The organism is Acinetobacter sp. NIPH 817, assembly GCF_000368405.1.
Lineage (GTDB): Bacteria > Pseudomonadota > Gammaproteobacteria > Pseudomonadales > Moraxellaceae > Acinetobacter.
Genome location: NZ_KB849420.1, coordinates 1 through 115,343 on the forward strand (window position 1 = coordinate 1; position 115,343 = coordinate 115,343).

Sequence of the window (115,343 nt, forward strand, 5' to 3'; positions counted from 1 at the left end):
GGCACAGACGGTAGCTTCAATGCACAAGTGGCGTTGGGACCAGATGCAATCGACGGCACAGTGGTGAATGTTAATGGTGTGAACTACACCGTGACAGCAGCTGACCTTGCAAATGGCTTCATCACAGCGATTCTTGCCGCAACAGCAGCAGATCCTGTGACTGGTCAGATTGTGATTCATGCTGAGGCTGTAGATGCACAAGGTAACGTAGATGTTGCTGATGCAGATGTAACGGTAACTCTAGATGTTACTCCACCTGATATCACTACAACTGTGTTAGCAATTGACCCAGTTACTGCTGATAACATTCTAGATGCGACAGAAGCTGGTGGACCAGTGACCTTAACAGGTACATTGACCAACATCCCTACAGATGCCGTAACAACAGGTGTTGTGGTTACTGTAAATGGTGTTGACTATACAGCCACAGTTGATGCCGTAGCAGGTACTTGGACAGTTGATGTAGCTGGTAGTGGTCTTGCAGCAGATTCAGACTTAACTGTTGATGCTACTGCGACATTCACAGACCTCGCAGGAAACACTAGTACACTTCAAGATACGCAAACTTATACTCTTGCAAGCTCTATCATTGCTTTCGATAACACTGATACAGCAGTACTTGCACCTCAACCATTGCTTGTACAAGATGATGCAGCTCTAGGTAGCAAAACATACTTAGCTCTTGTGTCACTTGCTGGACTTGATTTGCAACTTGGTTCTGAAGCGATTGGCTTTACAGTTGGTGCAGGTGATGAAGGTAACGCAACCTTTACGTACAGTGCTTTAATTGGCGTAGATGCATTATCTGATTACTCTCTAGTCCTTCAGAAATTTGATACAACAACGGGGCAATGGACTTCTGTCTATGGTGGTGGCCAAGCAGACATTCTTGACCTTACTTTATTAGGTACAACTCCTAGTGTAGTTATTGATGGTTTAGAAGAAGGTCAATACCGTGCATTCATGACTTATAACGGTCTTCTAGGTATTGGTTTACTTGGTACCTTAACTGGCACAATAGATGTTTATGACACGACGCAAGTAGGTGGATACTACACTGAAGTTGCTGATGGTAACGTCATCACAGAAGTGAATGGTTCAGGTGAAGTAGACATCGTGACTCCAACAACAGTTGTAAGTGCAGTTAACGGTCAGCCTGTTGTAGCAGATGGCACGATCATTAATGGTGCTTACGGTACATTGGAAATCAACCTTGATGGTTCATATACTTATACACCTACTGCAAGTGCAGCTGGTGTTGGTCAAACAGATGTGTTTGTCTACACATTAACCGATCCTGTAACTGGGGACACTGCTCAAGCAAATCTCAATATTCAATTGAGCTCTGTGAAAGCTGCAGACAACCTAGCAGTTGCTGAAATTAATCCAGAATCGTTGCTTGTTGCAGATGACGTAGCTCTTGGTAGTGCAAGTTACTTAGCAGCAGTTTCTCTCGCTGGTTTGAACTTACAATTACTAGGTGATGCAACCATTGCATTTAATGTGGATGCAGACCGAGAAGGTACAGCTACATTTACCTTCAGTGGATTACTCACTGCGAATGTATTAAGTGACTACTCACTAGTTGTTCAAAAATACGATGCAACTACTGGACAATGGGTATCTATTGGTGGAACTAACCCAGAAGCTTCGCTCATTGATCTATCTCTGATTGGTGGAGTAGCAACTGCTGTAGTGGATGGCTTAGAACCAGGTCAGTACCGTGCATTTATCGGTTATGACGGATTGTTAGGTGTAGGTCTAGGCGGAACATTAACTGGTACGATGGATGTCTATAATCCATATATCGTGGCTGGTTACTCTGTCGAGCCAATTTCTGGCAACGTTATTAAAGATGTTGGTATCAACGGTGCAGTTGATGCTGCAACCCATGACGCTATTATCTCAACAGTTAATGGAAATGCAGTAAGTGCAACTGGTACAACTACGATTGCAGGTACTTACGGTACATTGGTAATTGATCAAAATGGTAACTACACTTACACACCAAATGCGAATGGACTAAATCTCGGACAAGTTGATGAGTTTACTTATACGTTACTCGATCCAGTTACGGGCAATAGTTCTCAAGCGACTCTATATGTTCACTTGGATAGTGATAGTGTGGATATGACTTGGAACGCTAATGATCCATCTCAACCAGCTGTTATCACAAGCCCAGTTCCTGTTGATGCAATGGATAACGTTGCTTCAGCAGCAATTGACATGGTTTATCCAACGACACAACAAGTCTTTGATAATGCAATTAGCTATAACTGGTTACTTGGTGTTGGTGGAGTTGTTATCGGTACTAAACAAGGTACTGCGACATTTACAGTTGATCCAGGCCATATTACTGAAGCAATTATCTCAGTGAACTTTGGTTCAGTTGCAACGATTGTTGATGGTTTACATGTGGTATTAACACGAGTTAATCCAGACGGCACTCGTACAGTAGTAGCAGATAGTGCAGATACAGGGGTACTTGATTTATTAGGTATCTTTGGGTCTGAGGTGAAATTCAAGGTTGATAACTTAGGTTCTGGTACTTATGAGTTGTTTATGGAGAGCAATACGCTTCTTACAGCTCTAGGTAGTGTCACTGCGGATATTACTTTGAATAATGGCGATATTACTCAAGTACCTAGCTTAGTAGTGGATCCTATCATTGGTAATGTTCTGTCAGATGATAACTCTGCTGTATATGGACCAAACTATACGCCAGATTACATTACGACAACTTCAGTTGTGACTTCAGTGACTTCTGAAAATGGTAATACATCAGCTGTGAGTGTAGGTTCATCAGCAACAATTGTAGGTGCTTATGGTACTTTAACAATTAACGCGGATGGTACTTATAGTTATCAGGCTACAGCTAACACGTTAAATATAGGAAAAGTAGATAGCTTTACCTATACCGTGACAGATCCAGCAACTGGTAGAACAGACACGGCAACATTGCATATCCAAATTGGTTCACCTGATGTGGATATCACTTGGGATACAGCTAACCCAGGTGTAGATGCGGTAATTCCTGCACCAGTAGCCAATGCGGATACTAGTGATGCAACAATCAGCATGAAACAGGTAACTGATGCTGTTGTTGATGTACCAAGTGGTAACGTATCGCTTAGTACATTACCACCAGTTTTAAGCAGTACAGTGACATCGAACCAGTTTGTTGTTGCTGCCAATACTGTAACTGATGTACATGTTCAGCTGAATTATTTAGCATCTTTAAGTCTATCTGTTCTACCGACGACAGGTTATAAGATCCAGCAGTTTGTAGGCGGTGTATGGGTAGATACAGTTTATTCAGGTTCTTCGACAGCCTTGGCAGGTGTGTTGGGTGCTCCAGCATACTCGGCTGATGTATCTCACTTATCTGCTGGTACTTATAGAGTTGTGTTTAGCTTATCTAGTTTGCTTCCAATTGGTAATATGTCACTTGATTCGGTTGTGACTACAAAAACAACTCATCTAGATCAATACACACCTGATGGTTTAACAGATTGGATTCATGGCAATATCTTGGTAGGTGATACTACTGGTGGAGTTGCAGACACTACAGTTGCTTCTCAATTGTATGTTGAAGTTACACCAGGAAACTACCAAATTGCTGCTGGTCAAGCGATTAATACTGGTGAAGGTACCTTGTACCTCTACAATGATGGTTCGTACTATTACAAACCATTAGATAGTGCAGCAAATGCTACGATTGATACGATTAACTACAAACTTGTATCAGTTACGGGCGCTGAATCTACCAGCACATTAACGATTGATTTGAGTCAAGAGTTGAACAGCCTTGCTGTAAGTACCAGTGCGAACGATACATTTACGCTTGGTAATGGCTCGGATACCTTGATTTACAACACATTAACAGCTGCAAGTGTAAATAGTGCAACTGGTGGTAATGGTGTAGATGTATGGAATGATTTCCATGTAGGTAATACGGCAACTGATACTCAAGCTGATAAGATTGATATTAGTAACTTATTACTTGGCAATCCAAACAGTTTAACCATTGGACAATATGTATCTGTAAGCTACGATGCTAAGACTCAAAACGCTACAATTAGTGTAGATCGTGACGGTTTAGGTCTTACTTATTCAAATACTCAATTGTTGACAATTCATCTAGATGAATCTCGAACTTCATTGACCCTCAATGATCTTCTCAACAATGGTCAAATTATCTATTAATAGATAATTAACCAAGTAAAAAAAGAGCCTTCGGGCTCTTTTTTTATGTTTAAACAATACGTTAATCTAGTTTTTAATTTCTCCGTGCTATGATGTATCGAAAATTTTATAGAACAACAATTAACGAATAGGGACTAAATTCGAGTGACGGCATTTTTAAAATTCCAAAGACAAATGAACCTTTGGTTAGAGCAAGTTGTTCAGCACGTTCCGAGTCTTAAACAGGATATTATTTTATTTTTATCTTATGGTCCTAAAGACCAAAGATGTGGTGTGTGGCACAGTGAGAAAACAAATTTAGAGCAGGCTAAAAAACAATTATTAGATTTTATTAATGACCAGTTTGCACAGTCACCGCTGGATGAATATATAAAAATTGATGTGGCATATAACTTAACGAAACAAGCTTGGAAGGAAGTAGAGCAACAGGTTCACCATCAATTTCACAACAATCACTACCGTAAAGGGATTGGATTTGATGAACACTGTTCAGTGGCTTTTCTTGAGCAAGAGATTTATGGAAAAGCAATCATTCGAGGCTTGAGCTACGACAAACCGAACTTTTTTGATGAAACAAACCTAAATTATGCAGTTAAGCAAAAATATAACGCTCCAAAACCACAGATTAAATTACAGGAGCTGCAAGACATTTGGACTTTTGATACCTACGCTGCATTTTATGAAAATGAGGAATTTATTAACTTAGCGAGTGGCTATGATGTAAATGGAATTAGAGGAATTTCAAGCAATAAAAAACAGCATTTTCAGCATCTAATTGAGCAAAATTCGGCATTTCTGCATGACCAGATTCAAGAAAATGGCAAATTTATTTATGGTTATTTTTCTGCTTATGATCGTGACATTCGTAACTACAATACAGTGCGCCACTGTACCTCGGTATATGCCTTACTAGAAACTTTTGAAGTGCAGAACAAGCCAGAATATTGGCCCAAAATACATGCTGCCATTCACTATGCACTGACCAACTTTTATAAAGAAAAAGACTCAGAAACAGCCTTTATGATTGATGGTAAAGAAGGGGAGTTCGAAATCAAATTAGGTGCGAATGCGGCCGCTATTTTAATGTTAACTAAATATCAAGAAATTACTCAAAAAGCGGATTATCAAAAATATGCAGAGAAACTCGCAAATGGTATTTTAAAATTAATAGATTCAAATGGCTCAACAACTCATGTATTAAATTATCCAGATTATGATTTAAAAGAAAAATTTAGAATTATTTATTATGATGGTGAGGCTGCTTTAGCATTATTACGTTTATATCAAATTAACCAAGATTCTAGATTATTAGAAACGGTTAAATTAATGTTTGAATGTTTTATTGACAAAAGATATGAAAAATACCATGATCATTGGTTAAGTTATTGTACAAATGAACTCACTAAAATATGCCCTGAAGATAAATATTTTATTTTTGGTTTAAATAATTATTTAAAACATTTTATTTTTATTAAAAATCGAAAAACAACATATGCAACTTTATTAGAAATGCTAATGGCTGCTTATAAAATGGTGAACCGTTTAAAAGAGCAGGGGCGGACAGCACTTTTTGAGCAGGCGTATATGCCTGAGCTTCAAAAGCTAATTGAGTTTAGAGCTGATTTTCAAACTACAGGATTTTTTTATCCGGAAATGGCGATGTATATGGCTCGGCCAGATAAAATTTTACATGCGTTTTATATTCGTCATGATCGTTTTCGAGTACGGATTGATGACCAAGAACACAACTTATCGGGTTACATCGCTTACGTTAAAGATTACAAAGGTGATGAGCCATGAAGTATCAACCCGTTGAGATCAAGCTATTAGCACATATCGATACGACAAATTTTGATGAAGCTATATGGCAATTCGAATTTGATGATGATATTTCAACCCTACTGCTAATCGACTACGCATTAGAGCAATTTCAGCAAAAAAATGTACAAGCTCAAGATGTCTATGTTGTGCCACAAAAAATGAGCGAGCAAATTGGACAACAAAACTTAGGTTTAAAAACATCTGAAAGTTATACATTTACCGAGTTATTGCAGTTCTTAATTTTTACTCAAGCAGTAGATGTAAAAGAAGCTTTAAGTAATATGATTTGCGGTACAAATGAGCAAGCTTATTTAATTTTGTCAAAAAGAGCCGCTGCCTATAACTTAACTTTAAAAAATGAAGCTACCCAAAATCAACTAAAGCATTTGTTTTTATTGCTTAGAAAAATTTTTAGTTACCCAGTTGAAATAAAAAATCTTTTTTTTATTAAAGAGCTTATTTTTAAAGGAAAGTCCTATCTTCCTCAGACCTCATTAATGGCACAGAACGTAGTAGAGGTCTTATATCTTACAAACTCATTTAGAAAAATTTATCTCACATTCTTGGAAGAAAACCAAACGATCGGTTTCTTTTTATTCTTAGATGATATTCATCGTGCTGAGCACTTGATTCCTTACTATCATTGTTTCCAAGCACAGAATGTAAAACCTAAAGTTTGCTCAACTCCAAGTGGCATTATTAACATTCTAGGCGATACCTACTTTGGGGAAATCTACACTGAAAAGCGTAGGTCAAAGGGTCAAAAAGATGCTCTACAACAATATGGATATAACTATTCTTTTAAAAAAATAAAAGCTTTTTTAGGTGAACATGACTTAAATATTGCTAACTTTGAAGCGGTATTTTCTTTAGAAAACCAATCTCCTTTAGGTCATAAAAAGCCATTTATTCTTAAAGCTGATGCTGAACAAACATTAGCAGCATTCAAAAATATTCACCTTAATCATGTGGTGTTGGCAAACAACCATCTAAAAGATTATGGGGATCGTGGACTGGTCTATACATTACAACAGTTGGATCAGGCTAACATTTCTTATATCGGGGCAGGCGTAAACCAAAAAGATGCTCATAACTACTTTCAACTCTCTTTTGAAAATAAGCGCTATGCTATTTTTAACGGATACTGGCACAGAGATACTGCCTATCTCGATTATGATTTTTATGCTTTAGGCCATAAGAGTGGAGTGGCGTGTTTAAATGGTGTTTTGCTTGAACAAATAGGGCGCTATAGGCTGACTCATCCTGAACATAAAATTATTGTTATTTGCCATTGGGGTGTCGACTTTAAGCCCATTACAAAAGAGCAGAGTAAGCTTGCTGCGATTCTAACCCAAGCTGGCGCTGACTTGATCATTGGTCATGGTGCTCATACTATTCAACCTGTCCAGATCATCAACCAAAAGCCAGTCGTGTTTGGTATTGGAAATGCTGTGTTTAATAGCAATGGCGAATATGAAAAACACAATGCTTTACCATTGGGTTGTATAGCAAGGTTAGACTTGTCAAAAGACTTACTTCGTCTTTATCCAATTTACACCAATAATTTGAAAACATTTTGGCAGCCATATCCAGTCAATGCTGAAGATCTCTTAAAAGCTAGTACTTACATGACATCTTCACTGACCCCTGAAAATTACATCGCTACCCAAGATAACTTAGGAGCATATATTGAAATTAAATTTTAGGGATATAGTTTGTATGTCGATAAAATAGTTTGAAGTTGTACTGGCGTAAATCCTAAATTCCTTAAGCCACCACTGCCTAATTTACATTCGGCGCTTGCCATGATGTTTGTTGGAGTACGTTTTGTAGCTTTTGGTGCACAAACATGTTTTAGTCCAAACACATGTCCCATTTCATGCACGCTACCAGCCTGAATATTATAATTGAGGCGGTTCCAGTCTAATAAAATAAAGGGTTTGCCATTATTACGAAAAGCTCTACTTGTTACATCTTCAAATTTCCATTTCGTTGAGTAGGCATCATAAATAAAAACAATCACTTCTTTACTTGCAGTTCGTTTCGGAAAACACGTATTTACACTGGCAGGAATGGTTTCAATAGTAATTGGGTAGGGCTGATTAATCTGTTGTTTTAAATCACAATGTAATTTTGAAAACTCTTCATAAGGAATATAACGATGTAATTTAAATTTAAAAATTTTATTATTTTTATCATCTACATAGTATTTATTTAATATTTTAATTTCCTTACGCATCTGTTGATAATTATCAAACTTTGTAGCTTCTGGAGAGTTGGTTGTAAAAACAAAAGTGACTGGAATAATAGGACGGCCATCTGTAGAGACTTTAGGTGTTTCTCCTAAAGGAAGAGGAGGGCGTGTAGTACAAGAAACGCATAGTAAAGTGCCAGTAATCACCAGTAATGTTTTTTTCATGCAGATTTCCCTCAAGCCCACCTTGGATTGCATTTAGTTTTGTTCAAAATTTTTTATATGATATGAATGATGTCAATTTTTATGGAGTCCATTTTGACAACTCAGTATGAACTACATCGACAAATTTTAGAAGTCATTGCTTTGATTCCTTAAGGAAAAGTTGCAACGTATGGACAAGTGGCTCGTATGGCAGGATTACCAAAACATGCGAGATTAGTGGGCTATGTTTTGAAACATCTTGAAGCTGATCATCAAGTTCCTTGGTATCGTGTGATTAATTCTCAAGGCAAAATTAGCCTAAGTAAATTTAATGAAAAAGGTGAAAATATTCAGCAATTAAAATTGGAAGCTGAAGGTGTCTATTTGTTAAATGGTAAAGTTGACTTAAAGCAGTTTGCTTGGCAGCCTTAATATTTATGTTAGAGAGTAAATACACATGCAAAAGAATAATAAATGGTGTAGTGGAGCAGTATTACTTTTAAGTTTGATGGCACAGGTGAGTTATGCTGAAAAGGATATTTCAACTCAACCTTTTGCAAATATAAAGGCTTCTCAGCAAGACATAGATTTGATATGCAAGCAACTGAGACAGAAATGCAGTGGTGAAGCTATCCTGTGGAAGGGAAAAAATACGCAAGATTCGATTTATTACCTAATAGATGAAAGTCCACAAATTGTTCAGGTTAAGAAGCAAAATAATCAATATAAAGTAGTTGATCAATGGGACTTTAAAGATTATCAACATAATAATAAAGAGCCTCACACCGATGATTTGGCACCAGATGGATTACAAATCTTTCCAGCTTTATATCCATTAAATAAAAATGAGTTTGCAATCGCAGTAGTTAATAGATGGTTTACGGGTTACTCAGGAGGAGGGCGTTTTGAAGAAAATGCTGACTTCATTAAGCTCAAACCTCATGGGGAGTATCAAGTTGCACTAAAAGATATTACTTTTTCTTCACGAGAAATGATTCGAGCATGTTTTTCAGAACAAGATTATAAAAAATCGCCCCATTGTCATGATGAGGCATGGATGATACTAAACATTCAATTTAAAGATGTGGGACAACCATATTATTTATGGCAATTAAATTATAAAAATTATTCTTGGGAAGCTTTCAAAAGTAAAAAAACAATAACGGTTGAGCAATCGCGTGAAGAGGTTATGCCTTTTAAGAAATAGAAGCCTATCTTGCTCACTTTAGCCAAACAGGCGTCTCACTTTAGCGAACAATTAACACAGGAATATGGCTTTCCCCTAAAACTTTTTGTGCAACACTTCCCAACACGAGTTTTCGGACTCCCGTGCGGCCATGAGAACCCATGACAATCAGATCTGCATTTAAGTCTTGAGCAGCTTGAATGATTTCCTCATGTACAACAAAGCCTTCCAACAGTTTGGTTTCAACAGTAATGCCTTCGTTGGCAAATTCTTGTTTTGCTTTTTCTAAAATGTCGAGCAAATAAGTTCTTGTACGTTCAATCAACTCATTAGTTTGGCCAGTTTTTACGTAGACATCAGCAATAAATGGATCAAGTGCCATCACTTGTACAACTGTAATTTTGCTATTTAATGCTTTTCCCAGCTTAATGGCCTCTTTCATGGCGACCATAGAAGTTTCAGAACCGTCAATTGGTACTAGAATATGTTGATATAACATGAGTATTTTCCTTATTGTAATGATGCTTATTTATTAATACTTTATACCTATTTTTAGACGATTTAAATTCAAGCACGTAATCATTTGTGATTTTATAACGACAAATTTTGTAGATAAATTTTTATAAATTGCGCAAATTTTCTATATGTGTAGATAAAGCATCAATATCGTCAGTTTGAAGATATTCACGTATTTTCAAAATTTGCTTCTCATCTAAATCATAAAGTTTTAAAGCAAGTAGTTTGTCGATCTGTTCTTGAGGAAAGCGATATTTAATAATTTTTGCAGGCACCCCACCGACAATTGCATAGGGCGGAACATCTTTAGTTACTACGGCTCCCGTGGCGACCACTGCGCCTTCACCTAGTTTGACACCTTGCATAATCATGGCACGGCTACCAACCCAGCAGCCATCAGAAATAACAGTATCACCAGCTGCCAAAAAACTACGAGTATCAAAAGGAAAAGTTGAAATCCAGTCGGGTCTATGAAGCTGATTGCCACCCATCATAATGACGCATTCAGCGCCAAAGCAAACAAAATTACCAATATAAAGTTGGTCAATCGGTTTATCTGGTGTCGAGGCTTTGTCATGTAAATAACGCACGACACAACGTTCAAAACCTTGATCCCAATAGGCAGAGTAATATGAGTAATTACCTTTAATATGGATATTCGGGTTTTTAACAGTTTTATGGATAAATTCAAACTCACACCAATGACGAACTGGAGATTTAATTAAAGAGTTATCCATTTGTGATTTCCCAAAAATATATTAATGGTATTGAATAAAAACCCCTCATAAAGAGGGGCTATTTGTGCATTATCTTAGAGATATTCTACACTTACGATTTCATATTCGACTTCGCCTTGAGGAGTCACGATTTTTACTTCATCGCCTTCATTCTTACTCAAAAGACCACGTGCGATTGGTGAGTTCACCGAGATTTTATTAATTTTAAAATCTGCTTCGTCATCGCCAACAATTTTATAAGTTTTACGTTCTTCAGTATCAAGATTTTCAATTGTTACTGTTACACCAAAAACAACACGGCCATTTTGCTCAAGTGTTTTAACATCAATTTCTTGAGCAGCGCCTAATTTACCTTCGATATCCTGAATACGGCCTTCACAGAAACCTTGCTGTTCACGTGCAGCATGATATTCAGCATTTTCCTTTAAGTCGCCATGTTCACGTGCTTCTGCAATAGCTTGAATAATACGTGGACGTTCAACAGATTTTAAATGTTGTAATTCTTTCTCTAAGGCAATTTTACCTTCAGGGGTCATTGGATAGCGTTGCATTTTGGTCCCTCTTAATTTGAGAAAACACAGTTAAAAAAAATGAAAAAATCCCGCCACCGATAAGGTGACGGGACTTATCGGTAACAAATTAACCTACAGTTAAATCTTGCAAGCGGTATACATCCATTGGCAATTTCACATCAAAAGCTTGGCAAACAGCTTCTGCACCATTGATAGTCGTTGTGTAATACACTTTGCCTTGTAGGGCAGCACGACGAATCATTGCAGAATCATATTGAGCTTGTTTACCTTCAGTGGTATTGACAATAAGGTGTATTTCACCATTTTTCAAGCGGTCAACAATATGTGGACGACCTTCAGTCACTTTATTCACAGATTCGCATTCTAAACCTGCTTCTTTAAGCACTTGGTATGTACCACCTGTTGCAATAAGCTTGAAGCCATATGCAGCTAATTTCTTAGCGATATCTGCAATATATTTCTTGTCAGATTCACGTACAGATAAGAAAGCATGTTTTACTTCGCCTTCAGTTGGTAAACCTGGTAAGCGATCATTTGAGCCTAAAACAGCTTTATAGAATGCTTCACCAAATGTTTTACCAACACCCATTACTTCACCTGTAGATTTCATCTCAGGTCCAAGCATTGGGTCTACGCCTTGGAATTTAGCGAATGGGAAAACAGCTTCTTTAACAGCAAAGTGTGTTGGAATGATTTCTTTAGTAAACCCTTGAGATTCAAGAGATTGACCAGCCATACAACGTGCAGCTACTTTTGCTAAAGAATCACCAATACATTTCGATACGAATGGAACTGTACGTGAAGCACGTGGGTTAACTTCAAGAACGTAAACATCATCGCCTTTAACTGCGAACTGAACGTTCATCAAACCAACCACACCAAGTTCTTTTGCCATCGCAACAGTTTGACGACGCATTTCATCCTGAATTTCTTTAGATAAAGAATAAGGAGGAATTGAACATGCAGAGTCACCTGAGTGAATACCTGCTTGTTCGATGTGCTGCATGATGCCGCCGATCACAACGTCTTTACCGTCAGATACACAGTCAACATCAACTTCAGTTGCATCATCAAGGAAACGGTCAAGAAGAACAGGAGCTTCGTTAGATGCCTGAACTGCTTCACGAAGGTAACGTTTAAGTTCTTCTTCGTTGTATACGATTTCCATTGCACGACCACCTAATACATAAGATGGACGAACAACTAACGGATAACCTACTTTCGCAGCTTCAGAGATACCTTCTTCAGCAGATTTTACAATGCTGTTGTTTGGTTGACGAAGCTGTAAACGTTGGATCATTTGCTGGAAACGTTCACGGTCTTCTGCACGGTCAATTGCATCTGGTGATGTACCAATAATTGGTGTACCAGCTTCTTCTAAAGCACGTGCCAATTTAAGAGGTGTTTGACCACCGTACTGTACGATCACGCCTTTTGGCTTCTCTGTACGTACGATTTCAAGTACATCTTCAAGTGTTACAGGTTCGAAGTACAAACGATCTGATGTATCGTAGTCAGTAGAAACAGTTTCAGGGTTACAGTTAACCATGATTGTTTCATAACCATCTTCACGCATAGCTAATGCAGCGTGTACACAGCAGTAGTCAAATTCGATACCTTGACCAATACGGTTTGGACCACCACCAATAACCATGATCTTGTCACGATTTGATGGATTTGCTTCACACTCTTCATCGTAAGTTGAATACATGTATGCAGTACCAGATTCAAACTCGGCAGCACATGTATCAACACGTTTGTAAACAGGATAAACACCTAAGTTCCAACGTTGTTTACGGAATTGCTTTTGTGAAATACCCATGAGGTGCGCAATACGAAGGTCAGATAAACCTTTGCGTTTGAAAGCACGGATATTGTCAGCGTTTAAGTCACCAAAACCTAAAGCTTTTACTTCAGCTTCAGTTTTAACGATGTCTTGAATTTGAATGAGGAACCAACGATCAATTTTGGTTGCTTCAAACACTTCATCTAAAGAGAAACCATGACGGAAAGCGTCTGCTACATACCAAATACGCTCAGGGCCTGGAACTTTAAGCTCTTTTAAAATGGTTTCTTTTGCATTTGTTGCGCCAGCTTCGATTTTTTCATCGAAACCGCTTACACCAACTTCAAGACCACGTAATGCTTTTTGTACAGATTCCTGGAAGTTACGGCCAATTGCCATGACTTCACCAACAGATTTCATCTGAGTGGTAAGAACTGGTTCAGCTTGCGGGAATTTCTCGAAGTTAAAACGAGGAATCTTCGTTACAACATAGTCAATCGATGGTTCGAAGCTTGCAGGAGTCACGCCACCAGTGATGTCATTTTTCAATTCATCAAGGGTATAACCAACAGCAAGTTTTGCTGCGATTTTTGCGATTGGGAAACCTGTTGCTTTAGAAGCAAGAGCAGATGAACGAGATACACGTGGGTTCATCTCAATGACAACCATACGTCCATCTTTCGGGTTAATACCGAACTGAACGTTAGAACCACCTGTTTCAACACCAATTTCACGAAGAACTGCAACCGAAGCATTACGCATCAATTGATATTCTTTGTCTGTTAATGTCTGAGCAGGAGCAACGGTAATTGAGTCACCCGTGTGAACGCCCATTGGGTCAAAGTTTTCGATCGCACATACGATAATACAGTTGTCGTTTTTGTCACGAACAACTTCCATTTCGTATTCTTTCCAGCCAATTAAAGATTCATCAATCAATAACTGGTGAGTAGGAGAGAGGTCAAAACCACGTTCACAAATTTCAAGGAATTCTTCGCGGTTATATGCAATACCACCGCCCGAACCACCCATTGTAAATGATGGACGGATAATTACTGGGAAACCAAAGCGTGACTGGATTGCTAAAGCTTCTTCCATTGTTTCAGCAATGGCAGCTTTTGGACATTCCAATCCAATTTTACGCATAGCGATATCGAAGAGTTTACGATCTTCGGCTTTCTCAATCGCTTCTTTGCTTGCGCCAATTAACTCAACATTATATTTTTCAAGAACACCATGCTCATCAAGTGCGAGGGCACAGTTCAATGCAGTTTGACCACCCATAGTTGGTAATACTGCATCTGGACGTTCTTTTTCAATAATCTGTGCAACTGTTTGCCAAGTAATCGGCTCAATATAAGTTGCATCAGCCATTGAAGGATCTGTCATGATGGTAGCTGGGTTAGAGTTAACCAAAATAACACGATAGCCTTCTTCACGAAGTGCTTTACATGCTTGAGCACCTGAGTAGTCAAACTCACATGCCTGTCCAATCACAATCGGGCCAGCACCAATAATTAAGATGCTTTTAATATCCGTACGTTTAGGCATTATTCGCTCCGTAATTACTGTTTAGATGCTTCGATAAGTTCGATGAAATGATCGAACAAAGGTGCACAATCATGTGGACCAGGACTCGCTTCAGGGTGACCTTGGAAGCTGAAAGCTGGTTTGTCTGTGCGGTGAATACCTTGTAAGGTGCCATCGAACAATGATTTATGCGTTGCTTTTAAGTTAGCCGGTAAAGTTTCTGCATCTACAGCGAAACCATGGTTCTGTGAAGTAATCATCACTGTACCATCTTCAAGATTTTGTACAGGGTGGTTAGCACCGTGGTGACCATGGTTCATTTTTACAGTTTTTGCACCAGAAGCGAGTGCCAAGATTTGGTGGCCTAAGCAAATACCAAATACAGGTAATGTTGTGGTTTCAACAATAGTTTTTACAGCTTCGATTGCGTAATCACAAGCAGCTGGATCGCCAGGACCATTTGAGAGGAATACGCCATCCGGATTAAGTGCCAATACTTTTTCAGCCGGAGTTTCTGCAGGAACAACGGTTAGTTTGCAACCGCGGTCTGCAAGCATACGCAAGATGTTGGTTTTGACACCATAATCGTATGCAACTACATGATATTTTAATTCAGGTTGAGAGAAGCCTTGGCCTAAGGTCCATGAACCTTCAGACCATTCAAAACCAGTTGGATCACAACATTCTTTTGCAAGGTCTAAGCCGTTTAAGCCACCAAAAGCACGAGCTTTTGCAATTGCTTCTTCTTCAGTAATATTTTCACCAGCAAGGATGCATCCGTTTTGTGCACCCGTCTGACGTAAAATACGTGTTAATTTACGCGTATCGATATCTGCGATTGCAACAACATTGTGTTCTTGCAGATATTCACTCAATGACTGCTCAGCACGGAAGTTACTGTGTAGTAGAGGAAGGTCACGAATAATTAAACCATTCGCCCATACTTTATGGATACGACCAGATTCAACGTCTTCCGCGTTGCAACCAGTGTTACCAATATGTGGGTAAGTTAATGTCACAATTTGTTGTGCATAACTTGGGTCAGTCAAAATTTCTTGATAGCCTGTCATGGCTGTGTTAAAAACGACTTCTCCAGTCGTATTTCCCGTTGCGCCGATTGACGTTCCTTTAAAGATCGTTCCATCTGCGAGGGCTAAAATGGCGGGGATGCTCAAACCAAAGCTCCTGAATTTCGGCTGTAAAAAAGCGAGTAGACCCAAAAAAGATCGGCAATGTTTGGATAAAACATGCCCTCCCTATCGGTCTGCCCGCTTGTAACTTAACAGCGCATTATACGCATGGAACCCTCTAAAGTCTATTTCTTTTCTGCTAAAAAATATAATTCATTGCTTGCTTTTTACAAAAAAATATCCGCTTATCTGAATTAGATACTTTTGATAAATTGTCTAACAATTTGCAAGGAGAATTCTTGGAACTGGATTTATTGTATTGCTAGTTAAAAAATAAACAATATGAGGAAATAGTATGAGCAATAATGAAGTTTCAAAAGATGTGAGTGAAAAAACTCAAGCAGTAGTGGAGTCGGTAAAAGCTGAGGTTGCTGAAGTGAAAGAAGCCATAGCTGCAACTACAACTAAGGCTAAAAAAACAGTAACTGCTAAAACTGCACAGGTAAAAGAAACTGTTGCTGAAAAAACTGAGCAAGTTAAAGAAGTTGCTACTGAAGCTAAAGCTCAGGTAAAAGAGGCAATTGCTGAAACTCAAGAACAAGTCCAAGAAGTTTTAAGCGAGGCTCAAGAGAAAATTGAAGCTGAAACTCACGAGTTAAATAAAAATATTCAAAATCAATTTGTCCAAATTAAACAAGATATTTTACAACGTCTTGATGTGATTAAGGCTCAGTTTAGTACTTCGCAAGAAGGTTTATCTGATCTTAAAAATGCTTTGAAAGCAGAAATTAATGCGCTTATTGAAGATTTAACAAAAGTGAGCAAAGAGCTTAAAGGTGATATTAGCCAGATTTCTTTGAAACACAAAGATTCTCTAAGTGAAAGTATTAAACGTACTAAAAATAATGCAGTCGAAGCTTGGAATAAAGCACGAGACAATTAATGATCTCTGCTTTGGTCCAGCTATAAAAAAGCGAGAATTAATTTCTCGCTTTTTTATTTTTAGAACTGATGTAACCAGTCACGTTTATTATGGAAATCTGCACTTTTTCCACTATGCTGCATTGCATAGTACTGCATACCTTCTTTGGTTTTTAAAACTGTAGTTAAACCTAAATAAAGGTTTGCCCATTTCAAGCGATGCTGTTGCATAAATTGCCCTAAATCGAGACTAACATTTAAGCCATAGTGAGTACGCTTGAGATGATTCAGTTCAATATCGTAAGCAGCAAGGGGAGGTATACTTTCTGGATAGCGATATTCTTCAAACTGATATGACTGCCATGCTTGAGAAGGGGAAAGATTAATCTCCCGATAATAATCTTCATCATGCACGCCAACAAAAATTTCGAAACAAGTTTCTTCCCACAAAAAATCTTGACGAGGATGAGCCGCGACTTCTTGAGGCCAGATAATAAGTTGATTTGGATCACGAATCCAAAAACCGATATTTAAAGTATAGGGTGCTTGCTGTTCAATTGCGCCAACAACGGAAACAGCATGAAAACGATCAAAAGCTGAAAGTTCGTAACTTGCCATAGTTTGTCAAATTAAATTAGTTTGCTAAGTGAGCGTGACGAACAAGATTAGACAAATGCTGGTTTTGTTTAGCTGCTTTTTTGTAAAGCAAAACAATTTTACCAATTTTTTGCACAGCTTCTGCACCAGTTGCTTCTACAATTGCTTCAATTGTTGCAGTACGCGCTTCACGGTCTTCACCAGCAATCTTAACTTTAATAAGCTCATGGTCGTTTAAAGCACGAAGCGTTTCTTCGATTACCGCGTCTGTTAAGCCTTGTCCACCAATCATGACAACCGGATTAAGCACATGACCAATTTGACGTAAACGTTTACGTTCATGGATAGATAAAGCGGCCATTAAAAATACCTGATTTTAAAAACGGCTTAGTATAGCAAAAAACTTAAATCCAGATGTACGAAAAACTGTATAAATAATCGATTAACATTATTGGAAAAAAACTGTAAAACTTAGTGAGATTACGCTACATCCGTACTGTAATGAGAGTAATTTTCACGTACAATGAACGATCAGAAGTTTTTTTGATATTTAGTGAGTTATGGCAACACGCATTACAAACCAGAAATTGTCGAAAAGTAGTCGTGCGTGGATGAGAGAACATCTAGACGATCCTTTTGTTAAAAAAGCTCAAAAGGAAGGGTATCGTGCTCGAGCGGCCTATAAACTTCTTGAAATTCAAGAAAAATATAAGCTGATCAAGCCAGGCATGACGGTAGTAGATTTAGGCGCGGCTCCTGGTAGTTGGTCTCAAATCGCTGGGAAACTTGTTGGTAGCAAAGGTTTAGTGATTGCTTCCGATATTTTGCCTATGGATGCTTTGCCTGATGTCACTTTCTTACAAGGCGACTTTAGAGAAGAAGATGTATTTGAAAAATTGTTAAATATTTTAAATGGGCGACAAGTAGACATTGTAATTTCTGATATGGCCCCCAATACATCTGGTAATAGGGCTGTTGATCAACCTAGACAGATTTACTTGTGTGAACTGGCTTTAGATTTTGCTCAAAAGGTTCTTGGTCCTAATGGACAACTTGTGGTTAAAGTGTTCCAAGGTGCAGGATTTGATGAGTTTCGTAAACAAGTAGTTGATAGTTTTGATGTGTTAAAAACAGTAAAACCAGCAGCTTCTCGTGCACGATCTAAAGAAGTTTTTTTGGTTGGACAAGGGCGTAAGAAAGCATTGCAATAAAGTTTACTTGCCAAGCTCCTAAAAATTGTGCATTTTGTACTTTTAGGTTATCCGCAAGCAATACAGTTGCTGCTTTTATGACGATCGGCCAAGATTGGGCATGATCAAATTAGATCGATATGGGAATAAAGCTTTGAGCGATTACTTCAAGAATGCCGTATTGTGGCTAATAATACTTGGTGTTCTGATTTTAATTTTCAGTAATATCAGTGACCGCAACAAGCCTACTGCGATGAAATATTCAGATTTCGTTGCAGCGGTGAATAGTGGCCAAATTAAGCAAGTCACAATTGACGGTTTAAATATTAATGGTGAAAAAACTAACGGATCACAGTTTGAAACTGTTCGTCCGCAAGTTGAAGACACTGAGCTTATGCCAAGCTTAAATAAACAAAATGTTGTTGTTGAGGGAACAGCTCCACAACGTCAAGGCATTTTGATGCAACTTCTCATTGCTAGTTTCCCTGTACTGTTAATCATTTTGTTATTCATGTTCTTTATGCGTAACATGGGTGGTGGTGCAGGCGGAAAGAATGGACCGATGAGTTTTGGTAAATCGAAGGCAAAAATGCTTTCTGAAGACCAGATCAAAGTCAATTTTTCTGACGTCGCCGGCTGTGATGAAGCAAAACAAGAAGTTGTTGAAATTGTTGATTTCTTAAAAGACCCTGCAAAATTCAAACGTTTGGGCGCGACTATTCCTCGTGGCGTACTTATGGTTGGTCCTCCGGGTACTGGTAAAACATTATTAGCTAAAGCAATTGCTGGTGAAGCGAAGGTTCCTTTCTTCAGCATTTCAGGTTCTGACTTTGTAGAAATGTTCGTGGGTGTGGGTGCGTCCCGTGTCCGTGATATGTTTGAGCAAGCGAAGCGTCACGCGCCATGTATCATCTTTATTGATGAGATTGATGCAGTTGGTCGTCACCGTGGTTCGGGTACAGGTGGTGGTCATGATGAACGTGAACAAACCTTAAACCAGATGCTTGTGGAAATGGATGGTTTTGAAGGTAATGAAGGCGTAATCGTTATTGCTGCAACTAACCGTGTTGATGTGCTTGATAAAGCATTATTACGTCCAGGTCGTTTTGACCGTCAAGTAATGGTTGGTTTACCTGATATTCGTGGTCGTGAGCAAATTCTGAATGTACATTTGAAAAAATTACCTTCAGTTACAGGTGTAGACATGAAAGTGTTAGCACGTGGTACGCCAGGTTTCTCTGGTGCACAGTTGGCTAACCTTGTTAATGAAGCTGCATTATTTGCTGCACGCCGTAATAAGAATACGGTCGACATGCATGACTTTGAAGATGCAAAAGACAAAATCTACATGGGTCCAGAGCGTAAGTCGATGGTTCTACGTGAAGAAGAGCGTCGTGCAACTGCTTATCATGAAGCTGGTCATGCAATTGTTGCAGAGATTTTGCCTGGTACAGATCCAGTTCATAAAGTAACGATCATGCCACGTGGTTGGGCTTTGGGTGTAACTTGGCAGTTACCTGAACAAGACCAGATTAGCCATTATAAAGACAAGATGCTAAATGAGATTGCGATTTTGTTTGGTGGTCGTATTGCTGAGGAAGTGTTTATCCAACAGCAATCTACTGGTGCTTCAAATGACTTTGAGCGAGCTACTAAAATGGCGCGAGCAATGGTTACTAAGTACGGTATGTCTGACAAAATGGGCGTAATGGTTTACGAAGATGAAAACCAGAATGGGTTCTTTGGAAATGTAGGAAGTCGTACGATTTCTGAAGCAACTCAACAGTTAGTTGATGAAGAAGTACGCCGTATTCTTGATGAGCAATATAAAGTTGCACGTAATATCTTAGAAGGTAATAAAGATATTGCACATGCAATGGTAAAAGCTTTGATGGAATGGGAAACCATTGATCGTGATCAAATTCGTGACATTATGGAAGGTCGTGAGCCACAACCACCTAAGGTGTATGTTGCTGAAAATCCAGTGGCTGCATTTGAACCACCAAAAGATGGTCCATCTACACCACCACCATTACCAGCAATGAACTAAAAATTAGTTAAGCAAAAGAGCCACAGTCATGTGGCTCTTTTTTTAGGCATGTATTTTCAGACAAAGGCGAAAAGAAATCAGCAGTATATTGATCAGAGTCTTGTTAAAATGTTGCCGAATATTAAATTGGAGCTTGTCATGCAGTTAATGCCTTTACCTCAGCAAATTCTACAATGTGGGCAGCTTCAGTTGGATTTATCACAGCCTCATGTTATGGGTATTTTAAATGTCACCCCAGATTCTTTTAGTGATGGTGGAAAACATAATCAAGTGCACCAAGCTATTGCACATGCGCTAGTTATGATAGAGCAGGGTGCTACCATTATAGATATTGGCGGTGAATCTACTCGGCCGGGTGCATCTGAGGTGAGTGTAGAAGAAGAAATTCGCAGAGTTGTGCCTGTAGTTGCAGCTTTATCTAAACATGATGTGATTTTATCAATTGATACAAGTCAGCCAGATGTTATCCGTGCAGCAAAAGAAGCAGGTGCTCATATTTGGAATGATGTACGTGCGCTTACTCGACCAAATGCTTTAAAAACGGCAGTAGAGTTGGATATTCCTGTGGTGATCATGCATATGCGTGGTGAGCCAACCACAATGAATCAGCTAGATCAATATGCGAATGTGACACTGGACGTGATGCAAGAGCTTCAGCAGCGTGTTGAAGAGGCTTTAACTGCGGGTGTAAAAAAACAGAATATTATTATTGATCCTGGGTTTGGTTTTGCAAAAAATGCGCAGCAAAATTTAAGACTGTTAAATGAATTCTGGAAGCTTAGTGAAATGGGTTATCCAATTTTATCTGGCCTTTCTCGTAAACGTTTTATTGGTGAAGCTTTACACGGCGTAGCTGCAGATGAGCGCGCAGTAGGAAGCGTTACGGGGCATTTGCTTAGTATTCAGCAAGGAGCATCAATTGTTCGTGCACATGATGTAAAAGCCATGCATGATGCAATTCTTGTTTGGAAAGCGATGACACAAGCTTAAAAAATAGGCTTTTATAATCAGGCCGTGATTGATTAATTTCATGGGGTAGATGATTGAGTCAGGGAAAATTGTCGTTATTATTTTGAAAATATGTTATAAGCGGCAGGTTTCTGCTGCTGTGTAAACTTTTGTATGTTCGAAGACTTACTTCTCCCAATGTTTGATGATGAGTATTATCCAGATATTTTAGTCGCTGAACTCAAGCAGTTAATTGAACAATTTGCCAAAAAAGTTCAGAAGCCTGCTTTAGCTGATCAGGATATTTATCGATATGCTCATCAAACTGTAATTGAAATCAATGAAATGAAACCTCATTTCGAAGATCTAGATTCTTCCTTGGATGATAGTGCTGCTGACTATATTGCTGAAGCAATGATGATGGTGGCACAGGATGCAGGATATTTAGACCTTGAAATGGAAGAGCTGGTGATGAATCGAGAGTGGTGATTACTCTCGATTCTCAATACCTTCAAAAGCATCTAATAAATGACAAGATGCTTTTAAATGAATTTCATCTATTTTTTTAATTTTTAAAACTAAAACACCATTCTCTTGATAATTTGCATCTGCTAATAAACTGACCCAATAATTTTCTCGTTTTTGTTCCAATTCTTTAAATTTATCTATGATCTGTTCGGGTGCTTTAATTAAATAATCGTCTTTGGTAATAGAGCAACGTGAAAAATACCAGTGGTTATCTTTGAAAGAAATGGTGCCTGAGAAAAGATCTGTAGCATAAACGTTTGTTAAGAGAAGGATGCTAAATGGAAGTAATAATATTCTTATCATAAAATTCATTTTCATTAGATATAAAAAAAACCAGCTTACGCTGGATTCTTTGTAGCACCAAATTCAATATTTGAAAATGGTGCCCGGGGCCGGACTCGAACCGGCACGCTTTGTGGGCGGGGGATTTTAAATCCCCTGTGTCTACCTATTTCACCACCCGGGCATGTGCGCAATAATAGAGGACAAGTAAGCGATTGGCAAGAGAAAATCAGAGAGTTTGCTTTATTTTCAATCAGTTCTTGTTAGTATTTATATAAATTAACCAATTTATGTCATGATTTATTCATTAAACTGAGATCACTTGTTCATCTTATCTACTTAAGTTTAAGGCACTCATTGCTTAAAACTTAGGTAATTTTATGTCAGAGAAAATTTCACGCCGAGAATTAATTCAAAAAAGTCTGTTCGGTTTTGGGGCGCTATCTTTGCCGGTAGCTTTTACGGGTTGTAATGATGGTTCCGATGAAGAAAGTTCGGAGGCACAAGCAGGTTTTTTGCATGGCGTTGCAAGTGGCGACCCATTGCAGGATAAAGTAATTTTATGGACGCGTTTAACACCGGTAGATCTTAGTGCGCGCCTTAAGGTCACTTGGGAAATTGCTACCGATGACCAGTTTAAGCTGAATTTAAAGACTGGTGTGGTTCAAACGACTAAGACAGATGATTTTACCGTGAAAGTAGATGCAACAGGACTACAGGCGGATACCATTTATTATTATCGTTTCCATTTTGGTAATAAAACTTCACCTGTTGGTCAAACTAAAACTTTGCCTGTAAGTACCAATAAGGTCAGCTTTGCAGTATGTTCTTGTTCTAACTATCCTGCGGGTTACTTTTACGTTTATCGTGAAATAGCAAAACAGAATGTGGATGTAGTTATTCATTTAGGAGATTACATTTATGAATATGGGGCTGATGGCTATGCAACGGAAGATGCTGCAAAACTGGGCCGTACTTTGCCATCAGATAATAATAAAGAAATTATTAAATTAGATGATTACCGCAAGCGTTATGCGCTGTATCGTCAAGATAAAGACTTACAGGCAGCTCATCAGCATCATCCTTTTATTGTGATTTGGGATGATCACGAGTTAGCAAATGATACTTGGCGCGATGGTGCGGAAAACCATCAAGATAATGAAGGGCTTTTTTCTGATCGTAAGTTAGCTGCTCTACAGGCTTATTTCGAATGGATGCCAATTCGCCCTGTTTCTAATACAGATCATCTCAATATTTATCGTCAGTTTAATTTTGGATCACTGGTTGAGCTAACGATGTTAGATACACGCATTATTGCGCGAGATAAACCGCTTGAATACAAAGATTACATGACAGCTTCTGGTTTAGATGCACAAAAATTTCAGGCCGATTTAACAGATTCAAAGCGTACTTTAATGGGGTATACGCAAAGAGATTGGTTGGTTGATAAATTAAAGCAATCTACAGCAACCTGGAATGTGATTGGTCAGCAAGTCTTAATGAGTAAAATGTGGATTCCTGCTGAGTTGTTGGCCTCTCTGGGGCAAATTACTTCAGGTGGAACTTCGCCAGATGCGTTGGCTAAAATGAATGCGCAAATTACAGAATTAGTCACATTGAAATTGCGATTAGAGCAGGGTGATCCAACTTTAACTATTCAAGAAAAAGCGCGAGTCACAACTTTAGTTCCATATAATCTCGATGCTTGGGATGGGTACTATGCTGAGCGTGAGTTTGTGTATGATAAATTGGCAGAATTTAATAAGAAAATTATTGTTTTGGCTGGCGATACCCATAATGCATGGACATCTTACTTGTATAGCCAAAAAGGGAAATATGTCGGTGTTGAACTGGCGACAAGTTCGGTTTCTTCACCGGGTCTTGAAAAATATTTAAGTATTCCTTTGGCTCAGTTGCAAAATTTCGAATTTGCCTTTACTACGCTTATCGATGAATTGACGTATTGTAATTTAAATCAACGCGGTTATTTGGTGGTTACGCTCGATGATACGCAAGTGCAATCGGATTGGATTTTTGTAGATTCAATTAAAAATGCAGAATATAAAGTAGATTCAAGTCGACACTATCAATTAGTGTTAGATGCGAATTTAACGCCTGAACAAGATAAGCAAAAAACTGCTTAAATATATGGGGGAAAGGGGTACTAATAAGTATCCTTTTTTTAGGCATAAAAAAACCAGCTTACGCTGGATTTTTTATTGCACCAATTTCTATACTAGAAAATGGTGCCCGGGGCCGGACTCGAACCGGCACGCTTTGTGGGCGGGGGATTTTAAATCCCCTGTGTCTACCTATTTCACCACCCGGGCTTTACCAAATTTGGAGGCGGAGGTCGGAATCGAACCGGCGTCCACGGAGTTGCAGTCCGCTGCATGACCACTCTGCCACCCCGCCTACATTTGGTGATGCACATATTAGCAACCTTTAGAAAAAAAACAATACTGTTTTGAGATAAGGTGAACATAAAAGCAACATCTAGAATAAATTTGTCCAAATAATCATGTATTATTGGCACATTAAATTCATGTCTACCTTGGAGATGTGCTGTGGCATTGGTTTTAGACGGTCGTGCATTAGCAAAGCAAATTGAAGAAAATTTGTCAGTACGTGTTGAAGCTTTAAAAGCTAAAACAGGTCGTACCCCAATTTTAGCGACTATTTTGGTTGGGGATGATGGCGCATCTGCAACTTATGTACGCATGAAAGGAAATGCTTGCCGTCGAGTAGGCATGGATTCTTTAAAAATTGAGTTATCACAAGAAACGACAACAGAACAATTATTAGCTGAAATCGAAAAGCTTAATGCTAATCCAGATGTTCACGGTATTCTTCTACAACATCCAGTTCCTGCACAAATTGATGAGCGCGCATGTTTCGATGCAATCTCATTAGCTAAAGATGTTGATGGTGTAACTTGTCTTGGTTTTGGCCGTATGGCTATGGGCGAAGCTGCATATGGTTCAGCAACTCCTGCGGGCATTATGACAATTTTAAAAGAAAACAATATCGAAATTGCTGGCAAACATGCGGTTGTGGTTGGTCGTTCAGCAATTTTAGGTAAACCAATGGCAATGATGCTATTGCAAGCGAATGCAACAGTAACGATTTGCCATTCACGCACACAAAACTTACCTGAGCTTGTGAAACAAGCTGACATTATTGTTGGTGCTGTAGGTAAAGCTGAACTCATCCAAAAAGACTGGATTAAACAAGGTGCAGTAGTTGTTGATGCTGGTTTCCATCCACGTGATGGCGGTGGTGTAGGCGATATCCAGCTTCAAGGTATCGAAGAAATTGCTTCTGCTTACACGCCAGTACCAGGTGGTGTAGGTCCAATGACAATTACAACTTTGATTCGTCAAACTGTAGAAGCTGCTGAAAAAGCTTTAGGTTAATTTAATTAACGCTAGGCTGTTATTTGATACGCGTAACCGTCATCCGCAATTGTTTGAGGCAGAAATACATTAAAAATTTAATGTTTCTGCGATGCTTTCGATTCTAGATAGTATTTGTCGAGTTTTGCGGATGACAATGGTTTTGCCTACTTTTTCCGAAAGAAAAGTAGGTCTAACCGAAGGTTATTCTAAAAATTCAAATCATAATGGAATGACTCTGTTATGCTTGTTATAAAAATGAATTAAAAGAAATCTGATGAGCTGCACCTTTCAATTTACCAAAGCCCCTGAACATTTACTTCAAGCCTTGCATGAAGTCATTCCTCATTGTGAGTTGATGGTACAGCAGTTACCAGAAACACCTATTTCCTTGTGGTTGATTCCACCCGTTTTCCCAACCGATCGCTTAGATGATGAGGTTATTCGCCGAATCTGGAATGACACGCCATATTGGATTTTTTGCTGGGCATCTGGTTTAGCAATGGCGCAGTGGTTACTTGCAGAGCCACATCATGTTAAAGATAAAGTTGTTTTGGATTTCGGAGCCGGTTCGGGCGTAGTCGCAATTGCAGCTAAAATGGCTGGTGCTAAAAGAGTAATTTGTTGTGATATTGATCAAGTTAGTCTTGCGGCCTGTCGTGAAAATGCTTTGTTGAATGATGTGGAACTGGAATATCTGGACGATTTATATAAAGCAGAGCAAATTGATGTTTTATTGGCTGCTGATGTGTTGTATGACCAGTGCAACCGTTTCTTTTTAGATGAATTTTTGAAATTTGCGCCAGAGGTTTGGGTCGCAGATAGCCGTGTTAAAAACTTTAGTCATCCAAAATATCAAAAAATTGATGAAAGAAGTGCATCGACATGGCCAGATCTTGATGAAGCTAAAGAATTTAGAAATGTAAGTTTTTATAAGACGCTGTAAAAGAACAGCGTCTTAATTCATATTATGAGCAAGTATAGCGAACTACTTTTAATGTACTTGGGCGTGCTTCAAGTGCTTGGCGAGTCGCATAGTCTTCGCCATTGTTTAAACTTGGCGTATTCGATAAACCAAATGAGGCGCGAGTTTGACCCAATTGCACACCATAATTTTCTTGTTGGGCTGGGTTTGAAATCTCATTAATGCTTAGAACTGACAATTTATAAACTTTTTGAGCGCCTAATACATTTTGACAAGCACGTTGCAATTTACGTTCATCTAACTGCTGATTAGGGCGGCTAGCCAATGTGTAAGCTAAAGTTGCGGAAGTTTTTGTTTGATTTTCAATTTGATAGCCAGTTGAGCCATTATATTGTCGAGGGGTGGTCTGACAAGCGGTTAAAATAAACATACTGCTTAATGCCAAACATAAAATACTTCTATTCATCAGTATCATCCTTATATTCTTATCTCTAGTATCTCATAAAACACAGTGATTGTTGGGGCTTAATCGCACGATTTAAGCTAACTTTGGCTAGCGATATTAGCTCTTGTTAGTAAAATATTAATGTTCTTTAATTTTTGAATGATGCTTGGTATCTTTCATAAAAATATAAATAATAAGTGAAATGAAGATCATAATACTCACATAAATAAAGTACCAAGATTCATGTCCGGCTTCTTTAAAACTTAAAGCAAAGAACTCTGCCGTACCGCCAAATAATGTATTGGCAATCGCGTAGGGTAAAGCTACCCCTAAAGCTCGAATATGCGCAGGAAAGAGCTCAGCTTTAACAACAGCATTAATTGAAGTATAACCCGTTACCATTACTAGACCTGCCAAGCATAACCAGAACGCAGTCCAATAGTTATGTGTGGTTGCAAGGGTATTAAATAAAATATAAGTAAATAAAACCCCAGTTACACCAAAGGCAATCATAAGGGGTTTACGTCCGATTCGGTCTGACAAAGCACCCGCTACAGGTTGTAAGCACATGAAAATAAATAGCGCTAACGTGGTAATTTGAGTGGCTTCGGGTTTAGTAAATCCGGACGTATTTACTAAATATTTTTGTAGGTAAGTAGTATAGGTGTAAAAAGCTAAAGTTCCACCAGCTGTTAAAAATAATACGGTAAAAGCTTCTTTAGGGTAATGTTTGAATAAAGCAAACATGCCTGATTGTGGTTGGTCTTTTTCAGCTTGAGCATTTTTAAAAGATTGTGTTTCTAATAAGCCACGACGAATACGGAATACAACAATGGCAAGTAAAGCACCAATAAAGAATGGAACACGCCATCCCCAATCATGTAACTGTTGTTCGGTTAATATTATTTGTAATATTAAAAGAACACATAGAGCTGTTAGTTGCCCTGCAATTAAGGTGACATATTGAAAGCTTGAGAAAAAACCACGTCGATTTTTTTCGGCCATTTCGCTTAAATAAGTGGCACTGGCACCATATTCACCACCTACGCTTAAGCCTTGAATTAAACGAGCGACAACTAATAAAAGAGGTGCAAATACACCAATACTTTCATAACTTGGCGTCACAGCAATCAGAAGTGAGCCTACGCACATCAAAGTAACGGAAAGTGTGAGACCTGCTTTACGTCCTTTGCGGTCTGAATAGATTCCCATAATCCATGCACCGATAGGACGCATTAAAAAACCTACAGCAAAAATTGCAGCTGCTTGAAGAAGTTGAGCTGTTTGGCTTCCTTTTGGGAAAAATGCATGAGCAAAATAGAGCGTAAATGCGGCATATACGTACCAGTCGTACCATTCGACAAGGTTACCCGCGGAACCGCCCAAAATTGATTTTAGCCGGGTTTTTGTATCTAAATTAGAATGCGGAGTTGTTGCGGTAGAAGGTTGATCAACCATGAGTCGCTCCATGTTTCGCTTGGGTTGAATGCTAAAAAAGAGAAGTTTTATTTCGTTTTTACATATTATCTAGAGGAGTATTTCACTTTATTTTTTTTATGTCTGTAAAACAATGTTTATTATTTAAGCAAAGGAATAAGTTGAATATTCATGTGATTTTAAATTGGCCGATCAGCTCATTTTTATAATCTTCCTCCAATCTTTGGCATACTATTTTTTCCAAATAGTAAAAAGTGTTAAAGAATGCGTAATGTTTGGACTGAGAAAATCTATATCTCTTAAAAATAATGATATATTCCAAAGAAAATTTTAAATAAATACAGTTAGGCATGATGTCTTGGCATTGTGGACTAGATGTGTGTGGATAATGAAAGGGACATTCAGATGTCAAATTGCCCGAAAAAATATATTGTTGCTTTTGATCAGGGAACAACAAGCTCAAGAGCAATTGTTTTAGATCATGATGCTAACGTTGTAAGTATTGCTCAAAAAGAATTTACTCAGATTTATCCGCAACCAGGTTGGGTTGAGCATGATCCTATGGAAATTTGGGCCACACAAAGTGCTGTTTGGGTAGAAGCTCTAGCTCAAGCTGGGATCAAGAGCGAACAAGTTGCAGCAATTGGCATTACAAACCAGCGGGAAACCACAATTGTATGGGATAAGAAAACAGGAAAACCTATTCACAATGCAATTGTTTGGCAAAGCCGACAGACAACTGAAATATGTAATCAATTGCATAAAGCTGGTTGGCAAGAATATGTTCGTAAAACAACAGGGTTGGTTATTGATCCGTATTTTTCTGCCACCAAAATAAAATGGATTTTGGACCATGTAGAGGGTAGCCGTGAACGAGCAGGGCGAGGAGAGTTATTATTTGGTACGGTAGACACATGGCTAATCTGGAAATTAACTAATGGCGCAGTCCATGTCACTGATTTTACCAATGCTTCGCGAACCATGCTTTTTAATATCGAAAAGCTCGAATGGGATGAAAAACTTTTACAAGCTTTAGATATTCCTAGAGCAATGTTACCCGAAGTCCGTAGTTCATCTGAGGTTTATGGATACACACATACCATTAGTGGGCAAGAAGTGGGGATTCCGATTGCTGGTATAGCTGGGGATCAACAAGCTGCACTTTTCGGGCAAATGTGTGTAGAACCCGGACAAGCAAAAAACACTTATGGCACAGGCTGTTTTCTACTCATGAACACGGGTAAAAAGATTGTTCGTTCAGAGCATGGCTTGCTGACGACGATTGCATGTGGCGCAAATGGTGAAGTGAACTATGCTTTAGAGGGCGCCGTGTTTAATGGTGGCTCTTGCGTACAGTGGTTACGTGATGAGTTAAAAGTGATTAAGAACGCTAAAGACTCTGAGCTTTATGCAACACGTGTAAAAGACAGCAATGGTGTATATGTTGTACCTGCTTTTACAGGTTTAGGTGCTCCCTATTGGGATCCGACAGCACGTGGAGCAATCTTTGGGCTTACTCGTGGAGCCAGTATAGAACATATTATTCGTGCGACTTTAGAATCAATTGCCTACCAGACAAGAGACGTACTTGATGCCATGCAGCAAGACGCAGAAGAAGAGCTTCGCACACTTAGAGTCGATGGTGGGGTAACGGAAAATAATTTCTTGATGCAATTTCAAGCCGATATTTTAGCGACCCCAGTAGAACGCCCAATAATGAAAGAAACTACTGCTTTGGGTGCAGCTTTTCTTGCAGGATTGGCAACGGGTTTCTGGCAGGATCTTCATGAGTTAAGGAATAAGTCTACGATAGAAAAAGTATTTGAACCCAAAATGTCTTCTGAGCAATCTGAAGTCATTTATAAAGGTTGGTTGAAGGCAGTGAAGCGTAGTCAAAGTTGGGCTGAGGATTGATCTGTTCTTTAACTGGTTAAATTCAATAGTAGGGTAATCAATTAACGGTAAATACTTGGTTATTTAAAATTGATTATTCTACTTTTTTGATTGTTGTTTTATCAATTTGATGTTTTAATTTTTATAAGATCAACAATAAAAAGAAAATGAGAAATGATAGTACAGCCTAATGATTATTCAAAAATATATGACATTGCCGTGATTGGTGGCGGTATTAATGGCGTCGGTATTGCTAATGATGCGGCAGGCCGTGGCTTATCAGTATTTTTATGTGAAAAAGATGATTTAGCTAGTCATACCTCATCTGCGAGCAGTAAATTAATTCACGGCGGTTTACGCTATTTAGAACATAAAGAATTTCGATTGGTTAGAGAAGCGTTGGCAGAGCGTGAAGTCTTGTTGGCTAAAGCTCCGCATATTATTAAACCAATGCGTTTTATTATGCCTCATCGACCACATTTGCGTCCTGCGTGGTTAATTCGGGCAGGCCTATTTTTTTATGATCATTTAGGAAAACGAGAAAAATTATTAGGCTCAAATCTTATTTATTTCAAAGAAGATAGTCCCCTAAAACCAGCTATAACGCGTGGCTTTGAATATTCGGACTGTACTGTAGATGATGCACGTCTTGTTGTGCTAAATGCGCTACAAGCTAAAGAGAAGAGTGCCAAAGTTGTAACACGGACAAGTTGTGTTAAGGCTTATAGACAACAAGAACTGTGGCATTTGGAACTACAAAGCGGGGCTGAGTCTTATCAAATACGAGCAAAAGCCTTAGTGAATGCAGCAGGTCCTTGGGTCGAAGAAATTATTAGTAAAAACCTACAATTAAAATCGCCATATCAAATTCGGCTTATACAAGGAAGTCATATTGTTGTGCCTAAACTCTATAATTGTCATAAAGCTTTTATCATGCAAAATGAAGATCGACGCATCGTGTTTGCCATTCCTTATTTAGAACAATACACATTAATAGGTACGACAGATCAAGAATATATAGGTGATCCACAAAAGGTAGAGATTACCGATGTAGAAATAGATTACCTTTTGACAGTCACAAATTCACATTTTAAAAAGCAGCTGACCCGTACAGATATCGTCAGTCAGTTTTCTGGAGTCCGAGCTTTATGTGATGATGAGTCAGATAATCCGTCTGCAGTTACACGTGACTATACTCTGGCACTACAGGCTGAATATAAAAAAGCACCTTTGTTATCTGTATTTGGTGGCAAGATCACGACTTATCGGAAACTGGCAGAGGCTGCTTTAGAAGATCTATCCCCGTTTTTTAGTAATATGGCAGAGGAGTGGACTGCAAATGAAGTATTACCTGGGGCGGAGAATTGGACCACACTTGAAGATTTAGTTATAAAGATTCAAAACCAAGTTGAAGGGGTAACCGAGCAGCTTGCTACTCGTTGGGCAAATGCCTATGGTTCTAGGGTTTGGGATATTTTGCATGAGCGAAAAGCTCTTGAGCAGTTAGGGCAAGATTTTGGTCACGGTTTATTTGAATCTGAAGTTCAGTATTTATGTGAATATGAATGGGCAAATACGGCAGAAGATATATTGTGGCGTAGAACTAAGTTGGGTTTGGCATTTGATGAAAAACAAGTAAAAAATTTGGAAAGTTATTTGGCTGGACGTCGACAAAAAGATGATGCCGCATAATAAAAAAGGCCGCACAAGGCGACCTTTTTTATATTTAGCAATTAGAAGCCAGTTTTTACAGCTTCAAGTAAAGCTGCTTGACGTTCTTTTAATGCTTTTGGTAAGCGCTCACCAAGTTTATTGAATAACTCAGTGTGGCTTTCAATTTCAGTAACCCACTGATCTTTATCTTGAGCTGTGATAAGGTCAAATTCTTCTTTAGAGAATTCAGTACCTTCCCAATTCAAGTCATCGTAAGTTGGAACAAGGCCAATTGGTGTTTCAATAGCGTTTGCACGACCTTCACAACGGTCAATGATCCACTCAAGAACACGCATGTTTTGACCGAAACCAGGCCATACGAAGTTGCCTTCAGCATCACGACGGAACCAGTTTACATTGAAGATTTTTGGTAATTTATTACCAGCAGCTTCAGCTTTTGTACTTACTTCTTGACCAAGGCTTAACCAGTGATCGAAGTAGTCAGCCATGTTGTAGCCAGCAAACGGAAGCATCGCGAATGGGTCACGACGAACGATACCTTGTTGACCAACAGCAGCTGCAGTAGTTTCAGAACCCATAGTTGCAGCTTTATAAACGCCATCAACCCAATCGAAAGCTTCAGAAACTAAAGGAACCGTATCTGCACGGCGACCACCGAAGATAAATGCAGAAATCGGAACACCTGCTGGATTTTCCCAGTCAGCATCGATAGAAGGGCATTGACCAGCAGCAACAGTGAAGCGCGCATTTGGATGAGCAGCCTTTTCACCATTTACGTGAGGTTGACCTTTCCAGTTAGTTAAGTTAGTTGGAATTTCTTTAGAAAGACCTTCCCACCATACTTGACCGTCATTAGTTACCGCAACGTTTGTATAGATAACATCTTTGTGAAGAGTTGCCATACAGTTAGGGTTAGTCTTGGTATTTGTACCAGGAGCAACACCAAAGAAACCAGCTTCTGGATTGATTGCGTATAGACGACCGTCTTCACCTGGTTTGATCCAAGCAATATCGTCACCTACAGTCTCAATTTTCCAGCCTTCATAGCCTGCTGGTGGAATTAACATTGCGAAATTTGTTTTACCACATGCAGATGGGAATGCTGCAGCGATATAGTGTTTTTCACCTTGTGGGTTAGTCACACCAAGAATAAGCATATGTTCAGCTAACCAACCTTGTTCGCGACCCATAACAGAAGCGATACGAAGTGCTAAACATTTTTTACCAAGTAATGCGTTACCGCCATAACCAGAACCGTAAGACCAGATTTCACGAGTTTCTGGGTAATGAACGATGTATTTTTCAGGGTTACAAGGCCATGCAACGTCTTTTTGCCCTTCAGCAAGTGGAGCACCTACGGTATGAATACAAGGAATAAATTCGCCGTCTGTACCTAATACGTCATAAACTGCTTTACCCATACGTGCCATTTTACGCATGCTAACAGCAACGTAAGGAGAGTCAGTTAACTCGATACCGATATGAGCAATATGGCTTCCAAGTGGACCCATAGAGAAAGGCACAACGTACATTGTACGACCTTCCATTGATCCTTCAAACAAACCATTTAATTTTTCACGCATAACAGCTGGTTCTTCCCAGTTGTTTGTCGCGCCAGCATCTTCTTTCTTTTGAGAGCAGATGTAAGTACGATCTTCAACACGCGCAACGTCAGATGGGTCAGAATTTGCAAGATAAGAACCAGGATGTTTTTCTTGGTTTAACTTCTGCATGGTGCCGTTAGCGATCATCAAGTCGATTAGACGTTGATACTCTTCTTCGCTTCCGTCACACCATTCGATTTTTGCTGGTTTGGTTAAGTTTGCAATTTCTTCAACCCATGCGATAAGCTTAGGATGACGAACGAATTCTGGTGCGTTCACTGTGGTCATGGTGAGGCCTATTCAAAATATGTACAACGTACAAGTCATTCATTGAGGTACAATGAAAGATCAAATAAAAAAGTGGCTGTATTAAAGCACAAAATCATAAAAAAAATAAGACTAAAGAATAAGAAATAAATATTTTGATTTTTTATTTTTTTTAATTTAAATCATATGCTTATTGTTTTTTGACGTATTTTATTCTTTACATTTTTATGTTGTATGTGTGTTATTTATATTATTTATTTTTTTTAAAATCAATAACTTGATGTTTAAATTTTTCTTGAGAATTATTATTGATTAAACAAATGATCATCATTCGAAATTTACATAAAGAGACTTTTATTAGGCGATTTTCTATACAAAATACAAGGTGAATCCTCTTTAAGATAATAAAAATGCGGACTTTAAAACCTCTCTCTATCATCTATAACCAGAAGTCGGGTTTTCATGCTTCAAAACATGAAGATATGTATGAACAATTAATGACTGTACTCACCGAATTTGGTTTTGAAATACAAGTTTTTGAATTAGCGGAAGATGTTTCATTTGATGATTTAATGAATCAAGTGATTCATCGGCATAGTCAAAACGCGAATTTAGGCGTTGTGGTGGCAGCGGGTGGAGACGGGACGTTAAATGCAGTAGCATCAAAACTTCGACATACCAATATTCCTATGGGAATTTTACCTTTGGGGACTTTTAACTACGTCGCTAAAGTTTTAGATATTCCTTTAGATTTGTTAGAGGCGGCTGAAGTTATTGCTACAGGTACACCCCGTTCTGTACATATTGCGACTATTAATGACCATGTTTATTTGAATAATGCGAGCCTAGGCCTTTATCCATTGTTTATAAAAAAACGTGAGCTCTACAATAAATACTTAGGACGTTTACCGTTACATGCGTATACCTCAGCTTTAGATGTTTTATTAAGAGAAAATAAATCTATGAAACTTTCCGTCACAGTTGATGGAAAAAAATATCCAGTCAAAACCCCTCTAATTTTCTTTGGTAATAATCAACTTCAACTATGTGATATGAAATTAAGAATTGCTGATTGTGCTGCACAGGGGAGAGTCGCTGGAGTAGTTATTACAAAAAGTGATAGGCTTAGTTTATTACATATGCTTTGGCAATGGATTCAGGGAAAGGTTGAAGAGACAAAAGATGTTTATAGTTTTTGTGCTGATCATGTCATTGTTGAATGTGCAAAAAAATCAAAACTTACTGTAGCTTTAGATGGTGAAATATTAGAGATGAAAACACCATTAAATTTCACTGTAGAAAAGAATGCTTTAAATATTATGGTGCCTAATGTTATTACATCTGTCTGATTTGCATTTTGGAACAGAAATTGAGGCCTGTTTAGATGCAATTCGGCTTTTTTGTACCGAACATAAACCTGAAGTTATTATAGTGAGTGGAGATATTACTCAGCGAGCCAGATATCAACAGTTTTATAATTGTCGTCAGTTTTTAGATAGTCTTAATATTCCTTATCTTGTTGTGCCTGGTAATCACGATATTCCGTTGTATCATGTCTGGAACCGTTTTTTCTCACCATTTACTCGCTATCAATATTTTTTTGGCCAGCTTGAACCAACTTTAGAAACTGAACATTTCTATATTGTTGGCGTAAACAGCATACGCCGCCGTTATCATACCCGTGGGCATATTTCGATTGAGCAAATTCAAACTACGTATGAGCGATTACAGCAAGGACCAGCGAATAAAATCAAATTAGTGGTTTTTCATCAGCCTTTTTATACCCCGCCTGATGATGAGCAGGGTATTAAAGATTGCCCAGTATTAGGAAAAATGGCTCTAGAAAAATGGAGTACGACTGGGCTATTTGGTATGTTACATGGGCATCTGCATAAAACAGCTGTATATGATTTAACGCAAATTTATCAATTAGAAATAGATCATCCTATTTATGATATTCATGCAGGAACAGCCACATCTAGCCGTTTGCATTATCATGTTCCAAATAGTTTTAATGTCATTTCAAATGAAGGAAGAATTAATCATTATTGGTTTAATGCACAGCTGGCTGTATTCACTTCTGATTGATTTGGTTTAGATGAGTTTAATTATTTGATTGTTTAAAAAATATTCGAAAAAGATAAGTTTTTTTTCATTTTCCCCTTGAAGCCTTTTTTTTCATCCCCACAAAAGTGACATCTAAATATTTTGTTATTGCTCTGGATTAAAGCAATAACGATTAATCAAAAAGACTTAGTCTGATGGAGTTAATTATGAGCAACATTCGTCCATTACATGATCGCGTTGTAATTCGTCGCGTAGAAGAAGAAACCAAAACTGCTGGTGGTATTTTACTTCCAGGTTCTGCTGCTGAAAAACCATCTCAAGGTGAAGTAATTGCAGTAGGTAATGGTCAAATCACTGAGAATGGCGTACGTGCTTTGGATGTTAAAGTTGGTGACAAAGTATTGTTTGGTACTTATGCAGGTACAACAGTGAAAGTAAGTGGTGAAGAACTCTTAATCATGAAAGAGTCAGACATTTTAGCTGTGTTGGAAGGCTAATCAATCCATAACTCAATTCATTATCAGATTCAGTATTTAAAAAGATTCGGAGTTTAATATGTCAGCTAAAGACGTAAAATTTGGTGATTCAGCTCGCTCAAAAATGATTGCAGGCGTAAACGTACTTGCAGATGCGGTTAAAGTGACTTTAGGCCCTAAAGGTCGTAACGTAGTGATTGACCGTTCTTTCGGTGCTCCGCACATCACTAAAGACGGTGTAACTGTTGCTAAAGAAATTTCTTTAAAAGACAAGTTTGAAAACATGGGTGCTCAACTTGTTCGTGAAGTTTCTAGCAAAACTAACGACATCGCTGGTGACGGTACTACAACTGCAACTGTACTTGCTCAAGCAATTTTAAATGAAGGGATCAAATCTGTAACTGCAGGCATGAACCCAATGGATTTAAAACGTGGTATCGATATCGCAGTAAAAACTGTAGTTGAAAATATCCGTTCAAATGCAAAACCTGCTGATGATTTTAAAGCGATCGAACAAGTTGGTTCTATCTCTGCTAACTCTGATACTACTGTTGGTAAACTTATCGCTCAAGCGATGGAAAAAGTAGGTAAAGAAGGCGTAATCACTGTAGAAGAAGGTTCTGGCTTCGAAGACGCATTAGACGTTGTAGAAGGTATGCAGTTTGACCGTGGTTATATCTCTCCGTACTTTGCAAACAAGCAAGATACTTTAACGGCTGAGCTTGAAAACCCGTTCATCCTTCTTGTTGACAAGAAAATCGGCAACATTCGTGAATTGATTTCTGTTTTAGAAGCAGTTGCGAAAACTGGTAAACCACTTCTTATCATCGCTGAAGATGTTGAAGGCGAAGCGCTTGCTACACTTGTTGTAAATAACATGCGCGGTATTATCAAAGTATGTGCTGTTAAAGCTCCTGGTTTCGGTGACCGTCGTAAAGCAATGCTTCAAGACATCGCAATCTTGACTGGCGCAACTGTTATTTCTGAAGAAGTTGGTATGTCTTTAGAACAAGCAACTCTTCAAGATTTAGGTACTGCACACAAGATCACTGTTTCTAAAGAAAACACTGTAATTGTTGATGGGGCTGGTGATGCAGCTGCTATTGCTGAGCGTGTTCAGCAAATCCGTGCTCAAATTGAAGAATCTTCTTCAGAATATGACCGTGAAAAATTACAAGAACGTGTTGCTAAATTAGCAGGCGGTGTTGCTGTAATTAAAATCGGTGCGGCAACTGAAGTTGAAATGAAAGAGAAGAAAGACCGCGTAGACGACGCACTTCATGCAACTCGTGCAGCAGTTGAAGAAGGTGTGGTTGCTGGTGGTGGTGTTGCGCTAGTACGTGCTGTAAATGTATTAGACAACCTAAAAGGTGCTAACGAAGATCAAACAGCGGGTATCAATATTTTACGCCGCGCGATCGAAGCTCCACTTCGTCAAATCGTTTCAAATGCTGGTGATGAGCCATCTGTAGTGATTAATGCAGTTAAAGCGGGTGAAGGTAACTTTGGTTATAACGCTGCAACTGGCGAATATGGCGATATGTTAGAAATGGGTATTCTTGACCCAGCTAAAGTAACTCGTTCTGCACTTGAACACGCTGCTTCTGTAGCTGGTTTAATGTTAACTACAGAATGTATGATTACTGACATTCCAGAAGATAAACCAGCTGTTCCAGATATGGGCGGTATGGGTGGTATGGGCGGTATGATGTAAACCGCTCAAATTTAAGTTAAGTGTTTGTAATATATTGTTTAATTATTAATTTAATGATTGATTACTCACAGTATTACTCACATTTGATTTAGCCACATAAGAAAAGGTCGCTTAATGCGACCTTTTCTTTACTGATTTCATGCTCTCAGTTCCTGAATTTCATTTTCATCCGCACCTTCTCTAATGCAGCTTAGTACATAACTATTTAACCAGAAGTTTTTACGTCCATCTTTAGTTGGGGGTTTAATTCTTCCGTCCTTTATTCGATCATATGTTTTAATAAAACACCTTCATGTTCACCAAGTTGTCTTGGATCTAAAAATAATTGTGAACGATCTTTAGTAGCTACTGTAATGTTGTCGTGTGAAAGATCAAGTACAGTCGTAAATTCATATTCAACACCATCTCGCTGTTCAGCCTTCAAGTTTACAAAGCACATTGGGTGAAATCTGATGTGCTTTTTTGTTGTCTTGATGAGAGAAATATTGGTATACCAATATAAGTAGTCAATAGTTCTTAACGTTTAATACTAGTTTACTTATTTTTGTGGGAAATTAATTAAAGAAGACCCACTTAAAGTGGGTAATAAAGGGATTAGTATTTTTTTAATTGGCTAGATATTATTGATATTTAAGTTCTGTATAAAAACAAAAGAAATGAGAAAAAGCCTAAATAAACCCAGTACCATATCTCTCGGACCAATTCTCTGCCGCCGTAAGCACCAACTATTTCAAAGACCAGACCTGAAGCAAATAATGCCATGAGAGCCATTACAAATAACATTACTCCCCAATCGCTCAATCCATACAATCGTTCAGGCTTTTCGCCTTCCTTTTTTCGATATATCCAGTTTTTAATTGATCTGTAGTAAAAGTAAGAAGCACCAATTCCCAGAACTATCATGAAGAGAGTAGATGCTGAGTTGTTGGTTGATGGACTACCTGTCACTCTATATCCACTATAAATCACAGCATTCACTTTAAAATTAATAAGGAATAGGAATAAAAAAAATCCTAAATTTTTTAATAAAAACATATTAGGCTCATTTTAATATTTGACCTCTCTATTGTGCCTAACAACAACACCAATAATCGATATTATAATTTGTAACGAGTTAAGTGTTGGAAATTCTGGATTTAATGGTACTGATTCAATACGAAAGACTTTTTCAGTTGGTTTAATCGTTTGATTTTTATATCTTTTAACATGAAGTGTGAGTAATGCTATTTTTGAGGTGGCTACTCACAAAAATTGGTAATGTCATGTAAGACTAATTCAGCATAAAAAATACTAAGTGACATTAGCTCAAGATTTTACTTCATACTAGTTCATATAAGGTAATGATGATGTTAGGAATGATGTAATAACGCATCAACGCTTTAACCAAAAAATCCCTGTTTATACAGGGATTTTTTATTTTTACATGATTTTAAGAAATAGTTAAGTTCAATAACTTATATTAAAAAACAGGAACAGCAGCTAGAAGTTCCTCTTTGTTACAGCCATGCTTATTTACTTATAAGCATGGTTTTTTTTTATCCTAATAAAATGAACAACCATGTAATGGCAATGATAGAAAGTGCAACAAATTGAGCCGCACTTCCCATATCTTTTGCATTTTTAGAAAGCTGATGTTTTTCAAGAGAAACTCGGTCAACGACTGCTTCAATAGCCGAATTGAACAATTCAACGATCATTGCAAATAGACATACAATAATGAGTAAGACGTGTTCACTGCGGGTTACGTCAAGAAAAAAACTAACTGGAATTAAAATAAGATTAATCAAAACAATTTGACGGAAAGCTGCTTCATTTTTATATGCTGCTTTAAATCCGGAAATCGAGTAGCCCGTTGCATTGAGTATGCGTTTAAGACCACTTTTACCCTTATAAGGAGAATAGCTATTCATTTACTTATATTTCTGACACATTTCATGCATTATATAATTTGGGCCTTAAAAAATTATTAAATCTTTTTTAAAGATTTTGACTTTATAACTGAATAGAGAAGAAGAGATGAAAAAATTATGTGTAGCTTTGGGTCTTGCATTTTGTAGCATGCATGCTGCGTATGCCGAGCAAACTCCTACCCAGCAAGTACCTGGATATTATAAGCATCAATTCGGAAAATACCGTGTAACGTCTTTACTTGATGGCACGATTTATCTAAATCCTAACTTGTTTAAAAATTTAAATCAGACTGAGAAAACTAAAATATTAACTAAATATGCTGCTGTGAATGAGAAGGGTATTCAAACTTCGGTCAATGCATTTTTAGTAGATGATGGTAAGAGTTTAACGCTTGTTGATAGTGGGGCAGCAAGTTGTTTTGGCCCACAATTGGGTTCGATTGCAAAAAATATTGAATTGGCAGGTTATCAACTTGCTAATGTAAAAACAGTGTTGCTCACACATTTACACCCAGACCATGTATGCGGAATTGCTCAAAATGGGAAAGCCGTATTTCCTAATGCAACCGTTTATGCACATGAACGCGAAGCTGATTACTGGTTAAATCCTGCTTCTGAAAAGATAGTACCAGCAGACAAAAAAGAAAATTATTTGGGTACTGTTAAAAATGTAAAAACTGCTCTTGCTCCATATCAAGCAAAAAAAGCATTCAAGACATTTAAAGATGGTGATGTTATTCAAGGTTTTGAAGTGATCGATACGCGTGGTCATACACCTGGGCATCATAGCTTTCGCTTAAAGAGTAATGATCAGCAAATCATTTTTGTTGGAGACATTGTTCACTCACATTCTTTGCAGTTTGATGCTCCAAAAACTGGTGTGGATTTTGATGTGAATTCTGAGCAGGCGATTAATAGCCGTTTAAAAATGTTCGCTGAAATTTCAAATAAACAACAATGGGTCGCAGCACCACATTTACCATTCCCAGGTATTGGCCATGTTTATAAAGTAAACGCTGAGCAATATCAGTGGATCCCACTTTATTTTGATAATGTTGTAGAGAAATAAAAAAAACAGGGCATTTATTGCCCTGTTTTTTATAAAAACGTTAATTATTTTGCGGCTTTTTCATAATTAATAACAGCTTCACGACCAAGTGCTGGGTCATCTGTAAAGACTCCATCAACACCCGCTTTGAAATAGGCTTCAAACTCTTTTAAAGCACCAGTTGGGCAGCGCTCAGCTGGTTTATCTTGACTGCATTTTAAAGGCGTTGGTAAGAAATTATTTTCTGGACGGAATGTATAAGGATGTACTTTTAAGCCAGCTGCATGAGCATCAGAAATAAACGAAGTCGTTTGAACTGAGCCATTGTCATTAAAGTTTAGAATATAACCTTTACTTGGTCCTACACCGTTTGCATATTTAGCAACGTCTTTTAAGCCTTGTGCTGTGGCTAAATCTGCATAAGTTTTAGTTTCACCAGATTCAACAAAGTCGGCTGGTTGCGAAGTTTTAGCGTCATAAAGTTGAATGATTTGTGCATGTTTAAGTGTTTTGTGAAGATCAAGCTCCCTTTTTAAATCTTTTAAGTTTTGAACTTCAAAAGACTGTAAATAAACAGGTGCAATATCACGTGTATATTCATATTTGGCTAATGTTTTAAGAAGGGTATCTTCCATTGCCAGATTATGATTTTTAAAGTAAGTCGGATGTTTGGTTTCAATATATAAACCAATAATTTTTCCAGTTTTTTTATAATTTGCTTCAGCCAGCTCAATCACCTGTTCTAGAGTTGGGACAGGGTAAAGGTCATTATAGGCTGTGTTTGCTGGTCGGAACTCTGGAATACGTTCACGCGCTTTAAGCTGCTGTAATTCACTTAAAGTGAAGTCTTCTGTAAACCAGCCTGTTAAGTCTTTACCATCAATATTTTTTGTTGTTTTACGGTCTGCAAACTGAGTTAAAGTGCTTACATTGGTTGTTCCACCAATCTCATTTTCATGACGAGTAACCAATACACCGTCTTTTGTAGACACTAAATCCGGCTCAATAAAATCTGCACCATCATCAATAGCTTTTTGATATGAAGCTAATGTGTGCTCAGGACGTAAAGCGCTCGCGCCACGGTGCCCAATCACTAAAATCTTAGGAAGTTGATATTCTGGTGTAGTAGGTGTGTTTTCGGTTTTATCATCGTCATTACAACCAACCAAGCTAATTAAACTTAAGCATAAAATTGCTCTTTTAAACATAATTCTACTCATATTGTTTTAGTTGAAACGGCTCTAGTCTGCCCATTGAACTTGACGTGATCATGAAGAATTCATGAATTTTCAGTGACACTTGTTAAAGCCTTCTTTATGGCTTTGTAGGAAATAGCCATTCCTGCTTTGTTTTTGTCCTAATTGCATTTATTGTGTTAATTCTACTTGTCTTTTATATGTCGCTCGTTGATGATCAAGAGGCCAAATTTGGCAGTGCCATATGTTAATTGACGACCTAATTCTGAGCAGCCATGCTATCTAAATTTTTTATTCAGCGCCCTATTTTTGCCAGTGTACTTGCAATTATTGTTATGGCATTTGGTATTTTCTCGGTACTGAATTTGCCAGTAGAACGCTATCCCGATATTGCACCTCCAAAAATTACAGTATCGGCAAGTTATAGTGGGGCAGATGCACAAACAGTTGAGCAAAGTGTTACTCAGATTTTAGAACAGCAAATACAAGGTATCGATCACTTACTTTATTTTAGCTCTACCAGTGACTCGTCGGGACGTAGTCGAATTACCATTAGTTTTGATAATGGAACAAATCCAGATACGGCACAGGTCCAAGTCCAAAATAGTATTAGTGGCGTGATAAGACGTTTACCCGATGAAGTACAACGCCAAGGGGTGACGGTGAGTAAGTCACTCGGCGATACTTTTATGGTGGTAGGTTTATATGACTCATTTGGTAAATCGGGAAATATTGAGCTATCGGACTACTTAACTACACATGTGGTCGATAACCTGAACCGTATTGAAGGGGTGGGTGAATCTGATGTTTTTGGTTCGCAATATGCAATGCGAATCTGGTTAAATCCAGAGAAATTAAAACAATATAATTTAATGCCAAGTGATGTTGCCAGCGCAATCACCGCTCAAAATACCCAAGTGGCTGCGGGTGCAATTGGCGATTTACCTGTTATTGATGGGCAATATTTAAATACTAAAGTTACAGCTGGTTCTCGACTAAAAACAGTTGAAGATTTTAAAAATATTGTGGTGAAAGCCAATCAAACAGCGAGTTATGTCTATTTAAAGGATATTGCTAGAGTCGAGTTGGGTGCAGAAAATTATCAGTCTTTTAATACCATTAATGGCTATCCAGCCGCTGGTTTAGGTATTTCGTTATCTTCGGGCGCAAATGCCATTCAGACCTCTAAACTCATCCATCAAACTCTAGATCAGCTTACAACTAAATTACCTCCGGGTTATAAAATTGTTTATCCACGAGATAACACGCCGTTTGTTCAAGAGTCGATTAAGGAAGTCGTAAAGACCCTTATTGAAGCCATTATTTTAGTTATTTTGGTAATGTTCTTGTTCTTGCAAAGCTGGCGCGCGACACTCATTCCGAGTATTACCGTTCCAGTTGTTATTTTAGGAACTTTTGCTGTTTTATATGTGCTCGGTTTTAGTATTAACACCTTAACGTTATTTGCATTGGTACTCGCCATTGGATTGTTAGTCGATGATGCGATTGTGGTGGTCGAAAATGTTGAGCGGCTCATGCATGAACAGCATTTAACACCAAAAGAAGCAGCCATTGAGTCGATGGGAGAAATTAGTGGAGCTTTAATTGGGATTACATTGGTTTTAACTGCCGTTTTTATTCCAATGTCATTTTTAGGTGGCTCAATTGGCGTGATTTATCGCCAGTTTTCTATCACTTTAGTTGCCGCTATGGCGTTATCGCTCGTCGTTGCCTTAGTGCTTACACCTGCGTTATGCGCTTTAATTTTAAAGCCTAATCCAGAGCCTATGCGTTGGGCGGTTTGGTTTAACCAAAAAATTGATCAACTTAAAAATCAATATATCAAGATCGTTCAAACAAGCATTCGTTACAGTAAGTCGGTTGTTGTGATTTTTGTGGCTTTGATTGCTGTTTTTGCACTGTTCTATAGCGGTTTAAAAAGTGGATTTATTCCTAAAGAAGATCAAGGCATTTTAAGTGTTCAAATTAAGCTTGTTGATAGTGCCCCGATTTCTCAAAGTCAGAAAATTGGTGAACAAGTTCGTCAATATTTCTTAACTCAAGAAGACAAAAATGTGGATTTAGTCTTAATCCGCTATGGTCGAAACAATTCGGGTACAGGGCAAAATTTAGCACAAGGGTTCATTGCTTTAAAACCGTGGGATGTGCGTACCGGAAAAGAAAACTCAGCGGATGCTATACAAAAGCGGGCAATGAAATATTTTAGTCAATTAAATAATGCTCAAATTAATGTGACTTTACCACCTTCGGTAAATGGTTTAGGTCAAACCGATGGTATGGATTTATGGATTCAAGATTTAAATGGGCAAGGACAAGATTTTCTAGATAGCACCTTCCGTCAATTGCAAACTCAAAGTAAAAACTACTCAAGTTTTGAAAACTTTGATAAGCAATCAACCAATAGTAAAGCAAATCTCAATATCAAAATTGATCAGAAACAAGCCTTAGCAAATGGTTTAGAACTACCCGCGATTAACAACACTTTGTCGAGTGCGTGGGGTGGAACATATGTGAATGACTTTATTGACCGTGGTCGTATTAAGCGCGTCATGATTCAAGGTGATGCCGAGTTCAGATCGAAACCTGAAGATCTATATAACTGGTCTGTGCGTAATAACCAAAATGAAATGGTGCCTTTTAGTTCATTTGCTAACTTTAGCTGGGGCGGTGCTCCTGAAATCGTAAAACGCTATATGGGTTATAGTGCTTTGCAGTTACAGGCAGATGTTGCGAGTGGTAGCAGTTCAGGTCAGGCAATGAAAGATGTTGAACAACTTGTAAATCAGCAAAAAGACGTTGGTTTAGCTTGGACTGGTTTATCTTTTGAAGAACAGAAGTCGACAAATCAGGCCGTCTGGTTATATTTAATTTCGGCAGGTTTTATTTTCTTATGTTTAGCTGCTCTATATGAAAGCTTGAGCATTCCAGCCGCTGTGATGACCTCTATTCCGCTAGGTGTCGGAGGAAGTGTCATTTTCTCTTATATTTTCGGATTACCAAATGATGTGTATTTCCAGATTGCACTGTTAACCACAATTGGTCTGTCATGTAAAAACGCAATTTTAATTGTTGAGTTTGCAGCTTTGGCTCAGGAAAAAGGTAAGACTGCAATTCAAGCAGCTCTAGAAGGCGCAAGCTTACGGTTAAGACCGATTTTAATGACTTCTTTGGCCTTTGGTGCAGGTGTAATTCCTTTGGTCTTTGCACAAGGAGCAGGGGCTGTGAGCCGTCAAGAAATCGGTATTAGTATTCTAGGTGGTGTGATGTTTGGTACGGTGCTGGTTTTATTCTTTATTCCAGTTATGTATGTGTTATTGCGTTCACTATTTAGATCGAAGGCATCTAGTTAAAAGTAAACAATTTAAAAAGAGGCATCAAATCAAGTATATTAAGTTTAACTTCTCTTCATATATTTGATTTAGATGCCTCAAGAAAAAAAATTAACAGAGCAACAGGTCATCGCATTAGAACGAGACCTTGCCAAGTTTGCCACCATGATGGATAGCGCAGTGCGTATTCCTTTTACGAAGCAGGGCATTGGAGCCGATGCTGCACTGAGTACGATTCCGATTGCCGGTGATGTCGCAGGTTTTGTACTGACGTGTTATGCGATTTATAAAGCTAAACAGATTGGTGTACCACAACACAAGTTAACTCCAGTTATCAAACTCGCTGTTGTAGATGCTGTAGTGGGTTTTGTTCCAGTTGCTGGGACTATTTTTGATATTTTTATACGCCCGAGTCGAAAAGCATTAGATGTGGTTCATACGCACATACGCGAAGAGTATGCGATTCAAAGTGATATTCATGTTATTCATCCATATTTGCATGAAAAACTCGAAAAGAAGCAGCAGCATTCAGCCTTCTGGCGTAATCCTGTGGTGAGTTGGTTATGGTTACATATACCTGATTTATTAGGCGCGTTTGTACTGCTTTTAATTGGCTTCGCTGTTTGGTGGGGTGCAAGTTATTTGTGGGGTCTCTATCAAACCATGTAATAAAAATAAAGCCTCCAGTTGGAGGCTTTATTTCTTCACGTTAAACGTTTTATGGGCAATCTAATTGATGTAAAGCTGCCACACGTTGTTCAATTGTTGGGTGGGTTTGGAACAAAGCAGCTAAGCTAAAGCCTTGTTCTTTACCTTCCGCAATCGCGAAAGCTTTCATTTCTTTTGGCATTTGATCTGGCATTTCTGTCTCGGCTTGTAGACGTAATAATGCAGAAATCATTGCTTGTTTACCTGCTAAACGTGCACCTGCTTCATCAGCACGATATTCACGATAACGAGAGAACCACATTACAATCGCAGAAGCGAGAATACCAAAGACGATATCCAATACCATGGTAATAATGAAGTAACCCATACCTGGGGCTTCATCGTCTTGACGACCAAAAACATTACGGTCGATAAAGTCACCGACTACGCGAGCAAAGAACATAACAAAGGCGTTCACGACACCTTGGATGAGTGCTAGGGTAACCATGTCACCATTCGCAACGTGACCAATCTCGTGCGCAAGCACAGCACGTAGCTCATCTTTGTTCATACGTTCAAGTAGACCAGATGAAACGGCAACTAAGGCATCATTCTTATTCCAGCCTGTTGCAAAGGCATTGGACTGATATGATGGAAAAATACCAACCTCTGGCATGTTAATACCAGAACGTTGAGAAAGTTCAGCGACTGTTTGCAATAACCAGCTTTCAGCTTGGTTACGAGGAGCATTCGGGTCGATCAGTTCTGTACCGGTCGTTTTCTTAGCCATCCATTTTGACATGAATAACGAGATTAAAGATCCCACCATACCAAACACAAAACAGATCACTAAAAGGTTGCCTAGATTCAAGCCACCCGCGCCATGGTAACTACCGACACCGAAGAGTGACAAAATAATGCCAGCTACAACCAGTACCGCGAGGTTGGTAAGCAAAAACAAACCAATCCGCATCATTGAGAAAATCCTCTTATAAATAAAATGTTATCTGATTTACAAATTCTAAATCATGCAGCTAATATGCGGGGCTTAGGGGAAAAATTCAAGAAAAATATAAGGAATTGATACATTCTTTCACGAAGTAGAATGTACCTAAATTTAAAGAATAATTGGCTAAATTCGCCTAAATGGTAAGGATCAGGTAATAGATCATTACAATTTAAAGGACAAAAAATTGACAGAATAAACTGTCAGTAAATATTCTTATTCTATGCGGATATGTGCAATTGCTGTGGCATTATTTGTGACATAAGTACCTGTAGGCGCATCAGTAAATGTTCCATTAGATAAAGTCACAATTTGACGAGAATTGGAATATTTAGGAGCTGGTGCTGCTATTTGAGCTGTTGTGTTTTCCACCGAATTAGAAGATTGAGAAGTGACTTGCGCTGAAGTATTCGTAAAAGATGAAAAACCTGAACCAGATGAATATAAGTTTTGGTATCGGCTCGTTACACGACGCACGTAGTCTTGTGTTTCACGAAAAGGGGGAATACCACCGTATTTATCAACGTTTCCTTCACCAGCATTATAAGCAGCGAGCGCCATTTGAGTATTGCCCCCAAAACGTTTGAGTAACCAGCTTAAATATTTTGCACCTGCAAAAATATTTTGCTGAGCATCAAAGGCATTGGTCACGTTAAATCGACGTGCAGTCGCAGGCATAAGTTGCATAAGACCTTGCGCACCTACTGGAGAGCGGGCATTGACGTTAAATCCTGACTCGGTATGCATGACAGCCTTGATTAAGCCTTCAGATACACCATGCTGTAGAGCAGCTTGTTTAATAATATGGTCAAAAGCATTTTTATTTTTATTGTAGCTTGGCAGAACAGAAGCTTCTGATGCTCCCCAGTTTGTATAACTGTGAATATTACTATCAGGGTAGTAAGTCACTTTTACTTTTTTAAGTGATTGATCATAACTTTTTCGGTTGGTGAGCAATGTACTACCATTTTTATCTTGGTAAATATACATTTGACCTGCTGAACTCGAAGTTATGCCGACCGTAAACGTGGTCATCCCCAGCAAACAAGAAATAAGAAATTGAACCGAATTTTTCATTTTATGTTATTCACAATTTTAAGGTATTTAAAACTTGAAAAAGAGTTTATCAAAAAATATTACTTAAAGAAGATTTGTGTAATTTTTTTTATTTCGACTCTTTCAAAAAATCAAGCTGTTTTGTTCGAATGCTCATCAAAAAAAATTAAAAATTATTTTTAAAATGATTCTATTGACTTGAATAACATGTTGATATTAAAGGGTAAAAAACATTGGTTAAAAAATGATCAATTTAAATAAAACCCTTAACAGAAGGTCAAAACAGTTTGTCAAGTACGAAGAAATCCACAATTTTATCCACAGGTTTTGTGGAAAACTGTGGAAAAGTCCAAAAAGTAAGCATTTTGCACATTTTTTGAACGCTTCAGTCAAAAGTAGAGCATCACTTTTGCATCATGCATGAGCAATGTTACGGCTTCAAGAATTGAAACTATTCTTTTGATGCGATTCTCTTCCGAATCATATAAAATTGCGCGGTATTTTTATTTATGGGTATATCTCGTCTATGTACGCGCCAGTTGAGTCCAATCAGGGATTTAATTTTAAGCCTGAACTTCCAACAAGCTCGGCCTATTACCGTTTGCTCAAGAAGCTTCGCCGTCAAGTTGGGCATGCTATTCGTGACTTCAATATGATTGAAGAGGGCGATAAGGTCATGGTGTGTGTGTCTGGTGGTAAAGACAGTTATACCTTGCTCGATATCATGTTGCAGTTTAAGCGTATTGCACCAATCAATTTTGATGTTGTTGCGGTTAACCTTGACCAAAAGCAGCCGGGCTTTCCTGAAGATGTGTTACCTCGTTATATGGAAGAGAATAACATTCCATATTACATTTTAGAAAAAGACACCTATACCATTACTAAACGTTTAACACCGGAAGGTAAAACCTACTGTGCAGTATGTTCGCGTTTACGCCGTGGTTCTTTATATGGCTTTGCACAAGAAATTGGTGCGACTAAAGTTGCTTTAGGACATCACCGCGATGATATTCTTGCAACGTTCTTCTTAAACCTGTTTCATGGCGGAAGTTTAAAGGCGATGCCTCCAAAGCTTTTATCATCGGACAAGAAGAATATTTTGATTCGTCCATTGGCATATGTTGAAGAAAAAGACATCATCAAATATGCAGAATTGCGTCAGTTCCCGATCATTCCATGTAACCTTTGTGGTTCACAGGAAAATTTACAGCGTGCCATGCTTAATGACATGCTGCGTGACTGGGATAAACAATATCCGAAACGCTTACACAGCATTTTCGGTGCCTTACAAAACGTATCACCGTCTCAGTTAGCAGACCGTGAATTGTTCGATTTCGAAGCTTTAGATTCTCAGCGCGAGTTAGATTTTAAAGATCCGGAAGAGCTTAAAAACCGTTTAGATGTCGTGAACTTAAGCTTTGCTGCTGAATAAACGCTAGACATAGACAATGTTAAAGGCACTTTATAAACAAGTGCCTTTAATGTATCAAAATACTAAAAAATGAATGTTCCGTACAAAAAGTCATAGCCCTAAATTTAAATTACATGCTATAACAACGCTCAAGCAGAATTGCTTCACATGATGTTGTCTGGATAGACAACTAGAGAAATTGAACAAATAAATTTGAGGAAGAATCATGCCTGCATTTTTAACTGAAGATTGGTTTGCTACTGTCGAAAAATTAACTGCTGAAGCAGGGGATCTTAATTTGCCACCTGCTCTTGCGAATTTGGCAATTAATTTAGTAGTTACAGATGCTTCTGGAAATACCGAATTAGCTTTAGATGGGGGTAAAATCCAAAAAGGTTTGTCTTCAAATGCCAAAACAACTTTAAATATGGATGCTGAAACTTTACGTAAAGTATTCTTAGAGTTTGATATGGCTGCTGCTATGCAGGCATTCATGACTGGTAAAATTAAAGTTCAAGGCGATATGTCTCAGTTAATGGCTTTACAAACAGCTAAGCCAAGCCAAGAACAAAAAGATTTGTTTAAGAAAGTATTAGAGCATACTGCTTAAATCTAAAAGAATTTATATAAAAAGCTTACCCCAAGAGGTAAGCTTTTTATTCACACAAACAAAGAATTTATCAACTTTTAAATAATAAAATTAGATATTGATTCGTGTTTGCGCTGTTTTGATATGCTCAAGATAAGCACGAATACGAGTGACATATTGAACCGCTTGCTTATATCGACCATTACGCGTTTTATTACTTTGCAAATAATCGTAGAGATTAACCCATTGGTTCGGGTCTTTCCCTTGTGCTTGCAAGCGCTTTTGAATCTGGTTTACCGCACCTGGTCCCATATTATAGGCCACCAGCGCATACCAGTTCCGATCAGGGAAAGGAATATCATCATATTCACTTAACATCTGGTCGTAATATTTCGCGCCACCTTGAATGCTTTGAGCTGGATCACTACGATTGCTCACACCCATTGCTCGAGCAGTGCTATTGGTCAGCATCATTAAGCCACGAACACCTGTGGGAGAAACAGATTCTGGCTTTAAATATGATTCTTGATAACCAATTGCGGCAAGTAAATGCCAGTCGAGATCGTATTTAGCTGCACTTTGTTTAAAGCTCGCTTTATAAATCGGTAAACGCGTCGTTAAGTCACGTTGAATGGTTGACCAAGCTTCTGGTTTCACCACATTACGATTATAGAAAGAAGCGAGTTGCTGCGTCACACCGTTTTGCTTACTTTGGCATACAAAGCCACTAGCGGTCTGGGTGAGGGGATCATCAGCTTGTTTAAACACCCAGCTTAACTCAGGATTTAAACCGTTTTTTTGCAAATCGGCTGTGTCACCACAACTTGCAGAAAAAGACATTAAACCTTTGTTCTCGATGGTACTTAAACCAGCGCTAGTCATCGCAAAGTTTGCTTTACCTTGCTGAACCCATCTAAGGGCAGTGGCATTGTCTGCCACGATTTTAAAGTCCAGCTTTACATTAAGGCTTTGTGCATAGTTACGGGCTAAGTCGTAACCGAAACCATGTAAAAACTGATCTTCTTTGAAAACGGTTGTCGGGCTTTCTACCGCAACAACAGTTAAAGTGTTTGTATTTACTACAGTATTGTACTGTAGGGTTTTTCCTGCATTAATACTATGAAATGGAAAAAGCATAGTACTAAGTGCAAGTGCTTTTAACGGGAGAGAAGAAAATAAAGAGTTAAGGCAAAGCCTCGACCCTGAACTTGAATTACTGTGCATGTTGTCTCCGCTACAGGTAATTTATGCCCCAAAAGTCAGACAAAAAGCTGCCATAACTTCTAAAAGTTGATAAATTCAATAAGGGGTGGGCAGTCATGACGTCATTCAAAATGACATGAAATGAAAAAAACAAACTGTGTAGAAAATCTACATAGTTTTCTAGAAGGTTAAAAATTGCTCAACATTTAATCTGCGCGCATCATAATATTGAAAAAAAGTATTGTCAAATTTCGTACAATTAAATATTCGATATATCATCATAAACACATGAATTTCTTAAGGAAGAAAATTTATACACTTCTGATATGAGAAAATAGGGTATAAAATGCTACATCTTGTAAGCGATATGTTGTTGAACAGTGGTTTTTAATCATGAAATCTAACTTAATCACTCGATCTGGGCATGACAAATTAGTTGCTGAATTAAAACAACTTTGGCATGAAGAACGACCGGAAATCACAAAGAAAGTGAATTGGGCTGCAAGCTTAGGTGACCGCAGTGAAAATGCCGATTATCAATATAATAAGCAGCTACTTAGAAAAATTGATCGACGAGTACGTTATTTAGGAAAACGTTTAGAAGAATTAAAAATCATTGATTACGCACCTGAGCAAGACGGTAAGGTTTACTTCGGCGCTTGGGTAGAGATTGAAAACGAAGAAGGCGAGCAAAAAACTTTACGTATTGTAGGGATCGATGAAATTTATGACCATCACCCGCAGCATATCTCAATTGAATCGCCGATGGCTCGTGCGTTGCTCGGTAAAGAAGTTGATGATGAGATTGAAGTACACACGCCATCTGGAAAAAAGCTTTGGTATATCAATACAATTCGCTATGAAAAGAATGAAAACCCAGAAAACTAAATTAATTTGTATTTATTTTGAGCGTTTGAATTAAAAGTTAAATAAAAGGTTTGCCAACTTGAGTTTTTATTTATATTATAGCGCTCGTTGGAAGCGTGGCAGAGCGGTTTAATGCACCGGTCTTGAAAACCGACGAGGGTGTGAGTCCTCCGTGAGTTCGAATCTCACCGCTTCCGCCAAATTCTTAAAAAGCCCTTGTTAATGACAAGGGCTTTTTTTATGCCTATTATTTTATTGCTCTGCTTATATCAATTTTGAATAACGCTATTTAATTTTTATAAAAATATGTGCTTATATTTTTCCTTATTGTCATTTTAGTTTGATTTATAAGTAATAAAAATCGTTTGTTCTTCTCATTTAATAGTTCACTCTTCATTTTTAAAATAAAAACTTTAATCTTCATTTAAGTTCAACTCTTTAATTTATTACATAGCAATTGATTTCTTTAATAGGTCAGAAAAACTCAAACATGACTTTATTTTAGCTAAATCAAAAAATTAAAGTGAGTTATAAAAAATGAACCAATTCGTAACAAGTTCGAAGAATATTATTCGTGGTAAATTTCACCCCGAATTTTTGCAAGATGAAGTACTCGCCGATATTTTTATTCAAACTGCTCAAAATCTCTCAGATAAAACAGCTTTAATTGAAGCAAATAAAACGCTGAGTTATGGAGAGTTATATCAGCAAGCTTTAGTAATGGCGCAACAACTGACTTTAAATGGGGTGAAAGCAGGGAATATTGTTGGGTTATGGCTGCCGAGAGGTATTGAACTTTTAAAAGCGCAACTGGCCATTTGTTTGAGCGGCGCAGCGTGGCTTCCTTTTGATATGGATACACCTGCCGACCGTATTGCGGTTTGTCTCGAAGATGCTGAAGCTGTAGGTATGATTACTACAGATGAATGGTATGAACATTTAGCGGAAGTGCCGCAAACCAAATGGACAAACACTGAGCTGCAACAGCCGGTTATTAAAGAAGTTAGCTTACCGAAAACCACACCAGATCAACCTGCTTATATTATTTATACTTCAGGCTCAACTGGAAAGCCGAAGGGTATTGTGATTACCCAGAAAAATATTTGTCACTTCTTGCGTAGTGAAAATAGTATTTTGGGTATTCAAGAACAGGATAAAGTTTATCAAGGCTTTTCAGTCGCTTTTGATATGTCGTTTGAAGAAATCTGGCTCTCTTATTTGGTTGGGGCAACTTTGTGGATTGCTCCTAAAACTTTAGTGAGTGACCCTGAGCGTTTATGTCAAACGTTAAAGCAGGAACAAATTACTGTTTTACATGCAGTTCCAACATTACTGGCTTTATTCCCTGAAGATGTACCTAACTTAAGAATTATTAACTTAGGTGGGGAGATGTGCCCGGATTCACTTGTTGACCGTTGGGCATTACCTCATCATCAAATGTTTAACACTTATGGCCCAACTGAGACTACGGTTACTGCAAGCCTTGAGTCGTTAGAACGTGGCAAACTTGTCACGATTGGTAAACCTTTACCAAACTATGGCATGTTGGTCATTAACGCTGAAAGAGAGTTACTGCCTCAAGGTGAAACAGGTGAGCTATGTATTTTCGGCCCGAGTGTAGCACCAGGCTATTTAGGTAGACCTGATTTAACTGCTGATAAGTTTATTGAAAACCCGTGGGCAATGAGTTCGGATGAAGAATTGCTTTACCGTACGGGTGATTTGGCAAAAATTGATGAATTTGGTCAAGTCCACTGCTTAGGGCGTGCTGATGATCAGGTGAAAATCCGTGGTTTCCGTGTTGAACTCGGTGAAATTGAAGCGGCACTTTGTGATATCGACGGCATTGGTACCGCGGCTGTAATTCTACGTCAAGAAGACGGAATTGATCAGCTGATTGCTTTTATTGCAGCTGAGCTTGATGCCAAACAACCGATAGAAATTAAGCAGCTTCGTCATACTCTAGCTCAACGTTTACCACCTTATATGGTGCCGAATCGTTTTGAGATTATTGAAGAAGTACCGCGTTTATTATCTGGAAAAATTGACCGTAAAGCCTTAAAAGTAAGACCGCTTACGAGTGTGATTGATCGCAGTGAATCTGATCAGCCACAAAATCCAGCCGAAGAAATTTTATTTGAAATTTTAAACCGCCTGTTTCCGAACATGCCGATTAAACTAGATTCGGATTTCTTTGATGATTTAGGTGGGCATTCGCTGTTAGCGGCCGTTTTAATTTCAAACCTGCGTGAACATCAAGAATATAGCCATCTCACAATTCAAAGCTTATATCAAGCGAGAAGAGTGGGGGCAATTGCTGCTTTAATGTTGGAACAGCCAGAACCGACATTATTTGATAGCCAGATTGGGCAAGACAACCCGCGTAATCAAACTTATAAATGGTTATGTGGTATTGCGCAGCTTGTGACCATTCCAGTTTTAATTTCGATTAATATTTTGCAGTGGTTAGCACCATTCTTTACCTATCACTATTTTACAGGTGGAACCCGAGACAGCATTCCATATGCAATCGCGTTGTCTCTGTTGGTTTATATCAGCGTCATTATTAGTAGTTTTGTGCTTTCAATTACGGTGAAACGATTATTAATGCTGGGCATTGGTGCTGGACGTTATCCACTTTGGGGAATGACATATTTCCGTTGGTGGTTAGCAGACCGTATTAGCAATATTTCACCAGTTTATTTATTGTCCGGTTCAACTTTACTTAACCTCTATTTAAAAGCACTCGGCGCAAAAATTGGACATGATGTCACCATTAGTTCAGTTCATATTCGCATGCCATCTCTATTAAATGTTGAAGATGGCGTGAGTATTGGCTCTCAAGTGAATTTAGAAAATGCCAAAGTTGAACACGGTCATTTGGTGTTGGGTTCAATTCACCTTAAAGAAGATAGTTATGTGGGCTCATATGCTGTATTAGAAGAAAATACAGTGTTAGAAAAACAAGCTCATGTAAATGCCTTAACTTCAATTGAATATGACACAGTTGTACCAGCCGGAGAAATTTGGGATGGTACGCCAGCTAAAAAAATAGGGCATGTCGATGAACTCGCTAAAATGCCAGAACGTCCTAAATTATCGTTCATTCGTAAGATTGCTGAATATGGATATTATGGTGTTAGTGCGTTAATTATTGCTTGTCTGTTCTTTATTCCAATTTTCCCAAGTTTCCTTTTGGTCGATTGGTTAGATGTAAACGTATTTAATATCAATCCGAATAACCACCTGCAAATCGCACTTTATTATTTTGCTTTAGCAATTCCAGCGAGTGCAATGATGATGATGATTACTGCTGTTATTTCTTCAGCAATACGCAAAATTGCATTGCCTCGTCTTGAGACTGGAACATACGCTGTTCATGGCAGCACCTATTATCGTAAATGGTTTGCATCTCAAATTTTAGAAACAAGCTTACAAACATTGCACGGCCTGTTTGCTACGATTTATGCGCCTACATGGTTCCGTATGTTAGGAGCGAAAGTAGGTAAAAATACCGAAATTTCTACAGCAAATGGTGTTATTCCTGAAATGCTGACTTTGGGCGAAGAAAGCTTTATTGCCGATGCTGTAATGTTGGGTGATGAAGAGATCAAAGGCGGTTGGATGACATTAAAATCGACCAAAATCGGTAACCGTAGCTTTGTCGGAAACAGTGCTTATATTGCTGATGGAACTGTTTTACCAGATAACGTTTTAATTGGCGTACAATCAAAAACACCAGATAACCTTGAAATGTATGATGGTCAAACTTGGTTTGGTTCGCCGCCATTATTATTGCCTGCACGTGAAGCTGCCGAAAAATATCCTGATCACTTAACGTTTAAACCAAGCTTCAAGCGCCGTTTCATGCGTGGTTTTATTGAAGGCCTTCGCGTTGTATTGCCAGCTGCACTCGCAATTGGTGTGGGTTATATGATTGTGCTTGAGATTATTGATGTTATTAATAAATATAACATTATGACTGGCTTGTTGGCTTTAACGCTTGCTGGTTTGCTCTATGGTGTTGGCTGTTTCATTATTGTTGCATTGATGAAGTGGACTTTAATTGGTCGTTATCAACCGCGTTCAGCGCCAATGTGGACCATGTTTGTGTGGTTAAGTGAAGGGATTACCAGCTTATATGAATCAGTTGCCATTCCAAACTTCTTAAACTACTTAAGAGGAACGCCAATGCTGCCATTCTTCTTACGTATTTTGGGTGTCCAAATTGGTAAAGATGTTTACATGGATACGGCTGATATCACTGAGTTTGACTGTGTAAGCATTGGTGACCGTGCAGAGTTTAATAGCTTCTCAGGCCCACAAACCCACTTGTTTGAAGATCGTATTATGAAAATTGGACAAGTAAATATTGGAAATGATGTGGTTGTAAATTCACGTAGTATTATTTTATATAACGCTAATGTTAGCCATCATGCAGTGTTAGGGCCATTAACATTAGTTATGAAAGGTGAAAATATTCCTGCTAAATCTGCATGGATTGGCTCACCAGCTGTGCCTTGGGTTCATAAATAATTGAAACTGAGTTTAACTCTCTAATTTAAAAAGCCTTTGTGAAAACAGGGGCTTTTTTTTATGCATAGGACATAGATTACAGCCATAGTTAGCTTAAATATTGCTAACAAATCCTGAAAATTTCATATAAATCAAATAAGTACATATTTTAGTCAAAACTGTTTTATTTATATAATATGTTTTTTATTTTCAGTGCCTTATCAAGAGTACGTCTATATATCAAAATCGAACAAGTTATTTGTAGAATATTCACTTATTGATATATGATGATCCAATATTTAGAAACTGATTCAAAACATAATTCTGTTGTTCAGCGAGCAAGATCAAGGAAGAAATAAGGCTGAATTCAGGCTTCTAAACCCTTATATATCTGGAATTACTTCCAGCCAAATATCGCATTTCGACCCAATGGTTGGGAATGCCGCGCTCTTTTGTAGAGTAGGCATTTCCTATTTTAGGATGTATCTATGAAAAAATTATTTAGTGTCCTGTTCAGTGCATCTGTACTCACACTGACTGCATGTAATAAACAACCTGCACAAACTGAAAATTCAGCACCAGCTAAAGACAAAGCTGAGTCAGTACGCACAATTAAACTTGTTTCAACAGGTTCAGACACTGACGTATGGAAATATGTTGCAACGCTTCCTGAAACTAAAGAAGCGGGCATTAAACTCGAAGTGACTAACTTGACTGACTACGTTGTGTTGAACACATCTGTAGCAAGTGGCGAACAAGATGTAAACGCGTTCCAGTCATTTAACTATTTAGCAGCTTACAACGCTTCTAATACAGCTAAAGTTGCTGCTGTTGCAACAACTTACTTGGAACCAATGGGTCTTTATGCAGATAAAGTTAAAACTGTTGATGAGTTCCCACAAGGCGCTACAATCGCGATTCCAAACGATACCGCTAACGAAGCACGTGCATTAACATTATTACAGTCTGCTAAACTTATTAAACTTAAACCAGACTTTGACCCTGTAAAAGGGACAACGAATGACATCGCTGAAAACCCTAAAGGTTTAAAATTAAAACCAATTCAAATGACAACAGCAGTTCGTGTTAAAAACGACGTTGATGCAATTGTATTGGGTAATACATTGGCACTTGAAGGCGGTTTAAACGTTCTGAAAGATTCTATCTTCCGTGAACCTATTGACCAGTCTACAAAGCTTTATGTGAACTTATTAGGTGTGGCTGAAGCGAATAAAAATGACCCGATCTATACGAAATTGGGTGAACTTTACCACTTACCTAAAGTACAAAAGTTTGTGAGCGAAAAATTTGCTGGTACAAAAGTTGAAGTTAACAAACCTGTTTCTGAGTTTACTGACATCAAATAAGTAATTTTTTAATTTAAAATTATTTTAAAGCTAAGTCACGGTAATCGGGGCTTAGCTTTTTTATTTAGATTAGCGTTATTGGGTTCGTTTTATTTTTATAATTCATATAATGCCCATTATTTTAAATTGAGAAAAAGATGTATTTATTTAAAAATAAAAGTACTAAATAGCAATGCCGTATTTTTTAAATATGGATATATAATTTTCTTAGGACTCACCTTTAAAAAATATGAAGTTAAAGATTTAACAATTATGATACCTATACAACCATTTTCACTTTTTGCAATTTTTATGTTGTTTATTGTGCCATTAATTGGTGTTGTACTAACACTAGGTTTATTGGTGAAAGCACTATTCTTTTGGCGAAAGAAGGCTCAAATATCTGTGAGTTTTTTTTCTCGAAAGACATTATTCATTACGCTGTTGGCATTGATATGTGATCTATGGGCAGGTTATTTATTTTATATGACTGCATCGGTAAAATATGAGATTGCACTTAAGCAGCATTACAAGGAAAGTCGCCGTCATTTCGTTTTATCTCAAGATGCACAATATGGGGAACTGTTGATTCCCAAAGGAAGTTTAATTAGTCGTTACGATGCTTTTGACAACGGTGAACCACAAGTACCCTTTAGTTTACGGGGATTACAGGCTGTACACTTTCCTCATCCTGTACAAGTTGCAGGAATGTGGGTAATTGCGATGGAGCCTCCTCGAATGGAGTTGGCGTGGGATCAGCAGATAGGTCCAGTCATGCGCTTTGATCCTAATGAGGAAAATGGTTATGGTAAATGGGTTTACGATACGAAACGTCCTACAATCGACTGTTCTCGTGGAGAAATCGTGTTATTTGAAATTCCATTAATTGATCACGATATTGCAAAAGAATTTGGTAAACCTGAACCCGATGGATCTAATGCGCGTTTTCGCCCTAGTGAGTGGGGTGTTCAAGAATGCGAAAAAGGTCAGGGGCCAATTAAAGTTAGTCCTGCGTATACTGGGGCTGCGCCAAAGAAACCTTGGTTTCAACTTTGAGATAGTTTTAGTAAATTTTTAGTTCTAAATCTATTAATAATATTTTATTAAGGATTCTCAAAAAACTTTTGAAAGATGATAATCTCAAAAATAATATTAGTACAAAACTGGGGATGAAATGGATCAATTTCCTAAGGATGCAACCGGAGATACTTTAAACGAATTTAAGAAAAATGGATTTGATCTAACAAAGCCGATGGAAATAGATTTCTTTATTGTAATACCTTCGGAAGAGATTGGAGAAAAGGTTTCTATAGAGGTTAAAAGATTAGGCTGTAAAGCCAGTGTTGAGCAAGATGATGATACTAAGGAATGGACTTGTTATTGTACGAATACAATGATTCCATTTTATGATGACATTATAAAATTCGAAGAAGATCTAAATAATATCGCTAGTCAATATGGTGGTTATACTGATGGTTTTGGTTCCTTTGGTAATGTTTGATTAATTCTTAATAACTTACAGATTTAAAATTATGAAAATTAGTCAAAAGCAAATAGATGCAATAATTGCACTAAAGGGTAATAAAAGATATAAGCATTTCATAAAAGTTGTTGCCGATACGCAAGAAGTTTGGGGCTTGTACAAGGATGGATGGGCGTTAGCTGGAACAGAGGATAATCAAAAAGTATTTCCAGTGTGGCCAGCGAAAGAATATGCCGATTTATGTGCTGAGAATGAGTGGGGAGGATATGAAGCTGAGCTGATTTCTTTAGATGACTTCATGAATGAATTGTTACCTACATTAAAAGATGATGAGGCATTAATAGGCATTTTTTATACTCCTTTAAACAATGGTGTAACTCCAGAGATAGGACAGGTACTAAATGATTTAGAGCATGAATTGGAAAATTATTAGGAATTGAAAATTGTTTGAACTAAACTTATGTAAGTACATTTATGAAGAAGAAAAAGATGAAATTATTGATAGAATTTATTTTGAAAGAATATGGGCTGATAATAATAAAGTTGTGGTGAGTAATTTTAATGATTTAAAACACCTTGAAAATTCTTTAAGAATTTTTAGTAATTATCTTGGAGAAAATGATTATTCTTACAGTTATATAATGATTGAGTCTCGGCACAAGCTCAGTACAGAATTAAAAGAAAATAATATAGAAAATCGCTTAATTCTTTCTGAAAATTTTACTTTCGATGGTGAAGAACTCTCTATTGAATTTGATCCAGATTTTGATCTTATAGGAAAAAATAACTTAGAAAATTTTGAAAAATTTAAAAAGAAAGAAGAGCTATTGATTTGTCTTTCAAATGAAACTATAGGTAAAAAGAGATGGCTTAATTTTACAAAACTAGAAAAAAGATGCTGGTTAGATTTTGCTTATTTTAGAATGAACGAAAGAGGGGAACCTTTATCATTAAATATAATTGTTGATGGTAAATACTTATCGTGTGAAGAAGATGTGTATTGTTATTTTGGAGAGGAGGTTTATGGAGTATTAGGATACTTAGGTTATAATTTTAATGCATTTACTGATGTACTGTGCGATTTGCCTTTAAAAGTTAAATGGATAAATTTTCAATACTCTAAAGATAATTTTGAGTCAAAAGAATTTTTTTATCATCTAGATGATTTTATTGAAGTCTTAAAGAAATATTCATCATTAGAAATTTCATACTAGTAACCAGTCAAAGTTGAAAAATAAAGCAGAGATAGAGGAAAATACTATATGAGTTCTGAACTTACAGAAGAATATATTTTTTATATTGAAATAAGTGCATTTAGTGAGTTTGATGATGATGTAGCTATTTGGAGCGGATATCTTTCAGAAAATTGTGTAATCACTGATGCTCAAGTTGTTTTTTATGGTTTTTTGGGCGAGGGTGAAATAAATAAAGATAAAAAGAGTAAAAAATATAAATATGATATCTATGGCATTAATTTATTCTTCTTAAAAGAAAATAAAGAATATTTTGGAGTTTTAAGTTCTAGTATTGAATTTTTTGAAGTGAAAGATAATAAATTAATATTAAATTTATGCGAAGAAGAGACTTGTTTTGATGACTTTAAATTTGATTTAATTAAAAAATATCGAAAAAATCAGCTTAAATTACAAGACTGGAGCAATTTAAACGAAGAAGAGAAAAAGAAATGGATAGAAGTTTCGCATTGGGTTCAACAGTACAAGCCTCTAAACTTAGTAAGTTCAATAGTTATAGATGGTAGAAATATCAAGTCCTTTAATGATTTCTTATGCTGTATAGGTGAGGAAGTGAATGGATTGATGGGCTACTTTGGTTCTAGTTTTGGTGGTTTGTCGGATAGTCTCACTGGTGGTATTGGTTGTATAACTATACCTTTGAACATTACGTGGAAGTACTTTGAAGAAACAAAGTACTCTTTTAATAACCCTGATGATTTTGAATACTTAATTGAGCTTCTAAACGAAAAATCTACTTTAAATCTTACGTAATGTTAAATAGAGGGTATTAAACATAATATGGATGCTAAGATATTAGTTAATAGTTATTTAAATTCAGCAGTTACTATCTTAAGTGAGTGTGATATAACATTCAAAGATTTCGATTATGATGCTATTGATGTCACTAAAAGAAGATTAAATGGTTGTATAGTTAGTAAAGATAGAGAAGATGCTTTAGATTGGTATTGGAATTATATTGACGAGCGAAAAGCCCCTATGGAATTCTATAATAAAGATATATTGAGAGTAAGATTGGGTATTTGTTTGCTAACTATAGATGTAGATCAACTTGAAGATTTCAATGAGCATGTTTCTTGGTTTGTGACCTTAATGAAAAATTATGGAGTTAGTGATGGTAAACTTCAAATTTTAACTAACTTATGTTTAAAAAATTGAGGAAAATAAATCAGTTTATACTTCATATGATCAAAGTGGGGGACTTGAACTTCACATAAATACGTCTTATAGGTTAAATTTTGAAGGTAGCAAAGTAAATATAATTTATTTTCTTTATGCTTAAAAATGTGATTTTTATTGCTGTTTTAGTAATGCAATCTTGGTTTATAAAACGCTTACATTATGAATGTTCTGAATTTAAAATATTGGTAGTGCATGAATTGGATAGTTTTAATGTGGCTGAGCAAAATATATAATTTAATATTACTGTAGGTAATATTAAATATGCTGGAACAGCAGTAACGCTTAAAAATATTGAATATTTAATGAATAAATTTAGAGCAAGTGGTGATTGTCATTTTGGTCGTTATTTTGGGCAATCTAACATGCTAATTTTAGAGGAAGTGACGATTGATTGTTTGCGTGATGCATTATTAGATATTGTTAAAGATAAGACATTAGGTAATCTTAATGATATGTTTTATAGAATCAATTGTGATAGTTGAAATTAGAGTAAATAAATTTTTTTATAAGAAAATGTGAAATGAATAATATTTTAATTGAAAGGATTTCATTAGAACGTTTAAGAAAGATTTTTAATGAAAATAACGCTCATGATTTAGATATATTTGAAGATGTTAATTCTCTGGTTTTTAAATTAGATACTATCGTCCTAAAAACTGATCTATGTCAAGTATTGGTCTATGTTTGTAAGATAGATATTTTATCGTTAGATAATTTAAAAATAGCATATTACGAAACTATTTTTGATATGGATTATAATATTATTGATGATTTCTTTGTCACTATAACAGACTGATCTATAGGTAAGTTACTCTTATCTTCACAGTTTTATAAACTCAATAGTTACAATGAACTTCTCAAACTTATAAATTTTTAGGATCTCATCACACTCTTCATTTATAGATAATGAAAGTGATAAATCAAATTTATGCCAACTATTACATATAAGGATAAGTAAAAAAACTGCGTAAGCATGAAATTATTGATGCTAACTTTTTATATTAATATATATAATAGCAATATGATTGTTAAATATATAAGAATATCAAGTTAATGAAATACTCAAGTGAACAAATTAAAAAAGCTTTATTGCTTACTCCATTGCCATTACTTTTATGGCATTTCTTTTTTAAATTCATGGATGTGGATAAAGTCGAATTTAACTTAGATCACATTTTTGCATTTTTTCTTGGTATTGTAGGTTATAGCATTGTTTATTTAGCTTATTGTATTTTGACTGTACCTTTTACCTTTATTTTTTCCATGCTTTTAAATCATTATAATTATCTCAATGTGTGGGCTATCTGTATTAGTTCGATAGTTATAACCTCGCTGTTTTTCTTTTTCTTTTTCTTAGGATGGATTTTTACAGGAGAAATTTCTCCAAAAATAAATTATATGGAATCTATGGAGGGAGAAGCACCTCCAAAATGGTGGATGATGTACACCGATATATCTTTTATTATTTTTATATTATTTCCTGGTCTATGTTATTGGAGATTTTTAATTTTTCTTCAAAAGAAACAATCAAATATTATTAGAAGTTACTTTTCAAACTATTTCTAAAATTAACATACTGCATCTGATAAAAAACTCTCTAGCTTAAAAACAGCCTATCATAAATTGGCTGTTTTGATTTACAGTCCTTCAAACAATGGCATAACTCCAGAGATAGGACAGGTACTAAATGATTTAGAGCTTGAGTTGGAAAATTATTAGAAAAATATGATCCAGCTTCCTTAATGGAGTTTAATTTTTAAGAGTAGTCAGGCTATGAAATAAGCTCAAATTATAATGAAAGCCAATTTTTAAGATCATTTAAGAAGGTAGGCCATATCTCTTCTGGTTCTAATTTAGATATACCTTCTAAAGCCAGATACAACTCATCATCATAATAATTTATAAAATCGTATAGATTTTCATCTTCAGCAAATCTAGATATTTTTATTAAAATTGCAAATAAATTAGAAATTAATTCTATTGAATATCCGATAGAGGGTATTATCTCTGTATATTTTTTTAATACTTCATAAAGAATTTTTTTCTTAAGAGTAGGTTCTATAGTAGTTTCAGCAATACTAATATTATTAAAATAATCTAAGACTTTATTATCTTTAGAGAAAAAGCAAACTTCCAAAGCTAATAAGTCTGCTGGGTTTTTATCTAACCTATCTATAGCCCAGTTTTGAATGTCTTTAGCAGATTTTAAATTTAGTAGTAACTCTAATTTGAACTGCAATTTTTCTGCATCACTCATTTAATTTTATTCACCTTTTAGTCTCATATAATATGTCTTATATGAGTAACCTATCATTAGTATGCTTCTTCATTTTATATGAAATAAGATTTTAATATTAAGAATGTTTTGATTTTTTTGGCATTCCGCAAGTCTTGCAATTTTTTCTAAATACAAGGCTTATTCCATCCGTTCCAAAACCTTCAGTAAAAAAACTCTCTTTACACCAAGGACAAATATCTTTAGACAAGAAAAAAAAGCTACTAAAAAGCATGAGTAATAAAGCTACTATAATTAAAACAAGTGTAGTCACTGAAATATTAACGTTAAAGTAGGTGAGAAGCTGAAAGATACAAAACAAGAAAAAAGGATTTCCAAAAAGTGTAAATAAAACAAAGTACTTTCTAATTTTTAAAAGTTTTTTATATTCTTGATACATTCAATAACCTATGTTTTAAGGGTATTCTAAAATTAATAAGATACACCTTATTTAAAAATTCTGGCTATCCTAAACAGCCTTCCAAGCCAATTATCTCCCCCTTTATAAACCCCACTTTAACAATAACTCCCTCATTATTTATCCTTACTTTTTAATGATCTAATTTAAAACAAATGTCATTTTGTGTGCTTGACTGCAAAAGGGCGGAGCACTATCCTTTGCCTGCTGGCCTACATTGCCAGTCGGTCGTCGCAGACCGCATATTATCTCCCGCATCAGAGTCATTCCTTCTGAGGAATAGTCTTGTGTGGTAGCTACTCGTCCCTTTCCCGTAGCGGTAGGACGGGAGAGGGACACCCTCGGGTGTGCTAGTTTGAGATAATGCTAGTCTGCGAACCCTTTCTCGTTCTGCCACCATAATTCCTATTCATGTCTGGCAGAACTCCCAATAAAAAGGAGTTGGCTTTGCACATTCTTAATTTCTTGGCAGCCTTTGCCAAAGTCTATATCGACACCACTTAAAATTTTAAAGCAGTTTGATGGCCATTGGGCTTTTCAGGCTTTAAATCATCACGACTAAAAAACTTAATCAACAATAAAACTTGAGATGTGCCATGCACAGTCTTTACGGCTTTGCTATGCCTTTTTTTCTCCCAAAAAAGTATCTCGTTTATCTACAACAATAATTTTATAACGGTAAAACTATGCGAAATTTAGTGATCTCCCCACGTGCCATACAAGTCGTAAATAAATCGATTGATCTGTTTCACCACCACGGATTTCATACGGTTGGAATCGACAGAATCGTGAAAGAATCTCAAATTCCCAAAGCCACTTTTTATCATTATTTTCACTCTAAAGAGCGGTTTATCGAAATCTGTATGACTGTGCAAAAAGAACGCTTAAAAGAAAAAGTAGTTTCAATTGCTGACTACGACCAAGGTGCAGGTGTAAGGGATAAACTCAAAACACTTTATCTTTTATATACTGATTTAGAAGGACTGTACTATTTATTATTTAAAGCCATTTTTGAAACGAAACTGACCTATCCGAAAGCCTATCAAATCGCAGTGAGATATAGAACGTGGCTACTTAATGAAATCTATAGCCAACTTATAAAGCTAAAAACCGATGTTTCCTTTCAGGATGCCAAATTATTTTTATATATGATTGAAGGTGCGATTATTCAGCTTTTAAGCTCAGATAAAATAGGGGAGCGAGAGATGATATTAGAATGTTTTTTGAAGCAGTTTAAAGTCGGCAGGACTATGTAATATCTACATATTTTGAAAGGAAATCAAATTTGTAAAAGCCCTCAGATGAGGGCCTATATATATTGATTTTCTAGCTGAGAGACTCCTTCAAAACCCCTTGTTGGCCAAATAGTTTTTCTCGAAATTCGGCTTCTAATTGTTCGGTTTGCATGTGTAAAGGATTAAAATTTTCATTTCTGACATCAAGCATATCTACAAATGCTTTCGATAAAATTCCTAACCGATTAACTCCTCCAAATCCTAAAAAAATGCCATCCTTTAACTGCTTTAAGCTAAATCTAATATCTTTTCTTTTTAAAATTTTTATCCAATATTCAAACATAATAGGCATGATAAGTTTTGTGACTCTAGCTAAAGCGAGTTTTCTATTTTTGCTCGAGTTGCCACCAATGGCATTTAGCACATCAAATGCAACCGACTTATGTTCAAGCTCTTCGAGTGCATGCCATTCCCAAAGATTTCTGCTCTCTTGTGTAGTTTTTCGTTTAATTAACTGATCTGTAAGCAATAGCCGAGCGAGGGTGGCTGTGTAATGTTCCATGACTACGGTCGCCGCGACTTGTTCGACCGTTGAAAGTTTACGTAACTTATCCAAACGTGCTTTGGTTTTGGCCTCAATCTCGATTACTTCAGGATAGTTAGAATGTATGAGGTGATTGTTCAATGTTTTATGTTCACGACTATGAAAGGCTTCTTGAGCAATAAAGGCTCTGATATCTTCTAAAAGTTTTTCATCCTTAATTTGATTTCGAACGTTTCTGATACTTTCAATAAAGAACATTTCTCCCGGAGGAAACATGGCGGAAAGTACAACGAATAAAGATGTAACGACAGGATTTTCTTCGTAATAAAAAGAGTAATTTTTATTCGCATCGTAAGAAAGTTCAACATTACGACGAACAATTTTTTGATTTGTAGCGAGAGCTGTATTCATTTTTTTAACTCATCTTTAAAAAATAATTGATCAAATTTTGATTTCCATTAGAATTTATCAATGAATTTATACGGAAAAAAGACGGATTTTTTGAAGGATAAAACATAATGGTAACTATAAGAAAACCAAAACAAAATAGAGCTAAAAATACATTTGATTCTATAGTAAGTGCAGGATTTATATCTGTTATGAAAAATGGCTTAGACCATACAACTGTACTTAAAGTGTGTGAGATAGCAGGTGTAGGATCGGGGAGTTTTTATGAATATTTCAAAAATAAAGAAGCACTTTTTATTGAGATGCAGCAGCATTTTATTATGGAAATATCGAAAGTCATTTATGATGTAATTCCTGAAATTTTAGATTTAGAGATCCCTGAAGCAATCAGAACAATTTTTTTGAAAATCGGTGAATTTTTGGCAAAAGATAATAATAAATATTTTTATTGGCTGAGTGTTTCTTCTAAATATAGTACTGAAGCAAGCCATGTAAAAGCTGTAAAAGCAATTAATGTCTTAGCCATTGAATATGCCATGAAGCATCCTGAAGTATTAAAAATCAAAAATTTGAAAATGATGGTTTATATTTTGATTCATTCAAGTATTGCCTTAACCATGAACTTTTTTGCTTCACAAAATATGGGTTTTACTTTTGAAGAGTTAGTTGACTGTTTAATTAACCTTACGATGTCATACATCGAGAATGATCGGAATAAGGTGGTTTAGCTTAGGGGTTATGAGGTTCTCATATTAGAAAGTTTATCGGTCATATTTGTATTCACAAAGAATCTAAATGAACTGATCCAATCATTTGAAAAAGCCCTTCTTATAAAAGGGCTTTTTTAAATCTATTCTTTATATTGCCATGCTTTTAAAAAGGTTCGGCAAACCTCTTCATTTAACTGTTGTAGTTCTTGAGGAGTCGGAATATTTCCACTTATAAGGGTCGCTGGATAAGCATATCCCATCACAGCACCGAGAAAGGCTTTTGTTGCTTCCTCTGGTTGATCAATTTTAACAATGCCTGCATTGTGTGCTGTTGCAAGAATATCGGCTAACGATCTTTTAATATTTCCTTGAGTACGCTGTTGAATTTTTGGAAGAATTTCCTTCATTTCAACTAATGCAATAATCAACAATCTTTGCAGACGAATGACGTCAATATTATAAAAATGATTTTGTACAGTCTGCCCAATTTCTAAGAGTAATTGATCTAGGCGCTTATTTTTTAATTCATGTTGTTCAACAAAAGGTACTTCCATTTCTGTTTTTAAATGATCAAAAACTTCAATAAGTAGAGCCGTCTTAGTTGGGAAATGATTATATAAGGTTTGTCGATTTGTTCCGGCTTTAGCTGCAATAGCTTCCAAACGAACTTCTAATCCATGCTCAAGAAATAGTGCACGTGCCGCTGCAAGGATAGTAGGGCGAATTCGAGAAGGGCGACCTGGAGATTTTTTTAACATATGAGAGCTTTCTTGCACATCCTAATTATTTACTTTACAGTAAAGTAAATAAATTGTCTATAAGTCTGGGGTACCAGATATGCTTGATCTAAGTTTTAATTATCGTAAGTTTTTATATTTATTGCCGTTATTGGTTTTTTTAAATGGATGTGATTCTGATCAGCCTGTCACTAAAAATATTCAGCAGGTGGGTATTATCACAATAAAACCAGAGTCCATTGAATCTACTTATCAATTGGCTGGCAGAACAGTAGCTTCTGAAATCTCTCAAGTTCGCCCGCAAGTCAATGGGGTAGTGATAGAGCAATTATTTAAAGAGGGCACACAAGTAACCAAGGGACAACCCCTTTATAAAATTGATTCTTCACTTTATCGGGATGGTGTTGATGAAGCTGTAGGTAATCTTGCACTTGCTAAAGCAACAGTCAATTCGACTCGTTTGCAAGCTGAGCGTTATAAAGAATTAATTAAAGTAAATGGCGTGAGTCAGCAAGAGCTCGACAATGCTCGAAGCGCATATGAACAAGCAAAAGCTACAGTTGCGGTAAATGAGGCTGTACTTAAAACGGCTCGCACCAATTTACGTTATACGCAAGTTACTGCGCCTATTTCAGGACGAATAGGGCGTTCATCCATTACACGTGGGGCTTTGGTCACTTCTGCTCAAACAGATCCTTTAGCAACAATTCAAAAACTGGATCCCATGTATGTCGATTTGACCCAGTCGAGTGATGAGTATATGGCACTACGTAAACAGCTTACTGAAAATGGAATAAAACCAACTGAACTTTCAGTACGTTTGCAGCTTGAAAATGGTACGACTTATGCCGAACAGGGAACGTTTAAGTTTAGTGATGTTGCTGTAGATGAAGCGACAGGAAGTGTCACCTTACGTGCTGCATTTTCCAATCCCAATAATGCTTTATTACCGGGCTTGTATGTTCGTGCGGAACTTGGGGCTGGTACACGGCCTAACAGCATCTTAATTCCTCAAGGCTCACTTTTTCGAGATGCCGAAGGAAATCCACTTGTATGGGTTGTTGGAAAAAATAATAAAGCCGAGCAACGAAAAATTACTTTAGGCAGTGCGATTGATAATCGTTGGTTAGTGACCTCTGGCTTGAGCTCAGGAGATCAAGTCATTGTTGATGGCCTGCAAGGCTTAAGTGCAGGCATGACGATTGAACCTACCCCGATGAGTTGAGGATTCCCTATGTTGTCGAGTTTTTTTATTGCACGACCTATTTTTGCTTGGGTCCTCTCTATTTGTATTATGGCGTTAGGTGCAATTTCTATTTTGACTTTGCCGATTGAGCAATATCCCGACATTGCACCACCAGGTGTAAATGTCACAGCAAATTATCCGGGCGCATCGGCCAAAACTGTTGAAGACAGTGTCACTCAAATCTTGGAACAACAAATTAAAGGGATTGACGGTCTGCTTTATTTTTCATCGAGTAGTAGTTCGGCGGGGCAAGCACGCATAAGTCTTAGTTTTAATCAAAATACTAATCCTGACACTGCGCAGGTTCAGGTGCAAAATGCTGTGAATCAGGCGCTGAGTCGATTACCTCAAGAGGTTCAGCAACAAGGGATTACTGTAACAAAGTCACAAGGCGATAGTTTACTAGTCTTTGCGCTTTATGATGAAAGTGGGACTAGATCTTCTGTTGATATATCAGATTATATGGTGAGCACACTTCAAGACCCATTAAGTCGGGTTGATGGGGTAGGTGAAATCACTGTATTCGGTGCCCAATATGCAATGCGTATATGGCTTGATCCTCATAAATTAAATAGTTATGGATTAATGCCTTCAGATGTCAGGACTGCGATTGAAGCACAAAACACTCAAATTACAGCGGGAGAATTAGGCGCATTACCTACGCGTGATGGGCAGGCTCTAAATGCAACAGTAACTGCACTATCTCGGTTACAAACTGTAAGCCAATTTGAAAATATTATTTTGCGGACAGAAACAAATGGTGCGGTCGTATTACTTAAAGATGTTGCCCGAGTCGAGCGTGGTGCTGAAAGTTATCAGACTTCTACACGTCTGAATGGAAAGCCAGCTTCGGGGATGTCTATTCAACTTGCATCAGGTGCCAATGCATTAGAGACGGCTGAGAGAGTTAAGGCTGAGGTCACGCGTTTAACTGCCTCTATGCCAGCAGGTCTAAAGGTTGCATATCCACGTGACAGTACACCCTTCGTCGAAGCTTCGGTAAATGGGGTGATTAAAACTTTAGCTGAGGCGATTGTGCTCGTTATTATCGTCATGTTCTTATTTTTGCAGAGCTGGCGTGCGACTTTAATACCGGCAATTGCTGTTCCAGTCGTATTGTTGGGAACATTTGGGGTGTTGAGCGTATTGGGCTATAGCATTAATACGCTGACCTTATTTGCGATGGTTTTGGCTATTGGCCTGCTTGTAGATGACGCAATTGTGGTCGTGGAAAATGTTGAGCGGGTTATGCATGAGCAAAATCTTGATGCTCGGCAAGCCACCATAATTTCAATGCAAGAAATATCTGGCGCACTCGTTGGTATCGCAATGGTACTAGCAGCGGTATTTTTACCTATGGCATTTTTTGGTGGCTCAGTCGGGATTATCTATCGCCAATTTTCGGTAACGCTCGTATCGGCAATGGTACTTTCGGCAATTGTTGCTTTAACACTTTCACCTGCGCTATGTGCAACCTTACTTAAACCTGCAAATGAAAAGCATAAGCAGAAGAAGTTTTTTACTTGGTTCAACCGTAAAGTTGAACAAGGGCAGTCAGGCTACCGCACAAAACTGCTTGCAGTTTTAGGTAAACCTAAAATATTTATGATCATATTCGTGGGTATTACAGCTTTGTTAGGTTGGCAATATACGCGTATGAATACGGGTTTTTTACCCCAAGAAGACCAAGGTTCAGTTATGGTTCAATTTAGTACGCCTGTAGGCACGACATTAGCTGAAACAGAAAGAGTTGGTAATCAAATCGCAGATTATTTCTTGACGAAAGAAAAGGATAATCTCAATGTGATTTTCATGGTCATGGGAAGAAATAATGCAGGTAGTGGACAAAATGTGGGAATGGCATTTGCAGGACTCAAACATTGGGATGACCGCGAAGGCACTGAAAATACAGCCGAAGCTGTGATTGCTCGCGCAAATGCACATTTTAAGTCTCTGCGTAATGCACGTGTTCAGGTACTTTCACCCGCTGCTGTAAGAGGCCTTGGGCAATCAAGCGGTTTTGAACTTTGGCTGCAAGATGCTGAAAATAAAGGACGTGATGCTTTATTGGCAGCACAAAATAATGTGTTAAAAGCAGCCAGTGCTGATTCTGGCCTAGCAGCAGTTCGCCTGAATAGTTTAGAAGATAAAGCCCAGTTACAAGTCGATATCGATCAACGAAAAGCCAGCGCTCTTGGTTTAGCTCAAGCTGATATAAGTAATACATTATCTTCTGCTTGGGGCGGATCTTATATTAATGATTTTATTGATAGGGGGCGTGTTAAGCGAGTTTATTTACAAGGTGAAGCGGACTATCGCTCTTTACCTCAAGATATTGGGCAGTGGTATGTTCGTGGCGCTACTGGTCAAATGACGCCATTTTCTAGTTTTTCGTCTGTAAAGTGGCAAATGGGGCCTCAAATGCTGCAACGCTTTAATGGTCTTTCAGCCGTACAACTTCAAGGCTCTGCGGCAATGGGTGAAAGTTCTGGTGGGGCTATGGATAAGATCCAGCAATTGGTCGATCAACAACAAGGCTTTAATCTTCAGTGGAGTGGGTTGTCTTATCAAGAGAAGTTAGCGGGTGGACAAACGATATGGTTATATTTGGCTTCAATCATCTTTATCTTTTTATGTTTGGCAGCACTTTATGAAAGTTGGTCTATTCCTGTTTCTGTCATGTTGGTTATTCCTTTAGGTCTTATTGGTGCTGTAGTTGCTGCAAGTCTGGCAGGTTTTGTTAATGATATTTACTTTCAGGTGGCGATGCTCACCACAATTGGGCTTTCGGCCAAAAATGCTATTTTGATTGTTGAATTTGCGGCAGCCAAATTGGAGGCAGGTCAGGCGTTAATGGAAGCGATTATTGAAGGAGCAGGTCAGCGATTAAGGCCTATTATTATGACATCTCTTGCCTTTGTTGCTGGTGTTCTTCCACTGGCCGTGTCTACAGGAGCGGGAGCCGTAAGCCGAAAAGAAATTGGTATCGCCGTCACTGGCGGTATGATTTCGGGAACTCTACTTTCTATTTTCTTTGTGCCTTTATTTTTTCTTTTAGTGCGCCGTTTAACGAATAGATTAAATAGCTCAGCAGGAAAATAGTTTCAAAAAAATAATAAAAGCTATTAAAAATTAGGCCCTCATGCTGTAAATGGTATGAAGGCCTAAAATTTAAAAACTTAGAATGTATTTTGAATAATCACATCATCGTAAGGAAGTTTGCCCACACGTGGGTAAGGCTGAGAAGCTGACTTACCAACTGCAATCATTAAACACACCACGTGATCTTCAGGTAAGTTAATCAGCTTTGCCATTGCATCAAAGTCAAAACCATCCATAGGGCAACTGTCTAAACCATGCTCTTGCGCAAGAAGCATCAAGGTTTGAGCAAAAATACCCGCACTACGCATAACTTCGTCACGTTGGGTTTGTGGACGGTCACGGTAATATTGGTCAATTGCACCTACCATAATATTTTGAACCTCTGGAGTCGCGCCATCCCACACGCGTTGAGCATCGGCTTCCCACGAGCTTACTTTTGCACATAGCACAATCAGTAAGGATGACTCTGTAACTTGTGGTTGGTCCCAAGCAATGGTGCGAATCTTTTGTCTGAGTTCAGCATCTTCTATCACAACAGGACGCCAGTGCTGTAAATTAAACGCACTTGGTGCATTTGCTAAAACTTCTTGTAATAACTGCTTTTTGTTATCGTCAGAAAGTTGAAATGCAGGGTCAAAGCGTTTCACTGCACGGCGATTACGGATGGCATCAATAACATTCATAAGATTTTCCTACTTGTTGGTTTGACCGTTTTTTAAAATAACAAAGAAATGTTTAGGATTGGTTCATATTAAACTGAATTAATCTTGCAATATCGATTGTTCGTTCATAAATCAGTTCGCCTGCATGTTTGCAGGCTTGTTCTAATGTGATGGGACCATTAGTTAGCGAAAATGCAGCCGTAACGCCGTGCTCATAAAGCGCTTGGTAGCCTTCACCTAATGTTCCTGCAATGACAAGGACAGGAACATTGTGTGTTTTGGCAATTTGACTCACCCCAAAAACTGTTTTACCACTTAAGGTTTGTTGATCAAATTTACCTTCGCCTGTAATGACCCAATCCGCGTTAGAGATTTTATGTGCAAGCTGATTGAGTTCAGCCACAACCTTAACTCCAGCCTTAAACTCAGCATTTAAATAACTTTTGGCTGCAAAACCTAAACCTCCCGCAGCGCCAGAACCCGCCTCATCTCGTTTATCGAAACCTAAAAGCTTAAGCGAGACATCGGCAAAATGGGTCAGTGCTTCATCAAGTAACTGTACTTGAGTAGGGTTGGCACCTTTTTGTGGACCAAAAATATAAGATGCGCCGTTTGGACCACAAAGTGGGTTGGTCACATCGGCAGCCAGTAAAAACCGTGTGTGCTGAATACGCGAGTCGAAATGTGTTAAATCAATTTGTGATAGGTTTTTAAGAGCAAGTCCACCTGCGGGTAAAACATTTTGATTGGCATCGAGCAAAACTGCGCCCAAAGTACTGAGTATTCCTGTGCCGCCATCATTGGTTGCACTGCCACCTACAGTTAAAATAATATCTTTTGCACCTGCGTTTAAAGCATCCAAAATGAGTTGGCCTGTGCCAAACGTTGTGCTATGGCAGGCATCACGTTCAGCCGGTGAAACTAACTGTATGCCGCTGGCTTGAGCCATTTCAATGATGGCGATTTTTTGTTTTTTTAACCATCCCCATTTTGCTTGAACAGACTGACCTAATGGTCCCATTACGGTTTTTTCACGCCATTCACCTTCACAGACCTCTAACACAGCTTCTATAGTTCCTTCACCACCGTCTGCCATTGGACATATCAGTGTTTCAGCATCTGGAAAAATCTCTTGCCATCCTTTGGCAATGGCTTGAGCGACGCCCAAAGCCGACAGGCTGTCTTTAAAAGAGTCTGGCGCAATCACAACCTTCATAAGTTCTCTGAATCTGTTTTTTTCAATTAATTTATACTGCTTAAACCCATAAAAACCTACTTAAAATGACGTAAATTTCAGCTCATTACATCATTTCTATTTTTAAAAAATATAAAGTAAATTATGTTTTTATCTGTAAAAAACAAATCATTGTGTTTTTAAGGTATTGTTATTATTGAATTTAAATAATTTTTTAGTTTGGGCTGAATGATTGTAATTATAAAAAATATGGCACATATTATAACTAGCGTTGAGGCTGCCTCTAAATATCATGAATAAGATAAAAGTGGATTTTTACTTATTTAAGATAAGTAGCAAAATGGCATAGATATAACCATAATTAAGTTGTGAATTTATTGCACCTATAGAATGTGTAAAAGTAATAAGAGGATGAAAAAGTGGATAATTCAGAAGAACAAAAGCATATTCAGGAAAATAACGGCTTTGCACGAATTGAACCCTATACTCATCCTGCGGGCGGGTGGGGAGCACTTCTTAGTGTCGCTCGTAACTTAAAGCGACAAGATATTTTAAAAAAAGGTTCAATTACCTTACTCAACATTAACCAGCCTACCGGGTTCGACTGTCCCGGTTGTGCTTGGCCAGAAAAGAAAGATGCTCATGCATTTAACTTCTGTGAAAATGGCGCAAAGGCAGTGGCTTTTGAAGCGACCAGTAAAACCGTTACTCCTGAATATTTTGCAGGTCACACTGTTAGTTGGTTATCAGAACAAAGTGACTTTTTTCTAGAAGACTTAGGTCGCTTGACCGACCCAGTTCGCTACGATGCTGCAACCGATAAATATGTCGCAATTTCATGGGATGAAGCATTTCAGATTATTGCTAAGCATTTACATGCCTTAGATCACCCAGACCAAGCTGCGTTTTATACCTCTGGCCGTGCCAGTAATGAAGCAGCATTTTTATATCAATTGTTTGTGCGAAGCTTTGGAACAAATAACTTCCCCGACTGTTCGAACATGTGCCATGAAACCACAAGCGTTGGGTTACTTGATTCGATCGGTTTAGGAAAGGGCACAGTCACCCTAGAAGACTTTGATTTAGCCGATGCAATTTTTAGTTTTGGGCATAATCCCGGAACTAACCATCCACGTATGTTAGGTACTTTACGTGAGGTGTCTAAACGTGGCGGTAACATTATTGCGATTAACCCGATTAAAGAGCGAGGCCTAGAGCGTTTCCAAGACCCACAAGCACCACTTGAAATGATGACTAACGGCAGTACCCCAATTAGTCGTTATTATTTCCAACCTAAAATTGGTGGTGACTATGCACTGATGCTAGGAATTTTAAAGCACCTAAATGAATGGGATAAAAAAGCACTCGCCTCAGGTAAACCAAGTGTTTTTGACCGAAACTTTATTGCGGTGAATACAATTGGTTTCGATGAAATGATTGCTGAGGTTGAAAAAACTGAATGGGAAGATATTTATAAACACTCGGGTCTATCACCAGAACATTTAGAAAAATTAGCCAAGCTCTTTTTAGAGTCTGAGCGTTCAATTTTCTGTTGGGGAATGGGTATTACTCAACACCGCCATGGAACAGCTAATGTACATATGTTGGCGAATTTATTGTTGGCTCGTGGGCAAATTGGCCGTCCAGGTGCAGGGCTATGTCCAGTTCGTGGACACAGTAATGTGCAAGGCGACCGAACCATGGGCATTAATGAGTTACCTAGCCCTAAATTACTCGACAACATTGACCGCGTGTTTGGGATTAAATCACCAAGAAAAAATGGGCATGGTGTGGTTGAAACCATTAAAGCTATGGCTGAAGGCGAGGTCAAAGTCTTCATCGGTCTAGGCGGAAACTTTGCAGTTGCGACGCCAGATACGCCGTATACCCAAGAAGCACTTAGAAAGTGTAATTTAACTGTTCATGTCGCAACCAAGTTAAATCGCAGTCATTTGGTTTGTGGTAAAGAGGCTCTGATTTTGCCATGTTTGGGCCGTACCGAAATTGATGAGCAGCTTCATGGTCCACAAGCCATTTCAGTCGAAGATTCGATGAGTAATATTCATTTGTCGGCTGGGCGTAATACCCCAATTTCTGAAAATATTTTATCTGAACCTGACATCGTGGCAAGAATGGCTGAAGCCGTGCTGCCAGACAGTAAGATCAAATGGAAATGGTACATTGAAAGTTATGACCGTATTCGTGACTCAATTGCTGAGGTTTTTGATGAGTTCCATGATTTTAATTTACGTGTCTATAACCCAGGTGGTTTCCATCTAGAGCACCCGGCTAATCAGCACATCTGGAACACAAAAAGTGGTAAAGCGCAGTTTATGATTACACCACTGAGTGAAGTCTATGGTGATAAAGAAAATCAATATGCTGCCGCTTATACAGAGAGCAAAGTTTATACCTTAATGACCACTCGCTCTCACGATCAGTACAACACAACGCTATATGGCCTCGATGACCGTTACCGCGGAGTCTTTGGGCAGCGCCGTGTGCTATTTATGAACCAAGCCGATATTGATGAAGCTGGCTTTGAAGCAAATCAGTGGGTTGATATTGAAAGTGTCTTCTCAGATGGCGTGAAACGTATTGTGCATAGTTTCCGTATTGTGCCGTACAACATTCCACGTGGCAGTTTAGCTGCGTACTATCCAGAGACCAATCCTTTGGTGGCGTTAAGCAGTCATGATAAATATGCCAAGATTCCAGCTTCAAAAAGTGTTCCTGTGATTTTGCATCCTGGTGATGCGCCTGCACACTTTAATTTGGCAACGGCAGTTGACCCTGAGGATGCCGACAAGAAAGTAAGTAACCTTTAAATTAACAGCGATATTAAAAATGTAATTCAAATAAATGGCGCTCTAAACAAGCGCCATTTCAAGATAAAGGAAATTATTTTGACACCACATTCTTATGGGGTTGAAACATTACAAGTAAAGCGGTTTAAAAAAACCGAATCTGAAAGTGTTTTAGATAATATTGTTCAAGAGCATCCGATTGCTTTGGTATATAACGGCATTTCTCATGCAGTGATGATGGCAACACCTACCGATGTGAGTGTGTTCGCTAAAGGTTTTAGTCTGTCCGAAGGAATTTTAACGAGCTTAAAAGAGTTGTATGCCATTGAGGTTCATGAAAGTGAATTGGGAATTGAAGTGAATATGACCATTTCATCTAGAGCATTTGCTGCGTTAAAAGAAAGGCGACGGATGTTAGTGGGGCGTACAGGCTGTGGTTTGTGTGGTATTGAAAGTTTGGAGCAGCTTCAGCTCGATATTTCTAAAATTACCATAGAACCTTGCAAAGAATGGCTTGAACAAATTCCAGTCGCGATTTCTCAATTAAAAGATCAACAAAAAATTACTGCCTTAACAGGTGGCGCTCATGCCGCAGCTTGGGTGGTTCAAGGCAAAATCATGGCTTTATTTGAAGATGTTGGCCGTCACAATGCCTTAGATAAATTGTTAGGTTATTTAGCTCAAGAAAACTACGACACCAGTTTAGGTTTTGTTGTTATGACCAGTCGTGCAAGCTACGAATTAATTCGTAAATGTGCTCAGCTTAATATTGGTTTATTGGCTTCAATTTCTGCCCCAACCAGTATGGCCATTCGGCTCGCAAAAATATCTGGCCTAACTTTAGCAAGCTTTTGTCGTGGAGATGATTTCGTTTTATACACATAAATGTCATGCCTTGAAATATTGATCAGATCAGCTCAAATGCTAAGAATGATCAAACACAATGGAAATATACATTTCTATTTTGCCTAATTTTAAGTTAAGTACGAACTTTATACTTTATGATCAGACTTATGTAGTTCAGAGTGTGTCCCAGTGGCTTGGTTACAGTCCTTAAAAGATTGGGCAAAACGTTTAAAAAAACAAATTATTATGCTTTGGTTTGCATCGAAGCATCCTCAAATGCCGATATTGCCTAAAATTTTGGCTGTGATTGCTGTTGCCTATGCTTTTAGCCCCATCGATTTAATTCCAGATTTTATTCCTATTTTAGGTTTTGTTGATGACGCTTTAATTTTGCCCATTCTTATTTGGTTAGCTGTTCGTTTTACGCCTAAGCAAGTCATTTTAGATGCAGAACAACAAGCTGATGAATGGCTAGAACAACAGGAGCGACGACCTCAAAATTATTTGGTCGCTGTGTTAATTATTTTAGTTTGGATAACGCTAGCAGTAATGGCTTATTTCTATTTTGGTGGAGGTTTGTAAGCCTTAAAAGTGCAAGATATAGAATCGTGAATTTAAAGCCATTAACATTGTGCTTTGCTACAACTCAAAGGATAATAACGTTTTTATAAGCTTTGAGTTGCAGATAATGAAAATCGTCGCAGATGAAAATTTGGCATTTACCGACTACTTTTTTTCAGAGTTTGGCGATATTCAACACCATGCGGGACGCACCTTAACACATGCAGATGTAAAAGATACAGAAGCATTATTGGTTCGCTCAGTCACTGCGGTGAATGCAAGCTTAATCGAAAATACAGCATTAAAATATGTGGGTAGTGCCACAATCGGAACCGATCATTTAGATATTCCTGCTTTAGAAAAACAAGGAATTACATGGGCAAATGCAGCAGGTTGTAACGCACAAGCGGTTGCTGAATATGTCATTACTGCTTTGCTTCATTTAGATGCCAACCTTTTAGAACAACAAGAAAAATTTACCCTAGGCATCGTTGGCCTTGGAAACGTCGGTAAGCGTTTGGCATATATGGCCCAGTTGCTGGGCTGGAACGTGATTGGCTTTGACCCATATGTGAAGTTAGATTCAATTAAAAATGTAAGTTTAGAAACTCTTTTGCAACAAGCGAATGCAATTTCCATTCATGTACCTTTAACCAAAAATGGTGAACATGCGACGTATCATCTTTTTGATGAGCAAGCGTTTGCTGCACTTCAACCGAGCACGATTTTAATTAATAGTGCGCGTGGTCCAGTCGTGAAAGAAGCTGCTTTAATCGAAGATATTCAGCGTACCCAGCGTAAAGTTGTGCTCGATGTATTTGAGCATGAACCAGTCATATCTGAAGAACTTATAGATATGTTAGTGTTGGCAACACCGCATATCGCAGGTTATAGCCTTGAAGGAAAGGCACGCGGTACACAAATGATTTATGAAGCATTCTGCCAAAAGTTTGGATTTGATATAAATAAACGTTTTGAAACGCAGTTGCCTACATGTGACGACTATTTTTCAGGAAATGATTTAAAAGCAGTGTTAAAGCAAAAATTAGCTCAGATTTATGATATTGCTCAAGATGATGCCAACATCCGTGCCTGCATTAAAGAGGGCAAAGTAGAGCAAAAAGCATTTGATTTATTACGTAAAAATTATCCGCTGCGCCGTGAATGGGCAGCACATGGAGGGCCGCAGGCATGAGCTTAAGTTATCAACCAACTTGTTCAATTAATGCCTTAAAAGCACGTGCTAAGCTCTATAACCAGATTCGTCAGTTTTTTGCTGAACGTGATGTCATGGAGGTGGAAACACCGATTGTTTCACAAGCAGGTGTCACCGATGTGCATTTAGCTTCTGTTCAGGCTTTACGTCATATTAATGGCAAATTGCAGACTCAATATTTACAGACTTCGCCTGAGTTTGCCATGAAGCGTTTGTTGGCGAGTGGCAGTGGGCCGATTTATCAGATTTGTAAGGTTTTTCGAGACGATGAACACGGGCGTAAACACAACAGTGAATTTACCATGCTCGAATGGTACCGTCCGGCTTTTGATTTAAAAGCTTTAATGCATGAAACCGCCGATTTATTGCAAAGCTGTTTGCAACATCGTTTTGGTGAAGTTCGTCCGTTTATTTTAAGTTATAAACATGCCTTTCAAGATCGCCTCGACATTAATCCTTTACAAGCAACATTGAAGCAACTCAAAGATACGGCAAATCGTGTGGGATTAAATCTTGATTTAGGCGATGATCGTCTAGCTTATATGGATTTATTATTTTCTCATTTTGTTGAACCAAGTTTAGGGTTTGATGCACCTGTTTTTTTAACTGACTTTCCACCTGAAATGGCGTCTTTGGCAAAAGTGAAAGTGGATGAAGATGGGGAAGAGGTCGCAGCACGTTTTGAGGTTTATATTGAAGGTTTAGAGCTTGCCAATGCTTATGATGAATTGCTCGACGCAGACGTATTACGCTCACGCTTTGAAGCAGATAATGCAGAGCGGGCTAAGCAAGGTCTTCATGTGATGCCTTTAGATGAGCATTTATTGGCAGCTTTGCCTCATATGCCAGAATGCTCAGGAATTGCTTTAGGTGTAGACCGCTTACTCATGGTTGCAATGGATCAGGTTAAAATTGAAAAAGTCATTACCTTTCCAGCTGAAATTGCTTAAAAACTGACAAATAAAAAAGCCACAATATTGTGGCTTTTTTATTGAGGGTTTATTTAGCTTAAGCTTGTTGAATACCAGCAACAACCCAGTCTTGCTGAGAACCAGCAGGTTTAACAAAGTGCCAGATTTCAGTAAATGGTTGTGGCAAGCTGTTTAAATCTTCACTCACAGTACCAGTGAAGCGTACGCTTACAACGTATTGACCATTTTCAGTCGCGCTGTCTACAACCATCGCATTCAGATTGCTAAATTCAGCAACGTCTTGATCTTGGTTTTCCATGATGTCGTTATACATAGAACTATAAAGTTCTGGTGTTAAGTAACGGCGAATTTCTTCAATGTTACTTGCAGTATTCATCGATTGGATGTGATTAAAACGTTGACGTGCAATACGTAAGAAGGCAGCAGGTTCACTACCATCTGGAAGTTGATTGCCATTGCTCGTTGTTGCACCGCCAAAAGGCGCTTGGGTTGCTGCACCGCCACCAACAGATTGACCAAAGATATTTGTATTATCTCCAGCATTACGTGGTGTTGCTTGTGGTGCAGCAGAACGGCCAAATGGGTTTTGACCGCCGTTATTTGGTGCGTAAGGATTGTTAGCTGCTAATTTTTTTTTTGCGCCCAATTTGCGGAAAACAAAAAAGGCTAAAGCAGCTGCAAGTAATACCCAAAGCCAGCTAGGAATTCCACCTTTTTTCTCTTCTTGTTGGGCTTGAGCAGCTTGTTCATTTCCAGGTTGTGTTGCTTGCTGTTCAGTTGATGTTGATTTGTCATCAGCTAAAGCATTTGCTGCAACAGCACCTACGGCAGCACCAGCCACACCAGCCGCAACCATTGAACCAACACCAGGACCTGATCTTTGAGGTGCCGTAGCAGGTTGTTGAGCAGGAGTCACTTGACGAGGTTGTTGATAAGACTGGCTTGAAGTAGTAGAACGTGCCATACCGTGGCTTTTACCACCACCTGCACGTTTAGCTTCAGCAAGAGGAGAAATTGCTAAAGCAGCCATTAAAATACCGGTAATCAAGCCACGCTGGTGTACTTCCATAGGAAATTCCTGTTTAAAGTTAATTTATAATAGTATTTATGCAGGTATTTACTCTAAATTTCAACCTTAAAAGTATGTTTTTTTATGTCAATTCATCACTGAGTTGCATCGCTTCGGTCAACGCTTCATGCAAGCGGGCAACGGCAATGACTTGAACGCCTGGAATTGCTTTTTGCGGTGCATTACCTCTCGGTAAAATGACATATTTAAAGCCATGTTTTGCAGCTTCTTTTAAACGCTCTTGTCCGTTAGGAACTGGGCGAATTTCACCAGAAAGACCAACTTCACCAAAAACTGCAAGCTGTTGAGGTAACGCTTTAGTGCGCAAACTTGAAGCGCATGCTAATAAGACAGCCAAGTCAGAACCTGTTTCGGTAATTTTTAGACCACCTACAATGTTCACATAAACGTCTTGTCCCGTGGTTTGAACACCGCCATGGCGATGCATTACAGCAAGCAGCATATTTAAACGGTTTTGCTCAAGACCCAATGCGACACGTCGTGGTTGACCTTGGGCATCATCTACTAAGGCTTGAACTTCAACTAACAGAGGGCGGGTTCCTTCACGGCTAATCATAACAATTGAACCAGGAATCGCTTCATCATAACGGCTTAAGAAAATAGCAGAAGGGTTGGCAACTTCACGCAAGCCTTTATCTGTCATGGCAAATACGCCAAGTTCGTTCACTGCACCAAAACGGTTTTTAACAGCACGAATCATTCGATAACGTGAGTCTGATTGACCTTCAAAGTAAAGTACACAATCCACCATATGTTCTAAAACACGTGGACCTGCCAGTGCACCTTCTTTGGTCACGTGCCCAACAAGAAATAGCGCCGTGCCACTATTTTTTGCATAGCGTGTAAGTAATGCCGCAGATTCACGAATTTGAGAAACACCACCCGGTGCCGATTGGAGTGTTTCGGTGTAAAGAGTTTGAATCGAATCTAAAATAGCAACCGCAGGCTTTTCTTGTTCTAAAACTTCACAAATTCGCTCAACACAGGTTTCGGCCATGGCTTTTAATTTGTCAGTTGGCAAATCAAGTCGTTGAGCACGAAGAGCAACCTGAGATAACGATTCTTCACCCGTAATATAAAGAGCAGAGCTTTTTGCACTTGCCATGTGGGTCGCTGTTTGTAACAGAATGGTCGATTTACCAATGCCCGGGTCACCGCCAATCAGTACGACTGAACCTGTAACTAAGCCTCCGCCAAGTACGCGATCAAATTCGCTGATACCGGTCTGTAAGCGTGTTTCATGCGAAACTGAAACTTTATTAAGTGTTGTAATATTCGCGACTTGACCTGCATAGCCTCCAATTTTTGGACGTGCGCGGTGAGCAGTGGTCGGCTCAAGTTTGACTTCAGTCAGAGAATTCCATTCACCACACTCTGAACATTGACCAGCCCATTTAAGATGATCGGCACCACATTGCTCGCAACGGTAAACAGTTTTGACTTTGCTCATAAAAAATTGAAATTTTGCTCGATATTATATAAATATAGTTCTTAGGAAGTTCTTCATTCTTGTTTCCTGAAATTTTCGTAAAAGATAATGAGGAAATTTGAAGGGTATTTCTAAGGAACTAGTAAGGGAAAGACGTCAAAAATAACACGATATAGGATTTTTACAAGTCAGATAGAGTTTGTTTTAAATGGATATAAAAATCTAATCGATCCCCAAGGAAGGTGTTTTTACTGATGTATGTATCTAACTGTTTATTATAGATATGGCATGGATATTGCTGAAGTGAAAAACGAACAAAATAATATGAGTATTGTATCTTAAAGATACAAAAGGTTGATATCTATGAGTGCAGCAGAAATTGTTGATTGGGTAAATAGCATAATTTGGAGTAAAGGGCTTATTTATCTGTGTTTAGGTGCAGGTTTATTTTTTTCTATTTTGACAAGGTTTGTTCAAGTACGCCAAATGAAGGAAATGGCTAGACTTTTAATAAAAGGTACTTCTTCAGAACAAGGGATTTCATCTTTTCAGGCTTTAGCGGTTTCATTATCAGGGCGAGTAGGTGTAGGTAATATTGCTGGTGTAGCGGCAGCAATTGGTTTCGGTGGACCTGGTGCTGTTTTTTGGATGTGGTTAGTTGCATTTTTAGGAGCAGGCACTGCATATGTAGAGTCAACTCTAGGGCAAATCTATAAAGTTGAATATCAAGGACAATATCGTGGTGGCCCTGCTTTTTATTTTGATAAAGGCTTAGGTCAGCGTTGGTTAGGCGTTGTGTTTGCTATAGCAGCGATTGTTTCTTGTGGTTTGTTCTTACCAGGGATCCAAGCAAATGCTGTGGGTAAGGCATTTACACAGATTACAGGTGAAGGAGCAATTATATTTGGCGATATTGGGTTATTTAAGCTTGTTGCACTTGTAGTCATTGTTGGTTTACTTGCTATCATTATTTTTGGTGGGATCAAACGAATTGCACGTTTTGCTGAATTTGTGGTTCCTTTCATGGCAGCTGGTTACATTTTAATGGCTGTCGTTATCGTTATTGCTAATATTCATGAATTACCTGGTGTAATTAAATTAATTTTTGAAGATGCTTTTTCTCCTATGGCAGGCCTTGGTGCTGCGATCGGTTGGGGCGTAAAACGTGGTGTTTATTCAAATGAGGCGGGACAAGGAACTGGTCCTCATGCCGCGGCTGCTGCAGAAGTTCAGCATCCTGCTCAGCAAGGTTTTGTACAAGCATTCTCCGTTTATGTAGATACTTTATTCGTATGCTCTGCAACAGCATTCATGATCTTAATTACCGGCAAATATAATGTGCAAGGAACATTAGAAGCTGGTCAATTCATTGTGCAACATGTTGGAGCTACTGTAGAAATAGGTTCTCCTGCATTTACCCAGATGGCAGTGAGCACAATGTTTGGTAATTTTGGTCAAATCTTTGTTGCTTTAGCGGTTTTCTTCTTTGCATTCACCACCATAGTTGCATACTACTATATTGCTGAAACCAATATTACTTACCTAAGTTATATTACAAAATCTCCATCATTATTATTTGTGACCAAGTGCTTTATTATTTTATCAGTATCTTATGGGGTATTAAGTGCAACTGGCTATATATGGGGAATTGGCGATATCGGTGTAGGTTTAATGGCATGGATTAATATCGTTGGCATTATAGTGACTTATTTTGTTTGGAAACCAACGATTAAAGCACTAAAAGATTACGAGGAGCAGCAAAAAGCTGGAGTAAAAGAATTCACATTTGATCCTGTTAAATTAGGAATAAAAAATGCGACATTCTGGGAAGAAAGACTGAAGAATAAGCAAAAGTAAATTTTTAAAAGATTACTGTATTTTTTGTCTCTTCATCAAAAAGGCTACCTCATCGGTAGCCTTTTTATATAGGTTGGAGTTAAACAAGTGCGACAAAAGTTGACTTGATAGTCCGTTGTATTGCAGAAGGCTTGTGCGTATTATCGGCCCTAATTGTATGTAGCTTAAAGTCATTAGCAATACAGACAAATATTGGTTAGCTGAAAAGTTGTCAAAAAATATACATTTAAAAGATACCTGCAAATGGTGCGATATCGTCTTTTTGATTTGATTTTAGCTAACGGACTAAAAAAATTACTGGAGTGTATTTATAAAATGTCGAATCAAAATCTGAGCGAGCCTCATGAACAAGGTGAGCTCCATCGAAGCCTCTCCAATCGGCATTTACAGCTGATCGCGATTGGTGGTGCAATTGGTACCGGATTATTTATGGGATCAGGCAAAACAATTAGCCTCGCTGGTCCGTCGATCTTATTCATTTATTTGATTATTGGTGTGATGGTGTTTTTTGTCATGCGTGCGCTTGGCGAATTACTTCTTTCAAATCTTGCCTATAAATCATTTATTGACTTCACAACAGATTTAATCGGTCCATGGGCAGGTTATTTCGTCGGATGGACCTACTGGTTATGTTGGATTACGATTGGTATCGCCGATCTGTCTGCAATTATCTATTACTTACAGTTCTTCAATAATGGTCTGCCTTTCTCACCTGTCGAAGGGGCGATGATCAGTGTTGCGGCTATTGTATTTATTATGGGTTTGAACCTACTGACAGTACGTTTATTTGGTGAGTTAGAGTTCTGGTTTGCGCTCATTAAGATTCTTGCGATTATTATTTTAATTGCTGTGGGTCTATGGATGATTTTTACTGGCTTTACTTCGAGTACTGGTGAAGTTGCTTCATTTACTCATCTTTGGGCGAATGGTGGTTTCTTCCCAACAGGCGTACATGGTTTCTTAGCTGGTTTCCAGATTGCAATCTTTGCCTTCGTTGGTGTAGAACTTGTGGGAACAACAGCTGCCGAAACGAAAGATCCAGCCCGTAACTTACCAAAAGCAATTAACTCAATCCCAATTCGTATCATTATTTTCTATGTGTTCGCATTAATTATTGTAATGTCAGTAACACCATGGAATAAAATTGATCCGGCGATCAGTCCATTTGTAAACTTGTTTAGTCAAGCTGGTGTTGCAGCTGCAGCGATCTTGATGAACTTGGTGGTGTTGTCTTCAGTAATGTCATCAATGAACAGTGGCGTGTTTTCAACAAGCCGTATGTTGTTTGGTTTATCGCGTGAAGATCAGGGACCCAAAGCTTTTGGTAAATTGAATAGACGTGCGGTACCTGCAAATGCATTGTATTTTTCTGCTGCGTGTTTGCTGTTAGGTGCAGCATTACAGTATTTCGTACCCAATACCGTTGAAGCATTTACGCTCGCAACAACACTTTCAACGATTTTGTTCATTTGCGTGTGGTTACTGATTATCTGGAGTTATATCCGTTATTACACTACACGTCCTGAGCTACATGCAAAATCAACATTTAAATTACCTGGTGGTCTATTTACATGTTGGATCACGATTATTTTCTTTATTGGTATGATTTACGTGTTGTCTTTAGAGCCAGATACGTTTAAAGCGCTTAAAGTCAGCCCAATTTGGTTTATTATCTTAATCATTGGTTATTTCTTCTTCTATAAACCGCCTCATAAAAAGTAATTAAATTTATTTAGTTATGATCAAACGCCAGCTGAAAAGCTGGCGTTTTTTATGCATATTGTTTTTCTCTTTAAGTTTACTCTTTAGCCGCCTGCACGATCACGGTATACTGCATCGAATTGTTTAAATCAGGTGCTCAGATGCGTCGTGTCATTTGCCTCATCAGTTTATTGAGCAGCAGTATTTTGCTAAGCGCTTGCGGTCAGTCAGGAGCATTACAGCTACCTTCTGATCCGAATTATGACAAACGTGCGAAATACTTGCTCTATCGTAATAAAGAACAGAAACAAGTTGTGCAACAGGATGAACAAGCTGATCAGCCAGTTGAATCATCAGCCCCAACCCAAACAACTTCACCTTAAGCTTTGAAATAAGGACACATTCATGAGTTTCACTCGCATTAATGGAGTATTGCACGCAGAGCAATGTTCTATGGAGCAGCTTGCGCAGCAATTTGGCACACCTTTGTATGTTTATTCAAAAGCAGCTTTTGAAAAACATTACTTAGATATGGATCGTGCTTTTGATTTTATTGATCATCAAATCTGTTTTGCGGTGAAGTCTAACTCAAATTTAGCTGTTCTTAATGTATTGGCAAAACTTGGTGCTGGTTTTGATATCGTATCAGGTGGTGAGCTTGCACGTGTTTTAAAAGCGGGTGGAGATGCATCTAAAGTTGTTTTTTCTGGCTTGGGTAAAACTGAAGCTGATATTGAAACATCATTAAATGTAGGCATTGCTTGCTTTAATGTAGAGTCTTATGCCGAACTAGATCGTCTTCAAAAAGTTGCTGCACGTCTAGGCAAAAAAGCGCCGATTTCTTTGCGTGTAAATCCAGACGTAGATGCAAAAACACATCCTTATATTTCAACAGGTTTAAAAGAAAATAAATTTGGTATTCCAAGTGATACCGTTTATGAAACCTATCAATATGCTGCATCTTTACCAAACCTTGAGATTATTGGAATTGACTGCCACATTGGTTCGCAACTAACCGAGACTAAACCATTCGTTGATGCTTTAGATCGTGTCATGGTGATGATCGAAGAGTTGAAAAAGCTTGGTATCAATCTTAAACATATTGATATCGGTGGTGGTTTAGGTGTTTGTTATAAAGATGAAACACCACCAAGTGTTGAAGAATATGCAAACTCAATGAAACCTGCTTTAGAAAAGTTAGGTCTCAAGGTTTATATGGAACCGGGTCGTAGCATTAGTGCAAATGCAGGTGTGCTTTTAACAAAAGTTGATTTGCTCAAGCCAACGAGCCACCGTAACTTTGCCATTATTGATGCAGCAATGAATGATTTAATTCGCCCTGCATTATATGAAGCTTGGATGGATATCCAACCTGTAGTGCCAAGTTCAGATGCTGAAGAAAAAACTTGGGATTTGGTGGGTGCAATCTGTGAGACAGGCGACTTTATCGGTAAAGATCGCTCATTGGCTTTAAAAGAAAATGACTTGTTAGCTGTTCTCGGTGCTGGCGCTTATGGTTTTGTCATGAGTTCAAATTACAACACACGTGGACGTGCTGCAGAAGTGATGGTGTCTGGCGACAAAGCTTATTTAATTCGTGAACGTGAAACGGTTGAGTCGCTTTGGGAAAAAGAAAGTTTATTGCCTGAGGAGTAAATGAAATGTTGTTAGAATTTACTAAAATGCATGGCCTAGGCAATGACTTTATGGTGGTTGATCTGATCAGCCAACGCGCCTATTTGGATACAGAAACAATCCAACGCTTAGCCGATCGCCATTTCGGTATTGGTTTTGATCAGCTCTTAATTGTTGAACCACCTGATTTACCAGAAGCAGATTTTAAATATCGTATTTTTAATGCAGATGGTTCTGAAGTTGAACAATGTGGTAACGGAGTACGCTGTTTTGCTCGTTTTGTACATGAGCGCCATTTAACAACTAAAACAAGTATTACTGTCCAAACCAAAGCAGGTATCGTAAAACCTGAATTAGGGCAAAATGGTTGGGTTCGCGTCAATATGGGCTACCCAAAGTTCTTGCCGAATGAAATTCCATTCATTGCAGAACAACCTGAAGCTTTATATACACTTGAGTTAGCTAACGACCAGAACATTAATATTGATGTGGTCAATATGGGCAACCCCCATGCTGTCACTATTGTTCCAGATGTATTAACTGCAGATGTTGCTTGCATTGGCCCACAAGTTGAATCACATAAACGTTTCCCTGAGCGTGTTAATGCTGGCTTTATGCAAGTAATTGATGAAAAACATGTTCGCTTACGTGTATTTGAACGTGGTGTTGGTGAAACATTAGCTTGTGGTACAGGGGCATGTGCTGCTGCGGTAAGTGGTATGCGCCGTGGTTTACTTGCGAACTCAGTTGAAGTTGAACTTGCTGGTGGTAAGTTGCAAATTGAATGGCAAGAAGGTGATGTGGTTTGGATGACTGGTCCAACAACTCATGTATATGATGGACGTTTGGATTTACGTTATTTTCAAGGTTAATAGCATTACTTAAATAGAAGCCTCTTTTATTAACTAAAATGATAAAAGAGGCTTTCTTTTATATACAATAATTTTTTAATTTTATTACTTTATAAAAATATGAATAATCTAATTTTCTTACCGGGTGCATCAGGCAGGACGACATTTTGGCATCCCATAATTGAAAAATTACCTCAGCATTACCAGACAAAAATTATTGGTTACCCCGGTTTCGGCGATACACCTGAATCCTTTGAGGTCAAAAGTTTTGAAGACCTAACAAATCATGTGGTCGATCAAATTAATGAAGAATCTGTAATTGTTGCGCAATCTATGGGTGGCATTTTTGCTGTTGCGGCAGCGTTGCAAAAAACTCAGCTGGTGAAAGGGCTAGTTTTGATTGCAACTTCTGGTGGAATTAACCTTGAAAGATTTAATGTACAAGACTGGCGAGAAGCATATCGCCAAGCATTTTTAAAATATCCAGATTGGTTTGTTACCACTAATGCCAACTATGAAGAGTTTTTATCAGATATAAACATTGAAACTTTATTAATCTGGGGCGATAACGATCCAGTGAGTCCCGTTCAGGTGGGACAATATTTAAATCAAAAGTTTGAGAATTCGACGTTATATGTTGTGAAAGGTGGGGACCATCAATTGGCAGAAAAACATGCCGATGAAGTTTCAGTTCAAATAAAAACCTACTTAGAAAAACTAAAGTAGGTTTTAAAGTCTTATTTAGCGTGCTATCTATGAGCACGCTTTTTTAAAATTTATCTTTTACTCAAAGCTAATTTCAAAGCAAACAACACAAAAATACTGCCCGTAATTCGGTCCATATATTTCATAAATTTGGGTTGCTTAAGGTAACGTGACAGTGGTTGCATGGCCAAAATTAATAAAATTGACCATAAGGTTCCAATCACCACATGAATCATTACAAGCCCCATAATCCAAGTGACAGCCGATGCTTGTGGTGGAATAAATTGTGGAAGAAATGAAATATAAAAAATTCCGACTTTGGGATTAAGTAAGTTACCCAAAAAACCTTTAATAAACCAATTTTGTGAAGAAGGGACATTGGAGTTGCTTTCTTGCATGTCTGAAAGTTGGCTACGTGGTTTTAAAATCATATTCAAACCTAGCCAAGCTAAATAAGCAGCCCCCATCCATTTCAGAATATTAAAAGCTAAATCAGAAGCCATAAGCAAAGCACCTAGACCACAAGCGACCACAATTCCCCATGCAATGCAGCCAAGGCTAATACCCACTGCTGCTTGAAATGCTTTAGATTTGCCTTCAAGAGTAGCGGTACGAATAATTAAAGTCGTATCCAGACCTGGGGTAAGCGTAAGTAAAGTAATGGCAATTAAGTAGGGAATGAGTATGGTAGTCATGACAGCAGGGTTCCGACGAATACTTAAAGTGAAGTGTAATATATAAGGTAATGAGTTGTTGCGCTGTACGATCTTAAATTTCCTGAACAACTACTTTTTGATACACTGAAAAAATAAAATGAGCAAATAAATGGAGAGCAATTTGGATTTTGCATTACAGCTGCTCTCAATGTGGTTAAAAGAAAGAAAAATTCAGAACCATTCTGAGCACACGATTACAGCTTATGAAAGAGATGTTAAAAGCTTTCTTGAGTTCTGCGAGCTCAAACAAATTGATTTAAGAAATATTGAAGCTTCAGATTTACGTGAATATTTGGCCCAGCGTGTTGAGCAGGACCAGTTAAGTTCAAGCAGTATGCAGCGTCATCTCACTTCAATTCGCCAGTTTATGAAATGGGCTGAACAAGGGAAATATCTAGAAATTAACCCTACTGATGACTTTAAGCTTAAACGTCAGCCTAGACCCTTACCGGGTATGATCGACATAGAAACGGTTAATCAGATTTTAGATCAGCCTACGCCTGAAAAACCAATTGATCAGCAATTATGGTTAAGAGATAAAGCCATGCTCGAGTTACTTTACTCAAGTGGTTTGCGTCTGGCTGAACTGCAAGGCTTAACAATTAAAGATATCGATTTTAACCGTCAACTGGTACGTATTACGGGTAAAGGAAATAAAACCCGGATTGTACCATTTGGGAAAAAGGCGAAAGAAAGCCTATTGAATTGGCTGAAAATTTACAAAATCTGGAAAGGCCATTTTGATCAAAATGCTTTTGTTTTTATTTCTCAAAGAGGTGGTGTGTTAACCCCACGGCAAATCGAAAAGCGTGTAAAGCTTCAAGCACAAAGAGCTGGTGTGAATGTAGATTTGCATCCTCATTTATTACGGCATTGTTTTGCTAGCCATATGTTATCAAGCAGTGGTGATTTGCGGTCAGTACAAGAAATGTTAGGCCACAGTAATTTGTCTACGACACAAATTTACACGCATATCGATTTTGATCATTTGGCACAAGTCTATGATCAAGCTCATCCGAGAGCACAAAAGAATGAATAGATTTAAGAACAATCTTAATAATAAAGTTGATTAAAATGGCAAGTCTTATACGAATGTAGACATCATTTGTATTTTTTTAGAAATTTGTTTAAGAGAAATAGGGGAAATAGTCAAATTGACCATTTTGATCTTGGGATATTTTGTCGGTACCCCTGAGTCAAAAACATCTCATCTCGATTATTTTAAGGTGATCTTATGTTTCTGACTAATAAGCTAAATAAGATAAAAAGATAATAAAAATCAATATATAAAATAGAGTGTAAAAAGAACGAAATAGCGCCTAATAAGGCATAATATTTTTTTTATGAACTGATGGTTTCATTTTTTTTGTGCTGTTCTGGAAAATTGTGACTTGACCGAAATGCCAAACACATTGCAAGATAGGGTACCTAAAAAATTTTAATTGAAGAGTTAATATACTTTTCTCAACATTTACTTTTGCTAGAACAGCCGAGGATTACATGAAGGCTCTTGTTGCTGTAAAACGCGTGGTTGATGCCAACGTCAAAGTTCGTGTTAAGCCGGACAATAGTGGGGTTGACCTAACTAACGTTAAAATGTCAATTAACCCATTTTGTGAAATCGCAGTGGAAGAAGCGGTTCGCTTAAAAGAAAAAGGAACAGTAACAGAAATCGTTGTTGTTTCTGTGGGTCCTAAAGAAGCTCAAGAACAAATCCGTTCTGCAATGGCTTTGGGTGCAGACCGCGGTATTTTAGTTGAAACCACTGATGAAATTGGCGCTTTAGAAGTTGCTAAAATTTTAAAAGGTGTTGTTGAAGCTGAAAAACCAGAACTTATCCTTCTTGGTAAACAAGCAATTGATGATGACTCTAACCAAGTAGGTCAAATGCTTGGCGCATTATTAGGTGCGGGCCAAGGTACATTCGCTTCTGAAGTGAAAGTTGATGGCGGCAAAGTACAAGTAACTCGTGAAGTTGACGGTGGTTTACAAACTGTTGAACTGGCACTTCCAGCAATCATTACAACTGACTTGCGTTTGAATGAGCCACGTTATGCAGCATTGCCTAACATCATGAAAGCTCGTAAGAAGCCACTTGATACTAAATCTCCTGCTGATTATGGCGTTACAGCTGGTACTAAGCTTAAAACTGTTAAAGTTGAAGCTCCAGCAGAACGTAAAGCTGGCGTACAAGTGAAATCTGTAGATGAGCTTGTTGAAAAATTGAAAAATGAAGCGAAAGTGATCTAATACGGAAGGATAAAATCATGAGTATTTTAGTTATCGCTGATCACAACAACCAAGTACTTAACGGTGCTACTTTAAACGTTGTTGCTGCAGCACAAAAAATCGGTGGTGATATTACTGTATTAGTTGCTGGTTCTGGTGCTCAGGCAGTTGCTGATGCTGCTGCTAAAGTTGCTGGTGTAAGCAAAGTTTTACTTGCTGATAATGCTGCTTATGCAAACCAGTTAGCTGAAAACGTAGCTGCTTTAGTTGCTGATTTAGCTAAAGGTTACAAATACGTATTAGCTGCTTCTACAACCACTGGTAAGAACATTCTTCCACGTGTTGCTGCTCTTCTTGATGTAAGCATGATCACAGACATTATTTCTGTTGAATCTGCAAATACATTCAAGCGTCCGATTTATGCAGGTAACGCGATTGCGACTGTTCAATCTGACGAAGCAATCATTGTGGGTACAGTTCGTGGTACAGCATTTGATCCAGTAGCTGCTGAAGGTGGTTCTGCTGCGGTTGAAGCAGTAAGTGAAGCGAAAGATGCAGGTATTTCTCATTTTGTATCTGAAGAAATCGTTAAGCTTGATCGTCCAGAATTAACTGCGGCTCGTATCGTAGTTTCTGGTGGTCGCGGTGTAGGTTCTGGTGAGAACTACCATAAAGTACTTGATCCATTAGCTGACAAGCTTGGTGCAGCACAAGGTGCTTCACGTGCGGCAGTTGATGCGGGCTTCGTACCTAACGACTTCCAAGTGGGTCAAACTGGTAAAATCGTTGCGCCTGACCTTTATGTTGCTGTAGGTATTTCTGGTGCGATCCAGCATTTAGCTGGTATGAAAGATTCTAAAGTTATTGTTGCAATCAACAAAGACGAAGAAGCGCCAATCAACAGTGTTGCTGACTACTGGTTAGTTGGTGATTTGAACACTGTAGTACCAGAGTTAGTAAGCAAGTTGTAATTTACAGCTTGTCACTTATTCGAAAAACGCCCTTGTGCTATAAATAGCCAAGGGCGTTTTTTATTTAGATCATCATTATGAATATTAATTATTCCGCTTCCCTAGAGGCCCACCAATTGCATCAATCACTTGTGAGATTGGCACGGGCAGATATGGCACGAGATTATTTATGTATTCGTTCGAAAAATCAGCATGGACTGTCCAATATTAAAGTTAGTCAGTTGCACATGGGGTTTATTTTATATGGGCAACAGCAATTAAATCTTCAAACAAAACAAATCAATTTTAGCGCTGGCGATCTATACGTTATAAAACCCGATACGGTTATCGATGCAGTTAATCTGCCGGACCCTATAACGGGTGAATATCTCACTATTCTGGTGCCTATGTGTGACGAAGTCATTCAAGCTGCACAAATGATTTGGGCTAAGCCAGTTGTAGACAGAACTGAAGCAATATTAAAGTTTTCAATTGATGATTTCGCTACATCTTTAGCTGAGTGGCAAACGGCTTTATTTAATCATGATGTGGTGAAAGCACGTTTATGTATTACCGCTATACTTGTACAGTTATGCCAACAGCATTGTTCAGATGTGTTAATTGTACCGCCACCTAAATTGACAAAAATCATTCATGATTGGGTAATAGAAAATCCACAGCACCATTGGCAGTCTAGTGAGTTTGAAATGCGACTAGGTTTGAGCAGCGCAACACTTCGCCGCAAGCTTAGCCATGAAGATACGACCTTAAGAGAAACGATTACGCATGCCCGTCTTACTTATGCACTTGAGTTGTTGTACTCGAAAAAGTTACCTATGAAAACCATTGCAGCAAAATCTGGATACCAGTCTGCTGCTATTTTTCGTGATCGCTTTGTAGAGCGTTATGGTATAGATCCTGCTATGCTAACTGCCGAATAAGTCAATTTGAGCGTTTCTTGTAGTTTATTGAGCGATTTAAATAGATAAAAACCAATAGAGTTAAAGTATTAAAATACGAAGGACTCTATGATGAAATCATTCAAATCACTTGCGATATTATTACTGCTGAGTGCCAGTACAGTTATCCATGCTGAACAGACGCCAAGTGTACATCAAGTTGATGGATACTTTTTACAACCAGTAGGCAACCTTAAGGTAACAGCATTGTTTGATGGGGAACTGGGACTGCCTCGTAGTGATTTACTAGGTATTTCAGCTGAAAAAGCCAATCGACTGTTTGCAGAAAACTTTGTTCCTGTAGATGAGCATAATCAGATTGTCACAGATTTCTCTGCCTATCTTGTTCAAACACCCACACAAAATATTTTAATTGATGCTGGTACTGCAAAATGTTTTGGTCCAACCTTGGGCCATGTGCGTGAAAATTTAAAGAAAGCAGGCGTACAGCCTGAACAAATAGATACCATCTTGATTACACATGCTCATCCTGATCATTTATGCGGTATTACACTTGATGGCAAAATGGCTTATCCGAATGCAAAAGTTTATCTGGCTAAAGAAGATGTAGATTTTTGGACATCGCCAGCGAATGAAGCAAAAGCTACCAATTTTTTTAAGCCAATATTTAAAATGACGAGAGATGCCTTACAGCCATACCAAAAGGCAGGGCAACTCGTCGCTTTTACCAAAACTTCTTTTAACGTACCGAATGTTCAACTTATCGTGACTCATGGTCATACCGAAGGTCATTCTTCATACTTAGTAGATGGACAAAACGGTCAAAAGTTTTTAGGTCTTGGTGATGTTGTGCATTATGGTGCAGTACAGTTTCCTTATCCTGATGCAAGCTACAAACCTGATACTCACTCGAATCAGGCTATAGCTGTTCGTAAGAATATCTTTGAACAAGCCTATAAAAACCAATGGTGGGTGGGAGCTGCACATGTTGCTTTTCCTGGCATTGGGCATATTGGCAAAGGCTCAAAAGGATATCTGTGGATTCCTGCTCAATATCGGCCTATAAAATGATATTTCAAACCCATTATTTAAAGAAATTAAAGAATAATGGATTTACAGCAAGACGAGTATGTTCAAGCTAAATATTATGTATTTGGACTAATAAACTAAGTTTTGTTTTTAAGATTAGATGAAAAGTGCTCTAAAGAGAGCATTTTTATGTTGTCTATATTTTGGTCGAACTGTTGAGTTTTAAGAAATACATTTAAAACTAGAATTCTCTAATTTTAACTTATTAATTCTAATGAAATTTTTATTGTAAAAAAATGCTATTTTCAGATTGCTAAACTCCCAGTTAACGAGCAGTTTGTGCTATACTATACAGCTATATTTTTTCGATTTTAGTTCAGTTTTCAGAACTAAATTTTTTGCAAGATCAAGACATATTAGCAGATGGAAATTTCTATCTGTAAGAAGGAGTATGCATGAGCGTATCGGAAATCCGACCGATTGCCATTGAGGATGAACTCAAGCATTCATATTTAGATTACGCAATGAGTGTAATCGTATCTCGTGCATTGCCGGATGTGAGAGACGGTCTGAAACCTGTTCACCGTCGTGTGCTATTTGCCATGCACGAATTGGGCAATGACTATAACAAAGCCTACAAGAAATCTGCACGTGTTGTTGGGGACGTAATCGGTAAATATCACCCTCATGGTGACTCAGCTGTTTATGAAACTATTGTACGTATGGCTCAAGATTTTAGCTTACGTTATTTATTGGTAGATGGTCAGGGTAACTTCGGTTCGATCGATGGTGATAGCGCGGCTGCAATGCGTTATACCGAAGTCCGTATGACTAAGTTAGCGCACGAGCTTCTTGCAGATCTAGAAAAAGACACAGTTGACTGGGAAGATAACTACGACGGATCTGAGCGTATTCCTCAGGTACTTCCAACACGTGTTCCTAACCTGTTAATTAATGGCGCTGCTGGTATTGCCGTAGGTATGGCAACCAACATGGCACCGCATAACATGACAGAAGTTGTGAATGCATGCTTAGCCTATGCTGACAATCCGAATATCTCGATTGAAGGGTTGATGGAATACATTACTGGTCCTGATTTCCCTACAGGCGGTATTATTTACGGTAAATCAGGTATTGTTGATGCTTACCGTACAGGTAAAGGCCGACTACACATTCGTGGTAAGTACCATTTCGAAGAAGATGAAAAGACAGGCCGTACAACCATCGTCTTTACTGAAATTCCATATCAAGTTAACAAAGCAAGAGTTATTGAACGTATTGCTGAGTTAGTTAAAGAGAAAAAACTTGAAGGTATTTCAGAGCTTCGTGATGAGTCTGACAAAGATGGTATGCGTATTGCAATTGACTTGAAACGCGGTGAAAACGCAGAAGTCGTTGTAAATAACTTATTCTTAAATACGCAGCTTGAAAACTCATTCAGCATCAACATGGTTTGTCTTGATAACGGACAACCAAAATTGATGAATCTGAAAGATATTATTGCGGCATTTATTCGTCACCGCCAAGAAGTAGTGACACGCCGTACCATGTTCGAATTACGTAAAGCACGTGAACGTGGTCATATCTTAGAAGGCTTAACTGTTGCTTTAGCCAATATTGATGAAATTATTGAAACCATCAAAACTTCTGCTAACCCAGCTGAAGCGCGTGAGCGGTTACTAGCAGGTGAGTGGGCTGGTGGTGGCGTTATTTCTTTACTTGAAAAAGCTGGCGCTATTTCTGTTCGCCCAGATGAAATCGAAGGTGAAAACCCAGATCGTCCATTTGGTCTAACTGAATCAATTTACCGTTTATCACCAACGCAAGTGGGTGCAATTTTAGAATTGCGTTTACATCGTTTAACAGGTCTTGAGCAAGACAAATTACATGCAGAATATACTGAGATTTTAGGTCAAATTGCTGAACTTACAGCAATTCTTAATGATTTCAATTTATTGATGGCTGTAATTCGTGAAGAATTAGCGCAAGTACTACAACAGTATGGTGATGGTCGTCGTACAGAAATTATTGAATCACGTATTGATTTTAGCCGTGAAGATTTAATTCCTGAAGAACAAGTTGTATTAACGGTTTCACAAACAGGTTATGCAAAAACTCAACCACTTTCAGACTATCAGGCTCAGCGCCGTGGTGGACGTGGTAAGTCTGCAACCTCAATGAAAGATGATGACTTTATTCAACATCTGATTGTGGCTTCAAACCATGCGACTGTACTCTGCTTTACTAACGTAGGTAAAGTCTATCGTCTTCGTGTATTTGAAGTGCCTCAAGCATCACGTGGTGCTAAAGGCCGTCCGATTGTAAACTTGTTACCTTTAGATGCGAATGAAACGGTTACAGCTATCTTGCCGTTAACTGAGTTCCCAGAAAACCATTATGTATTTATGGCGACAGCTTCAGGTACGGTTAAACGTGTTGATTTGGAGCAGTTTGCTAACATTCGTTCAAATGGTTTACGCGCAATTGAATTGAATGAAGAAGATACCTTGATTGGTGTTGCGATTACTGATGGTAATCAGCAAATCATGTTGTTCTCGAATGAAGGTAAGGCAATTCGTTTTGCAGAAACTGACGTGCGTTCAATGGGTCGTACTGCTAAAGGCGTCCGTGGTATGCGTGTTAGCTTTGCAAGCAGCACTTTAAGTGAAGAAGATGCAGAAGTTGAAAATGATGAATCTGATGATAATGAAGATTCAGCAGATTTAAATGTAGTAAGTCGCATCGTATCGCTTGTTGTTGTTCCTGAAACGGGCGAAGTGCTGTGTGCGAGTGCCAATGGTTATGGTAAACGTACTCCTGTAAATGACTTCCCAACCAAAAAACGTGGTGGTAAGGGCGTTATTGCGATTAAGACAAGTGAACGTAATGGTGAGCTTGTAGGTGCAGTATCTATTGATGAAAGCAAAGAGCTGTTGCTTATTTCTGATGGCGGTACATTAGTTCGTACGCGTGCTGCTGAAGTTGCAATGACTGGTCGTAATGCACAAGGTGTTCGTCTGATTCGTTTAAGCGAAGAAGAAACTTTAGTGGGCGTTGTGTCTATTGAAGCTGTCGAAGATGAAGAAGAGTTTCTCGAAGGAGAAGTTGATACTTCAGAAGTAGATGGTGAAGATGCAGTTTCTACGAATGACGATGTGTCAGAAGAGTAAGTCTTAATTAAATAAAAAAGGAAGCGTAAGCTTCCTTTTTTATTGGGTTATTTATTTGTTTGAGTGGAAGATAAACACATCATAATTTCGATAATGGAGTGTCTTAACAGATGGATCTTTAGTTGCAAAATTATGAGGTTGACTTACGACAATCAAATCTTGCTTTTGCGTTAAAGCATCTTGAAGTTGTTGTTCACTCCATAAGTATTTTTTGCGTTGTGGTTCAAACAATAAACCATCTTTAATTTCTAAAGAAGCACTATCTGAATGTACTATATCCCATTGATTTACAATATATACAGGCTGTTTTAGCTGTAAAAGGAAAGGCACATCATAGAAATAGTAATTGTAGAAAACTATTTTTGTTGATGGTGTCATATATTCAGAAAAACTCGTTTGTCCCACATTATTTTTGGTATCTAAAATACGAACGGCAAAAGGGATTGAACTACACAAAACAATTAAACTGATAAAAATATAGTTCAAATAGTTTAATTTCTGCTTTTTATATAACCAGACTAAAGCCAGTGGAAGCATAACCAATAGCGCGCCAATGATATAAATAAATATCGATTGGTTTTGGAAAAAGGGTTGATGTACACGCATGAAATGCGGTGTAGTAGTAATACCTATTCCGACAAGCATAATAAATATAGATAAACCCCAAACCTGTAATTTGGTTTTATATTCACTTTCAAGTACTTGGTTGATAACAAGAGCCAAGAAAACAGCGAGTGGAGGCACAGCTGGTAAAATATAGCCAGCTAGTTTAGATGGAGGAATAGAGAAGAAAATTGTGACAGAAATAAACCACCATACAAGCAGGGCAAGTAAAGCGGATTGCTTGTAATTTTGAAATACGGCTTTAATAGATCCAAATCTACTCGAGAGAATCCATGGTAAAAAGCTGACAAATAAAATAAGCAGATAGAAACACCATGGTTGCTTATTATTAAACTCTTTTGAGCTAAATCGACTAAATTGTTGGTCGATAAAGAAATAATGCAAAAATTGAGGGTATTTAAGCTGAACTGCATAGAGCCATGGACTAACCAATAATATAAATAGCAAAATCGCCAAAGGGTTAAGCAATGAAGGGATTTTTTTCCATTGTTTGGTGTAAAGCAACCATGGTAAGAGAATCATGCCGGGAATCAAAACACCAATTAAACCTTTACTTAAGAACGCAGCCGCACCTGCAAAATATCCTAAAAATAAAATAGATTTACGCGCTGAAATTGTGAAATCAACAAAACATAAAACACTGACGGTAATCCATGACGCAAGTAGTAGGTCATGGTTAATATATTCACTACTACCAAAAAACAGTAAATTAGTGCCTAAAATAATGGCCGTAAGTTGTGCTACATGTTCTGAAATGTGCTTTCTAACGAATAAGAATAGACTGACTAGCATGAGTGTACCTGCTAGCACTGGAACTAATCTCAATACCCAAATATGCATACCGAACAGTTCCATAAATATAGAACTTAACCAGTGTAATAGAGGGGGCTTATGCATAAATGGCAAGCTATTGATACGGGGAATTAACCAATCTCCCGACTCAAACATAGATCGACTAATGTCTCCGTAGCGTCCTTCATCTGGTACAGAAAGAGGTCTTATCCAAGACAAAACAAACAACCAAATCGGTAAAAATATTAATAAGAATTTGGAACTACGAAGCCATTGCTGCATACATAATCCTTAATGTTGAAATGCAAAAAAACGGTTAAGCAAGAAAGTCACAATTGATGTCAGGACAATAGCTACACAAACCAAAGTTGAAATAGGGGTGCTGAAATACAAATTAGAAAGCAAGAGAAAGCTCTCATTAAATAAAAAACCTAATCCAGCGACTAACGTAAATTTGGGTAATGTTTGTCGATGAGAAATATGCTGGGCTTTAAAAGTAAAAATACGATGCCCAAAATAGCTCACCCAATAGGCAAGTAAAAAGGCGACTAAATTGGCATACTGCAATGCAATGTTTCGTTTAAACAAGAGCATGACAATACTGTAGTGCGTAAGTGCCGCCGCGGCCCCAGTCGTGGTAAACCGCGCGAGCTGAAAAATATGTGCAAACATTAGAAACTAGAGAACGTATTTTCTGAGTGAGTGATTGGGTGTTCTTGCTTAATACGAGAATGTTCGGTTGAAACAATATATTTTGGTCGATTTTTAACTTCTGCATAAATTCGGCCAATGTATTCACCTAAAATTCCAATGAATAACAATTGAATGCCACCTAATAGCGTCATGCCTGCTGCAAGAGTTGCCCAACCAGGAACAGAAATTCCTTCAATTAGGGTTTTAATAATGATCCAAACACCGTAACTCATAGCACCTAAAGCCAACAGGGCACCTAGATAAATACAAATTCGTAAAGGTAAATCTGAAAACCCAGTTAAACCAGACATTGCCAGATTAAATAATGCTTTCACGTTAAAACTAGAACGGCCGTGTTGACGATCTTGCTCTGAGAAATTGATCCCGATACTTTTAAAACCGACCCATGCATAAAGGCCTTTCATATAGCGATTTTTTTCTGGTAGTTGTTTAATCGCTTCAACAACTTTTGCGTCAAGAAGTCTAAAGTCACCAGCACTTTCAGGAATATCAATAGGCGAGCTTAAGTTTAAAATACGGTAGTAACCTTGAGTTAAGGTCCGTTTTAGCCATGATTCAGTGGTACGATTACGAATGCCATACACCATGTCATAACCATTTTTCCAAAGGTTAATCATGGTTGGAATGGCTTCAAAAGGATGTTGAAAGTCAGCATCAATCAGTAGTGCAACTTCACCATTTACATGGTCTAAACCTGCGCTTAAAGCAGCTTCCTTACCAAAATTTCGTGATAATTCCAGCACAACTAAAGGATAATCTTCGATCATTGTTTGCAAGATTGGAATAGTATCGTCCTTACTGCCATCATCGACCACAATAATTTCATAGCTAAGATTTTGTTGCTTTAAGCTGTTTGCTAAAGCTGGAATAAATGTCTTTAAATTCTCTGCTTCGTTATAAGCGGGAACAACGCAGGATAAAAAAGGTTTTGTGCTCATTGCATTGCCCTTAGTCTGGTAAGTTGAATGCCATTTTTCTGGCAATCAAGAGGGAACTGATCAGAACAAAAATATTGGTATTCTTGGATACGTGCATGCTGGATTGAATCTTGCTCACTTGGTGTAGAAAGTGAGGGATGGCACATAATCAGTAAGTGGTCTTTTGCTTGAGCAAGCCAATATTGATTCAGTTCGGCATAATCAGTTTGTTTAAAGTCATAGATACCAGCGAAATATTCATTTTGGCTAAACTGGTAGGTTTGGCATGCCTTTGCTAAGGCATTTGAGCCAAGTGCAGAAAGCATATGAGTTTTAAAACGATAATGGGGTAGATAAATTGGATGTTGTAAATTACGTATCCAACCAGTGAAATTTTTCTCTTTTAAAAGCTGTAGCAAAATATCCCGTATAAACGGAAATTGATGAATATGTTGGTGCCCATCAATAAAATCGGGTTGTTTTCCCATGACTGAAACAAATGCATCCCATTGCTCTTCAATACACTGAGTAATTAATTCACGGTTAAGATTTGATGACCATGCGCGAAACATGAGTGCTGGTAATGAGAAAACCGTATTACCTGAAGTAAACGCATGAGTGAAATTTAAATGTAAGCCAATATCAATTTGATTCGAGAAAGGTTTAAGTTTGGCAGCAGCTGTTTCCCAGAGTTCAGATTGGGTCATACATGAGGTCGCTTGCAGTGCTCCTCTTTCAATTAACTGAATAATTGCATGAGATATCTCTGCATTCATTGCAAAGTCATCTGCGCAATAACATACCTTTGCCATATCAAATTCCGTCATAGAAAAGGGTAGCAGAGTTACCCTTTTAGGCTGCTGAAAAACTAAACAGTTTTACTATGGAGAAATTTCCTTAATTTCAACTTAAAGTTTTTTTAAGGTTTTATGACAATTGTTACTAATTAATAATTTGAATTTATTGGTTTTTTTATATTTTTATGGTCAATAATTTTTAAGAAATGACTTTTATCTATCAGATTTCATAGTAAATAAAAATATAATTTATGCTCCAAGTTTAGAAAACTCTTCACTTGGAGGCTTTTAAACGTGAATATGCCCAGATTAAAAAAATAAGACCGATTGTCGTAAGAAATATCAGTTTTGGTACAACTGTGGCTAACGGAACACCCATCTGATTAAGTTGTACAAACATTTGTACTCCATGTGTTGATGGTAAACACCACGCGAACCATTGTAGCCATTCAGGCATTGCTTGATGTGGCCATGCAGCGCCAGTTAATAAGAATAAGGGTACAGAGCTAAACACAATAATATGTCCAGCACGTTCTGGCATGTCTAAAAGTGAACCGATCAACATGCCTAATCCAATCACACAGCTAATAAAAATAGGAACAGCAACGAGTAAACCTGTGAAGTTTCCACCGTGTGGATAGTCGTTGAACCATAAGGTAAAACCAAAAAGATAAAAACTGCTTAAACAACCAATAGTAAACAGGCTGGCGAAAATTCCAGCGAAGCGAACAGCTGTAATTTTTTGGTGTTGCTCACGGTAGCTTGCAATCAACATCGCTAAACCTAACACAATGGTTTGATGAATAATTAAAGATGCAACAGCCGGAAAAATATAACTTCCATATCCTGAAAGGGGATTAAATAAAGGAACCTGATGGATAGAAAGTGCGGGTTGGAAATGAGTACGCTCTCCAAATTTTTCGACATATTCTTTTAAGGTGGCTTCAATGGAGGTAGCTAGGCCTAAACCAATTTCTTTAGTTTTTAAAAAGTTCGTTGTACTCAAATATAAGCCAATTCCGCCCGTTTCTCCACGGCGTAAGCTTTGCGTTAAGTTGCTTGGTAAAAGTAAAATACCATCGGCTTTTTGTTCACGAACCATTTGTTCTGCTTGTAAGAAGTTGCTTGTAACGGTAACAATATGAACATGCGGGCTATTTGCACTTTGACCGATTAATTGAGAAGTTAAAAGGCTTTGCTCTTCATCAACAATTACGATTGGAATTGATTCTGCCCGCTCAGCTTTATAGGCAGTAGGGTAAAAAAAACTATAAAGAATGACCGATAAAATCAGAGTCGTGAAAACTGAACTATTCCCTACAATATCTTTAAAAGTTTGCAAATATGCATTTAAAAACTCTTTCATTGTGCTGCTCCCTGAATTAGTTTTTTAAGAAGCAAACAACTTAAGAAGAAATAAATAAGGCAATAACCCATAAGTATTAAAAAAGGAATCATAGAAATGAAAACTGGACTTCCAATCACCCATTGTTCAGTTTGCAGCTTGGCATAAGGGGTATAGGGAATAATGAGTGACCAAAATTTGGTAAAAATAGGAGCATTATTCAAAGGTAGTGTAACGCCTGCGAAACTTAAAGATGACCCACCATAGACAGCGATAAAGCCAAAAGTTTTGCTTAAATTTTTGGTTGCTAAAATAACTGTGCTGCTAATCAAAGCGTAGGCAAAATAAAGTAGGAACTGTGCAGATAGCAATAAACTAAGAGAACCCGCTACAAACCAGCCACGGATTTCGACTAGCCAAAACATCCATAACCATGTCCAGAAACAAAAAATAAGGCTATAGAGCAAATTTTTAGCCAATAAGCCTTGAATAAAACTTTCTCGGTTTACCCACGATGTTAATGTGCCACGTTTCAGTTCTTGTCCAATGGCAAAGGCAACACAGCAGCATAGCAATAGATGTAATACAGCTGGAACCATGAAGGGTTCTAAATAAAACTCATAGCTCATGCTTGGGTTATAGAGCGTTGAGATTTTGACATGAGCCGTAGGAACATCTAAATAGGGAATATTATTTGCGAGATAACTCTGGCCTGCGTAGTCTGCTAAAGCATTGAGGGTGCTGACCAACATTGCGGAGGAAATCGTATTCCCGACACTAAAAAAAGACTGGTTAAATGCAATGCTGATTTGAGCATCTTGCGCTTTCACAAAGCGTTTTTCAGCGCCGTCTGGAATGAAAACATAGCCCCAGATTTTTGTTTCATTGAGTAGTTGTTCCGCTTCTGTGGAGCTTGCCGTAATTGTTTTAATCTCTACCGTATGATTCAACGAAAGATACTTTTCAATATTACGGCTAAGTTCACTTTGGTCCTGATCAATAATCGCAATTGGTAAGTGTTCAGCTTTACCTGCGTAAAACATGCTGCTAAACATAAAAATGATAAAAGCGGGGATGAGTGTCACCATACACAAATCCCATTTGTTGCTTTTTAGATAGTTTAGTTCACGTAATATACTGGCAAACATGCGTTATTTTTCTTCTTTAATTTTAAATAGAACACTCATCCCAACTTTTAAATCTTGCACTGGACGCTCAGGCACAAGATGCAATTTAAAGCTGCGAATATCATAGCCTCCAGTTTGGCGAGTCGTTTTTATGGTGGCAAATTCACCTTCAGCATCTATATTCTTAATTTTAAAATTCACACTCTGATTAAGTGCTGGAATGAATCCTTCAAGGGTTTTATTTTTATAAACAGAGGCATATTGATTTTCACCCACGTTTAAACTTACCCATAAATCATCATCTTCTAAAATGCTGACAACAGGTACACCCATAGCAACTAATTCAGAAGGTTTGCCATAAGTTTTTGAAACCGTACCTGAAATAGGAGAGAGTAAACGTGTCTCTTCCTCTAACGCTTTTGCTTCACCTACAGCTGCTTTTGCAATTTCAACCTGTGCATCTGCTGTAGATTTTTGTTGGCTCGTACTGCCACGTTTTGCGCGAGCATATTGTTGATAAGAGGCTTCACTTAATTCTTGAGCAGAGGTCTGTGCTGCGAGCATTTCATCTCGTCTTTGACGCGAAATTACCCCTTGTCTATATAAATTTTCCCCACGTTGGTAAGTGGTTTTTGCAAGGTTTGCTTGTGCTTTCGTGCTTTGCCAGTTGGCATAAAGAGTATCGATATTCTCTTGTTGAGAACCACGATCTACCGTAGATTGAAATGCTAAAGCAGATTGTAAGGTAGCCAAAGCTTGTTGCTTTTTAGCTTCTATTTCCGGGCTAACTAAACGAACAAGTGGCTGGCCTTTGGAAATTTTTTGGCCTTCTTGTACATAAATTTCTTCAATACGACTCGGAACTTTTGTGCTTACGTGAATTGTTTCGGCTTCAACTCGGCCTTGTAGTTCAATAGGCTTTGGCTGATAACTTTTCCATAAACCAAAAATAATTAAACCTAATAGGGCAATAATGATCAAACCAATAATCAGTTTAATTTTTGAATTTTTAGGTGGTGTGGAATCACTTTTATTTGTGCTTGATTCTTGCTGATCACCAGCTTGGTCATCTTTTTGAACTTGGTTGGTTTCTGCTGTATCCGCAACAGGAGCATCTTGTTCTGAATGAGCTGAGTCTTGATTCATTTTATACTCCCCTTAACGAATATAGTCGGTATGTGGTTGATTAACGTAAGCTTTAAACTGGTCAATTGAGCCGTGACTTTGTAGTAAGGTTGCGAGTGACATGACATATTTATAAGCATTTAAAGCCATTTCAGTTTTTAACGCACTTAATGCATTTTGTGCATCAATCACTTGGGTTGCTGTACCCATTCCTTCACGAAAAGACAGTTCTTGAATACGTAAGTTTTCTTGAGCAGCATTTACGTTTCTTTGTAAGAGCTGATGACTTTGCTGAGCAGAGTTAAGTTCGTTATATGACTTATTCAAAAGAGCTTCGATCTCTTGTTTAGTTCGTTCAGTCATGAGTTCAGAGGCATAGCGCTTCAATTCGGCAGCATGAATATTCTTATTTTTATCTACACCTGAAAATAAATTGTATTTTGCCATTACACCGACAATCCAATTTTCATTTTTATCGAGAGCATATTCACCAAAGGCAAAAAGACTTGGTTTTTTTGCAGCTTCCTGAGCTTGAATATTTACATTAGCCAGTTGAGTATCCATCTGCATTTTTTGTACAAGGCTAGATTTTTGTGAATAACTGCTTAAAAGTGATTCTAGAGACTGGCTTGGGGTGTTGTTTACAAATAATGGTGTACTTAAATCAATATTATTTTGTTGATGTAAAAGATTATTAAGACTAAAGCGACTGGCATTTAAGTTGGCTTGAGTATTTTGTAAAGTACGTTCCGCATTATTACGCGCGACTTCAAATTGCATGCGTTGCCCTTTACTAATAAATCCCTGTTGCTCGAGCTTTAGGGCATTGCTGTAATGTTTTTGCATTGCATTAAAGTTAAATAAGCTACTCGCTACCAGTTGCTGCTGTAATTGAACATTAAAATAGCTTTGTACCACTTCAAACCGCTGTATATCTTGTTGTTGCTGGCTTGAAAGCTCTGAACGCTGTGCTTGAATATTTGCTAGTTTTTTTGCACTACTGGTTAAGCCACCTGTATAGAGTGGCATAACGACTGAAATAGAAGGGCGTACAACCTGATCTTCAATGGTCAGATTCGCATAATCTGGAAATCGATTTATACCGTCATGTATGGTTTGATTGGCGCCTTCTTGAACTTGTCCCAGCACATCCGATGGAATGACATTGTTCCACTGTGAAAGTTTGTCATTCAGCCCTTGGCTTAAATCATTCTCAAGTTTTTGTTTAAAAGAGCCAAGAGGTACATCTGTTTCACTATGAAAAGCATATGCTCTCACATTTAAATCAACTCGAGGTAATCCGAGGCCCTTTACTGCTTCAGCTTCTAATTGAGATGCTTGCTGTAATGCTTGGTTGGCTTGGGTGCTATATGAACTTTTCAAAGCTTGTTGTTCTGCTTCTGCATAACTTAAGCTTTGGGCATATAAATGATTAGTAAAAAAAAAGCCTAAAGCCAAAGCAAGATGTTTAGGTTTAAATGAAAAGGGAAAAATAGACTGTCTATATCGATGTGCTGGCATTTTGAATAACAATTTCTGGCATCCCTTATAGTTTAAATTTCTTGTTATTAAATTCAATTATCATATTGTTTATTATACATTTGTATAAAAACATTTTGATTTTAGCTCCTTTAATTATTGAATTTACTAAGCCAATATTTTTTCTAATATCTATCAAGGTATGTGAAATTATAATCACAAGTCAAGTTGATCTTTTTGCTTAAAAATCTTTTTAAATTTGGAAGGCAGTATTTAAAAGTAAGTAAATAACGACATCAATAATTGAAAAAATAAACTTAAATACAGTCCAGCATTGAAATATTTACTTGAGAAGCTGCTGCAAGCTTAAGCAATCTGTGGTTAAATGCCATTTTTATTGTGTTTGACTTTATACAAGGGAAAAATCATGCGCGCGTACAATTTCTGTGCTGGTCCTGCTGCATTACCTACTGCCGTTTTAGAAAAAGCTCAACAAGAATTGTTGGATTGGCAGGGTAAAGGTCTATCCATCATGGAAATGAGTCACCGTAGTGCTGACTATGTTGCTGTGGCTGAAAAAGCTGAAGCAGATTTACGCAAGTTAATGAATATTCCAGAAAACTATAAGGTACTGTTTTTACAAGGCGGTGCGTCATTACAATTTTCAGCGATTCCTTTAAACCTTTTAGGTAAGAACAGTAAAGCTGATTATATTGATACAGGCATCTGGTCTGAAAAAGCGTTAAAAGAAGCTCAACGTTATGGCGACGTTAATGTTGTAAAAGCTGGTATTAAAGTAGATGGTAAGTTCGCAATTTCTGATCAAAGCGAATGGAATTTGTCTGATGATGCAGCCTATGTACATTATGCGGATAATGAAACGATTGGTGGCTTACAGTTCGCAGGAATTCCTGATGTAAAAGCTCCACTTGTTTGTGATTATTCATCAAGTATTTTATCTGCTCCATTAGATGTGACCAAGTTTGGTTTAATCTATGCTGGCGCACAAAAAAATATTGGTCCTGCTGGTTTAACAATTGTCATTATTCGTGATGACTTACTTGATCAAGCTAAACCAGAAATTCCAAGCATTTTAAAATATGGTGACCAAGCGAAAAATGGTTCTATGGTAAATACTCCATCGACTTACGCTTGGTACTTGTCTGGTTTGGTATTTGAATGGTTGCTAGAGCAGGGTGGGGTAGATGCTATCCATAAAGTTAACCTGGAAAAAGCTCAGTTGTTATATGGTTATATCGACTCAAGTGATTTCTACAATAACCCGATTGCAATTCCGAACCGTTCAATTATGAACGTACCGTTTACCTTGGCAGATGAAGCTTTAGACAAGCAATTCTTAAAAGAAGCCGAAGCAAACCATTTGTTGAATTTAGCTGGACACCGTTCTGTAGGTGGTATGCGTGCAAGTATTTATAATGCTGTACCATTAGAAGGCGTACAGGCTTTAATTAGCTTTATGGATGATTTTGCAAAACGTAATGGTTAAGCAAATCAAATAAATAAAGCCCTCAAATGAGGGCTTTATTTTTGAATAAATTTTATAAACTAAAAAGGCACTAAACCAAGTTGGTGCATGAATATGGCAGCTAAAAACATACCCAATACAAAAAAGCAAAACGCACCAGTATCGACCTTTACGCGCAGGCTACTAGATTGAATGAGGCTGGTAGTTTGTTCGGGTATAATCTTCATTCAATAACCTAATTATTAAAATATTAGTGAAATTCAATTAGTTTCACCCTTTTTAGCACAAATAGTCGCCTGAATCCAGATATTACCGCGAATATATTCGCCAATATTAAAGTTTTTATACAAATCGTTTTTGGTCGCAATGCGCACTAATATGGCAGGAAGATCATCTTCTAAAACCAAAGTGACATCATAAAGGGTATATTCTGCCCCCATAAATGTCATAGAAGTTTTGCCAACAATATTACCTTGGAACCATGCTTCATCTTCTTGACCAAGATTTTCACCATATAAATATGCGACCATTTTAGAAAAATCAACAGTTACAGGTTCTTGATCTTCTGGGGTTTTTGGCTGCCATTCATTAATGAGTTCCTGTAAGTTTTCAGGAGCAATACCATTATGTTCAGTCAAGATTGCATTTAATGCACGGTGATGTTTAATTGAAGCTGGGTCGTCAACAACAATTTTCTCGCCTGCTGGAACCGGTTCTAATTCATAAGCCCATGCATTAAATTGAACTTGATAGTTTTGATTTTTGTCATATTGACAAGCGTTAACGCTAAATAAATTATCAAATGCATAAACAGTTGTATTTTTATTTAGTCTTAAACTTAACACAGCTTGCGTTGCAGAGTCACAAGTAATGATACGTTCAATTTTTGCATTATATTGATATGGACTTTCAAAACTTGGAAACGCTGTTTTGAGTGCTCGAGGCTTTTGGTTTTCAACAGCAATAATCTGGTTGATTGTAACTTTTTGGTTTTGTGGGCCTTGAATCAACCAAAAAGATTGATCCATATCTTCTTCATGTTCGCATAAGCCCATCGGCATTACAGGTGCATCAAGTGCTAGTCCTAACCATTTTGGTACATCTGTTTCAGGATGGGACGTCAATAGATTCCAATGTTCGCCATGACTACCAAAATTTTGGTCATTTACTTTAATTACTTCTGGACTGTTTTGATTTTTCATAAGCACGATGCTGTTGGGTTCACATTACTTGTTATATTAAATCGAGGGTGTTTACTATTTTTCAAGTCATCATGTGTAAATTCTCTTGTAAAAGCACATATTTAGTCATTTAAAGAGAAATGCGGCTTCTATTTATAAATTAAAAGGAAGCTTCATCTATAAAAACTTGAATGTTGAAATTAAAAATAAGTTTAATGTTTATTTCTACTCACCTTCGAAAAGCATCTGTTAGACTTAGATTTTTAGTGGAAATAGAGAATAACGTGCTGCCATTTAAGCTATGGGTAGACGCAGACGCCTTACCAAAAATTTTACGTGAAGTAATTTTGCGTGCATCAGATCGTTATCAATTAGAAGTTATTTTTGTTGCCAATCAGAATGTTGGGATTACACCTTCTGTTCGTATTAAGTCAATACAAGTTTTAAGTGGCGCTGATCAGGCCGATAAAGAAATAGTCGATCGTATGATTGAAAATGACATTGTCATTACACAAGATATTCCACTGGCAGCTCAAGTGATTGAGAAAGGGGGCGTTGCTATTCATCCACGTGGTGAAGTTTATACAACCGCGAATGTTAAAGCACGTTTACATCTGCGTGATTTCATGGATACGCTTCGTGGTGCGGGTGTGCAAACTGGTGGGCCGCCGCCTATTTCCGAACGAGATAAGCGTGAATTTTCAAGTTCATTAGATCAAACAATTTTAAAGCAAAAACGTAAAACAGCTAAGTGAGCATCACATGCCATCGCAAACCAATTTGGCTTTAACTTATGCCTTGTTAGTGTTCATTTGGGCAACCACTCCATTGGCTATTGTTTGGAGTGTGTCTGATTTACATCTGATGTGGGCATTGTTGTTACGCTTTTTTATTGCATTGCCTTTGGCTGTCATCATATTACTGATTTTAAGAACACCTTTTCCGACTCATCGACAAGCAGTTCATAGCTACATTGCCGGATCTTTTAGCTTAATTGGCTCCCAAATTTTTACTTATGCTGCAACTCAATATTTAAGTTCAGGCATGATTGCACTTATGTTTGGCTTAGCACCTATTATGGCAGGACTTATTGGTCGGTTTGCATTTGGCCAACAACTTTATAAGCTGCAATGGTTGGGTATGGCAATTGCGGTCAGTGGGTTAGCCATTATTTGTCTGAGCGGTGCAAATCAGCATGTGCATCCGTTTGGTATTGTCCTTATGCTGATCAGTGTGTTTGTTTATTCTTTTTCAATTTTCTGGGTTAAGAAAGTTAATGCTCAGATCCAGCCGATGGCTCAGGCAACAGGTTCTATTTTAGTGTCTTCTATTTTTGCTAGTTGTTTTATTCCATTTATTTGGCAATATGCACCGACACATTTGCCAGAAACTAAATCTTTATTTGCTCTAATTTATACGGTACTCATGGCTTCATTAGTCGCCATGTTTTGTTATTTCAAACTTATACAAAATATTCAGCCAACGACATTATCTTTAACGACAGTAATTACACCAATGTTAGCTATGATGATTGGAGCTGCTTTAAATCATGAACAACTTTCGATTATGGTTTTTGTAGGGGCTTTAATTATCTTGTCTGGGCTCTTTTTATATTTCTATAAAGACATTCAGGCAAACCGGAACTTTGCTCAACATATGAAGTCTAAATAGGAGAAGATTTGGGTAATTTGTTGAGCTTATTCATTAAATTGTTCTAATTCGTAGCGAAATGCATGATCAAATTGATCTCCTAACTTAAGTAGTAGAAAATAGCGCAGCAATATAATATTAGGATTGTTAAGGAAAGATCAGAACTTACTGATTTTTAAACCTTAATACAGCATCTAACGATATGGCCAAATAGTAAATGTGAATGTAATTTAACATTGGCATCTGCTATTTCCCATCAATCACCTTGGATTTAGAAGGTATGTTTAAACCAATCTCACTGTATATAGGGTTGAGATATACTCGCGCAAGACGCAGTAATCATTTTATTTCTTTTATTGCATTGGTTTCGATGGTCGGTTTGACACTAGGTGTCGCAGTGTTGATTACGGTACTTTCTGTAATGAACGGTTTCGATCGCGAATTGAAAAACCGTGTTTTGGGAATGGTGCCGCAAGCGACAGTTTCATCTACACAAATCCTCACGGATTGGCCTGAACTGGTAAAACGAGTTGAACATCATCCACATGTAACTGGGGTTGCACCTTTTACCCAATTGCAAGGTATGTTAACCGCGCAAGGGCAAGTCGCTGGTATTATGGTGACGGGTATTGACCCAAAATATGAAAAGAATGTTTCTATTATTCAAAATCATATTGTTGCCGGGAGTCTAGATTCACTTAAAAAGGGTGAGTTTGGTATTGTGCTTGGTAAAGATATGGCTGACTCATTAGGCTTACGTCTAAATGACAGTGTGACATTGGTTTTACCTGAAGCAACACCATCTCCAGCCGGTGTTGTTCCTCGTTTCAAGCGTTTTAAAGTGGTGGGTATTTTTAGTGTAGGCGCTGAAGTCGATTCTATGGTGGGTTATATCGCCCTATATGATGCTTCAACCTTATTGCGCTTACCTGATGGTGCTCAAGGCGTTCGTTTAAAACTAGATGATATTTTTGCAGCGCCACAAGTTGCCGATGATTTGGTAAAAAGTTTACCAAGCAATTTCTATGCAACGAACTGGACCTATACGCATGGCAACCTGTTTAATGCCATCCAAATGGAAAAAACACTAGTTGGTTTATTGCTTGTACTTATCATTGTGGTTGCAGCATTTAATATTGTTTCGTCGTTAGTCATGGTTGTGACTGATAAAAAATCAGATATTGCCATTTTACGTACGTTAGGTGCGTCGCCGTCGATGATTACTAAAATCTTTATGGTGCAAGGCACCGTGATTGGTGTGATTGGTACAGTTGCAGGTACGGTTTTAGGTGTAATTTTAGCTTTAACCATTAGTGATATCATTTCTTGGTTTAACAATGTGTTGGGCTTAAATCTATTTGATGCTTACTTCGTGCATTACCTTCCTTCTTATTTAAGATGGCAAGATGTGACGATTATCGTGATTGTTTCTTTACTTTTAAGCTTCTTGGCGACTATCTATCCGGCGCTTCGTGCTGCCAAAGTTCAACCTGCCGAGGCATTGCGCTATGAGTAAAATTGTTTTAGAAGCAAAAGAAATATATAAACATTTTGATGACGGTAAATCTAAGGTTGAAGTCATTAAAGGTCTTTCTTTACAAGTTGAAGCAGGGCAGTTTGTTTCAATTGTTGGTGCGAGTGGTTCAGGTAAAAGTACTTTGCTTCATGCGTTAGGTGGTCTAGAGCAACCAACACAGGGACAAGTATTCTTAAATGGTCAGCGTTTTGATAATTTAGGTGAAGCCGAACGTGGTTTTCAACGTAACAAATACCTTGGTTTTGTTTATCAATTCCACCACTTATTACCTGAGTTTTCTGCACTTGAAAATGTAGCAATGCCTTTAATGCTTCGAGCAGACAGTCAATACAAATTGGTAAAGGCGCAAGCTGAATATTTACTAGATCGAGTGGGATTATCTCACCGTATGGATCATAAACCTGGTGAGCTTTCAGGTGGTGAGCGACAGCGTGTGGCTTTGGCGCGTGCTTTAGTCACTAAACCTGCCGTAGTTTTAGCGGATGAGCCAACGGGTAATTTGGACCGTAAAACAGCTGTTGGTATTTTCGAATTGCTGACTGATCTTAAGAAAGAGCTCAATATGGCTATGCTCATTGTGACTCATGATGAGCAGTTGGCTCAGGCAGCAGATTCAATCTTGCATATGGAAGATGGTCTGTGGGTCAGCGGTTCTTAAAAAATTGTCATTAAATCACATTGTTAAAGCCCACGCAGTTGGGCTTTAATTTTGCCCCTAAAAAGATAACGATATGATTTTAAATGTTAAAGCTTATTTTAGTGGGGTGGGTTGTAGGTATTGCATTTATGGGAATAGATCTTCCGCTCATAACGCAATATGGTTGGATTGGTAAAGTTTTGCTCTTTATCTGCTTAATTTTTTATATTTTTAAGCGGCATCTTGTTGTAAATCGTCCCATATTAAAAGGAGTTTATTATTTAGTCTGTAGTCTAAGCCTATTTATTATAGGCCATCAGTATGCCCAGCATGCCTTAAATGAAAGACTACAACTACGGGAGATGCAACCTGAGTCTTTAAACATTGTTGTTTATATAGACCGAATAAGCGAAGAAAAAGATAATAAGACACAGCAA

At 37.9% G+C, this 115,343-nt stretch carries 99 protein-coding genes, 4 tRNA genes and 5 pseudogenes (1 of these 108 running past the window's edge); 65 read left to right on the forward strand and 43 right to left on the reverse strand.

What is annotated here, in order from left to right; genetic code table 11:
- From F968_RS03610 to F968_RS03620, 3 genes are all read left to right on the forward strand, one after another.
- Positions 1-4,206 (forward strand): beta strand repeat-containing protein (locus tag F968_RS03610; protein ID WP_004790435.1); only part of this gene is annotated, 4,206 nt, incomplete at its 5' end.
- A 144-nt stretch (positions 4,207-4,350) separates the two neighbouring features.
- Complete coding sequence (locus F968_RS03615) at positions 4,351-6,006, forward strand: glycoside hydrolase family protein (protein WP_004790436.1); 1,656 nt, start codon at positions 4,351-4,353, stop codon at positions 6,004-6,006.
- Positions 6,003-7,733 carry a CapA family protein gene (locus F968_RS03620; RefSeq protein ID WP_004790437.1) on the forward strand — a complete coding sequence of 577 codons (1,731 nt, stop codon included), beginning with the start codon at positions 6,003-6,005 and terminating at the stop codon, positions 7,731-7,733. The genes F968_RS03615 and F968_RS03620 overlap by 4 nt, the downstream gene beginning before the upstream one ends.
- Here F968_RS03620 and F968_RS03625 read toward each other — a convergent pair.
- Positions 7,730-8,446, reverse strand: a complete 717-nt coding sequence (locus tag F968_RS03625) for a zinc metalloprotease (protein WP_004790439.1) — start codon at positions 8,444-8,446, stop codon at positions 7,730-7,732. The genes F968_RS03620 and F968_RS03625 overlap by 4 nt on opposite strands.
- An 81-nt stretch (positions 8,447-8,527) precedes the next feature.
- Between F968_RS03625 and F968_RS03630 the strand changes: the two are divergent.
- Positions 8,528-8,857: pseudogene (locus F968_RS03630) on the forward strand (MGMT family protein).
- A 25-nt stretch (positions 8,858-8,882) separates the two neighbouring features.
- Positions 8,883-9,632 (forward strand): hypothetical protein, encoded by a 750-nt coding sequence (locus F968_RS03635; RefSeq protein WP_004790443.1) that lies wholly within the window; start codon positions 8,883-8,885, stop codon positions 9,630-9,632.
- Positions 9,633-9,672: 40 nt separating this feature from the next.
- On the opposite strand, the gene F968_RS03640 is transcribed toward F968_RS03635, so the two are convergent.
- The 5 genes from F968_RS03640 to carA form a co-directional block, all read right to left on the reverse strand.
- Positions 9,673-10,110 carry a universal stress protein gene (locus F968_RS03640; protein ID WP_004790445.1) on the reverse strand — a complete coding sequence of 146 codons (438 nt, stop codon included), beginning with the start codon at positions 10,108-10,110 and terminating at the stop codon, positions 9,673-9,675.
- Positions 10,111-10,231: 121 nt separating this feature from the next.
- Positions 10,232-10,864 carry a CatB-related O-acetyltransferase gene (locus tag F968_RS03645; protein WP_004790449.1) on the reverse strand — a complete coding sequence of 211 codons (633 nt, stop codon included), beginning with the start codon at positions 10,862-10,864 and terminating at the stop codon, positions 10,232-10,234.
- Positions 10,865-10,938: 74 nt separating this feature from the next.
- Positions 10,939-11,415, reverse strand: coding sequence for a transcription elongation factor GreA (greA, locus tag F968_RS03650; RefSeq protein ID WP_004790452.1), 477 nt, complete (start codon positions 11,413-11,415; stop codon positions 10,939-10,941).
- 88 nt (positions 11,416-11,503) lie between these two features.
- Entirely contained in the window at positions 11,504-14,734 is a 3,231-nt protein-coding gene (gene carB, locus F968_RS03655; RefSeq protein WP_004790453.1) for a carbamoyl-phosphate synthase large subunit, read from the reverse strand.
- Between the two features lie 14 nt (positions 14,735-14,748).
- Positions 14,749-15,888, reverse strand: coding sequence for a glutamine-hydrolyzing carbamoyl-phosphate synthase small subunit (gene carA / locus F968_RS03660; protein WP_004790455.1), 1,140 nt, complete (start codon positions 15,886-15,888; stop codon positions 14,749-14,751).
- Between the two features lie 123 nt (positions 15,889-16,011).
- On the opposite strand from carA, the pseudogene F968_RS19545 reads away from it, so the two are divergent.
- Positions 16,012-16,169, forward strand: a pseudogene (locus tag F968_RS19545) (hypothetical protein).
- A gap of 29 nt (positions 16,170-16,198) precedes the next feature.
- Complete coding sequence (locus F968_RS03665) at positions 16,199-16,786, forward strand: hypothetical protein (RefSeq protein WP_004790458.1); 588 nt, start codon at positions 16,199-16,201, stop codon at positions 16,784-16,786.
- Between the two features lie 59 nt (positions 16,787-16,845).
- On the opposite strand, the gene F968_RS03670 is transcribed toward F968_RS03665, so the two are convergent.
- Together F968_RS03670 and yhbY are read right to left on the reverse strand one after the other, a co-directional pair.
- Entirely contained in the window at positions 16,846-17,382 is a 537-nt protein-coding gene (locus tag F968_RS03670; protein WP_004790459.1) for a DOMON-like domain-containing protein, read from the reverse strand.
- Between the two features lie 16 nt (positions 17,383-17,398).
- Complete coding sequence (yhbY, locus tag F968_RS03675) at positions 17,399-17,722, reverse strand: ribosome assembly RNA-binding protein YhbY (RefSeq protein WP_004790462.1); 324 nt, start codon at positions 17,720-17,722, stop codon at positions 17,399-17,401.
- Between the two features lie 199 nt (positions 17,723-17,921).
- On the opposite strand from yhbY, the gene rlmE reads away from it, so the two are divergent.
- The 4 genes from rlmE (at position 17,922) to F968_RS03695 (ending at position 22,038) form a co-directional block, all read left to right on the forward strand.
- Complete coding sequence (gene rlmE / locus F968_RS03680) at positions 17,922-18,572, forward strand: 23S rRNA (uridine(2552)-2'-O)-methyltransferase RlmE (protein ID WP_004790464.1); 651 nt, start codon at positions 17,922-17,924, stop codon at positions 18,570-18,572.
- A gap of 133 nt (positions 18,573-18,705) precedes the next feature.
- On the forward strand, positions 18,706-20,601 hold the full coding sequence (ftsH, locus tag F968_RS03685; RefSeq protein ID WP_034591375.1) for an ATP-dependent zinc metalloprotease FtsH: 1,896 nt from the start codon (positions 18,706-18,708) through the stop codon (positions 20,599-20,601).
- A 138-nt stretch (positions 20,602-20,739) separates the two neighbouring features.
- Entirely contained in the window at positions 20,740-21,591 is an 852-nt protein-coding gene (folP, locus tag F968_RS03690) for a dihydropteroate synthase (protein WP_004790468.1), read from the forward strand.
- A 132-nt stretch (positions 21,592-21,723) separates the two neighbouring features.
- On the forward strand, positions 21,724-22,038 hold the full coding sequence (locus F968_RS03695) for a DUF5713 family protein (protein ID WP_004790471.1): 315 nt from the start codon (positions 21,724-21,726) through the stop codon (positions 22,036-22,038).
- Here the strand turns inward: F968_RS03695 and F968_RS03700 are convergent, their stop codons facing one another.
- Both F968_RS03700 and F968_RS03705 read right to left on the reverse strand, forming a co-directional pair.
- Complete coding sequence (locus F968_RS03700; protein WP_004790473.1) at positions 22,039-22,380, reverse strand: hypothetical protein; 342 nt, start codon at positions 22,378-22,380, stop codon at positions 22,039-22,041.
- A gap of 77 nt (positions 22,381-22,457) precedes the next feature.
- A tRNA-Leu gene (locus tag F968_RS03705) sits at positions 22,458-22,543 on the reverse strand.
- 196 nt (positions 22,544-22,739) lie between these two features.
- Between F968_RS03705 and F968_RS03710 the strand changes: the two genes are divergently transcribed.
- Positions 22,740-24,503 carry an alkaline phosphatase D family protein gene (locus F968_RS03710; protein WP_004790475.1) on the forward strand — a complete coding sequence of 588 codons (1,764 nt, stop codon included), beginning with the start codon at positions 22,740-22,742 and terminating at the stop codon, positions 24,501-24,503.
- A gap of 100 nt (positions 24,504-24,603) precedes the next feature.
- Here the strand turns inward: F968_RS03710 and F968_RS03715 are convergent.
- Positions 24,604-24,689: transfer RNA gene (locus F968_RS03715), tRNA-Leu, on the reverse strand.
- Between the two features lie 11 nt (positions 24,690-24,700).
- Positions 24,701-24,774: transfer RNA gene (locus F968_RS03720), tRNA-Cys, on the reverse strand.
- Between the two features lie 152 nt (positions 24,775-24,926).
- Here F968_RS03720 and folD point away from each other — a divergent pair.
- A complete protein-coding gene (folD, locus tag F968_RS03725) occupies positions 24,927-25,775 on the forward strand; it encodes a bifunctional methylenetetrahydrofolate dehydrogenase/methenyltetrahydrofolate cyclohydrolase FolD (protein ID WP_003650084.1) in 849 nt (282 codons plus the stop codon).
- A gap of 256 nt (positions 25,776-26,031) precedes the next feature.
- Positions 26,032-26,700, forward strand: a complete 669-nt coding sequence (locus F968_RS03730; protein WP_004790476.1) for a class I SAM-dependent methyltransferase — start codon at positions 26,032-26,034, stop codon at positions 26,698-26,700.
- Between the two features lie 22 nt (positions 26,701-26,722).
- Here F968_RS03730 and F968_RS03735 read toward each other — a convergent pair whose 3' ends face one another.
- Together F968_RS03735 and F968_RS03740 are read right to left on the reverse strand one after the other, a co-directional pair.
- Positions 26,723-27,145: a hypothetical protein gene (locus F968_RS03735; protein ID WP_004790479.1), complete on the reverse strand. Its 423-nt coding sequence runs from the start codon at positions 27,143-27,145 to the stop codon at positions 26,723-26,725.
- A gap of 117 nt (positions 27,146-27,262) precedes the next feature.
- Positions 27,263-28,594 (reverse strand): MFS transporter, encoded by a 1,332-nt coding sequence (locus tag F968_RS03740; protein WP_081399475.1) that lies wholly within the window; start codon positions 28,592-28,594, stop codon positions 27,263-27,265.
- Between the two features lie 372 nt (positions 28,595-28,966).
- Here F968_RS03740 and glpK point away from each other — a divergent pair, with 372 nt between their 5' ends.
- Together glpK and glpD are read left to right on the forward strand one after the other, a co-directional pair.
- Complete coding sequence (gene glpK, locus F968_RS03745; RefSeq protein WP_004790482.1) at positions 28,967-30,475, forward strand: glycerol kinase GlpK; 1,509 nt, start codon at positions 28,967-28,969, stop codon at positions 30,473-30,475.
- Between the two features lie 153 nt (positions 30,476-30,628).
- Positions 30,629-32,146, forward strand: coding sequence for a glycerol-3-phosphate dehydrogenase (gene glpD / locus F968_RS03750; RefSeq protein ID WP_004790483.1), 1,518 nt, complete (start codon positions 30,629-30,631; stop codon positions 32,144-32,146).
- Positions 32,147-32,187: 41 nt separating this feature from the next.
- On the opposite strand, the gene F968_RS03755 is transcribed toward glpD, so the two are convergent.
- Entirely contained in the window at positions 32,188-34,020 is a 1,833-nt protein-coding gene (locus F968_RS03755) for a phosphoenolpyruvate carboxykinase (GTP) (RefSeq protein WP_004790485.1), read from the reverse strand.
- A 389-nt stretch (positions 34,021-34,409) separates the two neighbouring features.
- On the opposite strand from F968_RS03755, the gene F968_RS03760 reads away from it, so the two are divergent.
- The 4 genes from F968_RS03760 (at position 34,410) to groL (ending at position 38,256) form a co-directional block, all read left to right on the forward strand.
- Positions 34,410-35,348, forward strand: coding sequence for a diacylglycerol/lipid kinase family protein (locus F968_RS03760; RefSeq protein WP_004790487.1), 939 nt, complete (start codon positions 34,410-34,412; stop codon positions 35,346-35,348).
- The gene (locus F968_RS03765) at positions 35,329-36,087 is read left to right on the forward strand and encodes a metallophosphoesterase family protein (protein ID WP_004790488.1); all 759 of its coding nucleotides are present in this window, start codon (positions 35,329-35,331) and stop codon (positions 36,085-36,087) included. Before F968_RS03760 ends, F968_RS03765 begins: the two co-directional genes overlap by 20 nt.
- Before the next feature lie 185 nt (positions 36,088-36,272).
- Positions 36,273-36,563 (forward strand): co-chaperone GroES, encoded by a 291-nt coding sequence (locus F968_RS03770; protein ID WP_002120604.1) that lies wholly within the window; start codon positions 36,273-36,275, stop codon positions 36,561-36,563.
- A gap of 58 nt (positions 36,564-36,621) precedes the next feature.
- Positions 36,622-38,256, forward strand: a complete 1,635-nt coding sequence (gene groL, locus F968_RS03775; protein ID WP_004790490.1) for a chaperonin GroEL — start codon at positions 36,622-36,624, stop codon at positions 38,254-38,256.
- A gap of 265 nt (positions 38,257-38,521) precedes the next feature.
- Here the strand turns inward: groL and F968_RS03780 are convergent.
- The 4 genes and pseudogenes from F968_RS03780 to F968_RS03790 all read right to left on the reverse strand — a co-directional run.
- A pseudogene (locus F968_RS03780) lies at positions 38,522-38,686 on the reverse strand (AAA family ATPase); the annotation flags it as partial.
- A 200-nt stretch (positions 38,687-38,886) separates the two neighbouring features.
- Positions 38,887-39,291 (reverse strand): putative four-helix membrane protein, encoded by a 405-nt coding sequence (locus F968_RS03785; protein ID WP_004790495.1) that lies wholly within the window; start codon positions 39,289-39,291, stop codon positions 38,887-38,889.
- Between the two features lie 12 nt (positions 39,292-39,303).
- Positions 39,304-39,411, reverse strand: a pseudogene (locus F968_RS20520) (LexA family transcriptional repressor); the annotation flags it as partial.
- A gap of 380 nt (positions 39,412-39,791) precedes the next feature.
- Positions 39,792-40,166 (reverse strand): diacylglycerol kinase, encoded by a 375-nt coding sequence (locus F968_RS03790; RefSeq protein WP_004790498.1) that lies wholly within the window; start codon positions 40,164-40,166, stop codon positions 39,792-39,794.
- A gap of 106 nt (positions 40,167-40,272) precedes the next feature.
- Here F968_RS03790 and F968_RS03795 point away from each other — a divergent pair, with 106 nt between their 5' ends.
- Complete coding sequence (locus F968_RS03795; RefSeq protein ID WP_004790499.1) at positions 40,273-41,235, forward strand: MBL fold metallo-hydrolase; 963 nt, start codon at positions 40,273-40,275, stop codon at positions 41,233-41,235.
- A 44-nt stretch (positions 41,236-41,279) separates the two neighbouring features.
- Here the strand turns inward: F968_RS03795 and F968_RS03800 are convergent, their stop codons facing one another.
- Positions 41,280-42,422 (reverse strand): glycerophosphodiester phosphodiesterase, encoded by a 1,143-nt coding sequence (locus tag F968_RS03800; protein ID WP_004790500.1) that lies wholly within the window; start codon positions 42,420-42,422, stop codon positions 41,280-41,282.
- A gap of 263 nt (positions 42,423-42,685) precedes the next feature.
- Here F968_RS03800 and F968_RS03805 point away from each other — a divergent pair, with 263 nt between their 5' ends.
- Together F968_RS03805 and F968_RS03810 are read left to right on the forward strand one after the other, a co-directional pair.
- Complete coding sequence (locus F968_RS03805; RefSeq protein WP_004790502.1) at positions 42,686-45,781, forward strand: multidrug efflux RND transporter permease subunit; 3,096 nt, start codon at positions 42,686-42,688, stop codon at positions 45,779-45,781.
- A gap of 72 nt (positions 45,782-45,853) precedes the next feature.
- Positions 45,854-46,429 carry a DUF4112 domain-containing protein gene (locus tag F968_RS03810; protein ID WP_004790504.1) on the forward strand — a complete coding sequence of 192 codons (576 nt, stop codon included), beginning with the start codon at positions 45,854-45,856 and terminating at the stop codon, positions 46,427-46,429.
- A 49-nt stretch (positions 46,430-46,478) separates the two neighbouring features.
- Here the strand turns inward: F968_RS03810 and htpX are convergent, their stop codons facing one another.
- Together htpX and F968_RS03820 are read right to left on the reverse strand one after the other, a co-directional pair.
- Positions 46,479-47,384, reverse strand: coding sequence for a protease HtpX (htpX, locus tag F968_RS03815; protein ID WP_004790506.1), 906 nt, complete (start codon positions 47,382-47,384; stop codon positions 46,479-46,481).
- A 246-nt stretch (positions 47,385-47,630) separates the two neighbouring features.
- Positions 47,631-48,491, reverse strand: coding sequence for a lytic transglycosylase domain-containing protein (locus F968_RS03820; RefSeq protein WP_004790507.1), 861 nt, complete (start codon positions 48,489-48,491; stop codon positions 47,631-47,633).
- A gap of 505 nt (positions 48,492-48,996) precedes the next feature.
- Here F968_RS03820 and ttcA point away from each other — a divergent pair.
- Positions 48,997-49,902 (forward strand): tRNA 2-thiocytidine(32) synthetase TtcA, encoded by a 906-nt coding sequence (gene ttcA, locus F968_RS03825; protein ID WP_004790509.1) that lies wholly within the window; start codon positions 48,997-48,999, stop codon positions 49,900-49,902.
- Positions 49,903-50,107: 205 nt separating this feature from the next.
- Positions 50,108-50,491, forward strand: coding sequence for an SCP2 sterol-binding domain-containing protein (locus F968_RS03830; protein WP_002118641.1), 384 nt, complete (start codon positions 50,108-50,110; stop codon positions 50,489-50,491).
- A gap of 90 nt (positions 50,492-50,581) precedes the next feature.
- On the opposite strand, the gene F968_RS03835 is transcribed toward F968_RS03830, so the two are convergent.
- The gene (locus F968_RS03835; protein ID WP_004790511.1) at positions 50,582-51,694 is read right to left on the reverse strand and encodes an MltF family protein; all 1,113 of its coding nucleotides are present in this window, start codon (positions 51,692-51,694) and stop codon (positions 50,582-50,584) included.
- 372 nt (positions 51,695-52,066) lie between these two features.
- Here F968_RS03835 and greB point away from each other — a divergent pair, with 372 nt between their 5' ends.
- From greB to F968_RS03900, 13 genes are all read left to right on the forward strand, one after another.
- Positions 52,067-52,561 carry a transcription elongation factor GreB gene (greB, locus tag F968_RS03840; protein ID WP_004790517.1) on the forward strand — a complete coding sequence of 165 codons (495 nt, stop codon included), beginning with the start codon at positions 52,067-52,069 and terminating at the stop codon, positions 52,559-52,561.
- 89 nt (positions 52,562-52,650) lie between these two features.
- Positions 52,651-52,740, forward strand: a tRNA-Ser gene (locus F968_RS03845).
- 337 nt (positions 52,741-53,077) lie between these two features.
- Entirely contained in the window at positions 53,078-57,076 is a 3,999-nt protein-coding gene (gene posA, locus F968_RS03850; protein WP_004790518.1) for a delta-poly-L-ornithine synthetase PosA, read from the forward strand.
- Between the two features lie 467 nt (positions 57,077-57,543).
- Entirely contained in the window at positions 57,544-58,422 is an 879-nt protein-coding gene (locus F968_RS03855) for a MetQ/NlpA family ABC transporter substrate-binding protein (RefSeq protein ID WP_004790519.1), read from the forward strand.
- A 294-nt stretch (positions 58,423-58,716) separates the two neighbouring features.
- Positions 58,717-59,457 (forward strand): hypothetical protein, encoded by a 741-nt coding sequence (locus F968_RS03860; RefSeq protein WP_081399593.1) that lies wholly within the window; start codon positions 58,717-58,719, stop codon positions 59,455-59,457.
- Positions 59,458-59,575: 118 nt separating this feature from the next.
- A complete protein-coding gene (locus F968_RS03865; protein WP_004790523.1) occupies positions 59,576-59,902 on the forward strand; it encodes a ribonuclease E inhibitor RraB in 327 nt (108 codons plus the stop codon).
- Between the two features lie 31 nt (positions 59,903-59,933).
- On the forward strand, positions 59,934-60,317 hold the full coding sequence (locus tag F968_RS03870; RefSeq protein WP_004790525.1) for a DUF2750 domain-containing protein: 384 nt from the start codon (positions 59,934-59,936) through the stop codon (positions 60,315-60,317).
- A gap of 10 nt (positions 60,318-60,327) precedes the next feature.
- On the forward strand, positions 60,328-61,098 hold the full coding sequence (locus tag F968_RS03875; protein WP_004790527.1) for a barstar family protein: 771 nt from the start codon (positions 60,328-60,330) through the stop codon (positions 61,096-61,098).
- 48 nt (positions 61,099-61,146) lie between these two features.
- On the forward strand, positions 61,147-61,890 hold the full coding sequence (locus tag F968_RS03880) for a barstar family protein (protein WP_004790530.1): 744 nt from the start codon (positions 61,147-61,149) through the stop codon (positions 61,888-61,890).
- 27 nt (positions 61,891-61,917) lie between these two features.
- A complete protein-coding gene (locus tag F968_RS03885) occupies positions 61,918-62,295 on the forward strand; it encodes a hypothetical protein (RefSeq protein WP_004790532.1) in 378 nt (125 codons plus the stop codon).
- A 326-nt stretch (positions 62,296-62,621) separates the two neighbouring features.
- Positions 62,622-62,801, forward strand: a complete 180-nt coding sequence (locus F968_RS20525; protein ID WP_004790535.1) for a hypothetical protein — start codon at positions 62,622-62,624, stop codon at positions 62,799-62,801.
- A gap of 38 nt (positions 62,802-62,839) precedes the next feature.
- Entirely contained in the window at positions 62,840-63,115 is a 276-nt protein-coding gene (locus F968_RS03895; protein ID WP_004790536.1) for a hypothetical protein, read from the forward strand.
- 257 nt (positions 63,116-63,372) lie between these two features.
- Positions 63,373-63,885: a hypothetical protein gene (locus F968_RS03900; protein ID WP_004790538.1), complete on the forward strand. Its 513-nt coding sequence runs from the start codon at positions 63,373-63,375 to the stop codon at positions 63,883-63,885.
- 223 nt (positions 63,886-64,108) lie between these two features.
- Here F968_RS03900 and F968_RS03905 read toward each other — a convergent pair whose 3' ends face one another.
- Positions 64,109-64,576, reverse strand: coding sequence for a hypothetical protein (locus F968_RS03905; RefSeq protein WP_004790540.1), 468 nt, complete (start codon positions 64,574-64,576; stop codon positions 64,109-64,111).
- Between the two features lie 97 nt (positions 64,577-64,673).
- A complete protein-coding gene (locus F968_RS03910; protein ID WP_004790542.1) occupies positions 64,674-64,994 on the reverse strand; it encodes a hypothetical protein in 321 nt (106 codons plus the stop codon).
- Between the two features lie 704 nt (positions 64,995-65,698).
- On the opposite strand from F968_RS03910, the gene F968_RS03915 reads away from it, so the two are divergent.
- On the forward strand, positions 65,699-66,268 hold the full coding sequence (locus F968_RS03915; RefSeq protein WP_004790544.1) for a TetR/AcrR family transcriptional regulator: 570 nt from the start codon (positions 65,699-65,701) through the stop codon (positions 66,266-66,268).
- A gap of 70 nt (positions 66,269-66,338) precedes the next feature.
- Here F968_RS03915 and F968_RS03920 read toward each other — a convergent pair whose 3' ends face one another.
- On the reverse strand, positions 66,339-67,202 hold the full coding sequence (locus F968_RS03920; protein WP_004790545.1) for a metal-dependent hydrolase: 864 nt from the start codon (positions 67,200-67,202) through the stop codon (positions 66,339-66,341).
- Positions 67,203-67,309: 107 nt separating this feature from the next.
- Here F968_RS03920 and F968_RS03925 point away from each other — a divergent pair, with 107 nt between their 5' ends.
- Entirely contained in the window at positions 67,310-67,927 is a 618-nt protein-coding gene (locus F968_RS03925) for a TetR/AcrR family transcriptional regulator (protein ID WP_004790546.1), read from the forward strand.
- Between the two features lie 122 nt (positions 67,928-68,049).
- Here F968_RS03925 and F968_RS03930 read toward each other — a convergent pair whose 3' ends face one another.
- Positions 68,050-68,667, reverse strand: a complete 618-nt coding sequence (locus F968_RS03930; protein ID WP_004790547.1) for a TetR/AcrR family transcriptional regulator — start codon at positions 68,665-68,667, stop codon at positions 68,050-68,052.
- Between the two features lie 79 nt (positions 68,668-68,746).
- Between F968_RS03930 and adeD the strand changes: the two genes are divergently transcribed.
- Together adeD and adeE are read left to right on the forward strand one after the other, a co-directional pair.
- Positions 68,747-69,871 carry a multidrug efflux RND transporter periplasmic adaptor subunit AdeD gene (gene adeD, locus F968_RS03935; protein WP_004790548.1) on the forward strand — a complete coding sequence of 375 codons (1,125 nt, stop codon included), beginning with the start codon at positions 68,747-68,749 and terminating at the stop codon, positions 69,869-69,871.
- A 9-nt stretch (positions 69,872-69,880) separates the two neighbouring features.
- The gene (gene adeE / locus F968_RS03940) at positions 69,881-72,994 is read left to right on the forward strand and encodes a multidrug efflux RND transporter permease subunit AdeE (protein WP_004790549.1); all 3,114 of its coding nucleotides are present in this window, start codon (positions 69,881-69,883) and stop codon (positions 72,992-72,994) included.
- A gap of 77 nt (positions 72,995-73,071) precedes the next feature.
- Here the strand turns inward: adeE and F968_RS03945 are convergent, their stop codons facing one another.
- Together F968_RS03945 and F968_RS03950 are read right to left on the reverse strand one after the other, a co-directional pair.
- The gene (locus F968_RS03945) at positions 73,072-73,677 is read right to left on the reverse strand and encodes a nitroreductase family protein (protein WP_004790550.1); all 606 of its coding nucleotides are present in this window, start codon (positions 73,675-73,677) and stop codon (positions 73,072-73,074) included.
- A gap of 52 nt (positions 73,678-73,729) precedes the next feature.
- Entirely contained in the window at positions 73,730-74,872 is a 1,143-nt protein-coding gene (locus F968_RS03950; protein WP_004790552.1) for a glycerate kinase, read from the reverse strand.
- Positions 74,873-75,270: 398 nt separating this feature from the next.
- Between F968_RS03950 and F968_RS03955 the strand changes: the two genes are divergently transcribed.
- The 5 genes from F968_RS03955 to epmA all read left to right on the forward strand — a co-directional run bounded on the left by F968_RS03955 (position 75,271) and on the right by epmA (position 81,231).
- Complete coding sequence (locus F968_RS03955; RefSeq protein ID WP_004790554.1) at positions 75,271-77,679, forward strand: FdhF/YdeP family oxidoreductase; 2,409 nt, start codon at positions 75,271-75,273, stop codon at positions 77,677-77,679.
- 78 nt (positions 77,680-77,757) lie between these two features.
- A complete protein-coding gene (gene fdhD, locus F968_RS03960) occupies positions 77,758-78,543 on the forward strand; it encodes a formate dehydrogenase accessory sulfurtransferase FdhD (RefSeq protein ID WP_004790556.1) in 786 nt (261 codons plus the stop codon).
- 150 nt (positions 78,544-78,693) lie between these two features.
- A complete protein-coding gene (locus tag F968_RS03965) occupies positions 78,694-79,086 on the forward strand; it encodes a YkvA family protein (protein WP_004790561.1) in 393 nt (130 codons plus the stop codon).
- A 106-nt stretch (positions 79,087-79,192) separates the two neighbouring features.
- A complete protein-coding gene (locus F968_RS03970; RefSeq protein ID WP_004790562.1) occupies positions 79,193-80,260 on the forward strand; it encodes a 4-phosphoerythronate dehydrogenase in 1,068 nt (355 codons plus the stop codon).
- Entirely contained in the window at positions 80,257-81,231 is a 975-nt protein-coding gene (gene epmA / locus F968_RS03975) for an EF-P lysine aminoacylase EpmA (protein WP_004790564.1), read from the forward strand. The genes F968_RS03970 and epmA overlap by 4 nt, the downstream gene beginning before the upstream one ends.
- 58 nt (positions 81,232-81,289) lie before the next feature.
- On the opposite strand, the gene F968_RS03980 is transcribed toward epmA, so the two are convergent.
- Both F968_RS03980 and radA read right to left on the reverse strand, forming a co-directional pair.
- Positions 81,290-82,282, reverse strand: a complete 993-nt coding sequence (locus tag F968_RS03980; RefSeq protein ID WP_004790565.1) for a Tim44 domain-containing protein — start codon at positions 82,280-82,282, stop codon at positions 81,290-81,292.
- Positions 82,283-82,364: 82 nt separating this feature from the next.
- Entirely contained in the window at positions 82,365-83,753 is a 1,389-nt protein-coding gene (gene radA / locus F968_RS03985) for a DNA repair protein RadA (RefSeq protein WP_004790569.1), read from the reverse strand.
- 342 nt (positions 83,754-84,095) lie between these two features.
- Between radA and F968_RS03990 the strand changes: the two genes are divergently transcribed.
- The 6 genes from F968_RS03990 (at position 84,096) to F968_RS04015 (ending at position 90,502) form a co-directional block, all read left to right on the forward strand.
- Positions 84,096-85,589: an alanine/glycine:cation symporter family protein gene (locus F968_RS03990; protein ID WP_004790571.1), complete on the forward strand. Its 1,494-nt coding sequence runs from the start codon at positions 84,096-84,098 to the stop codon at positions 85,587-85,589.
- A 315-nt stretch (positions 85,590-85,904) separates the two neighbouring features.
- Positions 85,905-87,311, forward strand: coding sequence for an amino acid permease (locus F968_RS03995; protein WP_034596547.1), 1,407 nt, complete (start codon positions 85,905-85,907; stop codon positions 87,309-87,311).
- A 140-nt stretch (positions 87,312-87,451) separates the two neighbouring features.
- Positions 87,452-87,673 carry an LPS translocon maturation chaperone LptM gene (gene lptM, locus F968_RS04000; protein WP_004790575.1) on the forward strand — a complete coding sequence of 74 codons (222 nt, stop codon included), beginning with the start codon at positions 87,452-87,454 and terminating at the stop codon, positions 87,671-87,673.
- A 22-nt stretch (positions 87,674-87,695) separates the two neighbouring features.
- Positions 87,696-88,946, forward strand: coding sequence for a diaminopimelate decarboxylase (gene lysA, locus F968_RS04005; RefSeq protein ID WP_004790576.1), 1,251 nt, complete (start codon positions 87,696-87,698; stop codon positions 88,944-88,946).
- A 5-nt stretch (positions 88,947-88,951) separates the two neighbouring features.
- Positions 88,952-89,797: a diaminopimelate epimerase gene (gene dapF / locus F968_RS04010; RefSeq protein ID WP_004790578.1), complete on the forward strand. Its 846-nt coding sequence runs from the start codon at positions 88,952-88,954 to the stop codon at positions 89,795-89,797.
- A 99-nt stretch (positions 89,798-89,896) separates the two neighbouring features.
- On the forward strand, positions 89,897-90,502 hold the full coding sequence (locus F968_RS04015) for an alpha/beta fold hydrolase (protein ID WP_004790580.1): 606 nt from the start codon (positions 89,897-89,899) through the stop codon (positions 90,500-90,502).
- 50 nt (positions 90,503-90,552) lie between these two features.
- Here the strand turns inward: F968_RS04015 and F968_RS04020 are convergent, their stop codons facing one another.
- Entirely contained in the window at positions 90,553-91,176 is a 624-nt protein-coding gene (locus F968_RS04020) for a LysE family translocator (RefSeq protein ID WP_004790583.1), read from the reverse strand.
- Positions 91,177-91,345: 169 nt separating this feature from the next.
- On the opposite strand from F968_RS04020, the gene xerA reads away from it, so the two are divergent.
- From xerA to gyrA, 6 genes are all read left to right on the forward strand, one after another.
- Complete coding sequence (xerA, locus tag F968_RS04025) at positions 91,346-92,236, forward strand: site-specific tyrosine recombinase/integron integrase (RefSeq protein ID WP_081399594.1); 891 nt, start codon at positions 91,346-91,348, stop codon at positions 92,234-92,236.
- 461 nt (positions 92,237-92,697) lie between these two features.
- A complete protein-coding gene (locus F968_RS04030; RefSeq protein ID WP_004790585.1) occupies positions 92,698-93,447 on the forward strand; it encodes an electron transfer flavoprotein subunit beta/FixA family protein in 750 nt (249 codons plus the stop codon).
- A 17-nt stretch (positions 93,448-93,464) separates the two neighbouring features.
- Entirely contained in the window at positions 93,465-94,397 is a 933-nt protein-coding gene (locus F968_RS04035; RefSeq protein ID WP_004790587.1) for an electron transfer flavoprotein subunit alpha/FixB family protein, read from the forward strand.
- 77 nt (positions 94,398-94,474) lie between these two features.
- A complete protein-coding gene (locus F968_RS04040; protein WP_004790589.1) occupies positions 94,475-95,317 on the forward strand; it encodes a helix-turn-helix domain-containing protein in 843 nt (280 codons plus the stop codon).
- A gap of 90 nt (positions 95,318-95,407) precedes the next feature.
- A complete protein-coding gene (locus F968_RS04045; protein ID WP_004790590.1) occupies positions 95,408-96,367 on the forward strand; it encodes an MBL fold metallo-hydrolase in 960 nt (319 codons plus the stop codon).
- A 413-nt stretch (positions 96,368-96,780) separates the two neighbouring features.
- Positions 96,781-99,495 carry a DNA gyrase subunit A gene (gyrA, locus tag F968_RS04050; protein WP_004790593.1) on the forward strand — a complete coding sequence of 905 codons (2,715 nt, stop codon included), beginning with the start codon at positions 96,781-96,783 and terminating at the stop codon, positions 99,493-99,495.
- Positions 99,496-99,546: 51 nt separating this feature from the next.
- Here gyrA and F968_RS04055 read toward each other — a convergent pair whose 3' ends face one another.
- From F968_RS04055 to F968_RS04090, 8 genes are all read right to left on the reverse strand, one after another.
- Positions 99,547-101,193, reverse strand: a complete 1,647-nt coding sequence (locus F968_RS04055) for an ArnT family glycosyltransferase (RefSeq protein WP_004790595.1) — start codon at positions 101,191-101,193, stop codon at positions 99,547-99,549.
- Positions 101,194-101,202: 9 nt separating this feature from the next.
- Positions 101,203-101,583, reverse strand: a complete 381-nt coding sequence (locus F968_RS04060; protein ID WP_004790598.1) for a GtrA family protein — start codon at positions 101,581-101,583, stop codon at positions 101,203-101,205.
- Positions 101,583-102,563, reverse strand: coding sequence for a glycosyltransferase family 2 protein (locus tag F968_RS04065; RefSeq protein ID WP_004790600.1), 981 nt, complete (start codon positions 102,561-102,563; stop codon positions 101,583-101,585). Before F968_RS04065 ends, F968_RS04060 begins: the two co-directional genes overlap by 1 nt.
- A complete protein-coding gene (locus F968_RS04070) occupies positions 102,560-103,354 on the reverse strand; it encodes a ChbG/HpnK family deacetylase (RefSeq protein ID WP_004790603.1) in 795 nt (264 codons plus the stop codon). The genes F968_RS04065 and F968_RS04070 overlap by 4 nt, the downstream gene beginning before the upstream one ends.
- Before the next feature lie 259 nt (positions 103,355-103,613).
- A complete protein-coding gene (locus tag F968_RS04075) occupies positions 103,614-104,705 on the reverse strand; it encodes an A1S_2622 family ABC transporter permease subunit (RefSeq protein WP_004790605.1) in 1,092 nt (363 codons plus the stop codon).
- The gene (locus tag F968_RS04080; RefSeq protein WP_212749649.1) at positions 104,702-105,832 is read right to left on the reverse strand and encodes an ABC transporter permease; all 1,131 of its coding nucleotides are present in this window, start codon (positions 105,830-105,832) and stop codon (positions 104,702-104,704) included. The genes F968_RS04075 and F968_RS04080 overlap by 4 nt, the downstream gene beginning before the upstream one ends.
- Before the next feature lie 3 nt (positions 105,833-105,835).
- A complete protein-coding gene (locus tag F968_RS04085) occupies positions 105,836-106,957 on the reverse strand; it encodes an HlyD family secretion protein (RefSeq protein ID WP_004790609.1) in 1,122 nt (373 codons plus the stop codon).
- 12 nt (positions 106,958-106,969) lie between these two features.
- Positions 106,970-108,457: a TolC family protein gene (locus F968_RS04090; protein WP_004790610.1), complete on the reverse strand. Its 1,488-nt coding sequence runs from the start codon at positions 108,455-108,457 to the stop codon at positions 106,970-106,972.
- A 385-nt stretch (positions 108,458-108,842) separates the two neighbouring features.
- Between F968_RS04090 and serC the strand changes: the two genes are divergently transcribed.
- A complete protein-coding gene (gene serC, locus F968_RS04095; protein WP_004790611.1) occupies positions 108,843-109,922 on the forward strand; it encodes a 3-phosphoserine/phosphohydroxythreonine transaminase in 1,080 nt (359 codons plus the stop codon).
- A gap of 59 nt (positions 109,923-109,981) precedes the next feature.
- On the opposite strand, the gene F968_RS20315 is transcribed toward serC, so the two are convergent.
- Entirely contained in the window at positions 109,982-110,128 is a 147-nt protein-coding gene (locus F968_RS20315) for a hypothetical protein (RefSeq protein ID WP_004790612.1), read from the reverse strand.
- A gap of 33 nt (positions 110,129-110,161) precedes the next feature.
- On the reverse strand, positions 110,162-111,103 hold the full coding sequence (locus F968_RS04100; protein WP_004790613.1) for a hypothetical protein: 942 nt from the start codon (positions 111,101-111,103) through the stop codon (positions 110,162-110,164).
- 245 nt (positions 111,104-111,348) lie between these two features.
- Here F968_RS04100 and F968_RS04105 point away from each other — a divergent pair, with 245 nt between their 5' ends.
- Both F968_RS04105 and F968_RS04110 read left to right on the forward strand, forming a co-directional pair.
- On the forward strand, positions 111,349-111,837 hold the full coding sequence (locus F968_RS04105; protein WP_081310814.1) for a YaiI/YqxD family protein: 489 nt from the start codon (positions 111,349-111,351) through the stop codon (positions 111,835-111,837).
- Between the two features lie 7 nt (positions 111,838-111,844).
- Positions 111,845-112,753, forward strand: coding sequence for a DMT family transporter (locus tag F968_RS04110; protein ID WP_004790617.1), 909 nt, complete (start codon positions 111,845-111,847; stop codon positions 112,751-112,753).
- Positions 112,754-112,782: 29 nt separating this feature from the next.
- On the opposite strand, the pseudogene F968_RS20530 reads toward F968_RS04110, so the two are convergent.
- Positions 112,783-112,863, reverse strand: a pseudogene (locus F968_RS20530) (PilZ domain-containing protein); the annotation flags it as partial.
- Between the two features lie 149 nt (positions 112,864-113,012).
- On the opposite strand from F968_RS20530, the gene F968_RS04115 reads away from it, so the two are divergent.
- The 3 genes from F968_RS04115 to F968_RS04125 form a co-directional block, all read left to right on the forward strand.
- A complete protein-coding gene (locus F968_RS04115) occupies positions 113,013-114,248 on the forward strand; it encodes a lipoprotein-releasing ABC transporter permease subunit (protein WP_004790618.1) in 1,236 nt (411 codons plus the stop codon).
- Positions 114,241-114,927 (forward strand): ABC transporter ATP-binding protein, encoded by a 687-nt coding sequence (locus F968_RS04120; RefSeq protein ID WP_004790619.1) that lies wholly within the window; start codon positions 114,241-114,243, stop codon positions 114,925-114,927. The genes F968_RS04115 and F968_RS04120 overlap by 8 nt, the downstream gene beginning before the upstream one ends.
- 83 nt (positions 114,928-115,010) lie before the next feature.
- On the forward strand, positions 115,011-115,343 hold the beginning of the coding sequence (locus F968_RS04125; protein ID WP_004790620.1) for a DNA internalization-related competence protein ComEC/Rec2. Its footprint extends 2,100 nt past the window's final position; only the first 333 of its 2,433 coding nucleotides appear in the window; it begins with the start codon at positions 115,011-115,013; its stop codon lies off the right edge, out of view.

Coding starts and splice junctions, on each gene's coding strand:
- ttcA (WP_004790509.1), top strand. CDS start 48,997: ATGTACGCGCCAGTTGAGTCCAATCAGGGATTTAATTTTAAGCCTGAA.
- F968_RS03770 (WP_002120604.1), top strand. CDS start 36,273: ATGAGCAACATTCGTCCATTACATGATCGCGTTGTAATTCGTCGCGTA.
- F968_RS03645 (WP_004790449.1), bottom strand. CDS start 10,864: ATGGATAACTCTTTAATTAAATCTCCAGTTCGTCATTGGTGTGAGTTT.
- rlmE (WP_004790464.1), top strand. CDS start 17,922: ATGGCAACACGCATTACAAACCAGAAATTGTCGAAAAGTAGTCGTGCG.
- F968_RS03885 (WP_004790532.1), top strand. CDS start 61,918: ATGGATGCTAAGATATTAGTTAATAGTTATTTAAATTCAGCAGTTACT.
- F968_RS03795 (WP_004790499.1), top strand. CDS start 40,273: ATGAAAAAATTATGTGTAGCTTTGGGTCTTGCATTTTGTAGCATGCAT.
- F968_RS03830 (WP_002118641.1), top strand. CDS start 50,108: ATGCCTGCATTTTTAACTGAAGATTGGTTTGCTACTGTCGAAAAATTA.
- F968_RS03805 (WP_004790502.1), top strand. CDS start 42,686: ATGCTATCTAAATTTTTTATTCAGCGCCCTATTTTTGCCAGTGTACTT.
- F968_RS03925 (WP_004790546.1), top strand. CDS start 67,310: ATGGTAACTATAAGAAAACCAAAACAAAATAGAGCTAAAAATACATTT.
- F968_RS03670 (WP_004790459.1), bottom strand. CDS start 17,382: ATGGCAAGTTACGAACTTTCAGCTTTTGATCGTTTTCATGCTGTTTCC.
- F968_RS03980 (WP_004790565.1), bottom strand. CDS start 82,282: ATGGAAGTACACCAGCGTGGCTTGATTACCGGTATTTTAATGGCTGCT.
- F968_RS03755 (WP_004790485.1), bottom strand. CDS start 34,020: ATGACCACAGTGAACGCACCAGAATTCGTTCGTCATCCTAAGCTTATC.
- folP (WP_004790468.1), top strand. CDS start 20,740: ATGCAGTTAATGCCTTTACCTCAGCAAATTCTACAATGTGGGCAGCTT.
- F968_RS03905 (WP_004790540.1), bottom strand. CDS start 64,576: ATGAGTGATGCAGAAAAATTGCAGTTCAAATTAGAGTTACTACTAAAT.
- greB (WP_004790517.1), top strand. CDS start 52,067: ATGAAATCTAACTTAATCACTCGATCTGGGCATGACAAATTAGTTGCT.
- F968_RS04070 (WP_004790603.1), bottom strand. CDS start 103,354: ATGGCAAAGGTATGTTATTGCGCAGATGACTTTGCAATGAATGCAGAG.
- F968_RS04085 (WP_004790609.1), bottom strand. CDS start 106,957: ATGAATCAAGACTCAGCTCATTCAGAACAAGATGCTCCTGTTGCGGAT.
- F968_RS04115 (WP_004790618.1), top strand. CDS start 113,013: ATGTTTAAACCAATCTCACTGTATATAGGGTTGAGATATACTCGCGCA.
- F968_RS03820 (WP_004790507.1), bottom strand. CDS start 48,491: ATGAAAAATTCGGTTCAATTTCTTATTTCTTGTTTGCTGGGGATGACC.
- F968_RS03970 (WP_004790562.1), top strand. CDS start 79,193: ATGAAAATCGTCGCAGATGAAAATTTGGCATTTACCGACTACTTTTTT.
- F968_RS04060 (WP_004790598.1), bottom strand. CDS start 101,583: ATGTTTGCACATATTTTTCAGCTCGCGCGGTTTACCACGACTGGGGCC.
- radA (WP_004790569.1), bottom strand. CDS start 83,753: ATGAGCAAAGTCAAAACTGTTTACCGTTGCGAGCAATGTGGTGCCGAT.
- F968_RS03765 (WP_004790488.1), top strand. CDS start 35,329: ATGTTATTACATCTGTCTGATTTGCATTTTGGAACAGAAATTGAGGCC.
- F968_RS03945 (WP_004790550.1), bottom strand. CDS start 73,677: ATGAATGTTATTGATGCCATCCGTAATCGCCGTGCAGTGAAACGCTTT.
- dapF (WP_004790578.1), top strand. CDS start 88,952: ATGTTGTTAGAATTTACTAAAATGCATGGCCTAGGCAATGACTTTATG.
- F968_RS04065 (WP_004790600.1), bottom strand. CDS start 102,563: ATGAGCACAAAACCTTTTTTATCCTGCGTTGTTCCCGCTTATAACGAA.
- F968_RS03855 (WP_004790519.1), top strand. CDS start 57,544: ATGAAAAAATTATTTAGTGTCCTGTTCAGTGCATCTGTACTCACACTG.
- F968_RS04030 (WP_004790585.1), top strand. CDS start 92,698: ATGAAGGCTCTTGTTGCTGTAAAACGCGTGGTTGATGCCAACGTCAAA.
- F968_RS03800 (WP_004790500.1), bottom strand. CDS start 42,422: ATGTTTAAAAGAGCAATTTTATGCTTAAGTTTAATTAGCTTGGTTGGT.
- serC (WP_004790611.1), top strand. CDS start 108,843: ATGCGCGCGTACAATTTCTGTGCTGGTCCTGCTGCATTACCTACTGCC.
- F968_RS04035 (WP_004790587.1), top strand. CDS start 93,465: ATGAGTATTTTAGTTATCGCTGATCACAACAACCAAGTACTTAACGGT.
- htpX (WP_004790506.1), bottom strand. CDS start 47,384: ATGATGCGGATTGGTTTGTTTTTGCTTACCAACCTCGCGGTACTGGTT.
- glpK (WP_004790482.1), top strand. CDS start 28,967: ATGTCAAATTGCCCGAAAAAATATATTGTTGCTTTTGATCAGGGAACA.
- adeE (WP_004790549.1), top strand. CDS start 69,881: ATGTTGTCGAGTTTTTTTATTGCACGACCTATTTTTGCTTGGGTCCTC.
- F968_RS03915 (WP_004790544.1), top strand. CDS start 65,699: ATGCGAAATTTAGTGATCTCCCCACGTGCCATACAAGTCGTAAATAAA.
- F968_RS04120 (WP_004790619.1), top strand. CDS start 114,241: ATGAGTAAAATTGTTTTAGAAGCAAAAGAAATATATAAACATTTTGAT.
- groL (WP_004790490.1), top strand. CDS start 36,622: ATGTCAGCTAAAGACGTAAAATTTGGTGATTCAGCTCGCTCAAAAATG.
- F968_RS03620 (WP_004790437.1), top strand. CDS start 6,003: ATGAAGTATCAACCCGTTGAGATCAAGCTATTAGCACATATCGATACG.
- F968_RS03835 (WP_004790511.1), bottom strand. CDS start 51,694: ATGCACAGTAATTCAAGTTCAGGGTCGAGGCTTTGCCTTAACTCTTTA.
- epmA (WP_004790564.1), top strand. CDS start 80,257: ATGAGCTTAAGTTATCAACCAACTTGTTCAATTAATGCCTTAAAAGCA.
- F968_RS03950 (WP_004790552.1), bottom strand. CDS start 74,872: ATGAAGGTTGTGATTGCGCCAGACTCTTTTAAAGACAGCCTGTCGGCT.
- carB (WP_004790453.1), bottom strand. CDS start 14,734: ATGCCTAAACGTACGGATATTAAAAGCATCTTAATTATTGGTGCTGGC.
- F968_RS03995 (WP_034596547.1), top strand. CDS start 85,905: ATGTCGAATCAAAATCTGAGCGAGCCTCATGAACAAGGTGAGCTCCAT.
- F968_RS03785 (WP_004790495.1), bottom strand. CDS start 39,291: ATGTTTTTATTAAAAAATTTAGGATTTTTTTTATTCCTATTCCTTATT.
- F968_RS03810 (WP_004790504.1), top strand. CDS start 45,854: ATGCCTCAAGAAAAAAAATTAACAGAGCAACAGGTCATCGCATTAGAA.
- F968_RS03735 (WP_004790479.1), bottom strand. CDS start 27,145: ATGAATAGAAGTATTTTATGTTTGGCATTAAGCAGTATGTTTATTTTA.
- F968_RS03700 (WP_004790473.1), bottom strand. CDS start 22,380: ATGATAAGAATATTATTACTTCCATTTAGCATCCTTCTCTTAACAAAC.
- F968_RS03695 (WP_004790471.1), top strand. CDS start 21,724: ATGTTCGAAGACTTACTTCTCCCAATGTTTGATGATGAGTATTATCCA.
- F968_RS04080 (WP_212749649.1), bottom strand. CDS start 105,832: ATGTTTGCCAGTATATTACGTGAACTAAACTATCTAAAAAGCAACAAA.
- F968_RS04015 (WP_004790580.1), top strand. CDS start 89,897: ATGAATAATCTAATTTTCTTACCGGGTGCATCAGGCAGGACGACATTT.
- F968_RS03930 (WP_004790547.1), bottom strand. CDS start 68,667: ATGTTAAAAAAATCTCCAGGTCGCCCTTCTCGAATTCGCCCTACTATC.
- F968_RS04040 (WP_004790589.1), top strand. CDS start 94,475: ATGAATATTAATTATTCCGCTTCCCTAGAGGCCCACCAATTGCATCAA.
- F968_RS03895 (WP_004790536.1), top strand. CDS start 62,840: ATGAATAATATTTTAATTGAAAGGATTTCATTAGAACGTTTAAGAAAG.
- F968_RS03730 (WP_004790476.1), top strand. CDS start 26,032: ATGAGCTGCACCTTTCAATTTACCAAAGCCCCTGAACATTTACTTCAA.
- F968_RS03920 (WP_004790545.1), bottom strand. CDS start 67,202: ATGAATACAGCTCTCGCTACAAATCAAAAAATTGTTCGTCGTAATGTT.
- F968_RS04090 (WP_004790610.1), bottom strand. CDS start 108,457: ATGCCAGCACATCGATATAGACAGTCTATTTTTCCCTTTTCATTTAAA.
- F968_RS03625 (WP_004790439.1), bottom strand. CDS start 8,446: ATGAAAAAAACATTACTGGTGATTACTGGCACTTTACTATGCGTTTCT.
- F968_RS03760 (WP_004790487.1), top strand. CDS start 34,410: ATGCGGACTTTAAAACCTCTCTCTATCATCTATAACCAGAAGTCGGGT.
- F968_RS03910 (WP_004790542.1), bottom strand. CDS start 64,994: ATGTATCAAGAATATAAAAAACTTTTAAAAATTAGAAAGTACTTTGTT.
- gyrA (WP_004790593.1), top strand. CDS start 96,781: ATGAGCGTATCGGAAATCCGACCGATTGCCATTGAGGATGAACTCAAG.
- adeD (WP_004790548.1), top strand. CDS start 68,747: ATGCTTGATCTAAGTTTTAATTATCGTAAGTTTTTATATTTATTGCCG.
- F968_RS03790 (WP_004790498.1), bottom strand. CDS start 40,166: ATGAATAGCTATTCTCCTTATAAGGGTAAAAGTGGTCTTAAACGCATA.
- F968_RS03740 (WP_081399475.1), bottom strand. CDS start 28,594: ATGGAGCGACTCATGGTTGATCAACCTTCTACCGCAACAACTCCGCAT.
- F968_RS03880 (WP_004790530.1), top strand. CDS start 61,147: ATGAGTTCTGAACTTACAGAAGAATATATTTTTTATATTGAAATAAGT.
- F968_RS03665 (WP_004790458.1), top strand. CDS start 16,199: ATGAGCAATAATGAAGTTTCAAAAGATGTGAGTGAAAAAACTCAAGCA.
- xerA (WP_081399594.1), top strand. CDS start 91,346: ATGTGGTTAAAAGAAAGAAAAATTCAGAACCATTCTGAGCACACGATT.
- yhbY (WP_004790462.1), bottom strand. CDS start 17,722: ATGGCCGCTTTATCTATCCATGAACGTAAACGTTTACGTCAAATTGGT.
- F968_RS03865 (WP_004790523.1), top strand. CDS start 59,576: ATGGATCAATTTCCTAAGGATGCAACCGGAGATACTTTAAACGAATTT.
- F968_RS03870 (WP_004790525.1), top strand. CDS start 59,934: ATGAAAATTAGTCAAAAGCAAATAGATGCAATAATTGCACTAAAGGGT.
- F968_RS03640 (WP_004790445.1), bottom strand. CDS start 10,110: ATGTTATATCAACATATTCTAGTACCAATTGACGGTTCTGAAACTTCT.
- F968_RS03635 (WP_004790443.1), top strand. CDS start 8,883: ATGCAAAAGAATAATAAATGGTGTAGTGGAGCAGTATTACTTTTAAGT.
- F968_RS04020 (WP_004790583.1), bottom strand. CDS start 91,176: ATGACTACCATACTCATTCCCTACTTAATTGCCATTACTTTACTTACG.
- lptM (WP_004790575.1), top strand. CDS start 87,452: ATGCGTCGTGTCATTTGCCTCATCAGTTTATTGAGCAGCAGTATTTTG.
- F968_RS04110 (WP_004790617.1), top strand. CDS start 111,845: ATGCCATCGCAAACCAATTTGGCTTTAACTTATGCCTTGTTAGTGTTC.
- F968_RS04075 (WP_004790605.1), bottom strand. CDS start 104,705: ATGAAAGAGTTTTTAAATGCATATTTGCAAACTTTTAAAGATATTGTA.
- glpD (WP_004790483.1), top strand. CDS start 30,629: ATGATAGTACAGCCTAATGATTATTCAAAAATATATGACATTGCCGTG.
- F968_RS04100 (WP_004790613.1), bottom strand. CDS start 111,103: ATGAAAAATCAAAACAGTCCAGAAGTAATTAAAGTAAATGACCAAAAT.
- posA (WP_004790518.1), top strand. CDS start 53,078: ATGAACCAATTCGTAACAAGTTCGAAGAATATTATTCGTGGTAAATTT.
- F968_RS04055 (WP_004790595.1), bottom strand. CDS start 101,193: ATGCAGCAATGGCTTCGTAGTTCCAAATTCTTATTAATATTTTTACCG.
- F968_RS20315 (WP_004790612.1), bottom strand. CDS start 110,128: ATGAAGATTATACCCGAACAAACTACCAGCCTCATTCAATCTAGTAGC.
- lysA (WP_004790576.1), top strand. CDS start 87,696: ATGAGTTTCACTCGCATTAATGGAGTATTGCACGCAGAGCAATGTTCT.
- F968_RS04045 (WP_004790590.1), top strand. CDS start 95,408: ATGAAATCATTCAAATCACTTGCGATATTATTACTGCTGAGTGCCAGT.
- F968_RS03900 (WP_004790538.1), top strand. CDS start 63,373: ATGAAATACTCAAGTGAACAAATTAAAAAAGCTTTATTGCTTACTCCA.
- F968_RS03710 (WP_004790475.1), top strand. CDS start 22,740: ATGTCAGAGAAAATTTCACGCCGAGAATTAATTCAAAAAAGTCTGTTC.
- greA (WP_004790452.1), bottom strand. CDS start 11,415: ATGCAACGCTATCCAATGACCCCTGAAGGTAAAATTGCCTTAGAGAAA.
- F968_RS03990 (WP_004790571.1), top strand. CDS start 84,096: ATGAGTGCAGCAGAAATTGTTGATTGGGTAAATAGCATAATTTGGAGT.
- F968_RS20525 (WP_004790535.1), top strand. CDS start 62,622: ATGAATAAATTTAGAGCAAGTGGTGATTGTCATTTTGGTCGTTATTTT.